Source organism: Microvirga rosea (genome assembly GCF_020595095.1).
In the GTDB taxonomy this organism is placed as follows: Bacteria; Pseudomonadota; Alphaproteobacteria; order Rhizobiales; family Beijerinckiaceae; genus Microvirga; species Microvirga rosea.
The window spans coordinates 403,701-517,301 of sequence record NZ_JAJDOP010000003.1; the positions used below are offsets into that span (position 1 = coordinate 403,701).

Sequence of the window (113,601 nt, forward strand, 5' to 3'; positions counted from 1 at the left end):
CGCCGCCACGCCTCCTTCCGAGCTTCCTCGCTTTTCAGGTAGAGGTCGAACGGAATCGGCTTGTTCTTCATCCATGGACTGTCCGGAGAGCGGAAATCCGGGACGCCGCTCTCCGTCGAGATTCCGGCTCCCGTGAATCCCGCCACCACGGCGGCCTCGTCGATCAGTTCGCGCAGCAGAGCCATTGATTTTACGAGGGGATCGGTCATGAACCTCATATAGGGCGTTCTTTGCCCTTTGCCCTTTGCCCTGCCCTCTTCGTCGACGGGACCCTCGCGTGACGACATTTTCGCCCCCGGCCGCCACGGTCGCAAAACAACGCTGGGACATCCTCGATGTGGCCCGCGGTCTCGCGATTCTGGCCATGGTCGTCTACCATTTCAGCTGGGACCTGAGCTTCCTCAAGCTCATCGCCGCGGATATCGTCGCGATACCCGCTTGGCGCTGGTTTGCCCGGTGCATTGCCGGATCCTTCCTGTTTCTCTCTGGGATCGGGCTCGTGCTTGCCCACGCCCAAGGAATGCGATGGAGAGCCTTTCTGCGGCGCCTTGCCAAAGTCGGCGGCGCGGCCGTGCTGATTACCGTTGCGACCTACTTCGCCTTTCCGGACAGCTTCATATTCTTCGGCATTCTGCATTGCATTGCCGTCTCGGGCGTTCTGGCTCTCCCGTTTCTCCGGCTTCCCCCCCTGCTCGTCCTCCTCTTCGCCGCCTTTTGCCTCGCGGCGCCCTGGCTCTTCACCAGTCCGGCGCTCGACCAGCCGTGGCTCGACTGGCTGGGTCTCGGCAGTACCGATCCCGTGACCAACGACTACGTGCCGATTTTTCCGTGGTTCGGTCTCGTTTTAGCCGGCGTGGCGGCCGGGAAGGCCCTGACTTCGCGCCCGGAGATACTCCGTCTGGCCCAGTGGCGGGCAAGGGACCGCCTGTCCGGAGGCTTGAAATGGGCAGGCCGCAAGAGCCTGCCGATCTATCTGATCCATCAGGTCGTGCTGCTTGGGCTTCTCTATGGGGTGCTGCAGGTCACCGGGCCCAGTCCCATGGCGGAGGCCCGCCCCTTCGTCGCCGAGTGCGAAGCGAGCTGCCTGTCGCAGAACGGCCAGCCGGGCACGTGCAAGGCCCTTTGTTCGTGTGTGGCCAACGAATTGCGGCACAGCGATCTGTGGAGCAAGGTCCTGGGCGAGAATGTGGGGCCGGACGATCAAACCCGCATTTCCCGAACCGCCCAGCAATGCCTGCGTCAAACGGAGCCTCGGTGACGCATTCGTGGATCACTCCGCGTTGGCGGGAATGGGATAGCTGTCGAAGGTTTTGAGTGTTTTCAGCACGAATGTCGTGTGAATTCGAGCGATCCCCAGCTGCGGATCGGCGAGAAGCTCCTCGGTCATCTCTTCGTAAGCCGCCAGCGTCGGCGCCAGAATGCGAGCGATGTAGTCATACTCGCCATTGACGAGTTGAAGCTCGACAACCGACGGATGCCGGCAGAGAGCCTCCTCCAACCGACGCCGCATCGCCGTGGAAGGATCCCGGACGGCGATACCCGTCATCGCAATGATGTCATGGCCGAGAGCCACAGGGTCGACGAGGGCGGCATAGCCACGGATGATCCCCTTCTCCTCCAGCCTCCGGACCCGTTCCAGGCAGGGCCTCGCGGAGAGGCCGACCTGTTCCGAGAGCGCCTGATAGGTCACGCGACCATTGGCGCTGATGGCTTTGAGGATCGACAGATCGATCCGGTCGAGACTCGCCTTGCGTGTCCCGCTGAGCGGCTTGGTTGTCGTCTTCATGATGGCGTTTCGACCGGTTGAACCTTCGCTCGTGTTATCGGGTGCGTTTAAGGTGCAGGTCTCTATCTCAAGCTCTCGATTGGGCAAAGCCCCGACCTTTCGCGCGATCCCGGAGTTGAAAGCTGGTGCGAACTCCGCCACCTATGGAGCCGAAGGCGGATCGTGCCAACGTCGCCAGGACGCTAGGAAAAGGGGACCACCTTGTTTCGGGATTACCTAACTGATCTTCCGCTGATCGCGATCCTGCGCGGCCTGCGGCCGGAGAGCGCGGAGGCCACCGGCCATGCGCTGGTCGAGGCAGGCTTTCGGATCATCGAGGTGCCGTTGAACTCGCCCGACCCGTTCCGGAGCATCGAGATCCTTGCCAAGGCGATGCCATCCGAGGTGCTGGTCGGAGCTGGAACCGTTCTCGACACGGAAAAGGTCGATGGCGTCCGCGACGTGGGCGGCAAGCTTATCGTCATGCCTCATGCCGACCTGGAGGTGATCCGACGGGCCAAGCAGCATGGGATGGCCTGCACTCCGGGCGTCGCGACACCGACCGAGGCGTTTGCGGCCCTGAAGGCGGGCGCCGACGCCATCAAGATCTTTCCCGCCGAGGCAGCGCCTCCGCCCGTGGTGAAAGCGTGGCGCGCGGTTCTGCCGAAAGATGCCATTGTCGTGCCGGTGGGCGGTATCAAGCCCGAGACGATGAAGGGCTACGTCGAAGCAGGTGCCGACGGATTCGGGCTGGGCTCGGCCCTGTATACTCCAGCTATGTCTGTCGAGGATATCGGCCGCAATGCGCGGGCTTTCGCCACCGCCTGGCGGGATCTGCGCCGCGAATGAGCTGGCTGGTCCAGCCACGCCTCGTCAACGGCCCCTTCGACGATCCGGGCCTTTATCTCGATTTCCGCTTCGGACGGCGCGCCATGCTGTTCGATTTGGGCGATCTCGGTTCCTTATCGCCCCGGGAATTGCTGCGCGTCAGCCATGTGTTCGTGTCTCACGCGCATGTGGATCACTTCATCGGGTTCGACCGTCTTCTGCGCCTGTGTCTTCACAGGCCAGGCCCGCTTCATCTCGTCGGACCGCCCGGCTTCATCGATCATGTGGAGCATAAACTTCGGGGATACACCTGGAACCTGATCGACGAGAGCTCCGTCGATTTTCAGGTTCATGTCGGCGAGTTCAACGGCTTGATCCTTGACCGTTTCGCCGTGTTTTCCGCCCAGCACGTCTTTGAGCGCTGGGAAGGACAACCGCCGGAACTTCCGTCAGGTGTCGTCTATGCCGACGACGATCTGCGCATCGAGGCGACGGCGCTCGACCATGGAATTCCATCCCTGGCCTTCGGCCTGCGAGAAACCCGGAGGGTCAATGTCCGACGCGGTGTTCTCGAAACGCTCCGATTGCCCAAGGGTCCTTGGCTCAATGAGGCAAAACAGCTTCTTCGCGCCGGCCGTGAGGACGCTGTGGTCCAGATTCCCGGCAAAGGTCCCGCGGAGCTGGCAACGCTGAAGGATTCGATCTTCCTGACAGGTCCGGGACAGTCCCTTGCCTATGTGACGGACGCGGCCCCGACGCCAGAAAACGCGGAGAAGATTCTCTCGCTCGCCGCACAGGTGGACCAGCTGTTTATCGAGGCCGTCTTCCCGGAACGCGATCGTCGTCTCGCGGAAGCGGCGCTTCACCTGACAGCGACGGAAGCTGGACGCCTCGCCCGTAAGGCGGGAGTCAAACGCCTCAACGTCTTCCATCATTCGGCGCGCTATATCGAAACGCCGGATGCCCTGCGTGTCGAAGCGCTCGATGCCTTTCATGAGCCGACCGACACTCCGGCGTGACCGAAGCGAGGGCCTAGCGCTCCATGCCATGCGCGGCCAAGAGTCGAGCCATGCAGCGCAAGGCTTGCGGAGCATTCCGATCGGCGCTTGGATCTTCCCATGAAGCCCATCCGCACTCCCGTTCCCCTCCTGGCGATTTTCCTGGTGTTCTTCAGGATCGGGCTCTTCAGCTTCGGCGGAGGACTATCGGGCTGGATCTATCGGGAGGTGGTGACGCTGCGCGGCTGGATGAGCGATTCCGATTTCCTGTCCGGCCTCGCTTTGGGCCAGGTCCTCCCGGGAGCGAATGTCACGAACCTGTCCGTCTATATCGGGCAGCAGCTTCGTGGCCCCGCCGGCGCATTCTGTGCCGTTCTCGGTCTGCTCACCGGTCCGTTCTTCGCCGTTATCGGCCTTGCGGTCGCCTATGACCGAGTCGTTGACATGCCCTGGATCCAGAACGCGATGAGCGGCGCCGCTGCCGCGGCGATCGGGCTTCTTCTCATCGTGGCCGTGAAGGGGGCCTATCAGGCGAGCCGCCGCCTCACGTCGTTCGGGATCCTGGCCGCAACCTTCGTGACTGTCGGGCTCCTGCAGTGGCCCCTGGTTCCGGTGGTGCTCTGCCTCGCACCCGTGTCGGTCACCCTTGCTTGGCCGAGGACGGGCTCCGATGCGTGAAAATCCACTCTGGACTCTGGTGGTGGTCTTCGTGCCCTTCTCCCTCGTCTCCATTGGAGGCGGGCCGAGCATCTTTGCAGGGATTCAGCACCAATCCGTCGCGGTTTACCGCTGGGTCACCGCCCGCGAATTCGTCGATCTATTCGCGATCGCAAGGGCCGCGCCCGGCCCAGGCTCGATGCTGGTGACCCTTTTGGGGTGGAAGGTCGCCGGCTGGAGCGGCGCCATCGTGGCGACACTCGCCCTGTTCGTCCCGTCATCCCTTCTCTGCTACGGCGTGTCGAAGATGTGGAATCATTATCGCGGGCGGCACTGGCATACGGCTCTCGAGAACGGCCTCGCGCCCATCGGCGCCGGTCTCATCCTAGCAGGCGTTTTTGCCATTTTCCGGGTTGCCGGCGCAGGATTGCTGTCCTGGGCAATTGCCGGAGTCTCCGCGCTGATTTTGGCGTGGCGGCCGAAGCTCAGCCCGTTGCTCGTGCTTCTCGGCGGGGCGGTGACCTTCGCGGCGGTCCAGGCGGGACTTCTCCGGATTTGAGCGCTCGGGGAATCGCACGACGATGATCCTGCCCTACTCTTTCCTGCGCAGATCCGCTCTCAGAACCAACGTGAACGGGAGGGAGATGGCCGGCAGCCGATTTTGGTCCTGAATATCGACCGCCCAGGCCCCCCAATTCCGGAACCGCCCTTCTTCCGCGATGATATTCAGGATCGCGATGACTCCGCACTCGATGGCGTCACCCAACGTCGCGCAATCCTCCCCGTTCTTATCGAGAAGCTGAAGATGCGCGCGCCGGAGATTGAAGTAGAAGCGTGGCACAAGACAGACCCTGATCCACCGATCGCAGTCAGGAGCTTAGGCTATCTGCCCCAAAGACATGCAAGGTCCAGCGTCGCTTTTCCGGCGGATCCGTCAAAACACGGATCAAGGGCCCCATTGGATTGGTGCCGAGCCGTTCCTGTGGGGCGCCTTCCTACCGGCGACGCCCATGGGAACCGCGGGAGAACGGGACTGTCAGGAGGCGCCGCCCCGTCTCGTCGGTAATCTCGAGTTCGATATTGGCCGCATCGGTAAGTTGGTCGCGAAGCTCTTCGACAGTTGCGATCGCTTCGGCCCGAGCTGCGTCGAGGTCGGGCAGCTCGACACCTTCCTCGTCCTCGTCGACATCGTATCCATCGCGGATATTGAAGAAATAGAGCGGCATCGAAGTCCACCTCGCCAGGGAGCCTGAAGGCTGCCCATCAATGGAATCAACCTTATGGGGAATCGTATAACGCCCCAACGACCGTTCCGGGTTTTGCGCGGGAATTTTTAAATGGCGCGGCCTAGGGGAATCGAACCCCTCTTCCCAGCGTGAAAGGCTGGTGTCCTAACCGATAGACGAAGGCCGCTTGAGTGGGGCGCTGCCCCTGAGGTGGGCGGACATATAGATGGGTTCTTCCGACACGGCAAGCACCAGATTGCTTATTCTGGCCTCGCTATGTCCATAATTCTCACCTCGACCTTTTCGTTGCCGCCCCAACGGTCGATGGACAGGGTTCCAGCCACGTGCACGGTGTTTCCCATGCCGTCAGACAAGGCCGTTCCGAGGGGTTGGCCTGCCGCCCTGAATGCGATTCCCCCGATCATCGCACCGTCGCCGCCGCGAAGCCTCACGCGGACATGCCCTCCACTGCCGACTTCGCGGGCTTCCACGATTCGGTGGTGCGGAAAGACGAAAACCGGCTCCGGCTGCCCCGATCCGAAGGGGCCCGCGCGTTCGAGGGCAGCGACGAGGCTGGTCTGCGCCCCCCCAGCCGTGAGCGTGGCGTCGATGGCGAAATGGTCCTGTAGCAACGACATCCCGACCGGCTCCAGGAGCCGCTCGCCGATGAAATTCTGGAAGAGGAGAATGTCAGCGGCCGGAATCGTCACGCCCGCGGCCATGGCGTGGCCGCCACCCTTGATCGCAAGCCCGGCCTCGACCGCGGCACGAACGGCGGCGCCGAGATCGACGCCCGGAACGGAGCGTCCGGAACCGGTTGCGGTTCCGTCGGGATTGAGGGTGAATGCAAAGGCCGGACGGCGGAACCGCTCCTTGGTTCGGGCCGCGATCAGTCCGACGACCCCCGGATGCCATTCGGGTGACGAGGTAACGATCACGGGGAGATCCGGCGCTCTGTCGAGCAGAAGCATGGCCTGCGCTTCCGCTTCCGCCACGGCCATCACCTCGATGGCCTGACGCTCACGGTTCAGGCGATCGAGCTCCGCCGCGAGCTGTCCCGCATGAATCACATCCTGCGAGAGCAGAAGCCGCGATCCCAGGGCCGCGTCGCCGATACGCCCTCCCGCGTTGATCCGTGGTCCCACGAGATAGCCCAGATGCCAACTCTCCGGAGCTCCGGAAAGCCCCGCCGCATCGAGCAGGGCGGCGAGGCCTATCCGGCCTCGGCTGCGCATGATCATGAGGCCCTGGCGGACAAAAGCACGGTTGAGACCGGTCAAGGGCACAACGTCGGCCACCGTCGCCAAGGCGACGAGGTCGAGACTGCTCATCAGATCGGGCTCTTTGCGTCCCTGGAAGTACCCGCGGCGTCGAAGGACCCTGTTGAGAGCCACGACAGCCAGAAAAACCACGCCCGCCGCACAGAGGTAGCCCAATCCCGACAGGTCGTCCTGCCGGTTCGGATTGACCAGGGCAAGGGCCTCGGGCAGGCGCTCGGGAGCCTGATGGTGGTCGAGAACGATCGAATCGAGGCCGAGCCTTTTTGCTTCGGCCAGCGGCTCATGACTGGAAATACCGCAATCGACCGTCACCAGAAGGCCGGCCCCCTGCTCTCTCAGGGCTCGGATGGCATCCACGTTCGGACCATAGCCTTCTGTGATGCGATCCGGGATGTGGATGAGATAAGGAACGTCACAGGCTCGCAGATACTCGGCGAGGACCGCCGCACTGCAGGCGCCGTCGACGTCATAATCGCCGAAGATCGCAACCGTTTCCCGGCGCAACACGGCGTCCGCGAGGCGCTCGGCGGCGTGCGCCATGTCGGTCATGACATCGGGATCGGGCATCAGATCCCGCAGCCGGGGATTGAGGAAGCCTTCCGTCTCGTGCACCCCGATGCCGCGCCCGGCAAGAACGCGGGCCAAAACATCCGGGAGCCCATGAGTTTGGGCGATCGCCAAAGCGACCGTGCCTTGGGCGGCGTCACAACGCTCGACCCAGGTTCGGCCGAGGGTGGAGCGGCTGACGCCGAGGAAGGGACGGCTGGAAGACAGGAAAGCTGATTCGGTCACGCGCGGAGTTTAGCGCCGAATGCGATCAAAATACCTTCCGGTATTGAATAAATCCGCTCTTGGCCGCGACCTTGTCATAGAGAAGCTGAGCCGTTTCGTTGGTCTCGTGGGTAAGCCAGTACACCCGGCTCGCGCCGTCGGCTTTCGCCCGGTTGTAGACAGCCTCGATCAGAGACCGTCCGACGCCTTTGTTGCGGGCCTTTTCGGACGTGAACAGATCCTGCAGATAACAGTAATTCCCGGGCGTCCAGGTCGAGCGGTGATAAAGGAAATGAACGATTCCGATGACCTCGCCGTCTAGAACGGCCGCCAGCCCGTGCATCGGTTCACTGGGATCGAGGAGCCTTTTCCAGGTCAGCTCCGTGGTTTCAGGGGGGAGCGTCGCCTGATAAAATGTCAGGTAACCCTGCCAGAGCGGATCCCAGCCGTGTCGGTCACCGGTCTGGAACGGCCGAATGTCGATTTTGCCTGTGTTCTGATCCGCCACGATATCCCCCTCACCCGTCCTCGCCAGCGGCTGTCCCGCCCGGTTCGAGCCGGGCGGGAGGTCTTGCCGCTTAGTCGAGATGGAACTTCGACAGTTCGCGATGCTCGCCGTAGATGCGGCGCACGGTTCCGGTGGCGGAGCGATAGACCACGGTCTCGGTCGTGATCACGTCCTTGCCGAAGCCGACGCCCTTCAACAGGGCGCCATCGGTCACGCCGGTCGCCGCGACGATCACGTCGCCGCGGGCAAGATCCGTCATGTCGTATTTCCGGTTCGGGTCGGTGACGCCCATCTGGAGCGCCCGAGCCCGCTTCTCTTCCGTGTCGAGGATGAGGCGGCTCTGCATCTGGCCGCCGATGCACCGGAGGGCTCCGGCCGCCAGCACGCCTTCGGGAGCAGCGCCAATGCCGAGATAGATATCGATCCCGGTCTCGTCCGGCTTGGTGGTGAAGATGACGCCAGCGACGTCACCGTCGCTGATCAGGCGAATCCCAGCACCCGTCTTGCGGATTGCGGCGATCAGGTCCGCGTGGCGCGGCCGGTCAAGGACCAGCGCGTTGATTTCATTGGGCTTTACGCCCTTCGCCTTTGCCAGGTTATGGATGTTTTCCTCCGGCGAGGCATCGAGATCCACGACCCCGGTCGGATAACCCGGGCCGACGGCGATCTTGTGCATGTAGACGTCGGGAGCCGCCAGAAGCGTCCCGGATTCCGCCATCGCCATCACGGCGATGGAGCCCGGCATGTCCTTGGCGCACAAGGTCGTTCCCTCAAGCGGATCGACGGCGATGTCGACCTTAGGGCCGTTGCGGTTGCCGACCTTCTCGCCGATGAACAGCATCGGCGCCTCGTCACGCTCGCCTTCGCCGATCACGACGGTCCCATCGATGGGAAGGCGGTTCAGCTCGCGGCGCATGGCATCCACGGCAGCCTGGTCGGCGGCTTTCTCGTTGCCACGCCCGCGCAGCCGGGCCGAGGCTACGGCGGCACGCTCCGTCACGCGGACGAGTTCCAGGGTCAAGATGCGTTCGATGAGTTGGCCCGGTTGGACGGTAATGCCCTGCGACATGGACGTGTCGTCTCCTTTGAATGAGGTGGCGAAGAGGGCTTCGCCGGGGAGCTATTCGCGTTCGATGCGGATCACTTGGGGCGGCTCGGCAATAAGACCATCCCCCGAGATCTTTTCAACTGCCGACCTGATGGACGCCTCGGTGGCCGCGTAGGTGATGAGCACCAGGGGAACAGGTGCCCCGGAGCGACCGTGGGGATCCTTCGTGGCGGCGGTCTCCGAGCGTTTCTGGAGAATGCTCTCGAGGGAGATATCGGCCTCTGCCATGCGGGTGGCCACACCTGCCGCGACGCCCGGACGGTCATGGACCGTCAGCCGGATATAGTACCCGCCCTCATGCCGCTGCATGGGAGCGCGTGGCGCCTTCTCCAGCCGGTCTGCCGGCAGGCCGAAGGGCATATCCACCTTGCCGAGCGCCACGTCCGCAACATCCGCCACCACGGCGGAAGCGGTTGCATCGCCGCCGGCCCCGGGACCGATCAGCGTCAGTTCCTTGACCGCATCGGCGTCGATGGTCAGCGCGTTCGTGACGCCCATCACCTGCGCGATGGCGGAGGTTTTCGGCACCATGGTGGGATGAACTCGCTGCTCGATGCCGGTATCCGTCCGTTCGGCCACGCCCAGGAGCTTTATCCGGAAACCGAGCTCGTTCGCCATGGCGAGGTCAAGAGGCGCGATGGACGAAATACCCTCCACATAGATCGCATCGGCATCAATTTCCGTCCCGAAAGCGAGGCTCGTGAGGATCGCGAGCTTGTGAGCCGTGTCGAAACCTTCCACGTCGAAGGTGGGATCCGCCTCCGCATAGCCGAGACGCTGGGCATCCTTGAGGCACTCCGAGAAGGTCAGGCCTTCCAGCTCCATGCGGGAGAGAATGTAGTTGCAGGTCCCGTTGAGGATGCCGTAGAGCCGCGAGACCCGGTTGCCGGGCAGTCCTTCGCGCAAGGTCTTGATGACCGGAATGCCTCCGGCGACCGATGCTTCGAACGCCAGCGCGACGCCTTTCTGCTCCGCGATCCGCGCGAGCGAAAGGCCATGCTTCGCCAGCAGCGCCTTGTTGGCGGTCACGACGCTTTTTCCATGCGTGAGCGCCGTCTCGACCGTCTTCAGGGCCGTGCCATCCGCTCCGCCGACAAGCTCGACCACGCAATCCACGTCGGCCGAGCGGGCAAGCTCCGCCGGATCGTCAAACCAGTCGAAGTCCGACAGATCGAAGCCCCGGTCCTTGGACCGGTCGCGCGCGGAGATGGCGGTTACCTCGACCGGCCGGCCGGCCCGCCGGGCCATGATTTCGCTCTGGCGGGCAAGAATGCGGATGACCGATGCGCCAACTGTGCCTAGGCCGGCGATACCGACCCGAAAAGGACGTGTCACGAACAGCAGCTCCTTTGTGAAAGTCGCGCTGCTCTTTACGACTGCCACGGTTGCATGTCCATGGATGGATGAGGTCGGCCAACACCCTTGCAGGCGGAAGGCTTATCCGGCCTTCGTCAACGGAACAACGTTGTGGAGCGTATTGTCCGCCGTGTCGAAAAAGCGGCGGATGTTACGGGCAGCCTGACGGATGCGCTGCTCGTTCTCGACGAGCGCGATACGCACATAATCGTCGCCATGCTCGCCAAAGCCGATGCCCGGCGCCACCGCCACGTCCGCCTTTTCAACGAGGAGCTTCGAAAATTCGAGGCTCCCCAGGGAGCGGAATTTTTCCGGGATCTGGACCCAGGCGAACATGGAGGCCGTCGGAGTCGGGATGGGCCAGCCGGCCTTTTCGAAAGCATCGATCATCACATCGCGGCGGCGCCTGTAGGTGGCACGCATCTCGCGAATGCAATCGTCGGGACCGTTCAATGCCGCCGTCGCGGCCACCTGGACGGGCGTGAACGCGCCGTAATCGAGGTAGGACTTGACCCGAGCCAAGGCCGCCAGGAGACGTTCGTTGCCGACAGCGAACCCGATACGCCATCCGGCCATCGAGAAGGTCTTGGACATGGACGTGAACTCGACCGCGACGTCGATCGCGCCGGGCACCTGCAGGATCGAGGGCGGTGGATTGCTCTCGTCGAAATACACTTCCGAATAGGCAAGATCCGACAACAGGATGAGATCGTGTTTCTTCGCGAACGCCACGAGATCCCGGTAGAAATCGAGGGACGCCACATAGGCGGTCGGATTGGAAGGATAGCAGACGACCAGTGCGACAGGCTTGGGGATGGAGTGCATCACCGCCCGCTCCGCAGCCGGAAAGAAAGCGGGTGTCGGCTCCGCCGGAACCGAGCGGATGACGCCTCCGGCCATGAGAAAGCCGAACGCATGGATCGGATAGCTGGGATTGGGCACCAGGACCACGTCGCCGGGCTCGGTGATCGCCTGGGCCATATTGGCGAAGCCCTCTTTGGAGCCAAGGGTCGCGACGACCTGGGTGTCGGGATTGAGCTTCACCCCGAAGCGCCTCTCGTAATAGGCGGCCTGGGCGCGGCGAAGGCCATTGATGCCCTTGGATGCCGAGTAACGGTCGGTGCGAGGCTTCCCGACGGTCTCCACCAGCTTGTCGATGACGTGCTGAGGCGCGGGCAAGTCGGGATTTCCCATCCCTAGATCGATGATATCGGCTCCGTTGGCACGGGCGGCGGCTTTAATGCGGTTGACCTGCTCGAAAACGTACGGCGGAAGACGCTTGATGCGATAGAAATCGGACATGGCTTGATCCTCGGGCAGGAAGTTCATTCGTTAGCCGGTTACGGCGTCTTTTTCTTCTTTGTCGATGTCGCGGGGCTTGCCGCAGGCGCGGGCGTCGTCAGAGTTTCGGGCGCCGGGGTGCCTCCAAGCTGCGCGGCGGCCTCTCCACGGGACTGATTCTGCGCCCGCACGGCATCGAGTTCCGCCTCTGCCGCCTTGACCTGCTCAAGGCTTTTGGCTGGTGTCGGACGGCCCTCCTGCGGCGTGCCGATAGGAATGTAGTCGAGATTTTGCGGCCGTGTCGCAGCGATGAAATCCGGACGCGGCGCCATTTTGGGGCCCAGGCCACTGGATTCGACGAATTCGCCGGTCGGATTGCCGCTACAGCCTGCCGACAGGGCCGCGGCGAGGAAGGCGCAGCCTGCGAAAATGGCGCGATGGGTCGTGGCAGATGCGAGATTCATTCTTAATTCCGAGAACAACGGGATGACTCTAGGCTTTATGATGCTCGAACCGCTAAAATGTCGGAAACGCGGGCTATGAGCAATGGCAGCGAGGACCGACGGGAGAACGCCCTTATGGACAAAGCGCCTTCGGCTGACAAATCGCCCCCCTCGTCCCCCGATTTCGAAGAGCTTTCCCGGAACCTGACCCTCCTGCTGGAAGGAGCCGGCAAGGCGACGGCGGCATATCTCAAACCGATCGCCGAAGGGCAGAGCCGCTCGGGCTTTGCCGAGGAAGCTGCCGAAGCCGTGCGCTCGTTCGGTCATATCGCCGAGTCCTGGATGACCGATCCCCAAAGGGCCTTCGAGGCCCAGAGCCGTTTGGGATCGCAGTTCCTGGATCTTTGGTCCTCCACGCTCAAGCGGGCGAACGGGGAAACCGCCGTTCCCGTGGCGGAGCCGGAGGCGAAGGACAATCGGTTCAAAGACCCGGAGTGGTCGGACAATCCGATTTTCGACTTTCTCAAACAGGCTTATCTCATCACGTCCCGCTGGGCCGAGGACCTCGTCGATCAGGCGGAAGGCGTGGACGATCACACCCGCCACAAGGCCCAGTTCTATCTCAGGCAGCTCTCGAGCGCGCTTTCGCCCTCCAATTTTCTGCTCACCAACCCCGAACTCCTCCGTGAAACGCTCCAGAAGAACGGCGCCAATCTCGTACGCGGCATGGAAATGCTGGCGGAGGACATCGAGGCCGGAGGGGGCGAACTCAAGATCCGGCAATCGGACCCGACCCGCTTCAAGGTGGGCGTCAACATGGCCACGACGCCCGGAAAGGTCATTTTTCGCAACGACCTCATGGAGTTGATCCAATACGCCCCGTCGACGGACAAGGTGCTGAAGCGCCCGCTTCTCATCGTGCCGCCTTGGATCAACAAGTTCTACATTCTCGACCTCAACCCCGAGAAGAGCTTTATCCGCTGGGCGGTGTCGCAGGGGCTTACGGTCTTCTGCATTTCCTGGGTGAATCCGGGACCCGAGCATGCGGACAAGGACTTCGAGAGTTATATGCGCGAGGGCATTTTCGCGGCGCTCGACGCGATCGAGGCCTCGACCGGTGAGAAGAAGGTCACGGCAATCGGATATTGCGTCGGCGGCACCCTGCTCGCCGCGACGATGGCCTACATGGCCGCCAAGAAGGACAAGCGGATCGACAGCGCGACCTTCTTTACGGCGCAGGTCGATTTCACCTACGCCGGAGACCTCAAGGTTTTCGTCGACAAGGATCGGGTCAGCGCCCTGGAAGCCAGCATGAAGCGCCGGGGTTATCTCGAAGGCTCACACATGGCGAACGCCTTCAACATGCTGCGCCCGAACGACCTGATCTGGTCCTATGTGGTCAACAATTACATGAAGGGGCAAGCGCCCTTCCCGTTCGACCTCCTCTACTGGAACTCGGATTCCACCCGCATGCCGGCGGCGAACCATGCCTTCTACCTTCGCAACTGCTATCTCGATAACAGGCTCACCAAGGGAGAAATGGAGCTGGGAGGCGTCACGCTCGACCTGAAGAAGGTGAAGGTCCCGATCTTCAACCTCGCCACGAAGGAAGACCATATCGCCCCGGCCCGCTCGGTCTTTCTGGGCTCGAAAAGCTTCGGCGGGCCTGTCGAATTTGTCCTCGCCGGGTCAGGTCATATAGCCGGAGTCGTCAACCCGGTCGGAAAGCCGAAGTATCAGTATTGGACCGGCGGTCCCGTCGAAGGAGAGCTCGAGGCGTGGATTGCGAAGGCGAACGAGACCACGGGCACCTGGTGGCCGCACTGGTTCTCCTGGATCGAGAAGCAGGCCCCGCGCCGGGTGCCTGCGCGTGAGCCGGGCGGCGGCAAGCTCCAGCCCCTTTGCGACGCTCCCGGCACCTACGTGCTCGCCAAATCCTAGCCGAGGGCTCCGAAGCGGCTTCCACATATGAAAAGACCGGCACGAAGCCGGTCTTTCCGTGTGGATGCGCGTCCCGGTCAGTACTTGCGGACGATAGGAGCCGGAATGGCCTTCGCCGGGTTGTCCCAGCGATATTTGACGCCCGCCGAGATGATATCGACCTTCGAGTCGACATTGGCCGCGAGCACCGCGCCACGCGTTGCGAAGGTCGGGTTGCCGGGTGCCAGGTTGATGTCCGTGTTTCCGACGGAGAAGATGTGGGTGTAGGCCAGATCGAAGGAGAGCTGGTCGCTCCAGTTGTAGGTGGTGCCCACGGAGAGCCACACACGGTCCGTGTCGGGCAGACGGGGGCTGCGGGTCTCCAGCTCGATCGGGGAGATCTCGTAACCGAGGCCGGCGCGGACGGTCCAGGCCGGATTGATCCGATATTCGCCACCGACCGAGAAGAACCAGCCGTCCTTGTAGTCCAACGGGAGATATGGCGCCTGAGCCAGGAGACCGCCGGTGAGCGCATTGGTGACGCGCGGGAATCCGAGCCGGCTCCAGTTCGTCCATTCAGCCGTCGCATTGAGGGTGAACGCGTCCGTAATGCGCTGGCTCAAGCCTACCGAGACGGATTCGGGCAAGACCAGGTTCGCTTTGATCGGAACGCCGAAATACTGGAAGTTTCCTTCAAGCTTCTGCTCGACGGACGAACGGAAGCCGATACCGATCGATGTGCCGGCGAACGGGGTGAGCGTGGCGCCGAGAGCGTAGCCGAAGCCCCAGCTGTCGCCCTCGAGACCGGCCGATGGGGCGAACGGGGACGCCGACGTCGCCGAGAAATAGCGGACCTTGAAATACTGGGCGCGCAGACCGGCACCGACCGACAGCCAGTCATTCACCTTATAGCCGACGGTGGGCATCGCCTCATAGGAGAACACCGACGTCGTCCGGGCGTAGATCTGACCGGCCCAAACCGGGTTCGGCTTCGTCACGAGACCGTAGGGAGCGCCGTTGTGAAAGCCGATCCACAGGCGATCGTTGACCTGATAGCTGGTATAGCTGGCCGGAACCATGGCGTCGAGGCCGATGTCTCCCGAGGGGCCGAGTGCGGCAAGACCGGCAGGAACTGTATAAATCGGCGAAATCTTGGATTCCGGAATGATCGCCGTGGCATGGAACTCGCTTTGCCAGCCGGGCGCCATCGTGATCGTCGCCGGGTTCCAGAACATGGACGAAACGCCGGCGGAACCGGCCGCGACACCGGCAAAGGACTCGCCCTGACCCGTCGCGCTCTGCTCGCGCAGCGCGAACGCGCCCGCTTGTGCACCGCCTTGGGCGGAAACGAGAGCCGCGAACGACACGGCACCCAGGATCAAGAATCGATTGAAGCGCATGAAATTTCCCGCCCTTTAAGTTTTATTGTTGCTGTGCGGGAGAATCCTCCCGCGTTGAATCACATCTTGCCAATGCTTTAATTCTGCCGCAATCGGTTAACGAGTTCCTACAAAGCGCTCAGCTTCACCGCAATACTCAAAGTTATTAAACTATATACTTACGATAATACTTTTGAATACCAAAGGGAACTCAAGAAGAAGACATGGTTTAGATGTAAACAAACGTATAGGCGCAACCTTTTTCGAATACGATTGCGACCGGAGGAATACAGGCTGAGGCGCCGTTTCCTGGCAGCGCGTGACAAAACGGCAACATTCCCATGACGGCGGAAGCAGATTGCATGCGGTTTCAAAATCGGACCATATGAAGCCTCGTCGCGATAATGAGGAAATGCCAATGAAGCTGGTGCGTTTTGGTGAGCCGGGTCACGAGAAGCCGGGATTGGTCGATGCCGGGGGTGCGATCCGCGATCTTTCATCCATCATTCCGGATCTGAACGGCAGGACGCTCGGCGCGGACAGCCTGAACCGGATCAGGAACCTGGATCCCAAGACCCTCCCCGCAGTTCCTTCCGGACAGCGCCTAGGACCCTGCGTCGGCAAGGTCGGCAACTTCATCGCCATCGGGCTGAACTATGCGGACCATGCGGCCGAGACGGGCGCGGCGATTCCGGCGGAACCCATCATCTTCAACAAGGCCCCTTCCTGCATCGTCGGCCCCAACGACGACGTCATGATTCCCCGCGGATCGCAAAAGACCGACTGGGAAGTGGAACTTGCCGTCGTGATCGGGCAGCGCGCTTCTTACGTCGGCGCCAACGAGGCCATGGACTACGTCGCGGGCTATTGTGTCTGCAACGACGTGTCCGAACGCGAATTCCAGATCGAGCGAGGCGGTACCTGGACCAAGGGTAAGGGCTGCCCGACGTTTGGCCCCCTCGGGCCATGGCTCGTCACCCGGGACGAAATCGCAGATCCGCACAACCTCGGCATGTGGCTCGACGTCAACGGTGAGCGCATGCAGACGGGTTCGACGAAAACGATGATCTTCAACCTCCCGCAGATCGTGTCGTACGTTTCGCACTTCATGATCCTGGAGCCGGGCGACGTCATCACCACGGGTACACCGCCCGGTGTCGGCATGGGCATGAAGCCTCAGCGCTTCCTGAAGAGCGGCGATGTTGTCGAGCTGGGAATCGAAGGACTCGGCCAGCAGCGCCAGCGCGTCATCTCCTTCGAGGAGCGGCCGGCGGATACCAGCCGCCCCGTTCGCGAGCGCTCAGCCTCAGTCTAGGCCGAGCATCAGCCGGATGTTCTGAACGGCCGCGCCCGACGCTCCTTTACCGAGGTTGTCGAGGCGCGCCACCAGGACCGCGTGGCCGTAGGCGGCATGTTGAAACACGCGCAGTTCCATCTTGTTCGTGTCGTTCAGCGCCTCGGGCTCGATCCGTTCGAGGCGCTTTCCCTCTCCTTGGGACGGGAGGACCGATACGACGGAGCTGCCGGCATACCAGCGTGTCAGAACCGCCTCGAGATCCTCCGCCTTGGGTTTCCCAGGCAGCGTATCCAGGTGGAGCGGAACGCTCACCAGCATTCCCTGCCGAAAATTCCCTACGGAGGGGATGAAGATCGGCCGCCGGGTCAGGCCGGTATACTTCTGGAGTTCGGGTACGTGCTTGTGCTCGAAGCCGAGGCCATAGAGTTCGAAGGCCGGTGCCGTGCCAGCTTCATAGGCTTCGATCATCGACCGTCCGCCGCCGCTATAGCCGCTGACCGCGTTGACGCTGATCGGATAATCGGCCGGAATCAGACCGGCGTCGACCAGCGGCCGGATAAGCGCGATGGCTCCGGTGGGGTAACAACCCGGATTGGCGACCCGGTCGGCAGCGATGATCGCCTCCCGCTGTGACGGCACGAGCTCGGCAAATCCATAAACCCAGCCAGGGCTCACCCGATGGGCGGTGCTTGCGTCGATGATCTTCGGCTTGTGACCGGAAAGCCCGTCCACGAGGGCGACGGTCTCACGGGCCGCATCGTCGTGCAGGCACAGGACCACGAGATCGACTTCGCTCAGGATCTCCCGCTTCGCGGCCGGTTCCTTCCGCCGCTCGGGATCAATGCTCCGCAGGGCGATGCCCGGAACCTCCTTGAGGCGGTCCCGGATGCCGAGGCCGGTGGTACCCGCCTCCCCGTCGATGAAAATGGTCTTGGTCCGGACATCCGCAGGAGCTGTCGTGGTCATCGTGGTCATCACAGGGTCCGTTCTGCCGTCAGGCCGCTGATATAAGATATGTTTGGGAAGAGAAAACAAAAAAGCCGCGCATTTCGCGCGGCTTGCGATCAGACTGGAACAGCCGTCATCGCGCTCGCGCAGCGGGAGCGTTCACAAAACGTCGGCGGATGTTCGTCCGATTGATCATGCAGAATAGATGCTGTCGAAATCAGGACAAGTCAACAGAAATTGTATGGGAAACCAGCCCGTCAGGAGAGCCTCCTCTTCTGGGTCAGCACCTCCAAAGACCTCCTCGCTCTCCTTGTATCCACTGCCTTTAAAACAGTTCGGACGCAGCCTCCCGGAAGGCTGCGTCCGCTTCATTTTCTCGAACTCTCACCGAACGGCGGAGGCCCTAGATCACGTAGAAGTCTTTTTCGGTGATCTTGAGGTTTCTGGCGAGGGTGGCGAACTGGATCGCCTCCTTGGCGCCGGTGCCGTCGGCATCATACAACAACGCCCCGGTCTTCTTGTTGTGGATCACCCGGTCATCCGCGTCATGCGCCTTGGTCCCGCTGAAAAAGGCACCCTTGGCCAGATAGCCCTTCTTGGCGATCTTGGAGAACACGCCCTTGGCCAGATGGATCGTGTCGTCCTTGACCGAGAAGTCGGTGATCTTGTCCAGGTTGACCTTTTTGTTGGCGGCATTCGTGCGGCCGAGCTTGGTGTCGAACACGAAGATGTCCTGGTTGGCGCCGCCGGTGAGCAGATCGTTGCCCAGGCCGCCATAGATCTTGTCGTTGCCGGCCTCGCCCTTCAGCGTATCGATCCCAGCCAGACCCTTGATGATGTCGTTGCCGGCCTCGCCCATCAGGGCGTCCCGGCCTGCCGTGCCGATTAATAGAAGCGACTTTGGCTCCGAAGCCGGCGGCACATTGCCGATGACATTCAAATCGACCGTTGTATCGTCGAATTGCGCATAACGGATGTTCTTCAACACATCGATACCGTCATGGCCCGAGCGGTTATCGGTGACCGTTACGCTGCCATCGGCATTTTTGATGATTGTGTAGGATGCCTTCGCGCCGGAGAAACCAGCCTTGTTGGCTCCTTCGCCGCCGTCGAGAGTATCGTCGCCCGCACCGCCCCACAGCGTATCGTTGTCACCGGCTCCGCTCAGCCTGTCGGAGCCGCCTGCCCCCTCAAGGACATTGGCACCATCATTGCCTGTAATAATATCGCTTTCGTCACTGCCTCTGACGTTTTCGATGTTGAGGATTGTATCTTTCCCCTCGGAAACTCCGATCATCTGAGGGCCTGTAATACGAAGATCTACAGTAGCGACATCACTGAAGCAGATAGTGTCCACCCCACCGCCGCCATCGATCAAATCATCTCCAGCATGGGCATAAATGACCTCCGTGCCCGCCCCGCCATACGCAGTGTCATTCCCAGTGCCTAAAAAAATTGTCCCCGAGATCGTACCCGACTCACCGTGATAGATATCATTACCGGAATAGAAGCCAATTGCTCCCGTTATCGTACCGCTATTGGTCACGATGTCTGCGTTGCTGTCTCCTGCAATTACGATATCGTCATCGGCAGAGATTTTCTCGATCGTCCCAGTATTGATTAGTTCAAGCTTATTGTCCGGCTTAGCAAGCCAGAAACCTATAGCCTTGTGCGTTCCGGCGCTGCTAATATAGCCTTCATTGGTAATCTTACTTTCGCCGGCCAAGTTAACGGCCGAATACATTCCGCTACTCGTATTTCCGAATGAAACGACACGCCCGGCTGTGCCGATTGTGATGTCAGACATATCTCGCGAAACAATGGCAGCATCTTTAGCTCCCTTCACTTCACCATCGATGGTTAGTTTCGTAGGCGTTGCATCGGTTGGAGAAGTCGAGATGTAAACCGCGAAAGATCGGTACCCGTCAGTGCGAAGATGGGCGTTGGGCTGCACAACAAGCGAGTCGCTGCCGTTCATCGTAAGAGCCGAGCTGTCATCACCTATCGTGCTGATCGAGCTCGTAGGATCAGGCGTAATGGTATAGGCAACAGCGGCCATGTAATCCCCATATTAATCAATGCTATAACCTTTCATGATGTAAATGGAGTGTCCTTGTCATGCAAGCTGCCGAGCTGGAACTCGGTAGATTCTGCACCGAGCATTTCAGTCCGAAGCTTAAAAGCGAAAGGGCGGCCGGAGCCGCCCTTTCGTAACCGATAGCTTGTGTGAAACGCTTAGCGCTTCGAGAACTGGAAGCTGCGGCGGGCCTTGGCCTTGCCGTACTTCTTACGCTCGACGACGCGGGCGTCGCGGGTCAGGAAGCCTTCCTTCTTGAGCGGGCCGCGAAGCTCCGGCTCATAGTGGGTCAGCGCCTTGGCGAGGCCGTGGCGGACAGCGCCGGCCTGGCCGGAAAGGCCACCGCCGTTGACATTCACGACGATGTCGTACTGACCGTCGCGGTTCGCAACCTGGAGCGGCTGAGCGAGGATCATGCGCAGAACCGGACGGGCGAAGTACACTTCAACCGCGCGGTCATTGATGGTGATCTTGCCGGAGCCGGGCTTGATCCAAACGCGGGCAACGGCGTCCTTGCGCTTGCCGGTGGCATAGGCGCGGCCGTGTGCGTCGATCTTCTGGACGTGCTTCGGGGCTTCCGGAGCTGCGTTCTGGGTGTTCGTGCCCAGATCGGCGAGAGACTGAAGGGTCGCCATGGATTAGGCCCTCACGTTCTTGGCATTGAGGGCAGCAACGTCCAGGACTTCCGGCTGCTGAGCGGTATGAGGATGCTCAGCGCCACCGTAGACGCGCAGGTTGCCCATGATCTGGCGGAAAAGCGGGCCGCGGGGGAGCATGCGCTCCACGGCCTTCTCGACGACGCGCTCAGGGAAGCGGCCTTCGAGAATGAAGCGCGCGGTGCGCTCCTTGATACCGCCCGGATAGCCGGTGTGGTGATAGTACACCTTCTGCTCGCGCTTGCGGCCGGTGAACACCACCTTGTCGGCGTTGATGACGATGACGTTGTCGCCGCAGTCGACGTGGGGTGTGTAGCTCGGCTTATGCTTACCGCGCAGGCGCATTGCCACGATCGTCGCGAGACGGCCCACAACGAGGCCCTGCGCGTCGATCACAACCCACTTCTTCTCGACCTCGGCGGGCTTCAGCGAAGTCGTAATCTTCATTGCGCTGTTTCCCGTTGGAGCCATGATCGGCTCAGGTTCTGAAAAACGACAGCCGCCGCGAGATGCGGCGGCAAGTGGGGGCTGATTAAGCATTTCGACGCCCCATGTCAATCAAAAACGCGCGTCACCAGAATGGCGAAACCCCTTCTCCCGCAAGGGTTTTTATGTATGTGGTCTTAAAATACCACATCGACGGTATTAAAATACCGCATGCCGGCCGGATCTTTCGATGGTCCATTCCGAAGCTTTGCTATAGGTTTGCGACGATCTCCGGAAGAGGCATCTTTTCATGAGCGAAGAACTCGTTTTTTACACGAATCCCATGTCGCGTGGGCGTATCGCCCGTTGGATGCTGGAGGAGGTCGGCCGTCCCTATCGGACGGAAGTTCTGGAATTCGGCACGACCATGAAGGCGGCGGAATATCTGGCGATCAATCCCATGGGCAAGGTCCCGGCCGTTCGGCACGGGAAGACCGTGGTGACGGAGGCGGCAGCCATCTGTGCCTATCTGGCCGATGCATTCCCCGAGACGCAGCTGGCCCCGCCTCCGGGAGATCCGCTCCGCGGCCCGTATTATCGCTGGATGTTCTTTGCCGCCGCCCCCTTGGAGGCTGCCCTGAGCAACCAGATGCTCGGCGTCGAGGTGCCGCCGGACCGCCGCCGCATGGTGGGCTACGGCTCCGTCGAGGATGTGCTGACGGCGCTGGAATATGCGGTGTCGCAATCCGAGTACATCGCCGGAAACCGCTTCAGCGCCGCCGACGTCTATGTGGGCTCGCAGATCGGCTGGGGAATGATGTTCGGGACTTTGGAGAAGCGCCCGGCTTTCGAGCACTATTGGCAGCGCATCGCAAACCGCCCGGCGGCAATCCGGGCGCGGGAGATCGACGACGCCCTCGCCCCGGCCCGATCCTGAGGATCGGGTCCCCCGGGGCCCGGTCGCCGTTACTCACCCCTGCTCACGGACGCAGGGGGATCGAATAGGTCCCGGTGGCATGACAAACGACGTCGGTGCTGCCTTCGGAGACCATGCTCACTTCCCCTACGGCAAGCCGTTTGCCGAGCTTGAGCAGCCGGCAATCGGCGATCAATGCTCGCTGATCGGGCTTGCGCAGGAAATTGAAGTTGAGGCTCGTCGTGACCGCCAGCGCGACGGGGCCGATCTGGGCAAGGATCGCGGCGTAGAGGGCAAGGTCGGCAAGTCCCATCATGGAGGGCCCCGAGAGCGTCCCGCCCGGCCGGATATGCCGCTCGTGATAGTCCATCCGCAAACGGGCCCACAGGGGCCCAACCGCCTCCACGTGGTACGTTCGACCGCCATGATGGATCTGCGGGAATTCCTGATCGAGGAAGGCGCTCAGCTCTTCGCGGGTCATGACGGGTTGATGAGATGCTGACAACACAAGATGCTCATTGAACTGTCCCGTCCTCTCCCATACGGTCCCTTCATGGATCACGGCAATTACACAAACGATTATATCCGCGGCATTCTGCAAAGCGTGAAAACGATCGCACTCGTCGGAGCATCGTCCAATCCGGCACGCCCGAGCTGGATCGTCATGAAATATCTGATCGAGCGCGGCTACGACGTCATCCCGATCAATCCGGGTCTCGCGGGCGGCGAACTTCTCGGCAAACCGGTCTATGCGTCCCTCGCCGACGTGCCGCATCCGATCGACATGGTCGAGATATTCCGTAATTCGGAAGCGGCCGGGCCTATCACGGACGAGGCGCTGACCCTCGAGCCGCTCCCGAAAGTCATCTGGATGCAGCTGTCCGTCCGAAACGACGAAGCAGCGGCGCGCGCGGAGGCCAAAGGCGTCAAGGTGGTGATGGATCGCTGCCCGAAGATCGAGTTCGGACGGCTTTCCGGCGAAATTTCCTGGCAGGGGGTCAACTCGCGGATGCTGAGCGCCAAGAAACCCGTTCTTGCCGGAAAGGGATTTCAGAAGCTGAGTCTCAACCGGCCGCGATAGGTCGGATCGGCGATCGTAGAACCCTTGGACGACGAACGATGCCTTCTTGACCCGACGAACAGTACGTTCTTTAAATAGAACGAATTGTTGTCCTTAAGGAAGAAGGCTGCCTCATGACAGATCGCCTGCCAGGTTTCGACACGCTCGCCATTCACGCGGGAGCCGCTCCGGACGCGGCGACCGGCGCCAGGGCGACGCCGATCTATCAGACCACGTCCTTCGTATTCGACGACGTGGATCATGCCGCCTCGCTTTTCGGGCTCCAGGCGTTCGGGAACATCTATTCCCGCATCGGCAACCCGACCTGCGCCGTGTTGGAGGAACGGGTCGCCGCTCTTGAGGGAGGCACCGCAGCCCTTGCCGTCGCGTCCGGCCACGCGGCCGAATTCCTGGTCTTCCACACCCTCCTGCAGCCCGGAGATGAATTCGTTGCCGCCAAGAAGCTCTATGGCGGCTCGATCAATCAGTTCAACCACGCCTACAAGAATTTCGGCTGGAACGTCGTCTGGGCCGATCCGGACGATCCTGCCACCTTCGAGGCCGCCATCACGCCCAAGACCAAGGCGATCTTCGTGGAATCCATCGCCAATCCCGGTGGCGTGATTGTCGACCTCAAGGCCATCGCGGCGATTGCCAAGAAGCACAGGATCCCGTTCATCGTCGACAACACGATGGCCTCACCCTACCTGATCCGCCCGTTCGAACATGGCGCCGACATCATCGTTCATTCGGCCACCAAGTTCCTCGGCGGCCATGGCAATTCCATCGGCGGCCTGATTGTCGACGGAGGGTCGTTTAACTTCGCCGGCGACGACCGCTATCCCGCGCTTTCGAAGCCCCGGCCGGAATATGGCGGCATGGTGCTGGGCGAGACTTTCGGGAACTTCGGGTTTGCCATCGCCTGCCGCGTCCTCGGGCTGCGCGATCTCGGCCCGGCCCTGTCGCCTTTCAACGCCTTCCTGATTCTCAACGGGATCGAAACCCTGCCCCTGCGGATGCAGCGTCATTCCGACAACGCCCTTGCGGTTGCGGAGCATCTCGCCTCGCACGACAAGGTGTCGTGGGTGAGCTATCCCGGCTTGCGCTCTGACCGCTATCACAACCTCGCCAAGCAGTACTGCCCCAAGGGCGCGGGAGCTGTGTTCACGTTCGGGCTCAGTGGCGGCTACGAGGCCGGCGTGAAGCTGGTCTCCAACCTCAAGCTCTTTTCGCACCTGGCGAACATCGGCGATACCCGCTCCCTTGTAATCCATCCGGCCTCAACGACGCACCGCCAGCTGACGGATGATCAAAAAGTCCAAGCCGGCGCTGGACCCGAAGTCGTCCGCCTGTCCATCGGCCTCGAGGACAAGGACGACCTGATCGACGACCTCAACAACGCTCTGGACGCAGCCTGACGCGAGCATGAGAGCCCAACAAAAAGCGGCCTCAGGGCCGCTTTTTCATTGTCCGAGGTGTCGCCCTGCTGTGATCAGGCAGCGCTGCGTGTGCCGCGCCCTTTATAGGCTCCCTGCACGGCCTTGATGGACCGGTCGATCGCCGTCCACAGGCGCCCGAGCTCATCGGCGGCGTAGGAACCGGGGTCGAATTCCTCCGCACCCTCCCCTTCGGCCAGCGCCATCGAGAAATCCGCCCGATGGGTGATCTGTCCCGCCCAAACCGGGACCTTCAGGGCATTGAGGGCTCCGCGAGCATCCGCCACGATGGGCGTCTCATCGCCACCGCGCTTGGCCGGCGCGCCGTTGATCACCGCCGCGTAGGGCTTCCGCAATTCCCGGGCGATCGCCACCGTATCCTGAACGGCCGCAATGTCGAAAAGGCTTGGACGCGTCGGGATGATCACCAGGGTGGCATTACGAATTGCTTCGACCACGATCGGGGACTTGTTCGGCGGCGTGTCGACGAGGACCCAGTCGTACCCCTCGCTCTGAGCCGTCTTCAGAACCTGCACCAGATCCCGAGGATTGTGCTTCAGTGCCGGGTTTTCCGTTCCCCGGATCCGGTGCCAGAACGACAGGGAGCCCTGAGGATCGCAGTCGACCAGCAGGGTCTTGCGCTCAGGGGTCGCGATATAGGTAGCGAGATGAGCGGCAAGCGTGCTCTTCCCGGAGCCACCCTTGCGTGACGCAAAAACCAGCACGTTCATGCCTTACTCCCGATGAGTCTCGTTTTTCGATTCAGCCTAGCGATGGAGGCTTTCTGACACTCTATCCATTTAACAGGATATTTACCAAGCGCCCAAATGAAACGACTATTTTCCCTTTGGAAAACCGACGCGGGCGAGAAACTACCCTCGATTTTCTCCATTTTGCTACCAGGAAAAAGGTTCCAAGGAATCTGACAAAGAATTCGGAAAGTTTTCACTGAACGACAAATGAACAAGCGGAACTGCGCAGTAAGCTGGCCGTTAGATGTCCGACTTTCACTGCTAAGGAGCACGTTCTCATGTCGAAGAAACTTCTTCTCACTGGTGTCGTTCTTGCTGCCCTCGCCCCGGCCGGCGCATTCGCCCAGACCAATGCAGAGGGCGGCGCGGCCGCTGGCGCTGCGACTGGCGCTGTCGGCGGCGCGATTGTCGGCGGTCCGGTGGGTGCCGCCGTTGGTGGCGTAACCGGCGCGATCGTGGGCGGCATCGTCGGCGACCAGCAGCCGAAGTTCCGTCAGTATGTCGTGACGCAGGACGTCCCTTCCTACGCTTATAGCCAGGAAGTGCGGGTCGGCGCGACTCTGCCGTCCTCCGGCGTGACTTATTACGAAGTTCCGGCCGAGTACGGTGTGAAGGGTTATCGCTATACGGTGGTGAACAACACCCCGGTTCTGGTTGAGCCCAGCTCGCACCGAATCGTTCAGATCATCCGCTAAGACTGGCGGCATGATTCAGGAAAGGGCAGCTTAAGGCTGCCCTTTTTTGTTGTATCAGGCAGCCGATTTGCTCAGGCGGGCATGCACGGTGGCCATGCTGAGAACGAGCATGGCCACGATCTGGTGGAGCAGGCCCGCCCAAAGAGGCACGACCAGAAGCAATGTCGCGATCCCGAGAACGACCTGGCTGAAAGCGAGACCCGCGACAGCGCTCGCCCGGCGCGCCGCTTTCGATGAGCCGTATCTTCGGCGGACCGAGAGAGCATGCCAGAGGGCATAAGCCACGATCACGTAGGCCACGACGCGGTGGTTGAACTGCACGAGGGCCAGATTGTCGACGAAGTTCTCGATCAACGGCGTAACGCTGAAAAGGACGGATCCCGGGGGGACCAGGGCGCCGTCCATGAGAGGCCATGTGTTGTAGGTAAAGCCGGCCTTTGCGCCTGCAACGAGCCCCCCGAGCGCGATCTGAAGGAGCACGAGGCCCGCCAAAATGCCAGGAGCGACGCCAAGGACAGGTTCCGACCTCACCGCCGGCTCTCCTTCATCCCGCAAGCCCGCCGCCATCCAGACCAAACATGCCAGGATGACGCTGGCGACGGTGAGATGAAGCGCGAGCTTGATCGGGGCGACCGCGGTCATGCCCGGCTCCAGTCCCGATGCCACCATGATCCAACCGATCGCACCCTGAACGCCGCCCAATGCACCGATTCCCAAAAGGGTAAGGGCCAAGCGCCCCTTGATCCTGCCGCGCAGCCAGAAGAAGACCAGCGGCAGGAAGAAGACGAGGCCGATCAGGCGTCCAAGCTGCCGGTGTCCCCATTCCCAAGCATAGATGAACTTGAACTCCGAAAGGGTCATCCCCTTGTTGACGAGCTCGTACTGGGAGATCTGGCGGTACTTCTCGAACTCCGCCAGCCACGCTTGCTCCGTCAGAGGCGGAATGGCACCCGTAACCGGCCTCCATTCCGTGATCGAAAGACCCGACCCGGTCAGACGGGTCGCCCCACCGACCGCCACCATGGCGATGACCAGGGCTGCAAGGATATAAAGCCAAGTCCGCACGGCGTAGAGATTCCGCGCCGGGAGACCGGATAACGCCATGCCTTGGGGGGAGGCTGCGACAGCCATGCTCGTCCTCGCGATGGATTTGGGCTTGAACCCGGAATACGGGCTGTCACATAGAGGTTGCCGCGTAACGAAGCAATTCATGGCGGTGACGCACCAGGCCACCACTCTGGGGAACGAAGGATCGGATCACGACAATGCGGATGCGCACACGCAAACTGATCGGCACCATCGCGATGCTGATCTTCATCGGCTTCTACGTGATATTCGCCATGGTGGCCGCCGAAGGGCGCATCACCGACGCGCCCAAGCCCGTTCAGACCATCGCCTACATCGTGCTCGGCCTGATCTGGATTGTACCCTTGCTGCCATTGATCCGTTGGATGGGCAAGCCTGACAAGGTGTAGGCCTCAGGCGCCGCCGATTTCCTCCATGACGATCCCGGTCCCGCCACAGTTCGGGCAAGGGTGATTATCGATGCGGCCACTGCCTTTGCACTCACGGCAGACGTTCTGGCCGATACCGGGAGTTCCAGGAGTTCCTTGATCGCCAGGGTTGAGCTTATTGCCTTGAGGTGTGGCGGACTGGTCCTTGGATTGGGGCATCACGGTCGCTCGCGTTGGACATCCTTCAGCACCAACGCCGTAATGGAATCGCGGTTCGAACCGGCTTTAAAAGAAAAAGGCCCGCGGGGCGGGCCTTTCGCTTAGTTGCAGATCGTGCGGCGGCGAGGCTGCCATCCCCAGCCGGGAACCCACTCGCTATAGCGATCCGTGTAGCAATGCTCCACGTAGACGGGGGGCGGCGCCTCTTCCACATAGACGGGAGCCGGGGGCGGAGGCGGGACATAGACCGGAGCGGCGTAAGCCGGGCTCTGGGACGCCGCAATGGCTCCGCCGACGGCCAAGCCGCCGAGAACGCCGAGAGCTGCTGCAGCGCCAGGGGAGAAGCGGTCGCGGGCGGCAGCCGGCTCAGCCGAGACCGTGCCCATCACGAGGGCAAGGGCCAAGGCGGAACCGGACACAATTCGGGAGATCTTCATGAACGTCACCTTGCGTCATACAGGGGTTCTCAGGCCCCTGCTCCATTGCAACGGTTATACGTCGTGAAACCTCTCCGGAAGCTGAACAAACCGTGGCAGAGACGTGGCCGAACCGCTTGTCTGTCAGGATGGTGACTCGATCGTTAAAGAGCCGCCGGCCCGGCTCAGTCGGCTGCCGTTCGCAACGGAACGGACAGGAGTACCCTGATCAGATCTGCCTGACGATTGGTCTCGGTTTTCCGGAACAGGTTCTTCAGGTGGAAGACCACAGTCGTTTGAGCAACTTCCAGTTCGTCGGCGATCTGATCGAGGCGCTTTCCATCGATCAGCATGAGAGCCACGCGCGTCTCGGAGGGCGTAAGATTGTAAAGGCGAACCAGTGTTTCGCCCGAGACCTTGGTCCGCTGCTCCGTGTCGATGAGCAGCAAGACGACGGCTTCCGGCTTTTCCTCTGCCGAGAAGCGCTGGCCTGAAATCAGGACAAGATAAGGGCGTCCACCGGAAAGCCGTTGAAACGAGACGATTTCGTCGAGCGATTCCTCATGGAACGCCTTGACGATGCTCTCGTGGAGCTTGGCATTCGGCTTGGGAGATGCTCCCTTGAGAAAGCCTTGGGAAATGCCCAAACCATCGTCTTCTGCCAGAATTCTTTCCGCTTCCTTGTTCGCAAGGCGAACGGTGCCTTTCTCGTCCACCACCACGACGCCCACCAGGAACCGATCGAAGGCGAAGGTCGCCTTGTAGAGAGCCTCGATAGTTTGGCCGCGGGAGGACTTGAGAATGTCCTGCCAGACCTCCTCGGCACGCTGCACGGCGCTTTTCTGCACGCGCGCCACCTGGTTCAGCCGTGCAGAGACCGTCGCAAGCAGAATCTCATAGTCGATCGGCTTCACGAGATAATCGTCAGCCCCCGCCTGCTTACCGGTGAGCACGTCGTTCCGGTCGGCCAAGGCGGTCAGGAAGATGAACGGGATGTCCGCCAACTCTCCCTTCTCGCGCATGGCTTTGAGTACGTCATAACCGCCGAGGCCCGGCATGGTGATGTCGCAAAGGACAAGGTCAGGCCGGTGCTTCTTGAGCACTGACAAAGCCTCGCTCCCGTTCGAGGCTTGAATCACGGCATAATTTGCCGCCTCCAACTCTTCCGCAATGTCGGTGCGGAGATCTTCCTCGTCTTCAATGCACAAGATGGTTTGACGGGCATCCATTGCCATTAAGCCCCTTTCATGCCGCCTGCTGAGATTGATCGACATTCGACGTCGGGAGATCGAACGTGAACAGCGATCCTCCAGCCTCATAACTTTCCACCTGAATCTCACCCCCATGCAAGTGCATGATTTTCTGGGCGAAATTCAATCCGATACCTGTCCCGGCGATTCCTGTTGCAGTGCGGGCGCGATAGAACCGCTCGAAGATCTTGGACAGCTCGTCCGCCGGAATTCCGATGCCCCAGTCACGAACGGAACAATAGGCGCGAGATCCGTCCATCCAGATCTTCACTTCGACGATTGGGGTGTCGCCGGAATATTTGACTGCATTCGACAGCAGATTGATCACGACCTGCTCGATCAGCATTCCGTCACAATAGACCTGAACGGGCGTTGCGGGTGCGTCGAAGCGAATTTCCGCATGCGAGCTCAACTCCCGCTGCCTTTCGCAGATATCCCAGACGAGTTCGACGAAGTTGCACGAAGCCGGATTGAGCTCGATCCTGCCGGCATCCAGTTTGGCGGCATTCAGCACGCTTTCCACCAGACGCGTCAGCCTCTTGGTGGCGCTCCTGATCCGCTGAACACGCGCGACGAGTTCATCCTGCGTCAGATTCTGTCCGCGACGAAGGATCCGCTGCGCGCTCGAGTCCAGGATGGCGAGAGGGGTCCGGAACTGGTGAGACACCATGGAAACGAAGTTCCGGTAAGCCCCCGTCGTCTCGCGCTCCCGGTCCAGGGCCGACTGAAGCGCCTGCGCGACCTGTTTATAGCCCGAGATATCGGTAAGACGGACGAAAATCGTTCCTCCATCGACCTTTGCCACCGAAAGGTGGGCCCAGTGATCCAGACGGAGAAGCAGATCGAGTTCGATGTTCTCGAAGGAATCGCTGCGCGCAAGGAGGCGCTCGTCCGCGCCTTCGCACATGGCGAAACAACGTAGGAATGTCGCAAGCGTCATCTCCTCCGCGCACCAGACGATGACCGGCTCCGCCGACCGGATCTGCTCGTTGGCGAACAAGAGCTTCCCGGTCCAATCAAACGCCGCAAAGCCGTCGGGAGCCGTCTCGATCGCAGCGATCAGTCGCCGCTCAGCCTGCTGGAGCGCAGCGGTCCGTTGCTGCACCTTGATCTCGAGGTCGAAATTCTGGCGCTCGGCCTGCTTGCGGGCCTCCCATTGCTCGGTGATATCGCGGATGAATGCGATGCCGAGGCGCCGCTCGGCGATATGGAGAGGAAAACAGTTGATCTCGAGGCAGCGCTCCTGCCCTTCCGGTGAACGCCCCTCGTCTTCCAGGATCGCGCTCGTGCCGTAAATGGCCTCGGTCAGGGATTTAACGATCTTCGGCTTTGCAAAGATCGGCGCGAGCGCCTCAAGATGGTGGCCGACCGTATTGTCCGCATTGAGGCCCAGCAATCCTTCCATTCCTGGGTTCCAGAGCAGGCAGCTGAGCTGCTCGTCGAAGATGATGATGCCCTGATTGCTGATGTTGTTGATGACGAGATCGGAGAGTTCCTGCTCCTGGCGAAGCAGACGCTTGGCCTGGGTTGCCTCGTGAACCCCTTTGAACAGCCGCAGCAACAGGAACGAGGCGCTCAGCACGATGCCGATCACGAAAGCGAGGCTTTCGAACACGACCGTGAGATACATGGAGCGCTTCAGAGCCCCCTGCTCCCGGTTGAGAAGCATGACCTTGTTGGCCACATCCCTGAGGTCCTGGGCCAAAGCGCGAACCTCCGCCCGAAGCTGAAGAGCGGCCTGCGGCTCCAGGTCTCCCCGTACCAGGGGCTCCGCCAAGGTCAGTTGCAGATAGGCCCGCTTAAGATCTCCGATCTGGCCGAAATGCTCGATCAGGTGCCCCTGGGGCCCTTCGAGGAGAACCGAAAGGCGGCTGATCAAAATCGCGATGCGGAAGTCCGGGGCCTGTTCCGGGTCGACGAAGGTTTCCCGCGCTGCCGTTCGGGCCAGGCTTTCCGCCAGCAGGGTAGCTTCATACTGGGTTTGCGTGATCTGCCAGAGATTGGTGTGCGTATCCTCGCTCCGCAGGTCGTTCTCCACATCGAGGAGACGCGCCACCGTGAATACGAGGCAGGCGACCATGCTCGCGATCGCCACGAGCGTGATAAGAGCGGTCCTGTAACTCTTCAAGCCCGGGGTCATTGCTCGATGCGCAAACGGTTCAGTTGCCACACCCAACGCGACTCATACCGATTATCGCGCAACTCGTCGTACTCATCCCGCGGGTAGACCATCCACAACGGGCCCTTGTCGCGCAACGTCAAAGCGCGGCCATCGACCTTCGTCGCCAACAGAGGGCTAAACTTCAAATCTTCGAAGGGTATGGCGATCTCGTAATCGTTCAGGGCGGAAGCCAGCATGGATGTGCCATTGGCCCCGACTCTTTCCAGGACAGCCTTCAGGGGCACGCCCTCAAAGAGCTGTGGATGATCCGCCCACACGGACCCTGTCGTAAAGGAAGTTACGCCCAGGGCCTCCAGCATCGCTCGGTCGAAGCGCGCCTGACCGGGAGCGTTGGTCTGTTCGATGGCACCCGTGATCGTGAGAATGACCGGCCCCGTCGGCAAAGGCAAAGCCTCCGCGGCACGGGACCCCGCTCCACAGGCGACACCTAGAATGGCCACAAGAAGAAACGCGAACCCGCGCATATACGCCCCCGACTTGACACTTGATAACATAATCACGTTCTACAAAGAAGTCTTAGTTGAACCGGAACAACTTCCCTAGAGGTTCTTGGAGACCATCAATCCTGCGATAATTTTCCTCATCCCGCGCTAGGTATGCGGTGCGATGAAGCACAGCACAATCTGACGTTTCTTCCCATAGTTCTTTGTGAGAGCTGCTCTCTATGCCGATGATTGTGCAAGGCTAAGTCCTTAGGCTATAGTGGAGCTCGAGTTTCCTAAAGGCTGGTCCTCCCCAGCCGGGTCTATCCAGGAGTAAGAAATGCGCAAGGTCCTTGCTGCCCTGATTAGTGCGGCAACATTGGTTACGTCTTTTCCTGCCAGCGCAGAAATGCTGCCGCGGCCGTCACTGCCAGACGTACAGAAGGCTTACCCGAACGAGAGTTACTCTCAATACTATTATCGCCGCGGTTATTACTATGGTCGCCCATATTATTACGGACGTCCGTACTACCGGGGCAATGGCGGCGCCGTTGCGGCGGGGGTCGCGGGCTTGGCCGCAGGCGCGTTGATCGCTGGCGCGATTGCCAACTCCGCTCAGGCTCAGCCGGCCGCCCCTCCTCCCCCAGGCACCGTCAGCCCTTCCGTCGCGGCCTACTGCGCGAGAAAATACCGGTCGTATGATCCGGTGACGGGAACTTTCCTGGCCAACAACGGCATGCGCTACGTCTGCACCTATCCGTAACCATCTTGCCGGCGCGGCTCATCGGCCGCGCCGGCAATCGCCTTGCCTAGCATATGATCGCCTAAGTCGGCCGCTGCCTTTGATTAACAACGGAACGGCTGACGATGCTCCCGGCCCACATCCACGAAGTTGGCCGAAAATCGATTGTTTGAAGTCGCCTTATTGCTTTCGCCACGATATGGCATTCGTTCGAAGAATGACGTTGAAGTCTGTCTTGCGTTTTTAAGTTTTGTTAATCGCCGAAACGGCGTCCGGACGCCTTGAGTTTTTAGTCCTTTCGCCGAAGAGCTGTGACAAAGGGGACGGTTGTGCGGAACGGCCAGCCCAGGTCTCATATTTATCTTTAGCATTCGGTCCCCATGCCAAAGTTCATGCAAGACCCAGACGAAGAGACGCTCCGATGCCTTGCGGAAGCTCTCATGGAAAGCGGGCAGGCGATTTCCATCTATGACGCGGAGGATAACCTCCGGTTCGCGAACAAGACCTATAGCGACATCTTCCTCAAAGGCTTCGATGGGCCCTTCACGTTCACCGAGATTCTTCGCCACGGCGCCCGGAAAGGCGTCGGAGTCCGCATCGACGACGACGATGTCGAAGCCCTGATCTCCCGGACCCTCCCGCGCCGCCGCAGCGTGCCGCGCAAAGCGTTCGAGACCGATTTTCTGGATGGCCGGTGGTTCTGGATCGACCATACCGTCTTGCCCAACGGCTGGGTCCTGACCGTGGGCGCCGACATCACGGCTTTGAAGCACAGCGAGAAGACCCTCCGCCAAGCGCATGACGAGGCCCTCTTGGCGGCCCGAACCGATCCCTTGACCGGGGTCCCGAACCGGCGCGACATTCTGGACCGGCTCGACAAGGCGCTCGAAGAAACCAGGATCTCGGACGAGGGCCTTTGCATCGCGATCCTGGATATCGACGGCTTCAAGGCCTTGAACGACACATATGGGCACGAGGTGGGCGATCTCGCGCTCCAGCACTTCACAAGGATATGCCAGGAGAGACTATCGCCCGAATACTGCCTGGGGCGCATCGGCGGAGAGGAATTCCTGCTCCTGATGCCGAATGTTCGTCCGAATCGGGCCATTCAGATCATCGATGCCATCCGGACGAATTTTCCCGTCTTCGATCTGCCCCGCCTTGCTCCCAACATCGTCTGCACGTTCAGCGCCGGTGTGACGGAGAGCCTGCCGTATGACGACAGAAGCTCGATCATGTATCGCGCCGACCGGGCTCTCTATGCCGCCAAACGCGACGGACGCAACTGCACCCGCTTGAGCTTCCAAGTGAGCACCGCAGCGGCTCAAGGCCAAGGAGCAGCTTAGCGACCGTTCCCTGTTAAGGGGATGCTGCTTTTGCCACTGCGCAGGTCGTGGGACTGCCCGCGCGGGTCAGAGTGGCGCCCTGCCCTTTGATCCAGAATTCGACATCCCCCTTCGCGTACCGACCGCCATCGGCGGACAGAGCTTGCGGCAAAACCATCCGGGAAGAACTTCCGTCGATAACAAGCGTCGCCGACCCCGCTGCGGTGCCCGCCGTGCGGAAAGTCGCCTGCAAGCGTGTGCCGTCCGCACAGGCATAGGATACCGGCTTCGCCGCCGCCTCGGCACCTGTCGTCGCCAGCGCAGCCGAGAGAAAGATCCAACCGTGTTTCATCCACCTATCCTTCAGCAAACCGGAAGAGCATCGAAAACAAGGATACGCAAAAGGTCCTCACGCCGAGCTGATGTGCGTCTGTTCTGGCGATAAGAAGCAAGCGTCGCGCCACTTACGCTCTGTAATCTTAAGAAACGAAATACAAAACGCCACCTTCTGAAGGGGGCATCATCAATCGGAAAGGTCGAACCGCGCATATTGTAACTTTGTTCAAATATCCGTTGAGAACAGTTGAGCTTCAAGTAAGCAATGCGAAACAAGCAAAAAGAAAAAAGTTCGCAACGCACCAATAACTCTTTTGGGGTAAATTTGCGGCAAAGAATCTGCAGACATAGGATTAACTATGCGGCAGCTGGAAATAATTCATACGCTTTAGGGGGATTCAACGATGGCGATTGTGGGGACTGTAGGCGCAACGGGTATCCAAAATATTGATGCTCTCCTTTCAGGCTACAACTGGATCGGCCCGATCACCTACAGCTTCCCCGATTCCGCTTTGGACTACGAGCCAGGCTATTCAGAAGCGAGCAATGGGTTCGGTCAGGTCTCGTTCGCCCAGATGCAGGCTGTGCGCTACATCCTGGAAGGGACGAGCCCCTATGCAGGCGGGCCGAAGATGACCCTGGCCAGCATCGAGCAGCTCACGAACCTCTCATGGGCGGGAATCACCGATGCAGGTTTCAATAGCGCCGACCTCCGCATCGCGCAGTCGGCCAGCGCCAATCCGACCGCCTATGCCTACTACCCGAGCTCCAGCCCCAAAGGGGGCGACGTCTGGTTCGGGACAAGCCATAACTACACACAGCCGTCGGTTGGCACCTACGACTACATTACCGTGGCGCATGAACTCGGACATGCGCTTGGCTTGAAACAGGGGCAGGAGACCGGCGGGGTCAGAGGCATCGCACTTTCGCATGATCGGGACTCGATGGAGTTCTCGATCATGACCTACCGCTCCTATGTCGGCGGGCCGACGACCGGTTACACCAACGAGACCTATGGTTATGCCCAGACTTACATGATGTACGACATCGCTGCTCTGCAGTGGATGAACGGCGCGAACTTCGACACGAACTCGGGCAACACGGTCTACACCTGGAGCCCGACAACGGGGGAGACCTTTGTCAACGGTGTCGGCCAGGGCGCGCCAGGCGGTGGCATCGGCGGATCGGCCAACCGCGTCTTCCTGACGATTTGGGATGGCGGTGGCAAGGACACGTACGACCTGTCGAATTATACCACCAATCTCAATCTCGATCTGACACCGGGCGGATGGTCCAAGATTTCGGACGCACAGACAGCCTATCTGGGTGCCAGCCACTATGCTCGCGGCAATGTGTTCAACGCACTCCAATACCTCGGCGACGCGCGCTCGCTGATCGAGAATGCGACAGGCGGCTCGGGCAACGATGCGATCACTGGCAACGCAGCTGACAATGCGCTCATAGGAAACGCCGGGAATGACGTGCTTTCGGGCCTGGATGGGGCCGACACCCTCACGGGTGGGGCTGGCAACGATACGCTGGATGGAGGCGCCGGTTTCGACATGGCCTGTTACAGCGGAGCGAGGTCCCAATACGCCTTGACGGTTCTTGCGGATGGCTCGGTGCAAGTCACCGACACGCGGTCAGGATGTCCCGACGGCATCGATGCGCTGCGGGGGATCGAGTCCCTCAAGTTCAGCGATGCCGCGATGCCGCTCCGGGTCAGCACGACGGGCATCCTATACAGGGTGGGGGATTTCAACGCGGACAGAACCGACGAGGTGATGTGGCGCAATACCTCGACGGGCGAGGTCGCCATCTGGACGATGGCAAACGGCCAGGTCACCGCAAAGACGACGCTCGGGATCCCAGGGACCGAGTGGCAGATCAACGAGACCGGCGACTTCAATGCCGACGGCACGTCCGACGTGATGTGGCGCAACGGTGCGACAGGCCAGGTCGCCATCTGGTCCATGAAAAACGGGCAGATCGCCAGTAGCGCAGTCGTGGGTGAACCAAGCCTCGACTGGCAGGTTAACGGGACCGGCGATTTTAATCTCGACGGCACAAGTGACGTGCTTTGGCGCAACACGTCGACGGGCGCGGTTGCCATCTGGTCGATGAAGGACGGGAAGATCGCAGGCAGCAGCGTTCTGGGTGCGCCGAGCACGGATTGGCAGATTAACGGCAAGGGCGATTTCAATGCCGATGGGACGGACGACGTGTTGTGGCGGAACAACGCGACGGGCGAGGTTGCCATATGGTCCATGAAAGATGGTCAGATTGCGAGTAGCAACATCCTGGGCGCGCCAAGTTTCGATTGGCAAGTCAATCGCACAGGTGATTTCAATGCAGATGGGACCACGGACGTCCTGTGGCGTAATTCTTCGACCGGCGAAGTGGCAATCTGGTCGATGAAGAACGGCCAAATTCTGGGAAGTGCGACTCAGGGAAGCTCCGGCCTGGAATGGCAGGTCAATGGAGTCGGCGATTTCAACGCTGACGGCACCGACGACATTCTGTGGCACAACAGTTTGACCTGGGAAGCCGCAACTTGGACGATGGCAAACGGCCAGAAGGTTGGCGCATGGACTTCGAACGCTGCGACCGCGCCCGCTTCGGAACCCGCCTCTTCATCGTCGGCCGCCGGGAGCAATATTCAGCTTGAAGCGGCCAGTGGAGCGTCGGATGTGCTGCCAACCGAAGACAGCTTCCATTTCCCGACGCCTTCCATCCCCAGCCTGAGCCCAGCCCCCGCAATAGACCTGGCCGTCTCTGCCGAACACGATCCGGATCAGGTCAGCCTCAGCGAGGCGCTCAGCGGTTCGGCGGACCCAGCGGTGGGGGGCGACCAGCATGGCGTGGACAATTCAGTGGTCGACATTGCCGGTATCGCACCGAACAGCCTGCGTTCGGTCCCATTGCAAGATAACGGGATCCTGTTCCTGTGATGCCTTCCTCCAGCACTTCAGGTGTTCTATCCTGAGGAACATGCCGATCGCGCTTGTTTTCCTCCTCTTGGGAGTTGCAACTCCACTTATGGCCCAAAATCTGGAAGACCGCACCTCTGCCGCTCCGGCCCGCAATGGCAATGTGGCCGTCCAAGAAGAATTGGACGCGGCACGTCAAGCAGGGACAGTTGAAGCTTACGATCTCTTTCTGGCCCGCCATCCTGATCATCCTCTCGCCGAACGTGCGCGTCGGGAGCTGGAGCGTTTGAAGCGCAAGCAGGAGTAAGCGGAGGACGCCTTCAGACTCACTGGATGAAAATCAAGCGGCATCGGATGTCGCCCGTGCGATCCAACGAACTAGGTGTCGCTACTCATGAGCGGCTGGTGCGTGCGGCAGTGGGTTGAGCGATAAACATCGCCGTATGCCCCACCTGTGAAACCGTGGAGCTTCCGCTCGGTACCCCGCATTCGGGACCAGCATGGAGAGCGGCGACCATCTTAGAAGTGTCCCCTCCCCGCCTCCGATGAATGTCAGATTTTGACCCGATGGAGCATCAGCATGCGAGGCGCTCCAGCTCGGAGATTTGGTCACCCGGCCCTCCAGCCTCGAAATCTACCCATTCAGGGTTAGCTCCCTCGATTTATAATGTGGGTTTATTTTAACGCGCTTTCAGGGTTTCACCTGATGGCGCTGACTTACAGCCTTGTTAGTCTCGACTTGACCCTCAGGGACAGGAGCCCACGGCCAAGCCTCCTCTTGTGAATGGGAGTGCGGGCACCCATCGGGTCTTTGGGAGACGCGGATGCAGAACCGGAGCTCCGACAATTCGACGTTCAAGACGATCGAGCAGTCTTGCCGCATTGGCCTCCTCGGAATGAGTCGCCGGACGGCCAGGTTATCGGCCACCAGTGCCAGCGAGCGCAGCCCTCGGGTTCTTGAAGGCTGCGGCCGGCAGCGTCCTATGCGACCTCTCCATCCCCCGAAGCCGGCTATTGCCGGTACGACACCACCCCGCAGCGCACCCAAGGCTTCTGGGATGTCTGCCCGCGGCAAGAGGATTGCGAATGCTCCTTCTGCCTGGCTCATCGCGATCAAAGAAACGCCCGGAAGCCGCAGTTGAGTGATGAAGGTGAGAGGGACATTTTCCAGCTCGATCCCACTCAGGTTCACGGCAAGCAACAACGCGCCCCTGGGTATGACCCAGGTGTTCCGCCAGCCCGAGGCATCATGATGCGTTACAACAGCCGGCGAGCTGTCCAGAACATCCGTAGTGGCCTGGACGCGTCGTTTCTGATCCAACCTCCACCTCAGGCGAAACCTCGTCGCGCAATTCCTCCCGGGTACATTCACCTCGGAGTCAGCAAAGAGATTGCTCCCACCCTGCGGGACTTCGGCATCGAGCCCAATTCTCTGATCCGCGAGGCTGGGCTCGACCCGAGCCTGTTTGACGACGGCAAGAGCGTCGTCGCTTTCACCGCCTTGGCCCGACTGTACGCCCTGTGCGTGGCGCAGACGCGCTGCCCGCATTTCGGACTGCTGGTCGGTCGGCGCGCCACAATCCTGTCCCTGGACCTGATTGGGCGGCTTATGCAGCATTCGGAAACCATCGGCGCGGCCGTGGATGCGCTCGTGTCCAATTTGGGCGTCCAGGACAGGGTCGTGGTAGCCTCGCTCGATGTCACGGATGACATGGCCCTGCTCACCTATGCGGCTTACCAGCGAGACAACTCAAGCGCCCAGCAGATCACCGAGGCAGCCTTGGCGGTGACCGTAAATGCGCTGCGCACCCTGTCAGGCTTCGACTGGCGCCCGACGGAAGTCCTCCTGCCGCGCGCGGCGCCGGCCGAAGCCGGACCCTACCGGCACCATTTCAAGGCGCCCGTCCGGTTCAACCAGGAGAGCGCGACCGTCGTCTTCCCCGCGGGCGACCTGAAGCGCAAGGTGGCGGGAGCCGATCCTCTCCTGCGCGCCATGGTCGAGGAGCAACTCCAGCGACTGCGGGGCCACGCGGGATCGGACTTCCCAGACGACATCCGGCGGCTGCTGCGCACGCGGATCATGGGCCGGCGCAGTTCGGCCAGCGACATGGCCGAACTGCTGGCGATCGACCGGCGCACGTTGAGCCGGCGCCTGAGGGACGGCGGCTCGGGCTACCGTACCCTTACAAACGAGATCCGCTTCGAGATTGCCAGACAATTGCTGGAGGACACCGACGTACGTCTTGGTGAGATCGCGGCGGCGCTCGGCTATTCCGAGGCGAGCGCCTTCACCCGCGCCTTCCGGCGCTGGTCGGGCCGAACGCCGACCGCCTGGCGCACCGCAACCGGTGAAGCGTGACCTGTGGGCGGCCAAAACTGTCAAGCGATTGTCCCTGTCGGTCAAGCACAGGCCTTCGGCCAGGCTAGAGTGCCCCACAGCAGGGGAATCCAGGGCTCGCCATCCGGTGGCCCCAACCATCTCGCCGGCAATATCTGATCTGGACAACGCAACTGCGGTTGGCCGGATGCAATCTCCGGCTTGGCTCAAGGCTGCTCAAGGAGGCACTCATGCAAGGACTGTGCGGGATCGGCGGGAAAGCCTGTCAGGCTATTGTGATTATCGGCATGGCGGCGGCGATGCCATCCGAAGTCAGCGCGCAAGCCGCACCCGCGCCACGGCCCGTTGGCCGGGTATCCATTGACCAGGCGCAGCTCGCCTTCATTGGCAGTGCGGCCGTCGGCGGCGGCACGTTGTCCTTCCGCGGGCGCTCCTATCGCTTCACGATCAACGGCCTCGGCGTCGGTGGCATCGGCGCCTCGAAGATCAAGGCAACCGGTGACGTCTATCAGCTCGCCCGGGTCTCCGACCTGGAAGGCGTTTACGGACAGGTGCGCCTGGGCTGGGCCCTGGCGAACCAGGGCGATGGTCGGCTTTGGCTGCAAAACGACAAGGGCGTCGTGCTGCGGCTGCGCACGAAGCGCGAGGGCCTGATGCTGGCCGCCGGAGCCGATGCCGTCCGCATCCAACTCCGATGAGCCGATGGTCGCTCTTCGCCGCTCGGTGATCCTTGCCCTCCTCCTGCCACTCGGCGCCTGTGCCAGCGTCAAGGGCGTACTGGTGCCCGTGAGCGCATCGGCTCCGGGGACGAGCAGGGTCGACATGCTGGTCGCCACCACCCGCAAGCGCACGGATCCGGCGGAGCTGTTCTCGGGCGACCGCGGACCGACTGCGGCGTTCGCCAACATCACGGTCTCGATCCCACCCGACGCTGCCCGGCAGGTTGGTGAGGTTCAGTGGCCGCGGCGGGTACCCGGCGACCCGACCACGGATTTCGTCACGCTCAAGGCCGACGTGATCAACCGGGATCAGGCGCTCGCTTGGTTCCACCGGAGCCTGCGCAATGTCCCTAAGCGACAGGTGCTGGTTTTCATCCACGGCTTCAACAACCGCTTCGAGGATGCGGTCTTCCGCTTTGCCCAGATCGTGCACGACTCCCGTGCCCCCGTGGTGCCGATCCTGTTCACCTGGCCCTCGCGGGGCAGCGTGTTGGCCTATGGCTATGACCGCGAGAGCACGGCCTATTCGCGCAACGGCCTGGAAACCCTGCTGAAGGCGATTTCCCGCGATCCAGCCGTCGGCGAGATCTCGATCCTGGCGCACTCCATGGGCAACTCGCTGGCGCTTGAGACCTTGCGCCAGATGGCGATCCGGGACGGACGGGTGACGCCGAAGATCCGTAATGTCCTGCTCGCCGCGCCGGACGTCGACGTCGACCTCGCCCGGGAAGCCATCATCGACATGGGGCCGAGAGCCAATCGGCCTGCCTTCACCCTGTTCGTGTCGCAGGACGACCGAGCGCTGGCGGTCTCCCGCCGGGTCTGGGGCAGCGAGGCACGCTTGGGCGCGATCAACCCTGATCAGGAGCCGTACCGGACGCAACTCGAGCAGGCGAATGTCACGGTCCTCGATCTCACCAAGCTCAAGGCGGGCGACGCCCTCAACCACGGCAAGTTCGCGGAGAGCCCTGAGGTCGTCCAGCTCATCGGGAAGCGCTTGGCGGACGGGCAGACCGTGACGGATTCGCGCGTCGGATTGGGCGACCGCATCATCCAGGTGACAGCCGGCGCGGCCACCGCTGTGGGCACAGCGGCGGGTCTAGCGGTATCCGCTCCAGTAGCCATCGTCGATCCGCAAACCCGGCAAGGCCTTGGAGCCCATGTCGAGGAGCTGGGGCAGTCAGCGTCCGATGCTGTGGCACCGTGAGGCAGTGCCGGATGTCGGATCCCGGATCGCCATGGGAATGACCCAATGATAACGTCGAACGACATTGCCACCCTCAGGGGCGAAAGGAATCCAGGTCTGGCCACCATGGACGGGAAGCAGGTACAGCGTCGACTGGCGGCCATCCTGGCGGCCGACGTCGTCGGTTATAGCCGCCTTATGCGGGCCAACGAAGTGGGAACTCTCACAACTCTCATGGAGCACCGTAGGAACCTGATTGATCCGCTGATTGCGGAGCACTACGGCCGCATCGTCAAGCTCACCGGGGACGGGGTGCTCGCCGAGTTCGCGAGCGTTGTGAACGCGGTGGAGTGTGGAACGCGGATTCAGAAGGCGATGCACGCACGCAATGCCGGGATACCGGAGGATCGGCGTGTCGAGTTTCGCATCGGCGTCCATCTCGGCGACATCATCAGCGAGGGTGACGACATCTTTGGCGACGGCGTCAACATCGCGGCTCGTCTCGAAAGCATCGCCAAGCCTGGCGGAGTCGCGATCTCCGCCGTCGTGCGGGAGAACGTCGAGAACCGGCTCGATCTATCCTTCGAGACAGTCGGCGAGCAGGCACTGAAGAACATCGACCGTCCAGTCCTTGTGTTCAACGTATATGTGGGCGCGCCGCCACCGCAGCAGGCCCAAGCGCCTACCGCCTCCGGTCCTCAGGCGAGTGCGCCGATGGGGAAGCCCTCAATCGCAGCCCTGCCCTTCGTCAATGTGAGCGGCGATCCGGAGCAGGAGTACTTCTCCGACGGCATCACGGAGGACATCATCACCGACCTGTCGAAGATTTCCGGGTTGTTCGTAGTGGGCCGCCATTCGGCGTTCGCCTACAAGGGTCAGGCAGTGGACCTCCGGCAGGTCGCCGGGAGCTCGGCGTGCGGTTTATCCTTGAGGGCAGCGTGCGCAAGGCCGGGCAGCGCGTGCGCATCACGGGGCAACTCATCGACGGCTCCGACGGCGGGCACCTGTGGGCGGAGCGGTATGATCGCGACCTGACAGACGTGTTCGCCGTCCAGGACGAGATTACCCGCGCGATCGTCGACCAGCTCAAAGTCAGGCTCCTGCCGCAGGAAAAGACGGCGATCGAACAGCCTCCAACCTCCGAGGTGGAGGCCTACACGCATTATCTGAGGGGGCGCCAGATCTTCCACCGGGGCACGCAAGCATCACTCGCGCTGGCCCGGCAGATGTTCACGCGAGCGGTCGAGATTGATCCACTGTATGCCCGCGCCTATGCCGGCATCGCGGATTGCGACTCGCGTCTGCGCTCGAAGCACGGGAACCCGATCTCAACTGACCTGATCCTGGGAACCATCGACCGGGCGCTGGCCATCGCTCCTGACCTCGCCGAAGCCCACGCTGCCCGGGGCTATGCCCTGATGGTGGCAGACCGGCGCAGCGAGGCGCCCGCAGCCTTTGAGCGGGCGTTGGCGCTCGATCCCAACTGCCACGAGGCGCATTACCACTTCGCCGACTTCTGCGTCACGGCTGGCGACTTCGCCAGGGCGGCGGAGCACTACGTTCGTGCCCTGGAGATCAAGCCTGACGACTACATCTCGCCCATCCTCCTCATGGGAATCTTCCGGTCGCTGGGGCGCCCGCAGGAGGCTGAAGGCTATGCGCGCCTCGGGTTGAAGCGGGCGGAAGAGTCGCTCCGGCTGCATCCGGAGGACTCCAAGCCCGCGCAACTGGGCGCAACGGCGCTGGCGACACTGGGTGAGGAGGATCAGGCGAAGGAATGGCTGGCGCGGGCGCTGGCCATCGATCCGGATGACAATGGGACCCGCTACAACGCAGCCTGCGTCTATGCGCTGCTGGGCGAGGTTGACCGCGCCGTCGACCTGCTGGAGACCTACCTTCGGCAGGTTGGACCCGACCTGAAGCTGTGGTTCAAGAAGGACTCCGATCTGGATTCCATTCGCAGCCACCCGCGGTATGCGAAGTTGCTCGAGCTCGCGGGGTAGCGGTCAAGTCGGGTCCACGCATCCGATCGGCTCTCGTCTGGCCTGTTCCGGGAACCGCGAAGTCATCTTTGCGGCCCCATGAGGACGAAGTCGTGTTGGGCGCAGAATATGTGGTTGTGCAGATTGGCTATCCACTGACGGCCAGATGCCGTCACGTTGAGGTATGTCATGGCATCCCCGAGATGGGGCGAGACACTGGTCCAGTAGAAGTCGGGCAAGCGTTCGATCATATCCGCCGGAGACTTGTAGCCGAGGCGCTGATTGACTCCAACCTCCTCGAACTCGTGGAACAGGGCATTTGCCTTCCTTGGGTAGAGCGGATCGCCCAGTTGCCCGATCAGGTCCGCGGCCTGCACCAATCGCCCCTCACGCTCCTCCCGGCCGTTCCCGGCGCTGACCAGCGCCGGAAAGCGCGTGAACTCGACCGCCCGCGCCACCCTCTCGGGATCGAGCAGGGGTGAGCCTGCCAGACGCTCCATGACGAAGACTTTGGAGCGGTCAACGTGGTGAGGCGAGAGCGCCGCATCTGATGCCCCGCGCGGCAGGGTCACGGTCATCCCGCTCGCATCGATCACGAACTGATCCCTGCTGTCGCCCCTCAGGATGCCACGGACATAACCGATGTCATGCAGCAGGCAGGCTGCGATCAGGTGCGTGTAGTCGTCCGGTTCAAGACGCTCGGTCAGCATTCGGCCGTGGAGAATATCTCGCCCGACGAGAGTGACGAGGAAGGTGTGCTCGACGTTGTGGTAGAGGGCATCACTTCTGCCGATACATTCCAGCGCCATCCGCACCGCGCCATCGAGCCGCTCGGCCTTGTCCTGGTGCGAAGAACCGAACAAGCGGCGGAAGTCGCTCGCGATGTGCCTCCCGAGCTCGTCCGCCATGATCGCAGGAAACGATATCATGCAAGTCTCCCAGGCATGGGCCAGCGTCGGACAGGAGTATAGCCGAGTTGGTGGGGAAACGCTGCAGCAGGCGCATGCTCACCATCGGGAGAGCGTCCATATCCCGTCGTCGCGACCTTCTCACGGTCCGGCTGCCGGTCGGCATCGAGCCGCCGATGACGAGGCGGCACCCGTTGAGAGTGGCCACCGTTGCCCAAACTGTCAACGCGATGTCCTGATCGATCAAGCGGTCTGCTTTGGGGCGGTTAGGGTTGTCAGTCGATGCCGGATAAACGGCCAGCCCGGCAATGGACACCGTGGCATCGCCCGCACGGCAGATGCAGGCAAGATGCACCCTCGTCCGGTACTCACAGGAGCAGATGAGTGCCCGAATAGCCTTCCCTGATGGAACCGGGTTTCAGACCTGCGAGGTCGTGCAGCGCTTCAACGGGGAATGATCGACGGAGGCGAACATGAAGCTCGCAATTGCATTATCGGCATTGGCAGTGGCAGTGGGTCTCGTCGCCTCCGGCAGCGAGGACGCCCGTGCGGTGGTCTACTGCCAATACATCAACTATCCTGTCGGCTGCGTCGTACGACCCGGTGTGGTGCTGCGGCCGCGGCCTGTCGCCCGTGCCGTGGTCAGCCCGGGCGTCGGTGCGCCGGGGGTCGGAATGCGGCCTGGAACGCCGATGAATCGTGGCGGTCCGGTCAATCGCGTGGGCAGGCGCTGAGCGATCCCCTCTCGATTTGACCAACTGGGCAGGTGCGGCATGCGCGAAACCGTGAATGGGGATCGATCAACGGGCCGGACTGTGCCGGACATCGCCAGCACGCCCGTGACCTCGAGCACATTCGACACGGTGCTTCGCGTCGGACTGGTGGCATTACTCGTCTATGCCTGCGCTCGGATCGTCCTGCCGTTCGCATTTATCCTGGTTTGGTCGGCGATCTTGGCGGTGATCCTGCATCCGCTGCATCTCCGTCTGGCCACCTATCTCGGGGGGCGCTGGTCGGCACTGTTGATCGGGTTGGTCGGCATTGCGATGATGCTGGGGCCGATGGTCATCGTGGTGACGTCACTTGCGACATCGCTGCAGGCGCTGATCTCGAGCGTGCAGGGCCACGACGTGAGATTGCCCCCACCCCCTCCATGGCTGGACGGAGCCCCGCTGGTCGGCAGGAAGCTGACCGAAATCTGGACCCTCGTCGCTACCAACCTGCCGGCGGCGCTCACAAAATACGGCCATCTGTTGAGCAGCCCCGTGGCATGGTTGGCGTCGTTCGCAAGCGGCCTGGCCATCGGCGAATTGTCGTTCGTCCTCTCATTCGCGATTGCCGCTGTGCTCGTTGCCCACGGCGAGGGGGGAGCCGATTTCGCCCGGCGCCTACTGACACGCGTCACCGGCAGCACGGCGCGCGCAGTGCAACTGATCGAGCTGACGGTGACCACGATCCGCAGCGTGGGGCTCGGAGTAGTCGGCGTGGCTCTGATCCAGGCCTTGTTTCTCGGTCTTGGGTTCTTCGTCATCGGGCTTCAGGCGGCCGGTCCGCTGACGCTTGTTGCGCTCCTGTTGGGGATCATGCAGGTGCCGTTGATCCTGCTCTCGCTCCCCGTCGTCGCCTTTGTCTTCGCGACCGAGGCAACGCAGGCCGCGATCGTCTTTCTGATCTGGAATGTCGTCGTCGGCCTCGGTGACAATGTCCTGAGACCGCTGATGCTCGGGAGGGGACTGGCCGTGCCCATGCCGGTCATCCTGCTTGGCGTCGTCGGCGGCATGATTGTCGACGGACTTCTGGGTTTATTTGTCGGTCCCGTTCTTCTGGGGGTCAGTTACGTGTTGCTGCTGGAATGGTTGCAGCAGCACCCGGTCGGCGGCCAGTGGCGCGACGGCAGGCCGACATCGTGAACCAGATGTCCCGGGATACTCGACGTTTCCCAGGGCCGTCCGCGGTCCTGTCGTGGCGCCCGCCGTTCATACTCAGTGTCGCGGCAGGATCCGAATGACTGAGTTTGCACGGTCACGAGGTCCGGAGCCGGCACGAGGCAGATGAAAACCGAATTTCGGTAGCCATAGGGGTAAGCCGACCTCAATAAGGCCAAGCCCAACGACTTAGATTGCCCCTAAGCTACCCTTCAGACGCCATCTCGGCCGCGCTGCGACCGACTTGCGCCTACTGTGATTTCCGGCAGATCACCTGCACAGGATAGGTGCGGCCTTCCTCAATGTTGCGCGCCGCATTGCGCGTCTTTTCTGGTGCGCTATCGCCTACAAGGATGTGGATGCCCAGCAGGGGTTCTGCTCCCTTGGCGGCAAGCTCCATCACGTGCCTATAGGCGGCGAGGTATTTCTCGCCCGTATTCTCCATGCGGATATCCGTGAACCCCGCAGCTTCGAGCAGCCTACGCGTGTCCGCAGGCGGGATGAGATAGGCGCCGCTGCCGTCGTTCGACCACGGTAGGGGATAATGCGGATTGCCGATGGGTCCCAGACCGTGCTCAGTCAGCGCAAAAAAGGCGCCGGGCTTCAGCACCCGGAACGCCTCGGCGAAGAAGCGCGGACGGTCGGCCACATTCATGGTGACGTGCTGAGTGTAGGCACCGTCGAAGGTGCCGTCCGCACAGGGCAGATCCGCGCCGTCCCCCTGCGCGACCGTTACCTGATCCTCAAGGCCGATCAGCGCGGTGAGCCTGTTGGCCGCCTCGACGAAGGCCGGCGTGATGTCGATGCCGGTCACGCGGCATCCGAAGCGGCTCGCGAAGTAACGGGCCGGGCCACCGATGCCACAGCCGATATCGAGAAGATGATGGCTGGCCTTGACCGGCAGGCTGTCGGCAAGATCAACAGTGGCTGCAAACCCGCGCGCATGGAAATGATCGACCGGCGCGAGGTCTTCCTGCGTAAGGGCATCCAGAGACTTGCCCGACTTTTCCAGCGCCGTCAGGATCGACGCATAGACGTCGCCCTTGCCCCAATGCTCTGCGATTGCATTCTCGGCTGGCATGTTCACTCTCCCGACTAACCAGGCGGCGAGTGCCCCCTTCTCCGCTGGCTTGCCCTGCGCGGCCACCGAGTCTAACTGGTGCGGGCCTAAGAGGAAGGGCAAAATCGTAGCAGGCCAGAGCTCTTTCGTCACCGCATGAGGCCGAAGGGTCAGCAGTCCTCCCATGGACCATCAGCGCCTTTCTGCGGCTGATCGAATGGGTTCCGTAGACGATCGGATCGAGCCCAATCCCGCAAACCGGCATCGCGACGACAGACATACCCACACGCTGTCATCGGCCTTTCGATCAGTCCTTCTCAGGAACAGCGGCAAGCAGACACAGCGCCCGAGCTGAGCAAGCGTGCATCCTGCGGGACAGTGAACGGCTCGTCGCAGGCAATCGTCATCCATCGGGCTTGGGCGGTTTTGGGAGATCGACCAACCATCCGGGGCCGCCCCGCATTAGCCGCTGCCTTGCGTTGCACGCGTTTAGGTTCAGCGACGACACACAGCGACAGGACGACGTGGCCGGACAAGCGCCTCAGGTGCTTCCCCGTTGGCAGGGCGTGACAAATCCGCTTCACATAGCCCCGGCAATTCCTTTTGGGCATCGGATAACCGTTCCCGGGTTGCCAGTGACGGCTGCACGGCAGCGCTGTCATCGGCCGTAGACTGCGGTCAATCGTCAACCCGACCGTGCTGCTGGAGGAATGGTCCCCGGTTACGCTGGAACAGTCCGGAGCAGCCCTGAGTTAAGAGGGCACTCCTGGATCTGTTGCGTCAGCGTCACCTCGATGTTCCGCAGTTCCAGAAGCGGACAGCGAGGAAATGCATGGGCACGCCATTGCATGTCCGGGTGAAGCTGTGCGCCATCGGCTTGGCGCTGCTCCCCGTCATCGCGAACCTGGACAGAGTGGTATCGCGAGCCGAAGCCCAAGAGACCGGAGCTTCCTGCGGCGATCCCTTAAGACTTGCGCGATCCGTGGTCAGCATCGTCTGGCAGTACGGACAGCCCCGGCGCGACGGGAGCCAGGAGATCGTCGGAGAGCGGGCCACCGCATGGTTCTATGCCTCGCCACGCTTCCTGGTGACGGCGGCACACTTCGCGAAAGAACTTCCCGCCGAGGGATGGCAGGAGGTTGAGCTGCGGCAGTCCTCCCGGGAGGGAGAGCCTGCCGTAGCGGTCCAGGTCCGGCTGCGCGTGACGGTTCAAGGGAAAATCTCCGAAGGCGATGCAGGCGGAAGGGGTCGGGATGTCAGGATGGCGGAGGACCTCGCGATCCTGGAATTGCAGGAGCCGTTCCAGGATGCGCAGATCCTCGAGGTTCAACCGGAGGCACCGTCCGACAATGCCACTGTCCTTATCCTGGGCTATCCCAAGGGGCAGATGAAGGCTGCGCTCGGCACCATCCGGGGAACCGAGGGGGCTGCGAGCCGATACCCCGGCTTGGCGCTTCTCGAGGTTCAAGGGTCGGATCGCCTCCTGCTCAATGGCGGCGCGTCCGGAGCGCCCGTGCTCGACTGCAAGGGTCGGGTCGTCGCCGTGCTGAACGGCCTGCTGACCGGTCCATCCCTGCCGTTCCTGCCACCGGAGCGTTCCGTGATCCCGACGCCGTGGGGCAGCCCGACCAACACGGCCGTTCCTGTCAGAATGCTGGAGTCGATCAGGAACCGAATGCTCTGAAGTTTCCGGCGCTTTCCGGACTGGGCCATGCGGGCGCACGGCCCAGTCCCCGACGCGTCAGTTTCCGGTCGGGAGTGGGATATGGACCCCACCCTTGGCCAGCTCTTCTCTTACCGTCTGGAACCGCTGGTAATCCGAGAGGGTGAGCGGCCCCGTGTAGCCGTAGCCCTGTACGGGACGTGGAGGGTACTGGACGTAAGTTGCCATGATCTTCTTCAGCTCCTCCTCCATGACCACACCCATCCAGGTCCGTTCGGTGAAGTTGTTCATGAAGATGTCATAACGCTCCTGCGGATCCTGCCAGAGGTCGAAGACTTGCGGGACCGTGGCGACGTACTTCTCGGCGCCCTTCCACCCGAGGTTGGTGTCAACCGCAAGGCCACCGGTGGCGGAGCCGTCATCGCCGCGCAGGTTGAACTGGAACTTGTAGTTATTCACGCGGATGGCGCCGGGCGACAACTCGTTCTCGGTGAAATAGAACCACGACTTGCGTTCTGACTTGCCGGTCCCGTACAGCACCGGCGACATGTCGTAGCTGTCGAAGATGATCGGCTGGCCGGCACGATCCCTCTCGGGCAGCTTCGTGCCCGCAGCGGACGCGAAGGTCGCCATCAGGTCGAGGCCGCCGACGATCTCGTGGTTCCGCGTGTCGGCCTTGATCTTCCCCGGCCACCAAGCGATCGCCGGCACGCGGTTGCCGCCCTCGCGCAGGGTGCCCTTGGTGCCGCGGAACGGCGTGTAGCCGGAATCCGGATAGACGTCCTGCCACGCCCCATTGTCCGTGGTGTAGAAGACGAGCGTGTTGTTCCCGCCGACCTGACGGATCTTGTCCATCACGCGGCCGATCCGGGCGTCCAGCTCCACGACCGAGTCGGCGTACTTACTCTTCGATAGCGATTTATGGACGTAGTCCGGTGCCGGCAGGTTGGGCTGGTGCACCTTCATGAAGTTGATGCTCATGAAGAACGGCCCGCCTGACTGCGCCGCCCGGTCGAGATAGTCGAGAGAGGCCTTCTCGACATACTCGTCGAGGAACGGGATCCCGACCACGCCCTTGTCGGGCGTGTTGACGTATTCGCCGTTGACCTTGAAGTCCTCGCGCGCCGGCTGGCCCGCGTTGCCCGACAGTGCGCCCTTGGTCACCTTCTGGAACATTTCCCGCAACTCGGGGCTCATGTCCGGGAACCAGTTCGGATCGCCATAGGTGTATGCATTGAGATGATAGAGGAAGCAGTCCTTCATCTCGTCGTAGCCCTGGGCAATGGGCAGAGCGTAATCCGCCTCGCCGAGATGCCACTTGCCGGAGAAGAAAGTGCGATAGCCCGCCTGCTTCAGCACCGAGCCGAGGGTCCATTCGGCCGCCGGTAGGCCGCCGCCCTGCCCCTGGAACGCCACGGTGGTCATGCCGCTCCGGTTCGGGATACGCCCGGTCTGCATCGCGGCCCGGCCCGGAGTGCAGCTCGGCTGGGCATAGAACGAGAAGAAGGTCATGCCCTCCTGCGAAAGACGGTCGATGTTGGGGGTCGGCATGCCGCGACCCTCGCCGCCACCGTAGGGACCGAGATCGCCGTAGCCTGTATCGTCGGAGACGATCAGGACGATGTTAGGCTTCTGTTGCTGCGGAGCCGGTTGAGCGAAGGTCGGGACACTCAGCGTGGCCGAGATCAGGGCCGTCGCACCGATGAAGGCGGCCTTGGTCCGCATGCTTCGGATACGGCATTGTCTGTCGTGGGCTGGTGAAGACGCAAGGTCACTGGTCATGCGGTGCTCCTCTCTCTGATCACGCATCGGAAGCCAACATGGCTCGTCGAGGTATCGACCGGCTCCGGATGGCGTGCGGCCGGACGGTAGCGGCGACAGTAGTTCGGGGCGCACAGGTGCGAGCCGCCCTTGAGCACCTTGCGCGCGATGCGGATCCGCGGCTGGCAGGGATCATAGCTCTGGTCCTCGCGAGCGCCCCGCGGGTTCTCGGGGATGCAGCAGGCCTTCTGGGCGTCGGCCGGATGCCTCTCCGCGTAGAAGTCGCTCGTCCATTCCCAGACGTTGCCGATCATATCATAGAGGCCGTAGCCGTTCGGCGGGAAGGCGGTCACGGGCGAGGTGCGCTCGAAGCCGTCCTGCGCGAGGTTCTCGAACGGAAAGGCGCCTTGCCAGGTGTTGGCCATCTGCCGCCCGTCCGGATTGAACGTGTCGCCCCAGGTGAACTCCCGACCGTCGAGACCGCCACGGGCGGCGAATTCCCACTCTGCTTCCGTCGGCAGGTCCTTGCTGGCCCAGCGGGCATAGGCGAGCGCATCGGCGAAAGCCACATGCACGACCGGATGGTTGTCGAGGCCATTGATGCTGCTCTTCGGGCCGTAAGGGTGTCGCCAGTCGGCGCCCTTGAGCAAAGTCCACCACTGGCGCCAGTCGCGCAGGTCGACCGGATGATCGGGGGGTGTGAACACGAGAGAGCCCGCATAGAGCATGTGCGGCAAGGCGTCGGGATAGTTCTTCGGGTTGGGGGGCCTCTCGGCGAAGGTGACGTGCCCCGTGGCCCGGACGAATTCGCGGAACTGCCTGTTGGTGACGGGCGTGCGGTCGATCCAAAAGCCGTTGACGGTAACGCGATGGACCGGCGCCTCCTCTGGATAGTGGCGGTCCGATCCCATCCGGAACGTGCCTCCGGCAATCCGGACCATGCCAGGACGCGACGACTCCGATCGCGGCGAGGTCGAAGGATGATCGGGTTCATTGAGCGTCATATGCCGACGCCTTTCACTGCAGGCGGGCCATGACCTTGCATCGTCTGGATGCAGGCGAGGACGTCGACATGACCTGAGTCCCCGCCGACCCTGGTCTCCCGTGCGCTGACCTTGCGTCGTCGCAGGACCACTGTGGACGAAGCTGCCGAGTCTGCTTGACCGAAGAAGACATCGGATTGACAAATTGGGACCGTCGGATGGCCGCGAGCCTTGAAAGCACCAACAGGAACGTGCCCGCGCAAGTGCTACGATCCAGGCCGCCTAATGGCCGAGGCTGACCTTGTGATATGGCCGCGGCCAAGCGACGATCCGCGGAGCTTCCTCAGCCAATGGCCGCTCCGGCTTCAAAGCCCCCTGCCCTTTTCTCGCCGGCCGGGAGGGTGCTGAGGCTTCCCTTAAGACAGTGTGAGCACTTTTCGCCGCAAACCCTTCACCCGCCGAAATGTGCGCCCCCTCTCCACCTCGGATGAATCTCAGCTTTCGACCCCGAGCGAACCTTCGGCGTTAGGACGGCCCTGGTAACCTGACGGCACCATTGGACGTTGGCATCGAGCCACCCTATATCTCGACCATCATCAGCTATTCCGACCCGTGGGCGTTGATGACCGAGAGAGATGCGTGCTCCCGCCTGCAGGGCTGAGGAGCGCCGCCGTGGCGGACACCCCCAAAACACCAATGACCCGTGCGGAGCACGACGCCCAGATCATGCGCGACTCCCGGGAGGCGCTAGAGCGGTCATATCGGGTGCTCAAGGAAACCGATACTCTTTTGAGGTCCGCGATCGCGCGGCCGATTGAGCCGAGACCGGATCAGGACGAGGACGCTGAGCGGCGTCGCGATCAGCCGTCCTAGGGAAAAGACCAAAATTCCAGGGAGCGCCTCCACGTCACTCGACGGACCGAGTTGCCGCGGAGCCTAGACGCTGATTTCGAAAAACCGTGTTGACGGCGTGCAGCAACTCCTCGATCCGGAACGGCTTTTCCAGGTGCGCGGCTCCTTTGAGTGTTTCCGGAACCACCGCCCTGCTGTACCCAGTCGAATAGATGAACGGCACATTGCGGCGGCGCAGGATTTCCGCAACCCCAAGACCACTCTCCCCGCGCAGATCCATGTCCAGGACCGCGCATGTAAGACGCTCGGACTCGGCCAGAGCCAATGCCTTGTCCAAACTGGGGACAGGGCCAACAACGATAGCACCGCACTGTTCCAGAGCCTGACAGAGATCATCCGCGATATAGTACTCGTCTTCGACCAGAAGAACGCGACAGCCAGTCAGGTCAGGCTTGTCCGCCGTCATGTCTTGGGTGGCGCTCATCATCCTCGTCCTCTGTGCCGGGTTGATTCAGTTTTTGTGAGACATCCGTCGTGGCAGTTCGCTCGTTGACCGGCACCTCGATCACGCAACGGACGCCGCCGGGCGCAAACTCGAGCTCCGTCTCTGCATCAAGCTCGTAGCGGAGGGTGCGTTCAATCAGCTCAGAGCCAAAGCCCCGGCGCCGGGGTCCCGCGGACGCGATGCGGACGCCGCTCTCCCTCCATTCCAGCCGGAGTCTTCGGTCCCCCTCGGCTCCTCTGATCCCCCATGTCACGTCGATCCGGCCGCCGTCTTTGGATAGGGCTCCGTACTTAATGGCGTTGGTAGCCAGTTCGTGGATGGCCAGCCCAATGGAATCGGCTGCCTTGCCCCGCAGACGCACTGGAGGCCCATCGATGCGCGCCTTCTCGTTTTCGTCGACCGCCGCGGCGAGCAACTCATCCCGCACGAACTCCTCAAGGTCGACACCGGCATCCGGGGCGCGGGTTGCCATCGCCTGAGTGCGAGCAAAAGCTTCGACGCGTCCTTCGAGGTGCATGGCATAATCTTCGACCGTCTCGCTCGTCGTCGCTGTACGCCGTGTAATGGACCGCATGACGGCCAGGGTGTTGCGGACGCGATGTTGCAACTCAGCCAGGAGAAGCTTGGTATGTCGTTCGCTATCGCGCAGAGCTTGCTCCGCGTGCAACCGCTCCGTCATGTCGATGGCAACGGCAACTCCGCCGGTGATTTCGCCAACCGCATTTCGGCGATCGCTGACGCTCTCGCGCACCCAAGTCACCGAGCCGTCGGCACGTTTATAGCGCTTTTCGAGCACGACCGGCTCGCCGCCCGAGAGCGCCTGCAACAGCAGGGGTCTGATACGAGATCGGTCCTCAGGATGCGTGAGCTCCTCCATCGTGCGATCCATGATGTCCTCACGGGAACGGCCCATGACCGTGCAGTAGCGGTCGTTGACGTACATCACGCGGGCGTCGCGGCCCATCAGAGCAATGCCGACCTCGGCCTGCTCAGCCATGGCCCGGAACCGCTCCTCGCTCTCGCGCAGCGCGTGCTGGGCCTGGGTAAGCGGCGTCATGTCCGTGAACGTTACCACCGTACCGCCGATATAGTTGTCAACGCTGCGATAGGGCAGCACGCGCACCATATAACGGGTGCCCGTCGCTGGATTGACGACCTCGCGGTCCACGCTGCCCAGTGTGCGCACCACGCGGCGCGCGTCGTCCTGGAGTTCGTCATAGGCGACGCGCGACTTGATGTGGGCAATCGGCCGGCCGACATCTGTCTCAATGAGATGGAAGATCTCGGCCACCGCGGGGGTGAAGTTCATTACCCGCAGCTCGGTGTCGAGGAAGATTGTGGCGATCTGGGTGCTCTCGAGGAGGTTCTTCAGATCGCTGTGGGAGCGGCCCAGCTCCTGCACGCGATGGGCCAGCTCGCCGTTGACCGTCGTCAGCTCCTCGTTGACCGATTGCAGCTCCTCCTTGGAGGTTTCCAGCTCCTCGTTGGCGGATTGGAGCTCCTCGTTGAGGGATTGGTACTCCTCGTTCGACGACTTCAGTTCCTCATTCGTGCTCTCCAGTTCTTCAATGGTGGCCTGAAGCCGCTCCCGGGTCACGCGGAGCTCCGCTTCGAGCCCTTGCACATGCTCGTCCTGCCCCGAAGGGGCCAAGTGAGCGGGATCTCGATCCGGAGGAACGGGGCTGTCCTTGAAAATCACGACGAACCCCGGCGCCCCATTCGGCTGGTCCGAGGCAGGCTCGACCACGATGTCGACCAGCAGGCGCTTGCCATTGGTACCCATCGGAAGACCGTCGATCTGCACCGTGCGAGTTTCCTCCGTGGCCTTGGTCAGGGCCGCGCGCAAGTTGAGACGCAAGTCGCTGTGCACGAGGTTTAGAAGATTCAGATTGGCTGCACCGCCGGCCGGCTCGATGAAGCGACCCGCTCGGCCGGAGAAGTGGAGCACGTCGAAGTTCTCGTCCGTCACCACATAAGCCGGGGCATAACGTTCGGCGATGCTCTCGGCCCTTCGCGCCAGGCTTCCCTCCACCAGCCGCGGACGGGGGGGCGACGCATACTCCGCCGGCCGTCGGTCAACGGCGGTGAAGGGAAAGTCCGGCAGAACCCTCGTGGTGGTGTCCAGACGCTGGAAGATGCGAAAGCCGCGATCTATCGGGGCGAACAGCTTGGTATGGCGCGAGATGTTCTCGGAGTTGCCCAGGAACAGGTAGCCGCCGGGCCTGAGGGCGAAGTGGAACAGGGGGATTACCCGATCCTGAAGATCGGCGTTGAGGTAGATCAGCAGGTTCCGGCACGAGACCATGTCAAGCCGCGAGAAAGGTGCGTCCTTGATCACGCTGTGCTGCGAGAAGATGCACATCTCGCGCAGCTCCTTCACCACGCAATAGGTGTTGCCCTCCTTAACGAACCAGCGTGCCAACCGCTCCGGCGTCATATCCTTCGTGATCGATTCCGTGTAGCGGCCGACTCGGGCGGACGCGAGGGCCCGGCCATCGATGTCGCTGGCAAAGACCTGCACGTGCGGCACCTCGTCCAGCCTCGCCATGTGCTCGCGCAGGAGAATGCCGATGGAGTAGGCTTCCTCGCCCGTGGAGCAACCGAGCACCCAGATCCGGATCTGGTCATTGCGCGACTTGCCTTCGAACAGCTTGGGAATGACCTGAGTTTCCAACAGCTCGAACTCACGGCGGTCGCGGAAGAACTGCGTTACTCCGATGAGCAGGTCATTGAAAAGGCTCTGCGGCTCGTCTGGCTGCGTGCGCAGCACCTCCAAATAGGCGTCGAGAGTTTCGACTTGGCCAACCTGCATGCGGCGCTGGATGCGCCTGAGGAAGGTGTTGGCCTTATAGCCGTGGAAGTCATGTCCGGTCTTGTTGCGCAGGATCGTGGCGACGCTGGCGAGCGCGCTTGTGGCTTCTGCCGCTTCGGCATCGCGATGCGCGGCGTCCCTGTAGCGGGTCAGATGCCGGGCGTACAGGTGAACGTGCTTTGGCAATTCCTCCACCGGCAGCACGAAATCGGCGAGCGCCAAGGGGCTGCTGCTGGAAACGAGGCTGTCCCGCGCGGCCTCACCGCTATCCTCGGCCAAGGTGAGGCCGCCTGCTTCTTTCAGTGCCGTGAAGCCGAGAATGCCGTCACCCCCGGTCCCCGAGAAGACGACGCCGATCACGCTCCTGTCCTGGTCCTCCGCCACCGAGACGAGAAAGCTGTCGATGGTCCCGCGCTCGCCTGGAGCCTGCCCCGTCGGGCGAATGTGGAAACGCCCGTCCTTGATGGTCAGGATCGTGTTGGGGGGCGACCAATAGATCTTGCCGGCTTCGACGGGGGCATCCTCGGCGATCAGAGCGAGATCTCGTTCATGCTCAGCCAGCACCAGCTTGAAGCGCTCTTCGTTCAGAGCCTCACGGTGCTGGAAGGCCAGAACGGCTGCCATGCCGCCGTCCAGAGTCAATGCGCTGAGAAAACGCTCAACCGGCTCGCTGTTGGCGCCGGACGCGCCCACAGCAACGATTATGTGGGCGGCTGTCCCCTCGGAAGCGCCCTCCTGATCCGCCTGGGTCTGGGGCGACTTGCTGCTCTTCTTGGCGGCCACTGTATCTATCCCTGCTCCGGGAAAGGCTTGCCATATTCTCTCACCTGCCATCAAGGCTGGCGAGGGCTCCAAGTCTATCCACTGTTATCCTGCCCACCCTCGTCCACGCGAGGATGTGGTGGGGCCATCGATTGCAGCACGGCCCGGCGCAGCACGTCGGCGTACTGCCGGTACTCCGTGGCTCGCTCCTCGTACATCTCAGCGACGGCCCTGCGGCCGCTCTGGCGCCCATCCTGCGCCATACGGGTAACCAGCTCAGCCCGCTCCTCTATTACGCGCAAAGCGACCCGCATCGCCTCATCGACGGCATTCTCCTGCTCCTTGGCAACGATCTCGGCTGTCGCCGCATGCCCGACTTGGCATCGGAAGCGAAGGGGCATGGCCCCACGGACTGTGGACAGGACGCCGCTGCAATAGGGGCAGGTGAGCGCCGAGGGATCTGCAATTTGGCGCAGGACCTCGCTGTCGATCCGCTCGCCGGCCGCGATGTCGACCTCAAGCCGGATCTCGGGTGGGATCGGTACACCGGGGCCCGCTGCCTCCCGGGCCAGGTCCGACAGCAGGTCGCCGATCCGCGCGCTCGGAACCGAGAGGTCAACAGTCACGGCCTCTAAGGCACTGCGTGGCATCTCATCGGCAATGGCATCTGCGGGATCCTGCACAACCGCTAGGCCACCGCAGCGCTTGACGGCATCTATGCCTGAGGCGCCATCATTGAGAAGGCCGCTCAGAATTACCCCGATCACCCTGGAACCGTATGCGGCGGCAGCCGAACGGAACAGGGGATCGATGGCAGGGCGGGCCATGTTCTCCCGCGGCCCCCGGCCAAGCCGGATATGGCCCTTGGTCAAAATGAGGTGGTGGTCCGGGACCGCAAGGTAGACGTGGCCAGGCTCTATCGCCATTCCGTCCGCGGCCTGATGGACCGGCAAGGGCCCAGCGGCGGAGGCTACCGTCGCAAGGATGCCGATGCTGCGGGAGGGGATATGCAGCACGATGAACACGGCGGCCGGCAGATCCCTGGGCAGGGCGCCGAGAATCGTCTTGAGGGGCGCGGTTGCCCCTGACGATCCGCCAATGACGATAATATCGCGATTGCTCATGAGTGGCCCTTCGGAGTACCCTGGTGATGAGAGAACAAAAGGCAGACGGGACTGTTCCCAGTGGAGGAAGGCCTCCTTAACAGAGGGTTGTGTCGGAACCCGATCATGCCGAAAGCGTCAGCTACTCGAGACTTTGGAGCCTGAGAGGGCCTCTTGGGCCGACCGGAGAACGGTGATGCCTGATTCTGCGATCGAACGGGAACACCTATCCAGGGCGGAACGTGACATCACGGAAGGTGAGACCCGCATCACCAGGCAGATGCTCCTCATCGAGAGGATGCGCCTGGACGGCCACGACGTCAGCGAGGCGGAGCGGCTGTTGCTGACCCTGCAGGAAACCCTTGCAGCTTGGCAGGCCCATCGGGAGCAGATCCTCCTGGAGCTGGCACGAGACGGCTAATGACGTTCGTGATGGACAGCGATGACTGCGCCTCCAACGCCACGAGGGTAGCAGGATCGGGAAGGCCGGTCAGCCTTGGAACGAGTGGAACTCGTTAAGCAATGTCACCGGCTGGGGGTACAACGATGAATTTCGCACTGCATGAACAGAGCCAGCACAATCCCCTCCTCCAGAAGCTGGAGAGTATTTCTGTTCTGTCAGATGAGGAGAAGCAGGCGATCCTGCATTTGCCCATGAATGTCAGGGTACTCGAGGCCGACACAGATATCGTCCGCGACGGAGACCGCCCATCCGATTGCTGCTTGATCCTCAGTGGCTTTATCTGTCGCTACAAGGTCCTGTCCGATGGCAGGCGGCAGATCATGGGTTTCTACATCCCAGGTGACATCCCCGACCTGCAAAGCCTTCATCTCCAGGTAATAGACAACAGCGTTGGCACGCTCGTCAAAAGCAGCGTGGCCCTGATCCCGCACCAAAGCCTGAGGGATCTGTGGCAGCGCTATCCCAATCTTGGCGAGATCCTATGGCGTGACACCCTTATCGATGCTGCCATGTTCCGTGAATGGCTGATCGGTGTCGGGCGGCGATCGGCCTATCAACGTATCGCGCATCTGCTCTGTGAACTCCTGATGCGAATGAAGGCAGTCGGCCTCGCCAACGAGAGTGGTTGCGACCTACCCGTGACCCAGAGCGAGTTTGGGGACGCTCTCGGGCTCTCGACAGTTCACGTGAATCGCGTTCTTCAGGACCTGCGGAGGGACGGCCTAATCGTTCTGCGGGGAAGCTCCCTGACCATCCCGGATTGGGAGGCTCTGCAGACTGCAGGCGACTTCGATCCCGCTTATCTTCACCTGATCAAGGAAGAGGCGCCCTGATCGGCAGGACGGATCCCTACGCTCCGTGGACCGGATGTCTGCCGGATGGTCTATTCCATGGGCCGTAGTCGGCCTGCGGCACCGTCACGGCCTCAGGCCTGTATCGATCTCAGCGTGCTGGCCAATATCTCGCGGCTGACAGGCTTCTCAAGCCAGGGAGCGCCGCGCAGCTCGGGCGGGCCCTCGGCTTTGGGCGGCAGACCCGAATAGACCGTGAAGGGGATGCCCCGGTTCTTCAGTTCACGGGCAATCTGCAAGCTGGTCCCGTCCTTGATCATGATGTCGAGGATAGCGAGGTCGGGGCTGTTGTGCCCTAGCCATTCCAGCGCCTGCGCGCAGCTCGTGAACGGTCCCGCCACAGTGAATCCGGCTTCCTCCAGGGAGGCTTCCATGGACATGCCGATCAGAACCTGATCCTCAACGATCATGCAGCAGGGCTGAGCCATTATGGATGCTTTCCTGAATGCTGGAGTAGCCGAAAAAAAGCTCCGCTGGCGGAGAAAACCAGCGGAGCCTGGGTCGATGCAGAAGGGGGAGCAGCTACATCGCGAGTTGTTTTCGCCCGGAGACGACAATCGCTCACTCACATAGGTAAAACCTAGCCACATCAAGCGCCTTCAGGATTGCCGGTTTTCCCAATCTTATGGAAAAACTCGATTGGAAGGCGCTTGCATGACCGGCTCATGTTTTCTGCAAGAATAGAACACGACAGGGATATCTGATGTGCGGGGCGTCGAGAAGGCCTCGCATGGAGGACGCTGAAAATAATCCCCCGCCCCTTGCAGCCGAGCTGAAACCAACATTCAGACGCACGATTGAACAATAATCCTAGTGCAGCCTAAAATGTTCGAACTCGTCATGCCATTCGATCCCTCGGGCTACCGGTTAGCCAATGCAGATCACTTTCGTGCCGAGGCCCGCAAGCTGCGGGAATTTGCCAAATGGTCGTGGTTGGAGGAACAGCGCCGGACGGTGCTGGAAAAGGCCGCACACCTTGAGGCTCTGGCCGCAGACGAAGAGCGTATGGCCCAGGCCCAGATGCAAGAGCCGCTGCATCGGGACCCGCAAGAGCCTCAAGAAGGCCAGGTCACCGACTCATAATGCTCATCCGGATTTTGGCTGAAGCGAGTTCGACGAAAGCAAGGTAGTTTTTGCTTCGACGACAACGACATGTTCCTGATCGTTGACCGGTTCGGCACCGGCTACGTCGCCAGGAATTCGGTTCGCCGGCGCTACGCTGATCCCGGAAAGTTCAACGGCTACGCCTGACGCGCCGAAGCCCCTTACGCTTCAACGATTTCGCTGATCTGCACGATGGGCACGATGTCCGTATAGTTGGCGACGTCCGCGCGGATCTCCGCGGCGTGGGGACCGAACGCCTCCTGGAATGTCGCCAGGGTCGGCGAGTAGATGTGGCACGCTGCGACGAACTCGGGCGCGCTTCCAGGCTCGCGACCCGAAAGGCCCTTATCGATCTCGTAGCGCAGGCAGGCATCGCCGAGCCGCTCCTGGAGCAGTGGCATGTGGCGGGTGCGGTAGTAGTCGTGATCAAATTTCGACCCGGCATCGGCCGGATAGTAGACGCTGAACTTGATCATGGTCGGGCCCCTAGCCGATACGGAATCCATCGATGCAGTAGTTCGTCGTGGCTCATCCCAGTCAGCCCCACGCTCCATCCCACCCCGCGAACAAATCCTTGGGACTTCCTTGGGACTTTGCGCAGCCTAACGTGCGATTTCGCAGCCTTTTGCGGCCAAAACGAGAACGGCGCCCGAAGGTGCCGCTGTCGATTTTCCCTTGTACTTCAAAGGGTTTAATGGTCGGAGCGAGAGGATTTGAACCTCCGACCCCTAGTCCCCCAGACTGATTCTTCGATATCTTGGGGCGTCCGCGGAGATCTCTTAATTTCCAGAAACTCTTACTGCGCCTCAGTTCTGATCCACTCCGATCCTTGGTAATCTCCCAATCTCCTGCACTTGGTGCCGTCATGGTGCCGTCACAGGTCGGGATCTCAAACCGGGATGGACCGATGTCGAAGATCAGGATTTCGAAACGCACCATCGATGCACTGCTGCCCAGGGACAAACCCTATGTCGCCTACGACGAGGGTCTGACAGGCTTCGGGGTACGCGTCATGCCGTCCGGGACAAAGACCTATATCGTCGAGTATAGACCGGGCAGTGGTGGACGCGGGATCCGCAGCGTCCGGCTTTCCCTCGGGCCCCACGGCATACTGACGCCCGAGGAGGCACGAAAACTCGCTCGCGACCGGCTCGCTGATGTGCGGTTGGGCAACGATCCGGCCGCAAAACGCCGCTTGGAACGGGCCACCCTGACTCTTGCGGAAGTCGCAAACCTGTGGATGGCGGAGGCCGTCACACCCAAGCTCGCGGCCGGTACAGCCGCGCTCTATCGCCTCTACCTGGACAAGCATATTCTCCCCGCACTGGGGTCACGCAAGATTAATGTCGTCACCAGCGCCGAGGTCGACAGATTACACGCCGGCCTCGGGAAAGCGAACAAACGGGCCACCGCGAACCGTATCTTGGCGACCTTATCAGGGCTATTTTCGTTCGCTGCGAAGCGCCACCTCGTGCCGGCTGGCTTCTCGAACCCCACACGGGGCATCGAAAAATTCGGGGAAGAGAGTCGAGAGCGCTATCTCACAACCGATGAACTGCAGCGACTTGGTGGCATCTTGCGTACGGCCGAAACGGTCGGGCTGTCCTGGGAACCGGATCCGGACAGGCCTACAGCCAAGCATGCTCCGAAGGAGGCAAACCGGCGGGAGGTCTACTCCCCTCACGTCACCGGAGCAGTTCGTCTGCTGCTGTTCACGGGCTGCCGCCTTCGCGAAATCCTCCACCTCCGGTGGACCGAGGTCGATTTCGAGCGTGGCCTCCTGTTCCTGCCAACCTCGAAGACCGGCCGCAAGACCGTTGTCCTCAACGCTCCAGCTCTCGCGGTGCTGAGCGCGCTTCCCCGAGCTGGCTCCTATGTCATCGCAAGTTCCGATCCCGCAAAGCCCCGGCGCGACCTCAAGCGACCGTGGGCCGCCATCACCCGCGCGGCTGGACTGCCAGGTCTAAGGCTTCACGATCTCCGGCACTCGTTCGCCAGTGTCGGTGCCGGCGGTGGTCTGGGGCTGCCCATCGTCGGCAAGCTCCTTGGTCATGCGCAGGTGTCCACGACGCAGCGCTACGCCCATGTCGATGCCGATCCCTTGCGGCGCGCTTCGGAGCGCATCGGGACTACGATAGCCGCAGCGCTCGATGGAACGCCATCAGCTGATGTGGTTCCATTCGAAAAGGCGAAAGCGTGATTACGCGCCGAGAACGATTCGACCGTCTTGAGGTCGAAACCCTGGCACTAATGGAACGTGAAAGAGTCCAGGCGCGGGATGGTGATTTGGCAGACGTAGCGTATCCGCACTTTCCGATGCGGGCAGAACGGTCCATCAACCATGTAGCGCTGGGAGCTGACGCGTTCATCTGTCACGAGATTCGAGATAGTATGATCACAATCTGGCGTCGTGCCGGACGCACCAATTCCTTTTCCATCGAATTTGGGCACGGTGCTCCGACGTCCGCCTGCCTGGACCGCCTTGCGGCTGCCATAGCTGATCGAAACCCCTGGCGATACCAGAAGGCGTGGGATGGGATCAGCCGGGGGGAGCAGCGCGAAATTCGCAAACACATTGCGCTCAGGTGGCGGTTGCGCTGCGGTGACATTGAGGAGCCTCACTTCCTGTCTCCGCTTTACCGGATCATCGAGCGGTTCCGGCCTGAAGACGATGCTTTCTGGAGTGTCGCCCTTGAGGTCATTCAACGGAGGAAACGCGCGGCATCCTCGCGTCGCCGACCAAGGAACCAGCTCGGAGATTCTGTCGCACTCGCGCTCGCCCAGATGTGGTCTTGTCTGGCAGGGCGGCCGATCGTCGTCCCACACGCTGGCAACGGGACCTCTGAACTGACCGGCTCCATGATGGCCTTCATTCGCGATGCGGCGCAGGTTTATCCCGAGGCGAGGATCAGTTTCCACAGTACGTCGGCCTGGGCGCGCATTCTCCGACCCGAGTTGTTGCGAAAATCCGGTATTTCTGAAATGCCTGACGACATTCCGTGGTAAAATCTGGATAATTCAGAAGCGGACACAACGTGGGCATTGAGAGAACATCAGACCACCCCAGAGAAACTGAGACGTGGTGAAAGATAATGGCTCAACCCACTGAAATCCTGACCGAACGCGAGGCAGCAGCATATCTCAAGCTGTCTACGAAAAGCCTCGCAAACGGGCGCGTCTACGGTACTGGCCCTGAGTTCGTCAAACTTGGACGGGCCGTCAGGTACGAACGTGCGGCGCTCGACCGCTGGATTGCGCGAGGCCGCCGGCGCTCGACATCCGACGCTACCCAAACAGCGTAAGGCCACCGAACAGGCTCTTGAACCTTATACTTGAGCTCTCCCAGCGCATCACCGCTGGGGGGCCTCGCCAAGGCCAGAAGCGCCTCACTCCAAACATGCGCTCGGTACGCCGAGCAACGTGCCATTCACACTGCCGTACGCCTTGGCGTTGGCAAAGAAAGGACTACGGCCATGAAAGACGATTTGAAGCACACCGTTGCGGCTTTGGTTGAGGCTCAGAAGCTGATCGAAGCCATGTCTGTCGATCAGCGTATGGCGCTCGGAGAAGCGCTCGCAAGTGAGCTCCGTCAAGCGAACATGCTGCAGCGTTTTGAACTCAGAACGACGCGAAAATTTGGCTGGGCAATCGAGGCGCACCCGATGGATCTGCGCGTCGACACTTCATGCCGCTTTGATGACGACGTACCGTTCTAGGAGGTTCTAATGCAACCCGCTTTGATGCGGGCGTTAGGATCAACAGAGGAACAAAAAGAAGCCTCCCAAGCAGCGAACTTAGAAGGCTTCAAGAAGTCAGATAGTGCAACGACTTCATACCTCATGAGCGGCGGTGACACAACCGCCGTTCGAGATCCTGCGGCCCGAAGGTCTAGATCAAACCCATCAAGGAAGATCACGGTGAGGCGGCAAGCCTCTCACCGACTTGCCGAACTCTATCGGCTGTCGGCGCTCTACCGCCTGAACGGAAGCCGAATGGACGCTGGCGTATGGGCCTTTGTCCTTGCGGCAACCCTCGGCGCCGGAAAACCGGCCCGGGTACCGATAGGCCGGGGACACCGTGAGTTCCGCTGGCCGGGGCTGACGCTCGAAACCCTAACCAAGGCGATCGAACGCTGTGGGCTTAGTGGCTTTACGGACGACGAGTTGGTCGCGCTTATCCGGAAGGTCAAGCAATGGCAGTCCGTGAACGGCGTACGGTTAATCGGCATGAAGCGCTTGGGCGAGATGCTGAACCTCTCGGCTGCCGAGCGGGAGGTGTGTAAAATACGGAGCATCGATGCGGTCGACGAACCCTGTGCGGAGCGACGCATACGCCTCGCGGAAGCCCGGAAAGCGAGAGACAGAGAGGCGAAGAAAGCCAATCGCAAGTGCAAGCCGCGTGTGGTCTACGAGGCACAGTCTCTGATGGCGAAACAGCCATGGGTCGCTGCCGGCATCAGTCGCGCCACGTGGTATCGCTGGCGTAAGGACAGACGTGAGACAGGTGTGTCGACGCACCAAATATATTCTCTTCTACAACATCAACGGACACACTTGTCTCAAGAGCTTCGATGCTCAAGTCCAGCGGGTCCAGCGAGAACTGGCGACGCCATCCTCACTGCCGTCGCTGGCGTGCCTTCGGCACAGGGGCTGCCGGGGACGCGTGTCGACCTCGAACTCTCGCTTGCTGGTCGAGTCCAAGCGGATTTCGGGCGCTGCTTTCTACTCAAAAGACAGGCGTGGTCGCATGTGAGCCTGTGGCTGAACCCGAAGGGCGGCCGCCATGGATGAGCCAAGCCGCCTGCCATCATTGACTTTGAAAAATGACCCGGATTGGCAGGGGCATTCAGCAAGCTTACCGGTCGATTCACAACAGTCCGAATTTCAATTCGAGCGTGAAGACTGGGTTCTCTTCCGGTCCGTCGGTACTCTGTCCCAGAAGGCTGGAGTGCCGCGGCAGAAGCTCAGGCGCCTGGTCCTGAAAGAGCTTGTCGACAATGCCCTCGATGCAGGGGGTGCTGTTGTCGCCTTTGCTATGGATGATCGGGGACGCCACATCGTCGGCGACTGCGGCAACTGCAACCGCTTTGTCGTCCACGATACCGGACACGGGCTGCGAGGCAGCCCAGATGAAATTGCCCGTCTCTTCAGCATCCGACGGCCGCTGGTCTCGTCGAAGCTGTAGCGGATGCCGATCCGCGGCGCCATGGGCAATGGCCTGCGGGTGGTCGCCGGGGCGGTGGCTGCCTCAAACGGGAGTCTGCGGATCTGGACGCGCAATCAGCTGCTCGTCCTAGACGCCTCGCGATGATGGTACCACGGCCGTCGAAGCCCGCAGCATCGACTTTCCGACTGGCACCAGGATCGAGATTTCCTTTGGTCCGGATCTACCTCTCGATCGTGACACTCTGTCATGGGCGGACGCAGCCATCCGCATGGCCTCTGGCGGACCCGGCTATGGGGGAAACCGTCGCCCTGGTGGTATGATGCCGATCATTTCTTCGAGCTGCTCCAAGCCGCCGGCACTCGTCCGATCCGCGACCTTGTCGCAAGTCTTGATGGCTGTAGCGGGGCCAAGGCTGGTAAGATCGCGGCGGCATTCAAGGCCACGGCCTGCAATGCCGTGAGCCGCAGCGAGGCAGCCAAACTCCTCTCGTCCGCACGGGCCGCGGCGCGACCGGTTAGACCCGAGCGCCTCGGTGCTGTCGGACGGCTCGACAGCCTTCCTCCGTCATATGCCTGCCTGTATGGAGAGTTCCGGGCCGGCCGTGATCCCAAGGCGCAGGTGCCTTTCTCAGTGGAGGCCTGGTGCCATGCCGATCAACGATTGGACGATGAGTCAAGCATCCAGATTCGTGCAAACCGGACCCCTGTTACGGGCCAGGTGAATGCCTACAGCAGGAAGGATGGCTTGGTATTCCACGGCTGCGGTCTGCGCCACCGCATCCGCGTGCCGAAGGGCCGCTTCGACTTCGTCCTGAATATCACCACGCCCTTCTGCCCCATCACGACAGACGGAAAGGAGCCGGATCTCGAGCCGTTCGTGGAGCAGATTGCCGCGGCCATCAATCGCGTTGCTCGCAGGGCTCGACGCGTGCTCCCCAAAACCGCTCAATCGCTCTGCGAAGGCCTTACGCAGAAGGCGATCATCCTTTGCCGACTGGAGGAAGGAGTGGCGAAGGCGAGCGGCAATGGAGCTTATCGCTTCAACCAGCGTCAACTGTTCTACGTCCTGCGGCCCTTCGTCATCGCGGCGCTTGGAACCGAGCCGTCCTGGGACAACTTCTGCCGCATCATCACCGAGTATGAGGAACAGCATGGGGATATCCGGGGCATGTACCGCGACCCGCGCGGAACCCTGTACCATCCCCACATTCGCGGGGATATTTCATTGGGGACCCTTGCGGTTGAGCAATACTGCCGACCCGCGTGGACCTTCAACAAGGTCCTTTACATCGAGAAAGAGGGCTTCTTCGAGGCGTTGAAGGAGGCGCGCTGGCCTGAACGCCACGACTGCGCGCTCGTAACCAGCAAGGGGTTCAGCACCCGCGCTGTTCGCGACCTGCTCGACCTGCTCGCTAGTGGTGAGGAGCCGGTCACGGTTTTCTGTGTCCATGATGCGGACGCCTTCGGCACCATGATCTATCAGACCCTGCAGCAGGAGACAAAGGCTCGCCCCGAGCGACCGTTTCGGATCATAAATCTCGGCCTTGAGCCGTGGGAGGCAATCCGCATCGGGCTAGAGATCGAGACCATCAAGGACCATGGCTCAATAACCATCCTGCCAAGTTTTGGCGCAACTATGTGGACGAGATCGCCGCAACACTGGCAAATCAATCAGGCTCGAAGTGAGAGAACTTTCAGCGTCGGATGAGGCGTTCTGCAGCCTTCGCAGAGATGGAACAATCGCTTGAACATCAAACACCAGGAACCGAGTTTCGCCTCGCAGCGCAGCGGCGCGCACAATGGTTCCGATCCGCACGGCGTTTGGCGCAGGTCCTGCAACAATAAATGACGCCGGCGCGCTGTGGCATGAAGGGCTTCTGGCACTCGGGGCAGCGGCGTTCCGAGGGCGCCTCGCACTTGCGCTTCAAAGCGTTCCTGTGCTGCTGCCGGCAGTCAGGGGCGCAATACCTCCGGGCGCGGCCCATCACGGTTGCGCCGCATCCGCGACACGTCGCACTCGTGTAGACGGACCGCCGCCGCTCGTTGTCGGCGGCTCGGCGGCATCCATCGCAGCAAAATCTTGCCACTTCTCGTTCAGGACAAAACTCCTTCTTGCAGCGTTCGCATTGTCTTGGCCTGGGATGCAAGGCAGCAGACTGGAAGACGGCGCACGGCCCGCAGGTCAGCCGCGGGCGTCCCCGCCGCGGCTCAGGTGGGATATCACACTGGCAGATCCTGCATTTCGTTGGTACTCGGGCGGCCGGAGCCCCTTGGCGGGCCGCGTCAATAAGAGCCCAGATGTCCATGCGATTAATCTCTGCTCATGTATCAAACGCATGCCGTTCGGTACAGTTCGACATAGATTACGCGCCAGGAAATTTAGTCGGCTCGGCGCGAGATTTTACGACCCCGGCGGTCGCTGGCCCTGGCCGCGCACGACTTTAACCAGCACCCATATCCCCTTACAGACATTTCGTCCCAGACGCGCAAGCCAGTACGGCAGCACCGCCAGAGAGGCCGCAGGCGAGCGGCGATCAACTTGACGCGATCCAACTCGATCTCATAGCCAAGAGATCTGACCGCTCCCGCCAATCCTCTGACTGGTCGGACCTTCTGCCTGCGGCTACGGTCTCGAGCAAGTCGCCTACCAGTGGTCCCTGCAGCTTGCCCCGTGCGGTGATGCACGACGTGCTCTATGACCATTCTGTACGACGAATGCAGCAGGACGTAGTGTCCTGCGTTCGCCAGGGCTGGACCATCAATCAGGCCGGCTTCCACCCTGAGTGCCATGCTGACCACCACCTGAAGGTGGCCAAGCACTTCCTCAACTATTCCGATCTGCTCCGAAGCGTAAGGCAGCGGGACTGGACGTTCCCGTTGCCGCTTCGGAGAGGGGATGAGGCCAGGACGGGTGGCGGTCCGGATCTGAGGATCTAATGAGGCAGCAGGCCACAGAGCCTCTCGGATCATTTATTACGCGACACGGCAGAAATCCAGGTGAAGTCACGGAACTTCCAATAGGCACATAGGCGACAGAAGCCAGCCTTGCGGCTTGTCTGTCGTTTGGTAGCCCGCCGTCATGTGTAATCTCTACTCGACCACCAAGATGCAGGACGCGATCCGGCAGCTCTTCCGCATCCGGCACGACCGCACCGGCAACCTGCCGCCATTGCCGGGGATCTTCCCCGACGACAGGGCGCCGGTCGTTAAGAGCCATGACGGCGAGCGCGAGCTGCTGATGATGCAGTGGGGCTTTCCGTCTCCGCCGAACGTCAACGGCCCGCTGGTGCCGAAGGTCCGCAATGTGAAGAGTCCCTATTGGCGCGGCTGGATCAAGCCGCAATACCGCTGCGTCATGCCGCGGACCAGCTTCTGCGAGTACCAGGATACGAAACCTCGCAAGACGCCGACTTGGTTCGCCTTATCCGAGGAGCGGCCGGTGGCAGCCTTAGCCGGCATCTGGCGGCCGTGGACCGGCGGCGCGGCACCAAGGCCGAACCGGTCGAGAGCGAGCACCTGCTCTACAGCTTTTTGACCCGCGAGCCGTACGCCGAGGTCAAGCCGATCCATCCCAAGGCCATGCCGGTGATCCTCGCCACCGAGGACGAGTTTGACGCGTGGCTGAATGCGCCGGTGGAAGAGGTCCTGAACCTGCAGCGGCCGTTGCCGGACGGAGCTCTGCAGATAGTCGCCCGCGGCGATCGAAAGGATGCGGCCTGAGCGACGTGCGTGGTCCGCTTTGTGCCGATTTCGTTGAAAAAGTCCTCGTGATCGGCGGCGGATCGTGATTCCCTGATCGGGCGTTCTCAGCGGAGGACCGGGCCATGATGGGCGAGCGTCTCGTGATGCAGGAGAGCCTGTTCTACGAGTTTCGGCTCGAGGACCCCGTCCCCTCCGATCACCTGCTGCGGCGCATCGACCGCTTCGTGGACTGCTCCGAGCGGCGCCAGCACTTGGCTGGCTTCTACAGCTCCATGGGACGGCCTTCCATCGACCCCGAACTGATGATCCGCATGCTGCTGATCGGCTACTGCCTGGGCATCCGCTCCGAGCGGCGCCTGTGCGAGGAAGTGCATCTCAATCTCGCCTATAGATGGTTCTGCCGCTTGGGCCTGGAAGGAAGGGTGCCGGACCACTCCCCCTTCTCCAAGAACCGGCACGGGCGCTTTCGGGAGTCTGACCTTTTCCGCCGCCTGTTCGAGGCGGTGGTGCAGCGCTGCCTGGATGAGGGGCTGGTGGGTGGCGAAGGCTTTGCCGTGGATGCCAGCCTGATCCACGCCGATGCCAACAAACAGCGCTCCCTGGCCGGCTCCGACTGGAGAGCCCAGGATCACACGCGGGAGGCTCCGCGGGCCGTGCGTGAGTATCTCGCCACGCTCGACGAGGCTGCCTGGGGTGCAGCGACTGATGTTGAGCCGAAGTTCGTCTCGCCCTCGGATCCGGCGGCTCAGTGGACCGGAGCAATGCGCGGGCCAGCGTTTTTTGCCTATGCGGACAACTACCTGATTGACCTCAAGGAAGCTGTGATCGTGGATGTGGAGGCCTCGCGCGCGGTGCGGCAGGCTGAAGTCGGAGCGGCCCGCACGATGCTGGAGCGCACGGCCGAGCGCTTTGGTCTCAAACCCGAGCGGCTAGCAGCGGACAGCGCCTATGGCTCAGCCGAGATGCTGCACTGGCTCGTCGAGGAGCAGAAGATCGAGCCGCATGTTCCTGTGATCGACAAATCCGAGCGCCAGGACGGGACCTTCGCGCGATCAGACTTCAGCTATGACCCGGAGGCGGACACCTACACCTGTCCTGAAGGCAAAACCCTGACGACCAGCGGTACGGTTGTGAACGACGGCACGACGCGCCTCTACCGGGGCAGCACGTTCGATTGCGGTCCCTGTCACCTCAAGGAGAAGTGCTGTCCTAACACGCCGGCCCGTAAGATCTCGCGCAGCATCTACGAGCATGCCCGCGAGGTCGCACGCTCGTTGAAAGGCACACCGGCCTTCGAGCAGTCGCGGCAAGATCGCAAGCGCATCGAGATGCTGTTTGCCCATCTCAAGCGGATCCTCAAGATGGGGCGTCTGCGGCTGCGCGGTCCGTGCGGGGCTCAGGACGAGTTCCTGTTGGCCGCCACCGCTCAGAACTTGAGGAAGCTTGCCAAGCCGGTTCTGCCGACAGGGCCTCAGATGACCTGATTGGCCTAGGATGGCCCCAAGTCCCAACTCACCGTAGATCCAACTTCAACACAGCAGGCGCCGCTGCTCTCTCTGCCAAACTGAGCGCCGACTTTTTCAACGAAATCTGCCAAGAGGCGTCATTCCTAGGGGTCCGGCCGGGAGCGGAACAGCAGCTTTGGAAAGTGTGCCTGCGATAGCGGACATTCTGCACAACTGGTGCGATTTGATCATGATGGGGCCGGAGGCTATCGGTCCGGGTCCGAGGAGCAAGTCAATAAAACAGACGATCAGTGCCTGTTTGTGGCATCACTATTAGTTCGAATTGCCACCTGCGAACCATCGCTGTTTGTCCGTTGCGGCACGCTACGGCTACCGAGCGCGTCGAAATCGGATGGGATGTGATGACCTGAGGGGTACGAGTTTTCACCGGCCCGTGGCGTTTCAATTAAGTGCGAAGAGATGGTGGACCAACCCGCGTGTATACCGTTGTCGGGAAGGCGGAGTCCGAGTAGAATCGTGCTCGGGGGGAACCAACTATGATTCAGAACAGCCGGATCGCTGCGTTTGTGTAGCGGCGATATTCAATTACAGGAAGGCACGGTTTCTCCCCGGCTTAAAACGACTGCCAGCGGGGATCCTGGCGACGAGACCGAACGCAACTTCCGTTACCAACACCAGTATGGCGTGGTGCTTCTGGCCGCCGTGCGGCGCGGCACGCTGAAGTACATCGCCCTCTACTGTGAACACCATGAAGACTTCCTCGCCGAGCGGCCCGATGGCCTTTTCGACGCCTATCAGATCAAGACATCGAGACCAGAGAACGGGGCTTGGACGCTCACGTCCCCCGCGCTCACCAAGTCGATCGGTCGCTTCGTAGATCTCATGACGGCATTTCCCGGCCAGGTTGGGAGGTTCGTGTTCGTGTCCAACTCCGACGTGGATTCGGTCACGGTAGCCAGTACGGACGACAAACGTCGCGGTCGCTGCCCCGGTCTCATGCTGGACCACGTAAAGTCTTGCAGCGACGCTGACGCGATGCAGCCGCCGTTTCGAAGCACGTTCGACGCCCTGGCGGCGGAACTTGGTGCTGATAAAGCGCAGCTCTTCGAAGTGTTGCGAAGGCTCGAAACCGTCAAAGGCCCCTCGCGCGAAGACTTCGACGCGGCCCTAGCTCAAGAACATATCGGCGGCTTGACCGAATGTGCGCACCTCGCGCCGGGCCCCCTCCGCGAACTCTGCAACGACCTCGTCGCCAGGTTCCACCGCGCCGCATCGCTATTTGTGGTCGACCCGGATCGTCACCTAGCGAAAATTCCCTCGGGAACGACTGACGATCCAGTGATCACGGCCAAGCGCATTGTGATTGCTGATGTGGCCCTGGTCCCAATGTCAAAGGCTAGGGACACATTCCGCTACCAGGGCCCGCCCACCATCAGCCTCGGTCAACCTCGGCCCAAGCGCATCTTGGAGCAGAAGCTGGAGCGCGGCGGCGTCGGTGCCCTGGTCGGCTATATGAAGGCGCGCGAGCAGGCGGCTGAGTACCATTTTCTAGAGGAGCAGGCAAAGGACCCCGTATGGGCGGCTCGCCAACTCCGACAAGTCGAGGAGGCGGTCCACGGCGAATGCCTCGAATCGTATATGGCGCATCATACCGCCGGAGCGCCGTTCGGGCAGGCTATGTTCAACGAAGTGTCGACCCGGCTAAGGAGCTTGGAGACCCAGCGGAAGGATTTGCTTGGAGGAGCGCCCTATGAACTGCTGATGGGTACCGCAGCGCTGCTGACCGACGATTGCCGCGTGTGGTGGAGCGACCGCTTTCAGATCGAAGGGGGCGAAGGATGAGCCTCTCCGTCCTCAAGGCCGCGGCCGACGCTGAAAACGCCGACGGCCTACACCTCGCCCGCCTGCTGGTGTTGCTGCGAAGCGCCGACAAGCGCGGCAAGAGCGCCCCGAAGCCAGTCGAAGGCATAACTAAGCTTGCCAAGCTGGACTTCCTGCTTCGCTACCCGGTTTATCTAGAACGGGCGTTGGCGGCGCTCAACAAGTCGCCAGCCGACGCAGGGGTGCTGCCGCGGGAGCGCACGACCGTCGAGACCAAGATGATCCGGTTCCGCTACGGCCCGTGGGACGGCCGCTATCGACGCTGGCTCAGCCTCTTGTCCTCTCGCGGCCTCATCACCTTGTCGCTCAGCGGCCGCAAAATCGAAATCGGCTTGACTGATCGCGGTCGCACCTTGGCCGATGAGCTAGCCACCCGACCGGCCTTCCAGGACTTCGCGACAAGAGGCGCCGTCGTGATGAAAGCGGTCGGCGCCATGTCTGCCATGAAACTTAAAGACTTTGTCTACGAAATCGTCCCGGAGATCACGGGCATGAAATGGGGAACTGAGATCGGCGCCAGCAACCCCGAGGCGGAAACCTTTGACACCAGCGGAGAGCCTCGATGAAATTCAATTTGGTGTCCCTAAATCTGTCTTTGCGCCGTGCCGACGAGCAGATCGAGTTCTCCAAGCTCAGCTACTTCTGGGGTCAGATGGGCGCGGGCAAGTCAAGCATCGCTCGGCTGGTCGACTACTGTCTTGGCGGCACCATCCAGCTGTCTCCCGCGTTGCAGGCTGAGTTCGTCTCGGCGACTCTAACCGTTGAGCTCGAACGGGCGACGGTCAGCATCGAGCGGCCCCGGGACGCCGCCGACGTCTTCGCCTCGTGGGAGGACGATCAGGGTCGCTATTCGATCGTCATCCCGGCCCGTGTGGCTGCGGGCGAGGTTATCCCGGAGACGGGCATCGAAACGTTGTCGGACCTGGTCTTCTGGCTCTCGGAGATCAACCCGCCGCGAGTTCGCAAGAGCAAGGCCAAGACGGACAGCAAGATCGTGCGCTTATCACTGCGCGACCTGCTTTGGTACTGCTACCTCGATCAGGACCACATCGATAGCTCGTTCTTCTACCTCGAAGAATCGGCTGAGTTCTATATGCGGCTCAAGAGTCGCGACGTGATCCGCTATGTCATCGGCTATCACGACGAGCGGGTCGCCGATCTGGAAGCGGAACTCGACCAGCTCCGGGCGAACAGAACTGCACGCGTTGCGTCGATCGAAAGCCTGTCCAGGGCGTTAGCAGAGGTCGGCATTGAGTCTGAGGCGCAAGTGGCAGAGCGCGAGTCGGGACTTCGCGCCTCGATCGCCAAGGTGAACGCGGAGCTCGAGGTGTTGCGCAAGGGGCGCCGCGAGGAGCAGACCACCCATGCCATCGACGAACTGGCAAAGACGGCCCGGAGCCTGGGGTCTGATATCGCCAAGCTCGATCTCGACGCTGAGGAACTCCGCGCCATGCGGGACCGGCACGTGCGGCATCGTAACGAAATCGACATGCTGGGCCTGAAATTCAGGCGCTCCGCGGAGGCCCGCGAAATCCTCGGAGACGTGGCCTTCGGCGCCTGCCCGAGATGCACCCAAGCCCTGCCGACCCGGCCAGCACAATGCTGCGACGTGTGCGGCCAGGAGGACCTGGTCGACCTAGCCGATCCCACCGAGGTCGCGGCGCTTGAGGCCGACATCGCCAGCCGACGGGCCGAACTGAAGGAAGCCATTGCCGCGATCGACAGCAATCTGGCCAGGATGCGGGCGCGGCGGTCGGGCTTGCTGCAGACCAAGGACAAGGCCGAAGCTGACATTAATCGCGCCATCGCGGAGCAGGACTCTGCCTTCCTGTCGATGAGCCTGCTCAAGGAGCGAGAGCGCGCGGCGCTGGAGGCCGAGTTGGCGAGCATCGCCTGGCTACTACGCCTACCACTCTTGTTGCAGCAGCAGCGCGAGGCTCTCGCCCAAATCGTCGCGCTGGAACAGGCGAAGCGAGAGGCGCTCAAAGAGGCGCGCACCAAAGCGGAGGCGGACCGAACAAGTCTTGATCGTTTCGCCTCCTATTTCCTGGACTGCCTGGCCCTGTCCGGAGTGCCGGGCATTAAGCGCAACGACCATGTGGAGTTGGACCCTCCCGACTTCTACCCGGCAATCCTTAGTGCCGACCCCAGCGATCTCACGCGCTCGACCTTCACCTCGCTCAGCAGCGGCGGAAAGAAGACCCTCTTCAAATGCTGCTTCGCGATCGCCTTGCACCGCATCGCGGCACAGCTTCATGCGCCACTGCCCGAGCTCCTAATAATCGACTCCCCAATGAAGAACATCAGCGAGCGGGAGAACAGGGAACAATTTGAAGGGTTCTATCGCATGCTCTATCAGCTCAGCGCTGGAGAACTTCGGCGAACCCAGTTTGTCTTGATCGACAAGGAGTTCTTCGCGCCACCTGACAACCTCGCGGCCGGCGTCACGAACCGGCATATGCAGCCGGATAGTAACGAACACCAGCCACTGATCCGCTACTACCGAGGCAAATAACACAGGAGCTAGGCCTTTGTCCGATTAGTCGTAGTCGGATCAGAGAGCGCCCGCGGCATGATCTGATCAATGGCGCACAGTCTTTCCGAAAGAGGGCTTGACGTTATGTGTGCGGGGCAAGGTGGACACTTTCCTAAGTGAGCGGACTAGTCGGGGGCTCCGCTCGAATATGTCTGCGGTTTACTATGGCTCTCATCCGTTCTGGCCGCCGGCGAATGACAGGTTTTGGGAACTATTCAAGGCAATCTCAGCGAGCGAAATGGCCGCTAAGCGGTCATTCGCTGCCGCATGCCTGGCAAGCTTCTATGGGTCACAGGCAAGACATTCGCAGGCATGCCTTAAGGAAAACCGTAGGCGGACGATTCCTACAGTTTATCTGGCCTGCAGTTGCGTTACGATATTTCTGCACGGAGCGTCCCTCAGACGCCTATCCGACAGAGGCAGGAGATCCCACATTGTCGTGGCATGCGGGTGAAGCGTCTGGAGCCATGCAACCCTGTGCCGGCAAGCTCGGCCCGCGCTTTCGATTTTCAGTAGACTGTCCATGGGACCGAAAAAATTGCCCGGGCTGGTCCGGCCGCTTGCCGTCGCCATGCTTTTGGAACAGCAGATCGCAGATGCCCGCATGCCGCAACCAAATTGCGTCGGAGCGCTGCCTTTGCCCACGACGACCGTCCCTACTCACTGTCGGATGAGACGCCTCAGCTCCTCAACAGTCAGCCAGGGCTTCGAGGCATGAATCATACGATGGCAATTGGCACACACGAGAGCTAGATCACTTTCTTTGGTGGGCTCGCCATCGTCCATCAGTGTGGCAATTGGCTTCTTGTGGTGGCATTCGATGAAGCCATGCCCTCGCAGGCCATAGCGTGCCTCGAAGTCAAAGCCACAGCACTCGCATACCAGCTTTCCGTGCCTTTCGAGTGCTCGGGCTTTTACACGAGCAGGTAGGCTTCCACTCCGCTCGCGATACTCATGCAGGCAAGTTAGCCGTCTGCCTTCAATCGCCTCAAGCAGCGCTTCTGACATCTTGTTGGCGCTATCACCTTCTGCACCGGCATTTTCCAGTGCTTCAACGCCATAACGGACGACACGCTTATTCTGCCTTTCGGCACGTTGGTGCCATTGAATAAAGCCCCTACCCCAATCGATGACCAAATCGCCTACGTAATCCGAAAGTCTCGGATCACGCCAAGTATCGTAAAAATTCCAGCCTCCAACATCCTCACCCGAGATCGGATCGCGCATTCCATCGGGGGCAACGCTCTTGCCCACAATGCGATAGAGGCCCACAAAGAGCGCTTCTTTATCAGGGGTAGCCACGAAACTCGCCAGATACTGACGACCATCAAACAGTGGCTTCTTCTGAAGGTTTTGCCACCTTTGAAATTCGCTCTCTGCGGTGACCCACAACTTGAAGGCAGTGGGTCCGCCGGGCTGGCTCCATTGATGGCGAAGCAGAAGAGTATCAGCAGGGTCGACTCCAGCCGACTGCAAGATTTCATTGAAAAGTGGCATCGACCAGTCTCCAGTGCTGGAAACGCTGCTCTCTGCCGAGGAAGGCTGCCTCTTGCGACAGGAACACGGAGCCTGTGACAGCCGGTTCGTGAGGTGATGCAATTGTCACATGACATCGGCAGCTTCACGGCGTTGTTTCGAGCGCAAAGCCTCATAGAGTTGCCCCGGACCCAACAGGACGTCCTTGAGCCCTTCCCTGATTTTCGCTGAATCGAGCGCCTGCTTGCTCATCGTCGAGTGGGCCTCGAAGGCATCAATGATGGCGTCGAGGATGGCCTGCGAGAGGTCCGGCGAATTGGCGAACTGCTCCTTGGTGTTGTTCGTGGCTTGCTGGGCCAGCGTCTCGCTCTCCAGGAGCTTTCCCTTGATCACGTTATTCACGTAGATGAGCTGGTCGTCGTCGGTCACATCGCCTTGGAACAGATCATTCACCTTGGCGAGGATCTCATCGAGCAGCGCCTTCTCCTTGTCCTGAATCGAGCCTGACCCGGTTTCGGTGATGGGCTGGAGCGGCTCCCCCTTGCCATCCAAGATCAGCGGGCGCTTGCCCTGATTGGACAGCTTATGATGGGTCAGGATAATCTTAGAAATGTCGATACCCTCTCGCTGCCGTCCGAAGTCCAGCAAGGGGATGAGGCGGCGATAGAAGATCGACCGCGCCTCGATGGCTGTGTTGCCGTAGTCGAAGACCTGCGACAGGAAGCTGTAGAGCCGCAGGAACGCTCCCATGTCGTTCTTGAACAGCAGGAGGGCGCTCATCTCGTCCTTGGCGCCCTTGATGCCATTCTCGTCATCCTTGGCGGTCGCCGCCTGGAGCAGTGCCTGGGCGTCCTTATAGGACCGCAGCAGGCGATCCGCGACCGGCGTGATGGCGGCCGCGAGGTCTCCCTGCTTCGAGGCGGGGTTCAGCTCGGCTTTCACCACCCGCTCGACCTCGAAGTCGTCATAGTGCCCGTAGCTGTCGAGCTTGGCCCGAAGGTCGTAGACGAGGTTTGGATCGGTCACGTCCGCCATCGAGGCGGTCTCGTAATAGGTCTGAAAGGCCTTGAGGATGTCGTCGCCGCTGTTGACGAAATCGAGGACGTAGGTCGTGTCCTTGCCCGGATGGGCGCGGTTGAGGCGGGAGAGGGTTTGCACGGCCTGGATGCCCGCCAGCCGCCGGTCTACGTACATGCCGCACAACAGCGGCTGATCGAACCCGGTCTGGAATTTGTTGGCCACCAGAAGGATGTGGAACTCGGGCAGCTTGAACGCCTCGCGGATGTCGCGTCCGTTGAGGTTCGGGTTCAGCGCCATGCTGGCCTCCGTGAAGGGATCAGGTCCGCTCTCGGGGTCGTTCACCTCACCTGAGAATGCCACCAGCGTCCCCAGCTTGTAGCCCTTTCCCTTGATGTACTTGCCGATGGCAAGCTGCCAGCGTACCGCCTCCACCCGGCTGCCCACCACCACCATCGCCTTGGCCTTACCGTCGAGCAGCGGCTGCACCATCGCCCGGTAATGCTCGACGACCACTTGGACCTTCTGGCTGATGTTATAGGGGTGGAGGCGAACCCAGCGCATGAGGGTCTTCATCGCCTCGCTGCGCTCAACCTTCGTGTCGTCGATCTCATGGCCGTCCTTGGCGAGCTTGAAGGCGAGGCTGTAGGGCGTGTAGTTCTGGAGCACGTCGAGGATAAAGCCCTCCTCGATGGCCTGTCGCATCGAATAGACGTGGAACGGCGCTGGCAGGTTCGTTTCACTCGTGGGCTGGTTTGGGTCCGGACGGCGACCGAACAGCTCCAAGGTCTTTCCCTTGGGCGTTGCGGTGAAGGCCACATAGGTGATGCCCTTGTCGCTCGCGCGGGCTGCCATCTGGGCCGCCAGGATGTCCTCGCTGCTAACCTCACCTCCGTCGCCCAGGTCGGCCAGCTCTTCCGCCGAGAGAACCTGCTTGAGCTTCGCCGCTGCCTCACCCGTCTGGCTGCTGTGGGCCTCGTCGGCGATCACCGCGAACCGCTTGCCCTCTGATGCCGCCAGCTCGCGCACAGCCTGGAGGGCGTAGGGGAATGTCTGGATGGTGCAGACCACGATCTTCTTGCCGCCCGCGAGAGCCTCGGCCAGTTGTCCGCTCTTCGCCCCGCTATCGTTCTTGATGGTGGCAACGACGCCCGTCGTCCGCTCGAAGTTGAAGATCGCTTCCTGAAGCTGCGTGTCGATCACGTTGCGGTCGGACACCACCAGCACTGTATCGAACACTTTCTGGTGCTTCGCGTCATGGAGGTCTGCGAGGAAGTGGGCGGACCATGCGATGGAGTTGGTTTTCCCTGAGCCTGCCGAGTGCTGGATCAGGAACTTGCCACCGGCCCCCTCGTCGAGGATCGCGGCGCGGAGCTTGCGGGTCGCGTCGAGCTGGTGAAAGCGCGGGAAGATGAGGCCCTTGATCTTCTTCTTCGCGTCTCGCTCGGCCACCATGTAGCGCCCGAGGATTTCCAGCCAGGAATCGCGCCGCCAGATCTCTTCCCACAGGTAGGCGGTGGGATGGCCGTGCGGGTTCAGCGGGTTGCCCTTGCCGCCGCCATTGCCCTTGTTGAACGGCAGGAAGCGGGTTGCTGGACCGTCCAGCCGTGTGGTCATCATAACTTCGGCATTGCTGACAGCGAAATGGACCAACGCCCCGCTGGGGAAGCTGAAGAGCGGCTCCGGCCCTTGCCCCTTTGGGTTCGGCGACCGGTCGAACTTGTACTGGTCCACAGCGTCCCGCACGGATTGCGTGAAATCCGTCTTCAGCTCCACGGTCGCCACCGGCAGGCCGTTCAGGAACAGGACCAGATCAATGGCGTTCTCGTTTCCTTGAGAATAGCGCACCTGCCGCACGACCCGCAGCCGGTTGGCCTCGTAGCGGGCAAGGATGTCCGGGTTCATCGACAGGGCAGGTTTGAACTGTGCCAGCGCCAGCGGCGCCCGCAGGCCGATCATCTCGACTCCATGGCGAAGCACGTCGAGGGTGCCGCGCTCGTCGAGCTGCTTGCGAATCCGGTCGAGCAGCATGACTTCCGCAGCCGTGCCGTGGTTCTTAACGAACGCCGCCCATGCGGCGGGTTGGGTCTTCTGGATCCAACCCACGATGTCGGCGGGGAACTGAGCGCGAGCCCGGTCGTAGCTCGCCGCGTCGCCTTCGGCGTAGAGCCAGCCGTGCAAGGCCAGATAATTGCAGACCTCAGCCTCGAAGCTGATCTCCTTGTAGAGGTTCATGACGCTTCTTTCATTACTCCGGCGAGTTGTCCCGCCTCCCAGTCCTTGTAGGTCAGGGAGCCACCCTCCAGTCGCCACTCGATAGTTCCATTGGCGGGCCTGCCGTTCACGACCGCTGCTGCCGCGCTCGGGCTGTTGAAGGCATAGTTCTGGGTGAAGATGCAGTGTTCGCCCTGCTGCTCCAGAACCCCCGATTTCCGGAGCTCTTCGTGAAGGGATGCGTAGTGGTGGCTTTGACCTTCCCAGCGCAACCGAGCCATTGATCCAGCCTCAACAATGAACTCGCCATCCTGAAGAACCGCGGTGGCCGTCAGTCCATGCTTTCGGCTGAAGAGGCTGAACCGAGGCACGGGTGGCGCACCGGGTGAGACGGCTGCGCGAACGGTGGGGCGCGTATTCTTGATGAACAGATCCACACGAACCGCTGGGAGCACCATGAAGAGATAGCCGAGGAAGGACTCCATGTTGGACTGCGCGGCCTCCGAGAGGCCGGGCCGGGGCGGCGTGTTCCCGTTGTCCAGCGTGACGCGGCCCGCCGCACGGGCTTCCTCGACGAGGCGAGCCTCCAAGTACTTCACGTGGGCCTTGTTCAGGTTGTTGGCCGCCGACGTGACGAGGACTGCACTCGTCCACCAGTCCTTGCGGGTGTCGTGGTTCCTGATGCGGTCGCTTATGTCCTCGCCCTCACCGATATAGGCACAGGGGCCGCCGTCCTGCTCTCCGAGAAGGAGATAGACCCCTGTATAGCGAGCCTCCTTTCGCGCCAGAGCGTCCCCGATGCGCGTCCGAGGAGTCATCAGGACATGGCCGGTCCAGTTGAACACCTCGGCGGTCAGCATCCCATCGGGACGCCCATCGATGAAATAGAGTTCAAGCGACCGCCCTTCCGCCATGGCGCTCATGCGGCCTCCGCTTGATCGGGAACGAGCCCGCGCACGTCGATCTTGCCGGTGACGGCTGCGGAGATGAGGGCAGAGCGGCGCTCTTGGAGGAGCATGATCGCAGCCTCCGCCTCTTGGATGAGCGGGCCTATTGAGGCCTTGATGGAAAGGATCTTCGAAGTGATTTTGTCTCTTTCCGAGGCACTCGGAGGAACTGCAATCGGTAGGTTGGCTAAAGCGTCAATCGTAAGCTTTGGCTGAGCAGAACCAGTTACGAATGGCACCAGATCAATTGCCTCAATGCGTTCAGACCAGTAGACGAGCTGTCCATCATGCGGCCGAAGAATATGCGCGTGGTTATTCACCCAATATTGACCGGTCGCAATGAATGAGATTGGAGTTGATCGGTTGATTAGGTTAGCTCCATCCTCAGATACCAGTATCAAATCTTCATCGAAGATGAACTCATCGATCCAGTCGATGATTCCCGATGCGCCGTAGTAAGGATATCGCCCGCTACGATGTGACCGCTCTTCCGAGCTGAGGGGCACTCTCTTTCCGTCTAGGAATGAAACAAACCGTTTGAGTGCGCCAAGCTCCCAATGCTCTGGCACATTACCCAGCCAATCGATCCCCGCGTCCTTCATCGGAACACTTGGGTCGAGGCCCTTGGTGACGGCGTGGGAGATGGCGGCCCGACGCTTCTCCTTGAGCAACGCAATCAGCCGCTTCTGCTCCTCGACCAGAGCGTCGATCTTGCCCGTTTCACGACTAAGGAAAGTGGCGATGGCAACCTGCTCCTCCGATGGAGGGGTTGGGACTACGACGTTGTCGAGCGAATACTGGCTCAATCCGACGCGGGTTAGCCCGTTGGCGCGAACCGCGAAACAGCTTTTCGCGTAGGCGCTGTCGAAAAACCGCTTGATGAACTCTCCATAGGTGCTTGCATTGGGGCGGATTAAGGCGAGGTGATAACCGCATACAACACCTGGCATTGCTTCAGGCACGTAAGCGGCAATTGCGATATCGTTCGAGGTTTCGGAGTCTTTGGTGACGATCACGTCTCCTGCCTTCAACGTAAACCGGTCGACCTGCTCGGCACTTGCACTCGCCTCCATTAACCCCATGTCCGGCGTGATCACGTCACTGTAGTACACATCTGTATAGTTACAGAGGCGGACTAGCACTTCACCATCATGAGTTTTCTTGTCGACGTTACTTGGGCGAACATCGCAGAGCTGCTTGAGACGCTTTACTGTCCAATGGTCTGGCAACTCTCCCAGCCACTCCACTCCGCTGTCGCGACAGTTTCTGTAACGGGGGAAACTCATGCCGCCAGTCCCTCGATCATCGTTTTGATACGGTCGGTGACGTCCTTTAGCTCAGCATCGATTTCGGCCAGCGGGCGCGGCGGCTCGAAGACGTAAAAGTGCCGGTTGAACGGAATCTCGTAACCGACCTTCGCCTTCTCGTGATCGATCCAGGCATCCTCGGCATGAGGCAGAACCTCACGGCGGAAATAGGCTTCCACGTCCTCGCTTAGCGGCACGTTCTCCGTGTCCCGCAGCGAGCTGTCGGCCTGTGGCTTGCCTTTGTTCTTCCCGCGCTCACCGAGGATGAGCTTGCCGCTTTCGTCCCGCAGGGGGCGCTCGACAGTGATGGTGCGGTAGCCGAAGGCCTCGTTGGGGAAAATGCGGGAGAGTGGCGCGAGATTCACCTTTCCGCCTTCGGGGGCGGCTGGCGGCTTCTCACCCTGCAACACTACCTCCTTGGCAAGTTCCCGCCCCTCGGCATTCAGCACCGTAGCGAGCTGCGCCTCCTGGAAGTTGCCGAACAACCGGGTGATGGTGGCGATGTCCTTTTCGCCCATCTCCTTGCGCTTGGAGCCAAGGCTCTTGCGCATCTTCTGCCAGAAGCTCGACCCGTCGATGAGTTGCACCTTGCCCTTGCGGTGAGCGGGCTTTCGGTTCGACAGCACCCAGACGTAAGTCGCGATGCCGGTATTGTAGAACATGTCGGTGGGAAGCCCAATGATGGCCTCCACCAGATCGTTCTCCAGCACGTAACGGCGGATCTCGCTTTCGCCTGAACCAGCCCCGCCCGTAAACAGCGGCGAGCCGTTGAGAACGATACCGAAGCGGCTGCCACCATCCGCTGCGGGACGCATCTTCGACAGGAGATGCATCAGGAACAGGAGTGACCCGTCGGACACCCTCGGGAGACCCGGCCCGAACCGCCCGTTGAAGCCCTTTTGTTCGTGCTCAGTGCGGACCGCCTTCTCGACCTTCCTCCACTCGACTCCAAACGGCGGATTGGACAGCATGTAGTCGAACTTCTGGTGCGGATGGCCATCGTCCGACAGCGTGTTGCCGAAGATGATGTTGCTGACGTCCTGCCCCTTGATCAGCATGTCCGCCTTACAGATGGCATAGGATTCCGGGTTCAGCTCCTGCCCGTACATGACGAGGGAGGCCTTGTCGTTGTGTTCGGCCAGGTACTCGTCGGCAGTCGAGAGCATCCCGCCCGTACCCGCCGTGGGGTCGTAGATCGTCCTCACCACACCGGGCTTCGAGAGGATCCCGTCGTCCTCCACGAAGAGCAGATTGACCATGAGGCGGATGACCTCGCGAGGGGTGAAGTGCTCACCGGCGGTCTCGTTGGAGAGTTCGGCGAACCGGCGGATGAGTTCCTCGAAGACGAGCCCCATCTGGTGGTTGTCCACCTTACTAGGGTGTAGGTCGATCCGGGTGAACTTCTCCGTGACCTGATAGAGCAGCCCCGCCTTGGTTAGCCTGTCTACTTGGACGGCGAACTCGAACCGCTCGAAGATGTCCCGCACGTCCGTTGAGAAGCCCTGGATGTAGGCGTAGAGGTTCTGGGCGATGTTGTCCTGGTCGCCCATGAGTTTGCGCATGTCGAGGGGCGAGACGTTGTAGAAGGTCTGTCCGGCCTTGCGGAGCACGAACGGCTCCGGGTTGAGTCCCTGCGCTGTCTTGGCCGCATGTTCCGCCAGGACGGCGTACTTGGTCGGCTCCAGAACGCAATCCAGCCGCCGAAGGACAGTGAATGGCAGAATGACCTTGCCATAATCGGCCTGCTTATAGTCGCCTCGAAGGAGATCCGCGACGGACCAGATGAAGGAAGAAAGGGATTGGTGGTTCACAGTTGTCAGGCGCCTCACGCGGTAAGAGGCCAAATGTGGCCGAATGGCGGCACCATAGCAACGGTAAAGCCATGTGCCTTTATCGTGTTACAAATCCTGAAAATTCATTGCGGGGAGGTCCCCGACATGGGCCTTCCATAAGCTATGGAATCACTAGGGCGTTTCGGCCGGATTCTTGCTCGGCCTCAAGGTCCCCTTCGGAACGGGACGAGCCATCTTCTCCTCCACAGTTACGCCGGCCATACGCGTACTAAGCCGCTTCTCGACATTCGCCGGATCATCCCGCTTCAGTTCATACCCTTTGGCAAAGGCCTTAAAGGCTCTGGACATCTTAAACGTGGGTATACCGCCAGACTTGCTTAGTCCCCTGGCAGGCTTTGACGGTCTCACGGCGCCGTTGCGCATTCTGCGACGTTGCCTTGTACATCGTCGGCCCCCGGTGCGTCACTGAGCTTTGCAGGTGCCACGCCTGCCCACAAGGACGCCTCTACGGGTATTCAAGTTCAGCGAATGGGACGGTTTCATGCGAACGCGACCGCCTCGCAAACCCTGGGTGAAGCGCTAAAAGGCCGCCCAGAAGCAGACTGATCGGTGAAGTACAATTCTGAGCTTCCGTCCGTGTAATTCGGGGCTCCAAATCAAGCATTCAATTCCAGGACTATCGTCCATCGACCGCATAGAGGTGTGAGCGATTGCTCCTATCGAATCAATTGCCGCCAAGCGTGACAAGAAACCAGACTTAGCCGCCTTGAGGCCTGACAACCCTTTAGAACCGAAAGGAACCTGACCTGCGGCGCGGTGCCGTCATTGTGCCGTCACGGCCAAATAAAAAGGCCACGCTCAAGGAACGCAGCCTTATAAACAACTGAATAATAAGAGGTTTAATGGTCGGAGCGAGAGGATTTGAACCTCCGACCCCTAGTCCCCCAGACTAGTGCGCTAACCGGGCTGCGCTACGCTCCGACTGAGGCGCCATATAAGCCGACAATCGGCCGGACGCAATCTCTGATGCGAGAAAGCCGCATCTTATTCGTTAACACCGGTTTCAGAAGGAGCCCGCAGGGCGGTGAGGACGCGGTCGCACTCGAGAAGCTCCTCGAGCGCGGCATGAAGATCATCCCAACTGGCCTGTCCGTGGCTCGTCTCGAAATGCGGTATCTCGCCGCCTGCCATCGGCTCGGGCGAATCGTCGTCAGGCAGGGTCTCCGGTTCAACTTGGCCGCTTGCGGCGACCGATTGCTCACCGCGCCCGACCGCTTGGACGAAGCGGACCCCCTCTTCCTTCAGGATCCGCTGTACCCCCTTGATGGTGTATCCCTCGCCATAGAGAAGGTGCCGGATCCCCTTGAGGAGATCGACGTCGTCAGGGCGATAATAGCGCCGTCCTCCGCCACGCTTGAGGGGGCGGATCGAGGCGAAACGCGTCTCCCAAAAACGCAGGACATGTTGCGGCAAGACGAGATCGTCCGCCACCTCGCTGATGGTCCGGAAGGCGTCAGGCCCCTTGTCCATGGCGCTGCCTGCCATGGGGCATCTCAATCTTCGTCAGGGGCGGTTTCGCCGTTGATATGTGCCTTGAGCACATTGGAAGGCTTGAACACCATGACCCGGCGTGGGTCGATCGGTACCTCGACACCGGTCTTGGGGTTGCGCCCGACGCGCTCCCCCTTGCTGCGCACGATGAATGAGCCGAAGGACGAGAGCTTCACGGTCTCTCCGGCTGCGAGGCTGTCGCAGATCTCTGCCAGGACCCGCTCGACCAATTCTGCCGATTCGGTGCGAGAGAGGCCGACCTTCTGATAGACGGCTTCGCTTAGGTCCGCCCGTGTCACAGTTTTCCCTGCCATCGCAATCCCCCAAGGCACAGATCTCAAAATCCGAGCTCACTCTTCGCAGACGCTATGCAGACGGGCCCTTATGGTCAACCCGTTGACAATCCGCGAAAAACTCTGCGTCACCAACGGATCAGGGCGCTGCCCCAGGTGAAGCCGCCGCCTATGGCTTCGAGCATCACAAGATCGCCGCGCTTGATGCGGCCATCCTTGCAAGCCACGTCCAGCGCCAGCGGGATGGAGGCAGCGGAAGTGTTACCGTGACGATCGACCGTGATGACGACCTTCTCCTGGGCAATTCCGAGCTTGTCAGCACTCGCCGTGATAATGCGCTTATTCGCCTGATGCGGCACGAACCATGTGAGGTCCTCCGCGGTCGTTCCGGTGGCCGTAAAGGCATCCTGAACAACGTCGATCACGGAGCCGACGGCAAACCGGAAGACCTCCTTGCCTTCCATCTTGAGTACACCCGTCGTCTTCGTGGATCCGGGCCCGCCGTCTACGTAGAGCTTCTCGCGATGCCGTCCATCGGATCGCAGTTGCGAAGTGAGCACACCCCGGTCCGCGGATGTGCCCTCGCCTTCCTGCGCTTCGAGAACGATCGCCCCGGCGCCATCGCCAAACAGCACGCAGGTGGTGCGGTCGTTCCAGTCGAGAATGCGCGAAAAGGTCTCGGCTCCGATGACCAGAGCCCGCTTGTGCGAGCCGGAGGCCAGGAACTTGTCGGCCGTTGCGACGGCGTAGACGAAGCCCGTGCAGACGGCCTGAAGATCGAACGCCGCTCCATGAGTCATGCCCAACCCGCTCTGGATCATGGTGGCGGTCGACGGGAACGTGTAGTCGGGTGTGGACGTGGCGCAGACAATCAGGTCGATGTCATCAGGCGTCAAACCCGCATCGCTCAGCGCCGCTTCCGCCGCCTTGATACCGAGGACCGAAGTGGTCTCGTGGTCGTCTGCGATGTGGCGTGCCTCGATACCGGTGCGCTGGACGATCCAGTCGTGCGATGTTTCGACAAGCTTTTCGAGATCGTGGTTCGTAACCCGGCGTTTCGGCAGATACGAGCCGACGCCACGCACAATGGAACGGATACGTTTCAAGATTTGCCTTCCTCAGGCCTGTTGCTCGACCGGATCATGCTCCAGCATGCCCCGTATCGTCTTCATCAATTCGAAATGCGCCATATCGTAGGCCACATCGATCGCGCTGGCGAAACCGAGATCGTCCGTGCCGCCGTGGCTCTTCACCACGACCCCCTCAAGGCCCAGAAAAACCCCGCCGTTCACTTTGCGCGGATCCATCTTGTCCTTCAGGGCCATGAAGGCCTGCCTGGCGAAGAGATAGCCGATCTTGGCCATGAGGGTCCGGCTCATGGCGGATCGCAGGTATTCTCCGATCTGCTTGGCGGTTCCCTCGGCGGTCTTGAGGGCGATATTGCCCGTAAATCCCTCCGTCACCACCACATCCACCGTCCCCTTGCCGAGATCGTCGCCCTCGACGAAACCCCGATAATCGAGATGCGGCAGGTTCGATTCTTTAAGGATCCGCCCGGCTTCCTTGACGGTCTCGATGCCCTTGATGTCCTCGGTTCCCACGTTGAGAAGTCCAACCGTGGGACGGTCGAGATCAAAGACGATGCGCGCCATTGCGGCGCCCATGATGGCCATGTCGACCAGATGTCCGGCGTCGGCCCCAATCGTGGCGCCGACATCGAGGACGATGCTCTCCCCGCGAAGGGTCGGCCACATGCAGGCAATGGCGGGCCGCTCGATATGGGCCATGGTCTTCAGGCAGATCTTGGCCGTTGCCATGAGGGCGCCGGTATTTCCAGCCGAGACGGCTGCATCTGCCTCCCCGTCACGCACCGCCTGCACGGTCTTCCACATGGAAGACCGGCCTCGGCCCATGCGGATGGCCTGGCTCGGCTTCTCGTCCATCCCGATGGCGATCTCGGTGTGGCGGATCTCCGTCACGTCCTTCAGCTTGGGATAGCCATTGAGAATCGGCGCGAGGACCTGCTCGTTGCCGAACATCAGAAAGCGGATATCGGGGTGGCGCTCGAGAGCCAGCGCGGCCCCTGGGATCACCACGGAGGGGCCATGGTCACCGCCCATCGCATCAAGCGAGATCCGGACCGATTGGGGCATGAGCAGTCGTTTCTTTCTGAAATTCTATCGACAGGGGGCGGAAAATAGCCGTTTGCAAGGGCGCCGCAACCGAATTCTGTTCCATCATCAGGCTGTCAGGCCTTGAGGCAGGAACCTCTCACCTCGAAAAATCGCGTCGCTTGACCGGACATTTAGTCCTTTTCCTTGAGGCTATCCAGAGCCGCGAAGGGAGAATCCTTCGCGTCGCGAGGGTCCTTATAATCAAAGCTGATACCCGGCTTGCGCGGATAGGGATCGAGCCCGAGAGCTAGAAACTCGGCCGTAAGGGCCCCGAGATCGATCTGTCCATTGACGATCTCGTCGGGAGGCTCGTAGTCATGCATCTCGGTGGGCGGCTCCGCCGGCATGCCCGAGGGCTCGGCGAAATCGACCTCGACCTCCTCCTCGATCGTCGAATCGAAGGAATCGAGGCTGACGACGCAAACCTGCGTGATGCCGGCCTTCACCGTCCCGTGCACATGGACCCCCTTGGCGGTGGTTGTCAGGTTGAACTCCCCAGACAGGTCCCGAATATCCGGAAGGCCGAAATCCCGGGCAAGCGCCCGGCATTCGTCCACGGAAGCCTCGATCCGGACGTGCTTGCCGGTTGGCGGGATGTTAACGACGTCGACGATCCGGGTCAGCGGACCTACGGCTTCAGGCGTCATGAGACTCCTCCCTGGCATAGGCGTCGGGCGATGGGAAAACAGGTCCCTTGTCCAAAAGCGCAGCCAGATCCACGCCCTTCAGGTCATGATCGGCTGCGAGGGCATAACGCGCAAGGGGAACGGCGGGTGCCTCGTTTCCACAGGCATTACGACCGAGAGCGACCGCAAGGGCGGCCGTATCCTTGCCTTCCAGGGGGACGTCGTAAGCCCGGGCACGGCCGTAAAACGACGATGCCAGCTTTTTCATACGCTTAGGCACTACCGTATCGCCCGCCCCCATCTCCCGCAGGGACGCATCCAGATCCGCGAAGAACGCGTCCGTCAGGTCCTTGGCCACGTCGTCGGCGGGAGGTGGCAGGTGCCGCAGGGCACGAAGGGTCAGGACCATATGCAAAGAAAGAGACTCGAAGCGCCCCTCGAGAGTATCCGGAATGCCGAGGGCGGCATAGAGCCCGGGGACGCGCGAGGCATTGGCCACCCGCTCATAAAGGGTTGCGATCAGAACGCGCCTCGGATCTCTCCGAAAGAAACTGAAGATCACCGCTTTGGGCCTTCCCGCCTTGTCAAATACGTGGCACCGGGTTACGCCATCACAGTCCAAAGGCGCAAGCTTGTCCGCGCCACAATCCTGGAAGAACTCTACGATGCGTCGATATCACTCTCTCTTCTTGCGCTTGGCGGCAGCGACTTTCCTGGCCACATCCGTTGCCGGTTGTATGGGCGGAGAGGAATTCCACCGCGGCTATTTCGTGGATGAGCAGACCGTCAGCCAAGTGAAAAAAGGCATGAGCGGGGAGCAGGTGCTCACGACCCTCGGCACCCCTTCGACCGTCTCCACGGTCGGCAACAGAAGCTGGTACTATATCAGCCAGACCTCCCAGCGCCGGTTCCAGTTCATGGGAGAGCAGATCGTCGATCAGAAGGTCATGGCGGTCTATTTCGACAAAAATCTCCGGGTTGAGCGTGTCGCGCTCTACGGTCTGCAGGACGGCAAGGTCTTCGACTTCATCACCCGCACGACCCCGTCGGGCGGACAGGAAGCGAGCTTCCTCGGCCAGCTCCTTCGCGGAACCAACAATTTCAATCCGTTCGGGGCCTAAAACACTCCCTCATCCATTCAAAGGCCGGGCATTGCGCCCGGCCTTTTCGTTTGTGCACGGTGGATTCAGAGGGCGGTCCCGCGCTGACGCAAGAAGCGGACCATGGCCTGCGCGTCACCCGGCATCGGCTGCTCGATCCGGCGATAAACGCTTCCGTCGCGGGTGCGCTCCATCAAACCAAAATCACACAGTTCCCGGCGCAGAAGCGCGTGGTCGCCGAAAGCGTGCAGAGCCTTGAGCCTTTCGTTGACGTCCTTCTCCGAAAACTCCTGCCGGGCCGGCAGCCGGGACCACAAGACCCAGAGAGCAATGAGGCGCTCGCTGTGCTTGGCCGGCCATCGCTGCAAGCTCCCGTCCGGCCCATAGCATCGGGCGAGCCGTTCGAGCTTTCGAAAATCGACCGCTTCGAGCCCTGCCGTTGGATCGTTCAGGCGATCATAGGCGGCCATTTGGGCACGGAGCTGTTGAAAATTGCGATGACCGACAGAGCGGGCCAGCATGTTGAGCATCTCCACGTGGCCCGGCGGAGCGTCACGTTCGGAGAGCTGTTGCCGCAGGGAGCGCGCAACAGCGGAAATATCGTGAGCATAGAATGGCATTGCCGTTCTGGACATGACCTATCCCTCGGTATCGTGCCTTATCCGACTGGGGATGACCGGTGATCGCCCTTCCGACGCGGCACGGGAGAGAGGTGTCCGTCGATACGAGAAACGGCAGGTTTAGCAAACCCATGACGGGTGGCGATGCCTCGGTGAACTGCTGACCGCCCTTCTCGATAATACGAGCACGCCCGAGGATCAAGCATCCGAGCCACGATCGTGGCGGAGGTCCGATCAAGAAAAACCCCGCGGCTCACGCCGCGGGGCTGGATAGCTCGTTCCAAAGTTCTTGCGAACTAGGAGTGCGCCAGGATCGCCAACAGCAACAGGGCGATGATGTTGGTGATCTTGATGGCCGGGTTCACCGCAGGGCCTGCCGTGTCCTTGTAGGGGTCGCCGACAGTATCGCCCGTGACGGACGCCTTGTGCGCTTCGGATCCCTTGTGATGGGTTGTCCCGGAGGAGTCCGTGAATCCATCCTCGAAGGATTTCTTCGCATTGTCCCAGGCCCCGCCGCCCGAAGTCATGGAAATCGCCACGAACAGGCCCGTGACGATGACGCCGAGGAGCATGGCGCCCACGGCCGAGAAGGCCTGGCTCTTTCCGGCAATCGCGTAAACGACGAAGTAGGTAACGATCGGCGCCAGAACGGGCAGCAGCGAAGGAATGATCATCTCCTTGATCGCGGCGCGCGTCAGCATGTCGACCGCCCGCCCATAGTCCGGGCGGTCCGTGCCGGCCATGATTCCCGGCTTCTCGCGGAATTGCCGCCGTACCTCCTCCACAACGGCGCCCGCCGCGCGGCCGACCGCCGTCATGGCAATGCCGCTGAACAGGAACGGAATGAGGCCACCGAAGAGAAGACCGACGACCACATATGGATTGGCGAGGGAGAAGTCCGGCTTCACGCCCTGGAAGTACGGGTAGGTCGCCGCATTCTGCGTGAAGTAGTTGAGGTCCGAGGTATAGGCGGCGAACAGCACCAGGGCACCGAGACCGGCGGAGCCGATCGCATAGCCCTTCGTCACGGCCTTGGTGGTATTCCCCACCGCGTCGAGAGCGTCCGTCGACTTGCGGACTTCCTTCGGAAGGCCGGCCATCTCCGCGATGCCGCCGGCATTGTCCGTAACCGGGCCGAACGCATCGAGCGCCACGATCATGCCGGCCAGGGCCAGCATTGCCGTCACCGCGATGGCGATGCCGAAGAGACCGGCCAGCGTGTAGCCTACGATGATGCCCGCGATGATCACGATCGCGGGAAGCGCCGTCGATTCGAGCGACACGGCAAGTCCCTGGATCACGTTGGTCCCGTGACCGGTCACTGACGCCTGGGCGATGGACCGTACCGGACGGAAACCGACGCCGGTGTAGAACTCGGTGATCACCACGATCAGCGCCGTCACGACGAGACCGACAACCGCGCACCAGAAGAGGGAGAGCCCGCTATACGCGGTTCCGGCGATCGGTCCGAGGCCTATGGTGAAATAGGTCACGAGCCAGATGGCGACGATCGACAGGATGCCGGTGACGATGAGGCCCTTGTAGAGCGCGCCCATGATCGACTCGTTCTGACCGAGCTTCACGAAGAACGTGCCGACGATGGAAGTCAGGATGCAGGCGGCGCCGATCCCGAGCGGATAGAGCAGCATCGATTCGAGAAAGGGCTGGCCGGCAAAGAAGATGGCTGCCAGCACCATCGTGGCGACGATCGTGACCGCATAGGTCTCGAAAAGATCGGCCGCCATGCCGGCGCAGTCGCCGACGTTGTCGCCCACGTTGTCGGCGATCGTGGCGGGATTGCGCGGATCATCTTCCGGGATGCCCGCTTCCACCTTGCCCACGAGGTCGCCGCCGACATCCGCACCTTTCGTGAAGATGCCGCCGCCGAGACGGGCGAAGATGGAGATGAGCGAGGCTCCGAACCCCAGGGCCACGAGGCTGTCGATCACCTCGCGACCTCCCGAGGGAAGCCCGGCGATTCGGGTCAGGTAACCGAAGTAGAGAGCAACGCCCAGGAGAGCGAGACCGGCCACGAGAAGGCCCGTCACGGCCCCTGACTTGAAGGCGACGTCGAGACCGCCCCCGAGGGACTGAGTTGCCGCTTGGGCCGTGCGGACGTTGGCACGCACCGACACGTTCATGCCGATGAAGCCCGCTGCCCCGGACAGGATGGCGCCGATGGCGAACCCGATGGCGACGCGGATACCGAGAAGATAGGCGATGATGATGAACAGAACCACGCCGACGATGGCGATGGTGATGTACTGGCGGCGGAGATAGGCCTTCGCGCCTTCGGCGATCGCGGCTGCGATCTCCTGCATGCGCTGAGAGCCGGCGTCGCGCTTCATCACATCGTTAATGGCCCAGAGGCCATATACTATGGAGAGAAGGCCGCCCAAAATAATGAGGGTGAGTGCCATTGTGCCATCCTTGTTATGGGAAGCAGAATGCCGCGCTCAAAGCCTGTATTTCGGCCTTGATCGGCCCTTACCCCCAGAGAAGTACGCAAACGCTGCCAAAATTTCAGGCAGCCTGCAACGCAACTTCCGAATGACTCACAGGAAGACTTCAGGCCGGAACGGGAACTTTTCTGCTTTTCTGCCACACGAGCAGGATCAGGACGACGATGACTGGCGGGAATACAAGCCAGTTCACGCTGTCCCATCCACCGGAATTCAGCATGCGCCCCGACGAGAAGGACGCAACGGCAACCGATCCGAAGACCAGGAAGTCGTTGGCTGCCTGCACCTTGTTTCGCTCTTCGGGCCGATAGCAGTCGATCACCAGTGACGTTGCCCCGATGAAGCCGAAGTTCCAGCCGATCCCGAGGAGGATCAGCGTGATCCAGAAGTGTGAGACGGTCAGCCCGGACAGTCCGATGACCGCCGATATGGCGATGAGCAAGAGGCCGACGCCCGTTACGGCGTCCTTCCCGAAGCGGCTGATCAAGCGCCCCGTGAAGAAGCTTGGTCCGAACATGGCCAGGATATGCCACTGGATACCGAGGGCCGCCGTTCCGATCGGATGGCCGCATTCGATCATGGCAAGGGGAGCGGCCGTCATGACAAAGCTCATCAATCCATACGAGACGAGGCCTGCCGCGACGGCCACGATGAAGCGAGGCTGCGCCATGATTTCCCGTAGGGGCCGTCCGCCGGCGCCCCCTGCCCTTTCCAGGCCCTGGACGGCTGGCGGAGCACGAAGAAACGACACGATGACCAGGGACAGGAGCGCAAGGAAGGCCTGCCCGACGAATGCGCCGGCGAATGGAGCCGTGGGGATCATATCCCGTGTCCAGATAACCGTCTGCGGGCCGACGATCCCGGCAACCAGTCCGCCGGCCATGACCCAGGAAATGGCGCGTGGGCGGAAAGCCTCGGAGGCGGCATCCGTCGCGGCGAAGCGATAGCTCTGGACGAAGGAGCCGTAGAACCCCGCGATGAACGTGCCGAGGCAGAAGACCAGGAAGCTGGCATAGGCAATGCCGGACGCCGCGATACAGCCTGCAAGGACGCAGAGCCCTGCCCCGAAGATATATCCGGTGCGGCGGCCGACCCGTCTCATGAGCATGGCGGCCGGGATGGTACCCAGCGCCAGCCCGAGATTGGTGAGGCTGACCGGCAGCGTCGCAAGCTCCTTGTTCTCGGCGAGGACCTGCCCGACCAATCCGCCAAGGGATACGACGATGGCTGGATTTGCGCCGCCCAGAGCCTGGGCGCAGGCAAGCACCAGGGCATTGCGTTTGGCGAGGCGGTCTCCCGAAACGGGCGCTTGGCGATCAGAAGTGAGAGAAGGAGCCGACATCGTACCGTCTTTCGAGGTTGCCCATCCGAAAGACCGGTGCGTCATTTCCCGGAACGACTCGACCGATGGTGGATAGCATCACACCGCACCTATTGGCCTCCTCTCGAAAGATGTCGACCTCTTTTTCCGGCACGGCACAGAGAATTTCATAGTCGTCCCCGCCGGTCACGATGCGATCGAGAAGATCAGGATCGCTTCTCACGGCAGCCAGAGCCGGTGTGGATAGAGGCACTCTGTCGACATCGACGACGGCTGAAACCCCGCTGACGCGCATCATCTTGGCGAGATCTCCGGCCAGCCCGTCCGATACGTCCATGCTGGCGCGCGCATGAGCGCGCACGCTTCTCGCAAGCTGATGTCGTGGCCGGGGGTGGAGGTAGCGGTCCGCCAGGAAGTTCTTTTCCTCCTCCGACAGGTCGACGCTCCAAGCCGGTTCCTGTCGGAGATCGAGACCGAGAGCCGCGTCCCCGATCGTGCCGGAGACGCACAGCACGTCACCGGGCCGAGCGGCCGTACGGGGGACCATTTTCCCCACCGGCACCTCGCCGAGAGCCGTGACCGAGAGGGTCAGGGCTCCCTTGGCCTTTACCGTGTCGCCCCCCAGAAGGGGGCAGCCGAAATCGCGGGCGGCATCACCGAGCCCGGTCGCAAAGGCCGCAAGCCAGTCCTCGCTCCAGTCGGACGGCAAGGCGAGGCTGAGAAGAAAACCAACGGGATCGGCGCCCTTGGCGGCCAAATCGGAGACGTTCACTCCAAGCGCCTTGCGGGCCACCGAACCCGGGGGATCTCCCGGCAGGAAATGAACCGTCTCGACGATGGCGTCCACCGTCAGAACCAGATCATGTCCGGACCGCGGCGTCAGGCAGGCCGCGTCGTCCTTGAGGCCGAGCCCCCCATCCGCCGCGAGCGGGGCAAAGAAGCGCGCGATGAGAGCATCTTCAGAAGGGCGCGGTCTGGACGTCATGCGTGACCTGCCTCGCCCGCCCTATCTCTTCGGATGTCCGGCCGCCTTCTTTTCCAGCTCTCCGGCGCGCACGTCCCGGGCCATCGTATCGAGAACGGCGTTCACGAGGCCTGGCTCGTCTTCGCTGTAGAAGCCGTGAGTCACGTCGACATATTCGGTGATCACCACGCGGGCCGGGACGTCCTTGCGAAACATCAGCTCATAGCCTCCGGCACGGAGAATCGCCCGGAGCACGGCCTCAACCCGCTTCAAGGGCCAGCCGGCCGACAGGGTCTTGTCGATCTTCACGTCGATCGCCCGCTGGTTCTCCACCACCCCGGACAGGATGTTCCGGAAGAACTCGGTATCGGAGGGCTGGAATTCGATTCCTTCCACCTCCCGGCCGATCCAGAAAGCCTCGAACTCGGCAAGCGCGTCGATCACGCCCTTCCCGGAGACGTCCATCTGGTAAAGAGCCTGCACGGCGGCAAGGCGAGCGGCGGAACGCTCTGCGGGCTTCGCCATGATCAGGCCTCCTGAACGTTGCGTTGAATACGAAGGACCGCGAGGGCGGCTTCCACCGCTCCTCCGCCCTTATTCAATTCATTGACGCGCGCGCGGGTCCAGGCCTGCTCGTCATTCTCCACGGTCAGGATCCCGTTGGCCAGCGGAATACGCCTTTCCACGGAGAGATCCATAAGGGCACGGGCGCTCTCGCCGGCCACGATATCGTAATGTCCGGTCTCTCCCCGGATCACGCACCCCAGCGCCACCACCGCGTCGTAGGGCCGTCCTGCGGTCCGGGCCGCCTCGAGGGCGATTACGACGGTCGACGGGATCTCAAGCGCTCCGTCAACGGTCAGGACATCGGCCTCGGCTTGCGCAGCCTCGACGGCCTGACGCGCGCCGCGCAGGAGTTCGTCCGCAATATCGTCATAGAAGCGCGCTTCGACGATCAGGACACGGGCGCCGGGAACGGGAGGGCGTGCTTTGGCGGTGGCAGGTGTATGAGCGACCATGGGAACCATTGAGACAGGAACGGAGCACCACGCCGAAATCCGGATGAGCCGCTGGCTCGCCTCCAAGGAAGGCTCGCTGCTCCGAGAAATGATGAGTGAGGGTCCCTACTCCCCTCGGCGCGCCTCCGCAAGTCGTGCAGCGTAACGCGCCATCAAATCGACCTCGATATTGAGGTGATCGCCCACCTGGCGCTCGCCCCAAGTCGTCACGGTGAGGGTGTGCGGGATGAGAAGGATCGAGAATACGTCCTCCGTGACCGAATTGACCGTCAGCGACGTGCCGTCGAGGCACACCGAGCCTTTCTCGGCAATGAAGGGCGCAAGTGACGAAGGAACTTTGATGTAGAACCGGGCCGTCGGACCCCACAGGTCATCTCCGGCCGTGATCGCCTCCCGGGCGACGATCGTCGCCACGCCGTCCACGTGCCCGGTGACGATATGTCCCCCGAGTTCGTCTCCGATCTTCAAGGAGCGCTCCAGATTGATCCGCGTGCCGACATCCCATTGCGCGACGGTCGTCCGATCCAAAGTTTCGCTCGCCGCATCCACATCGAACCAGCAGCCGCCGTCGCGTTTGCCCACCGCCACCACGGTGAGGCAGGGCCCTCCGCAAGCGATGGAGGCGCCGAGCGCAATCGATGCAGGATCGTAGGACGCATTGATGCGAAGGCGCCTCAGTGTTCCCTGTGCTCCCTCGGCCGAAACAACCTCACCGACATCGGTGATGATCCCCGTAAACATCAGGGCTTCTCCCAAAACATGAAAAGATCGGAGCCGAGCTGCTCCTCGCCGACGAGCGCGAGCTCGTCCATTCTGTCCTGCAGCGCCGGGCCAAGCGCCGGAATATCGCCCCTGCCCCGTCCCGATCCGCCGGTCACGAGGACGAGCTCGTCGACGAGATCATGCCGAGCGAGGGCATCGGCCAGGGTCGGGCCGCCCTCGCAGAAAAGGCGTGTCAGGCCGCGCTCGCCAAGGAATGCGAGGGCGTGGGGCAGAGAGATTTGCCCTGCCCCGTTTCCAGGAAGCCGGAAAACATCGACGCCCGCATCCACCAGAGCCCGCTCCGCGTGAAAGGGTGCGTCCGGGGCCGTGAGGACCCATGTCGGGTGTTCCCGCGCACCCGCGACCACCCTGGCGTCCTGCGGAAGCCGCAAGGTGCTGTCGAAGACGATCCGAACCGGTGAACGGGCTGCGAGACCCGGCAGGCGAACCGTCAAAAGAGGGTCATCCCGCAGGATGGTTTCGATCCCGACCAGGATCCCGTCCGCATGCAACCTCATGAGGTGGACGCGACCGTTGGCCGCCTCCCCCGTGATCATCAGGCGGGGCCCCTGACTGACACCCGCGAACCCTTCGGTCGTTCGCGCCAGCTTCACCGTGACGGCCGGTCGCCCGCGCGTCACCCGTGTGATATGGCCGCGATGCGCCCGGAGCGCCTCCCGTGCCATGCAGCCCACATCAACGGCGATGCCCGCCTGCCGGAGGAGATCATGCCCTCTGCCGGCCACACGTTCATCGGGATCCTCGATGGCGGAGACGACCCGCGCCACACCTGCCTCGATGATCGCGTCAGCGCAAGGCGGACTCTTTCCGTGATGGGAGCAGGGCTCAAGGGAGACATAGAGCGTGCCCCCCCGCGCCTGCTCTCCGGCAACGGCGAGCGCCACGCGCTCCGCGTGCGGACGGCCGCCCGCTTGCGTCGCGCCGACGGCAACGATGACCGGGCCGTCATCCCGGTGCTGGACCAGAACGGCGCCCACCGCCGGGTTGGGCCAGGTCAGGCCCAGCTGGCGCTGCCCGAGCGCAATGGCGAGCTTCATGAAGCGACGGTCCTCGGCGGACCATGCGGGCGGGCTTCCGACGGCAGCAGGTGAGGCCATCAGTCGGATTGGACCGGGTTCTTCTTCGGCGCGAGCGCCTCACCCTCCGGTTCCTCGTTGGCCAGCCGGCCGAGAATCTCTTCGAAATCCTTGGCTTCGCGAAAATTCTTATACACGGACGCGAAGCGCACATAGGCCACGTCGTCGAGTCCCTTCAGGCCCTCCATGACGAGTTCGCCCACCGTTTCGCTGGCCACGTCCGCATCGCCCATGCTCTCGAGCTGCCGGACGATGCCGTTGAGCATGCGTTCGACCCGCTCGGGATCCACGGGCCGCTTGCGCAGCGCCACCTCGACCGAGCGCTCCAGTTTATCCCGGTCGAACGGCACGCGGCGGCCGGAGCGCTTCACGACGAAGAGCTCCCGCAATTGGACCCGTTCGAAGGTTGTGAAGCGGCCACCGCAATCGGGGCAGACCCGCCGACGGCGGATCGCCGACGAATCGTCCGTGGGCCGGGAGTCCTTCACCTGGGTGTCGAGACTCCCACAATAAGGGCAACGCATGTCTTCTGCCTGGGCCTCAGCCGTAGATCGGGAAACGGCGCGTGAGTTCGTGGACGCGGTTCTTCACCGAGGCCTCGACATCCTGGTTGCCTTCCTCGCCGTGCTTGGAAAGACCGTCCAGTGTTTCCACGATCAGCTCCCCGACCTTCCGGAACTCCGCAACTCCGAAGCCGCGGGAGGTGGCGGCCGGCGTGCCGAGCCGGATGCCCGAGGTGACCATCGGCTTCTCGGGGTCGAACGGCACGCCGTTCTTGTTGCAGGTGATGTGGGCCCGGCCCAGCGCGGCCTCGGCGGCCTTGCCGGTCAGCTTCTTGGGCCGCAGATCGACCAGCATGAGATGGTTGTCCGTCCCTCCGGCCACGATGGCATAGCCGTTGGAAACCAGCGTGTCGGCGAGGACCTTCGCGTTTTCGACCACGGAGCGGGCATAGAGCTTGAACTCGGGCCGCAGAGCTTCGGCGAACGCCACCGCCTTGGCCGCGATGACATGCATGAGCGGGCCGCCCTGCAGACCAGGGAAGATGGCGGAATTGATCTTCTTGGCGAGATCCTCCTCGTTGGTGAGGATCATGCCGCCGCGCGGACCGCGCAGAGTCTTGTGAGTCGTCGTCGTGACCACATGGGCATGCGGGAACGGCGATGGATGAGCGCCACCGGCCACGAGACCCGCAAAATGGGCGATGTCCACCATGAAGAAGGCGCCGACCTCGTCCGCGATCTCGCGGAAGCGGGCGAAGTCCCAGAACCGGGAATAGGCCGAGCCGCCGGCCACGATCACCTTGGGCTTGTGCTCGCGGGCCAGCGTCGCGACCTCATCCATGTCGATGAGCTGGTCGCTTTCCCGCACCTTGTAGCTGACCACGTTGAACCACTTGCCGGACATGTTGACCGGCGATCCGTGGGTGAGGTGTCCGCCGCAGGCCAGATCGAGGCCCATGAAGGTGTCGCCCGGCTTCATCAGAGCCATGAAGACGGCCTGGTTGGCCTGGCTGCCGGAATTCGGCTGGACGTTGGCGAACTTGCAGTCGAACAGGCGCTTGGCGCGGTCGATGGCAAGCTCCTCGGCGATATCCACGAACTGGCAGCCGCCGTAGTAGCGGCGGCCCGGATAGCCTTCCGCGTACTTGTTCGTCATGACCGAGCCCTGCGCCTCGAGCACGGCGCGGGACACGATGTTCTCGGACGCGATCAGCTCGATCTCGTCCCGCTGGCGGCCGAGCTCAAGCCCGATGGCGCGGGCGATCTCGGGATCGCTGTCGGCGAGGCTTGCCGAGAAGAAGGAGTTGGACAGGTGGCTGTGTGCCGCTTCACTCGCGCTCATGGTAGACCTCGCCTGATGCGATTGCCGTCTCAATGTGGGGATCCGGATCCTGCGATCCACCATCCCGCGGCAACCTCGTCCGATTTTCGTTCCAGGCCTTTAACATGGCCGGACGAACGCCGCCAAGCCGCGCAGAAGGTCTTTCCAAAAGGCTCAGCCCGCCGGGGGCGGGCTGAGAGGTCGAAACGGAATTTGTCCAGGATCTCAGTTCTGAAGGAACATTTCCTGATCGGGCTCGGTCGGGACCCGACTCGCCACCGGGATCGCGCTGCCGAGACCGTCTTTGTTGTAGATGTCGTCGCGGAACTGCACGAGGCCGTCCGGAGTCGCCCAGGCGGTCACGTAGACCCAGTAGATGTTGACCGGCTGCGACAGGCGGGCATCGACACGCTCACCGGACTTGAAGGTGGCGTCGATGTGCTCACGGCTCCAGCCGGGCGTGTCCTTCAGGAGCCACTCGATATAGTCGCGCACGTTCTGGACGCGCACGCAGCCCGAGGACACGAAGCGGAAATCGTCGCCGAAGATGCCCTTGGACGGGGTATCGTGCATGTAAACCCCGTGCGGGTTCGGGATATTGATGCGCACGAAGCCCATGGAATTCAGCTCGCCGCCCGGATCCTGGCGAAACCGGTAGCGCGTTGCCTCGTCGGAGAACCAGTTCACCTGGCTCGGGCTCAGTTCCTGACCGGAGCCGTTGAAGATGCGGATTTTGTTCTCCGTCAGATAGTTCGGCTCCTTCTGCATCTTCGGGATCAGGTCCTTGCGGATGATGGAAGCCGGAACGGTCCAGAAGGGATTGAAGTTCACCTCCTGCACCTTCGCATTCATGATCGGAGACTGACGGTCGATCTTGCCGACGCCTGCGGCGTGACGGGTGTGGACAACCCCACTCTCGACGGTCTCGACGAGCGCCGCCGGAATGTTCACGGTCACATAGCGGCTTCCGAGATTGCCCGAGAAGCTGCGCAAGCGGACCACGTTGATCTCAAGCTGGCGGATGCGGACATCCACCGGGACGTTCATGGCCGCCACGGTGGCGCTCGTCATGGTGCCTGTGGAGCTCAAGCCGTGGCGGGCCTGGAAGCGGCGTACGGCGGCCTCGACATAGGAATCGTAGATGGGCGATTCGCCGGCCGCCGGATCGAGATCGCCGGTGACGATCAGGCGCTGGCGCAGGGCCATCACGGCGGGGTTCTTCGCGCCGACGCGCAAACCATCGACGCCGCGAACCGGCTGCCATCCGCCGCGGGCGGAAATCTCCCGGTAATGGGCGATCATCTGCTCCGTTGCCGCCAGCGTATCGGCCGAGAGCATCGGCGTCGTCGTGCGCTGGATCCGGCTGCGCGACGCAGCCTCGTAGTTCTGCGACCACTCGGCCTGGCTCCCGGCCAGTTGCTGAGCCAAGGCTGCGGTAGCCGGCGTGAAGACGAGGGCGAGCGATCCTGTCAGGAGAGTACGGCGGGACAACATGAGCGCAGGCTTTTCCGGTTGTTGAAGGTGACGACGCGAAAGCAAAGGAACAAATCCCTAACCACTTTCAATCTCCAGCGGAAAATGCCGGGATTGGATTAAGGAACGGTATCGAAAACAAGGAACATCGGGGCCGTTTTAAGGCAGATTCGCCCGGCTCGATGCACCTTTCGCCATTCGCGACCGCAGCTGCGATTACTAATCCGGCGGTGTGTCGAATGGGATACACTATTCCGTGATCGTCACCGCCAGCTAGGACCCCAGTCCTGTCATACGGCCTTATGAATCCCGCACAAGGGCCTGCCCTTCCTCAGGATTTTGGCTTCGTGTCCCGCGCCTCGAGCCAGGCCATTCCAAGATATGCGATGGTTAACACGAGGAAAAAAACGAATGTCAGGATGCCGCTGGAGACGATTCCCGGAAAGAAGGCCGCGAGAATCAGATGGCTCATCACGGCGAGGAGCCACATGATTCCGCCCCAGGTGCTCCCCATCCACAGACCGACCGCCGCGATCAGATCGATCAGGGCAAAGTAGATGATCGTCGCCTGATAGCCCATCGACCGGGTTTCGAAATGGCCGACCGGCGTCCACACGCCAAGGATGACTGCCCAGGCGCTGAGGCCCTTCATGATCCAGAGAATCGAGAGCAGCCGCATGTACCAGGTCAGAACGAAGCCCCACCGCAGATTCCCCTGCGCGGCCGGGCGCTCCTCGATTCGGTCCGAGGCAGAGTCCTTGCTCAGATCGAGCGTCCCTTTCTGGGCTGCGGAACGAGGCATCAGGATATCTCCAGTTCACCGGCGCCGAGATTGGCGAAGTACTCGTCGATAGCCGCTTTATCGACCGCGTCCAATGAACTCGGCCGCCAATGCGGCTTTCCGTCCTTGTCGATCAGAGTGGCCCGAACGCCCTCGTAGAAGTCTTGCCCGCCGATGATCCGTGAAACGATACGGAACTCGGTCTTCATGGCGTCGGTGAAGTCGAGCGCCCGGCCGCGCCTGACCTGCTCGAAAGCGATCTTGAGACTGGTGGGTGACTTGGTCCGGATCGCTCCGGCAAGCCCGGCGGCGAAGTCAGAGCCTTCCTGAGCCTTCCGGTCCAGGCGTTCGAGAACGGCCTCGACACTCTCCCCCGAGAAGCAGGAATCGATGAGATCCCGGTGGGCCGTCAAAGGCGCAGCTTCAGAAAAAATAGCTCGGTCCCCCAGGATCTCGTCAACGGGGGCCCCATCACAGAGAGCCTCGCGGAGCTCTTCTATCCGGCCGGATGCCACCGCATGGGTCGCCAGCCCCAACATGACGGCGTCGGCCCGGCGGATCCTCTCGCCGGTCAGCGCGATATACATCCCCGTCGCCCCCGGCAGCCGCGGCAGAGCATAGGTCGCCCCGACATCGGGGAAGAAACCGATTCCGACTTCGGGCATCGCGAACAGGTACCGATCCCCCGCCACGCGATGGCTGCCGTGAAGAGAAACGCCGACGCCTCCCCCCATGACGATCCCGTCGATCAGGGAAACATACGGCTTGCCGTACCGCTTGATGAGGGCGTTGAGCCGGTACTCTTCCCGCCAGAATTCCAGGGCCTCCTCGCGGCGGCCGGCCTTCCCCAGCTCGGTCAGGTGGCGGATGTCACCTCCGGCGCAGAAAGCCTTCTCGCCAGCTCCCGTCACGACGACCCGTGTCACGCCGGGGTCATGCTCCCAGGACTCCAGAGCGCGCATCATCTCGCGGACCATGCCGAGGTTGAGGGCATTCAGGGCGCGGGGCCTGTGAAGGGTGACGAACCCTGCCGCGCCCCTCGTCTCACAGAGAATGTCAGCGTTCTCGTCCATGGCGGGCCGTCTCCGGTTGAGATGTATCGGGGCTTAAAACAAGTGCGGCCACCGCCGTCAATCAAGACACGGGAATCCTAAGCCAAGCAAAGATTCTTGCTGCAACTCTCGCATGCGACGTCGAACCCTTTTTTAGATTTACTCAAATGTGCTAACCCTTTGCCGCTGCCGGCGCGCGAGTCCGGCCCTGGATGAGGACCCATGTCGAAGCTCTCTCGCCTGCATCGCCCCGCTTCTGAGACCGCCATTGCACCCGCCCTGTCGCTGACCCAGCGACCGCGACGCAACCGCAAGGCCGATTGGTCGCGACGACTGGTGCGTGAGAGCGTCCTGACCGTCGACGATCTGATCTGGCCGATTTTCGTGGTCGAGGGAGCAAGCGGACGCGAGGCTGTCCGTTCCATGCCGGGCGTTGATCGGCTCACCGTGCCGGAAGCCGTACGCGAGGCCGAAAAGGCGGCGGCGCTTCGGATTCCCGCCCTCGCCCTCTTCCCCTATACCGATCCGTCCCTGCGTGATCTGACCGGCTCGGAGGCCCTCAACAGCCGCAACTTGGTCTGCCGCGCCGTGCGCGAGATCAAGCGGGCCGTTCCCGAGATCGGCATCATCACCGACGTTGCCCTCGATCCCTACACGAGCCATGGCCATGACGGCATCATGGACGGCGACCGGATCCTCAACGACGAGACCGTCGCCCTCCTCGCCCGGCAGGCCGTGCTTCAGGCGGAGGCAGGCGCCGACATCATCGCCCCCTCCGACATGATGGATGGCCGGGTCGGTGCGATTCGGACGGCGCTCGACGAAGCCGGCTTCCAGGATGTCCAGATCATGGCTTATGCGGCGAAATACGCGTCCGCTTTCTACGGTCCGTTCCGGGACGCCATCGGGACCAGCGCCACCCTGGTGGGCGACAAGCGGACCTATCAGATGGACCCCGCGAATTCCGACGAGGCTCTGCGCGAGGTCGCCCTCGATCTCGACGAGGGCGCCGACATGATCATGGTCAAGCCGGGGCTGCCCTATCTGGACATCGTTCAGCGCGTGAAAGAGACGTTCGCGGTCCCGACCTTCGCCTACCAGGTATCGGGCGAATACGCGATGATCCAGGCTGCGGCTGCCAATGGCTGGCTCGACGGAGAGAAAGCCATGATGGAAAGCCTCCTTGCCTTCAAACGGGCCGGGGCGGACGGTATCCTGACCTACTTCGCCCCGGCGGTCGCCGAGAAACTGAAAGCCTAGGATCCAGATCGGCCCATGGCGCATTTCAGCTTGTTCCGGGCATGGCATATCGGCCTCCTGGGACTCGTTGCGATGCTTCTTTCGGGCTGTGCGCTCTCGGTGGATGCGGAGCAGACCCGCGTCTGCCGAACCGCGCTGCCGGCCCTCAACCCGGGGGCGCGGATCACCGTCAAGCGCGTTGAGCGGGGCACGGGATCGCAGAGCATCATCGTTTTCTATGAAGCCGAGTCTCCCGGGCGACCCATCCTCGACCGCTATGCCATCTGTGGGTTTGCTGGAGAGGGGCTCTCGCCGGACAAGGCGGACCTCACCGCCTTGTCGACCGAGACCGGTCCTCTTTCAGGACCAAGCCTCTATCTGCTCAAGCATTACTATATCGACACTCCGGACGGTGTCGCGGGCGACCCCGGCAGCCCGCCCCTCGCCGAGGTGTCGGAAGTTCCGATGGGGGCGGCCTACACGCTCCAGCAGCTTGCAATCAGCCTTCCCAGAACGGCCATCTATGCCCTTCTGGCCGTGGCCTATGCCCTCGTTTTCGGGCTGAGCGGACGGATCAATCTGGCATTTGGCGAACTGGCCGCCGTGGGTTCGGCCGCGACCGTCTCGGGAGCGTCGCTTGCGATCGCCGCGGGAATCGGCTCGCCGGTGATCGGCCTGACGGCGGGACTCGCGGCGGCCGTCTTTGCGGGTGCGATCCACAGTGCGGCGGGAGGCTTCTTCACCATCGGCCGGATCAAGACCGTCAGCACGCAGCCGAGCCTGATCGCCACGGTCGGCCTCTCCCTTTTCCTGATGGAGTACCTGCGGCTGGTTCAAAGCCCGGTCACCGTTTGGCTGCCTCCGGTGTGGTCGGACCAATGGCCCCTCGCACGCGCGGGCGACTTTCTGGTGACCCTCACCCCGATCTCCATCGTGACGGCGGCCATCGGCCTGTTCGCGGCCCTGAGCCTGATTTGGATCATGAAGGCGACGCCGTTCGGCCTCTCCTGGCGGGCTTACGCCGACGATGCCCGCGCCGCTACGCTGTTCGGCGTGGATGGAAATCGTCTCCTGATCCAGACCCTGGCGCTGGCGGGCGCGATGGCGGGACTTTCAGGCATGCTGATCGTCGCTCAATATGGCGGGCTCGGATTCGCAGGTGGCTTCCAATATGGATTGAAGGCCTTGATCGCTGCCATCGTCGGAGGCATCGGATCCATTCCGGGCGCACTCCTGGGCGGAGTGGCCGTGGGATTGTTCGAAACCCTCTGGTCGGCTTATCTACCGATCGAAGCTCGCGATGTGGCGCTCTATGCAGCCCTGGTGGTGTTTCTGATCTTCCGCCCGGGTGGACTTCTCGGCATGAGGGATCTGACGCCGCGCCCTGTCTGAGCCTGAACAAAAGAACCGGAGGACGCCTTGGCAAACTTTGCCATTTCCATCGACGACGTAAAGAATGCCGCTCAGATCATCAAGGGGCAGGTCCTCCGCACTCCGCTGGTTCCCTCGCCCCGCTTGTCGCAGCTTACGGGCGCCACCGTCTGCGTGAAGCATGAGAACATGCAGCCGACGGGGTCCTTCAAGGAACGCGGGGCGGTTGTGAAGCTGGAAAGCCTCACGGAGGAGGAGCGCCGTCGCGGCGTCATCGCCATGTCGGCAGGCAACCATGCCCAGGCCGTGGCGTACCATGCCCGGCGCCTCGGAATTCCCTCGACGATCATCATGCCCGAGGGCACCCCGTTGGTGAAGGCCGAGAACACCCGGTCGTACGGCGCGCGTGTCGTCCTTCATGGGGAGACTTTGTACGAAGCCGCGGACCGGGCCCGGCAGATCGCCGCCGAGGAGGGCCTCGTCTTCGTCCATCCCTATGACGACCCCAAGGTCATGAGCGGTCAGGGCACCGTGGGTCTTGAGATGCTGGAGGACGCTCCGGACCTCGACCAGATCGTGGTGCCCATCGGCGGCGGCGGCCTCATTTCCGGAATCGCGGTCGCAGCCAAGGCCTTGAAGCCGTCGATCGAGATCGTAGGTGTCGAGGCCGCGCTTTATCCGTCTTTCCAGAACGCCATCCGCCACGAGGATCGCCCGATCGGCGGCGCCACCCTCGCCGAAGGCATCGCCGTGAAAGCGGTCGGACAACTGCCGCTGCCGATCGTGGAGGATCTCGTCTCCGACATCATCCTGGTCGAGGAGCCGATGCTGGAGCGCGCCGTCAATGCCTACGCAACGTTCCAGCGGACCATGGCGGAGGGCGCAGGCGCGGCGGGTCTTGCCGCCATGCTGACGCAGCCGGACCGTTTCAAGGGCAAGCGGGTCGGTCTCGTGCTCTGCGGCGGCAACATCGATGCCCGCATCCTGGCATCCGTCATGGTCCGGGAATTGGAGCGGGACGAGCGCATCACCTCGTTCCGCATCACCTCGAACGACCGTCCGGGCCTTCTCGGCAAGGTCGCGAGCCGCCTCGGCGATCTTGGCGCCAACATTCTCGAAGTCTCCCACGGGCGCCTGTTCCTCGATGTCCCGGCGAAGGGCGTTTCCATCGACATCACTATCGAAACCCGCGACAGACAACATACATGGGAGATATTCGAAGCCTTGGCGGCTGACGGGCTCGCTCCGAAACGGATCGATGCCCATTGCCTGTCGGAGACCGCCTACTGAGAGGAGAAGCCTATGGCCATGCGGCCGGTGCCGACCATCAACCCGACGGCCTATGCCGTCGAGCGCTATGCGACCCACGGCGTCATCAACCGTCGATTCTGGGCTTATCTCATCGACCTCGTGGTCATCGCGTTCTGGTTCATCCTGATCTGGCTCGCCCTGGTCGTCCTGGGACCGATCACTCTCGGCCTCACATGGGTCATCCTCGCGGTCGGACTCCCCCTCGCCGGCCTGACGTTCATCTTCTACAACGCCCTGACCATCGGCGGAACGTCGCAGGCGACCGTCGGAATGCGCGCCATGGGGCTGCGGGTAGTCGATCCCAATACGGGAGCGCCGGTCACGATGCTGGCGGCCGCCGTTCACGCCCTTTTGTTCTATGTGGCGGTCTCGACCTTCCTGCTCTGGGCCTGCGACGTCTTCATGGGCTTCGTGCGCGACGACCGCCGTTTCGTCCGCGATCTTCTGACCGGGATGATGGTTGTCCGCGCATGAGGCCGTTTGCCTGCGGCATTCCGGGCATTTTCGAAAACACCTCTTTTTCTGGACGACTCGGGCACCAATGTTATCCTTGAGCGTTGAGTCAGCGCTCAAGGTTCCTACTGGGGCAATAACAGCTTGACGAGTCAGCCTCGCGACGCACCGCAATTCTATCTCACATCCCCATCCTCATGCCCTTATCTGCCCGGCAAGGAGGAGCGGAAAGTCTTCACCCACATCGTCGGCCGACGAGGCCGGGAGTTGAACGAGATCCTGACGCAGGGTGGCTTCCGCCGTTCCCAGACCATCGCCTATCGTCCGGCTTGCGATGCGTGCCGCGCCTGCGTGTCGGTCCGGGTGATCGTCGACGAGTTCAATCCCTCCGGCAATCTCCGGCGCGTTCTGAGGGACAATGCGGATCTTATCGGCAACGCGATCCCCAACAGACCCTCATCGGAACAATATTCCCTGTTCCGGCGCTACCTGGATGCTCGCCACGCGGATGGCGGCATGGCGGACATGACGGTGCTCGACTATTCGATGATGATCGAGGACAGCCATGTCGATACCCGCATCATCGAGTATCGGCGCCGCGGGATCGACAGCGGGATTACCGGAAAGGGCTCGGGAGACCTCATCGCCGTCTGTCTGACGGACGAGATGAGCGACGGCCTTTCGATGGTCTACTCGTTCTACGACCCCGCCTTGCAGCACCGCAGCCTCGGAACGTTCATCATCCTGGATCATATCGCCCGAGCCAAGGCCATGGGCCTGCCCTATCTGTATCTGGGCTATTGGGTCGAAGGGTCCAAGAAGATGGGTTACAAGGCGCGGTTCAAGCCCCAGGAACGCCTGCTGTCACCCGGATGGGTCCGGGTCGATTAAGCGTTTGTCCGGCTCAGCCCGCGCCTGAACGGCTTCAACCGTTGTCGTTGGAACGTGCGGCGCGGCCCCTCACCCGAGGAGCATAGCGGTGGGCTTTCGACGAGGAGCGGGCCCAAGCCGCCGTGCCGACCGCATCTCCGATGCCGGCCTTGCTTGGCGCAGATGGCTGCAGGGCCTGGGTCCGGTTCAGGACGCGAACGGTCGATTCGGGCGGCACCGTTTGAGCGACCGCCTGCGAAGTCATGAGAACCGGCAGGGCGATAATTCCGGCAAGAACAGACGCACGCATCATGACATTATCCTTCTTGAGGCAAAGCGGGAGCAGGCCCGGCGCGACCGCTCCTGCTGGATGAACGGTCATCGGCCGGCTGCCGGATGAACAAACCTTCCTTATCGGAAAGCGCAGTGGTCCGAGCCCTCCGAATGAAGAGGTCGATGCAATATTTGAACGGTGACGGCCCGATCGCCTTCATCGTTGCAGGTCTGAAGGCCAAACAAAAAGGCGCCCGGACCAGGCCGGGCGCCTCTGACTTCTGATAGGTTTTGCGGCTCAGTCCCCGAATTTGTTGCTCTTCGGGAAGCCCTTCGGCGGGAGGCGTCCCGCCTCTGCCCGGTTGGCGATCCAATCGCGCAGGTCCTCCTTGGCGACCGTCCAGGTCCGACCTGCGGTGTCCTTCCAGGTCAATCCTTCCTTCAGCTTGAAGACTTTGGCATCGGAAACGCCTCCATCCTTGTATCGCTGGAGGCGCACGCCCTTGCCGCGGGTCATTTCCGGCACCTGCTTCGCGGAAAAGATCAGGAGTTTGCGGTTTTCACCGATGATGGCGATGTGATCGCCCTCACCTTCGGCGCACACCACGGCTTGTGCCGGGGCATCCAGATTGAGGATCTGCTTGCCCTTGCGGGTATTCGCCGTCACGTCGTCCGTCGGAGCGATAAAGCCGCGTCCATCGGACCCGACCACCAGGAGCTTCGCGCCGGGCCGGTACGGGAACGCAGCGATGAAGTCCGCCCCCTCCTCGAGGTCGACCATGAGGCGAATGGGATCGCCGAAGCCGCGTCCTCCGGGAAGCTTCGACGCTTCCAGGGTGAAGAAGCGCCCATTAGTCGCCACGACGATGATCTTCGACGTCGTTTCCGCGAAGAAGGCGGTCTTGAGGGCATCGTCCCCCTTGAACTGCACGGCCGACAGATCGGCCACGTGTCCCTTCATGGCGCGGATCCAGCCCTTTTGGGACACAATCACCGTGATGGGCTCGCGTTCGACCATGGCTTCCGCGAAGTCGATATCGGACGTGTCGGGCGCCCGGTCGAAAGTCGTCCGGCGCTTGCCGAGAGGCGTGTCCGGCCCGAAGGTCTTGCGGACTTCCTTGATCTCGGCGGTGACCGTCTTCCACTGCACCTTTTCGGAGCCGAGCAGGTTCTCGATCTTGGCCTTCTCGTCCTGAAGGGCCTTCTGCTCGCGCTTGAGTTCCATCTCCTCAAGTTTGCGCAGCGAGCGCAGCCGTGTGTCGAGAATAGCGTTGGCCTGGATCTCGGTGAGCTTGAAGACGCGCATCAGCTCCTGCTTCGGCTCGTCCTCCTCGCGGATGATTTTGATCACCCGGTCGAGATCGAGATAAACGATGAGCAGGCCGCCGAGAATTTCGAGGCGCCGGTCGATGGCGGCGAGCCGGAAGCTGGAGCGGCGGATCAACACCTCGCGGCGATGATCGAGCCATTCGCGGAGGCACTCGGCGAGGCCGAGCACCTTCGGCACCTTGCCCCCAGCCAGCACATTCACGTTCATCGGGATACGGCTTTCAAGCTCCGTGAGCTTGAAAAGCGATTCCATCAGGATGATCGGATCGACCGTCCGAGCGCGCGGTTCGAGGACGACCCGGACATCCTCGGCCGACTCGTCGCGCACATCGGCCAGAAGCGGAAGCTTCTTTTCTTGAAGCAGCTCGGCGATCTTCTCGATCAGCCGCGATTTTGGGACGGAATAGGGAATTTCCGTGATGATGATCTGCCAATTGCCGCGCCCGAGATCTTCCTTCTTCCACCGGGCGCGCACCCGGAAGCCGCCGCGGCCCGTGCGATAGGTCTCCGCGATGGATTCCGGCGTGTCCACGACGATGCCGCCGGTGGGAAAATCCGGGCCCTTCACGAATTGCCCGACCAGCTCCTCGGACGATGTCTTGGGATGGGCGATCAGATGGAGAGCCGCGTCGCAAAGCTCGGCGGCATTGTGGGGCGGGATCGAAGTCGCCATGCCGACGGCGATGCCCTGCGACCCGTTGGCCAAGAGGTTCGGAAAGGCGGCCGGAAGAACGACAGGTTCCTCATTCGCTTGGTCGTAGGTTTCCCGGAAGTCGACGGCGTCCTCGTCGATCCCCTCCAGCAACAGGCGGGCGACCTCGGTCAGGCGCGCTTCCGTATAGCGCATGGCGGCGGCGTTATCGCCGTCGATGTTGCCGAAATTGCCCTGGCCTTCCGCGAGAGGATAGCGCTGGGCGAAATCCTGGGCCATGCGCACGAGGGCATCGTAGATCGATTGGTCCCCGTGCGGATGATACTGGCCCATCACGTCGCCGACGATGCGGGCGCATTTCTTCGGCGCCGAGCGCGGATCGAGCCGCAGGAGGCGCATGGCATGCAGGATCCGCCGGTGAACCGGCTTCAGGCCGTCCCGCGCGTCCGGGAGCGCCCGGTGCATAATGGTGGACAGCGCGTAGGCGAGATATCGCTCTTCCAGCGCATCCTTCAGATGAATGGTTTCAATCTCGCCGCCTGTGGGCGGATTGACGGGCTTACCCATGTGTCACAGTCCCCTGAAACGAATCAGTTCTTCTGGTTTGAAATGAGAACATAACAGAAACAAACCTAATCGTCCTCCACGGTCGCCAAGGTGACGAACCGCGCCCGCTCCTCGGGAGCCGACTGCCCCCGCGGTTCGAAGACGTTCTGATGCAGGAAGAAATCCGTCAGTGCAAATCCGTCCCGGATATCCGATCCGGCCGGGCGGTTGGACCGCGTCTGGCCGATCAGAAAGCCGGGCAGGCGGAGAAGACGATCCTTGTAGGCCTCTCCGGCGGCGGCGCTGACCGCCCGCCCGCTCTTCGGGGAAACATAAATCAGGTTGTCCCGGCCGCCGGTCGCCGCGCAGGACGTCAGGTCGAGCCCGAAGCCGAGCTCCGCCAGCATGGCGACCTCGAACCGCACGAAGAGGGCTGGAGCAAGGTGAGGATCGTCCAGGTGATCGACCAGCACCTCCAGGGTCTCGTAGAGCGCCTGGTGTGGATCCCGTTCAGGCAGGCAGCGCAGCAGGTGCGCCAATGTCGCAAGGCCGTAAAGAGCGAGGGGCGAGCCGATCAGCTGCGCGGCCCGGAGGTCGAGGCCCTCGACCTGGAAGGTCCCAAGATGCTCGTCGAGCCGCGCCCGCCATGTCGCCTGGATGGTATTTCCAGGCTGCAGGACAGGCTGCAGGGATTTCGAGCGCCCTCCATGGACGAGGCCGAGATGCCGCCCGTGCTCACGCGTCATCACCTCAAGGATGACGCTTGATTCACCGTGCTTGCGCACGCCGAGCACGATGCCCTCGTCGGTCCATTGCATGGGCCAGTTCGCTTCCGAAACGCGAGATTTCCAAGGTATCTTAGATAGGGATCCGAGAGCCGATCTACCAGTCTTTTCAAGAACATCGTCACATTTTTTCGCAAGCCTGACAGGAAGCTTGGCTGCAGGAAAATGGAACCGAATCCCGCCATCGGGACTTCCGTCCATCAACGCACAATAACCATGAAACGGGACCATGAAGTTAACCTCACTGCTTCTCGCCGGCACGGCCCTGCCGTTCATCGCCCTGTCCGCAACGGCTTTGCCCTCGCCGCAAGCTCCCCTCGTTCTGGCTCAGGCCTCCCCGGGCGAGGCGCCGCCGCGCGTCCGTCCGGCTCCTGATCAGCCCGACGCGGGCGATGTCGCGCCCCAGCGGCGCGGCCCCGCAGGTCGAGACCGTGGCCCCGGCGCGGCCGGAGAAGAGTCACCGCGCCCGCCGCAGGATAGAGCCGGGCCGCGCCCGGTCCGTCCCGCCGCTCCGGCTGAAGCCCCCGATGCGCCGCCCGCTGCGCGACCCGCGCCCCCCGCCGTTGCTCCCTCGCCGCAGCCCGGGCGCCCGCCGGCGGCCCAGGAGCGTCCCTCGGGCCCTGACCGGCGCCCGGCACAGGCCGATGAGCCCACCGCCCCAGGAGGCGGACCACGGCGCGGCGCGCCTGGCGGCCCGGAGGAACGGCGTCCGGACCAGCCGCAACGGCCACAGCCCCCCGCTCAACAGCGGAATGCGCCCACCCCGGCGGACGGTTCGCGTCGGCCGCCTCCTGCGGCGGAACAACCCACGCCTATGCCCCCCGCCTCTCGGAGCACTCCCCCCGCTGCCCCTTCCCAGCAACCGGCAGCCCGCCCGACGCCGACCGCACCGAGCCAAGGTGTGGAAACCAGTCCAACCCAACAGAGGGCACCGGCTCCCACACCACCAGCACCTAGCACCTCGGCTCCAAGTCCTTCGGCTCCAAGTACTTTGGCTCCAAGTACGTCGGCTCCAAGCACAGTGGCGCCGCAACGGTCCTTGGCCCCCGCCCCTGCGCAACCTCCGAGTGCCGCTCCGGCGCCGTCCGCCGCTCCGCCTGCCCCGGCGCAAGCGGCACCAACTCAGTTAGCACCGACGCAAGTCGCGCCGACCCAGCCGCTCGTCGCACCGGCGCAGCCGTCGGCAGGTCCCGCAGGGATGCGCCGTCCGACGGATCGCGACGTGCAGAGCTTCGACGCATTTCAGCAGGGTCGCATCGACGAGCTTCGTCAGCAGCGGCGTGAGCGCACGGAGGAAGGCGGCCGCCGGATCATCATCGAGGAACCGGGCGACCGTACGATCATCCGCGAGGGTGACCGCGTAATCATCCGGCATGATGAAACGGATCGCTTCCGGCGCACCTATCGGGATGCCGACGTGCGGCAGGAACGGCGTGGTTCCGAGGATGTCACCATCGTCCGGCGGCCGGATGGCTCTGAAATCATCACGATACGGGACGAGAACGGCAACCTGATCCGCCGCGTGCGGCGCGAATCGGCCGGCCGTGAGGTGGTTCTCATCGAGAACCAGCGCGGACGGCGGAGCGGGGGTTATTTCGTGGAAGACGTTGTGCGACTGCCCCCGCCGGTCGTGACAATTCCCCGCGAAGAATACATCGTCGACGTGGAGGACGCGTCGGAGGACGAACTCGTCGAAGCGTTTACGGCCCCGCCCGTGGACCGTATCGAGCGGGCCTACACTCTCGACGAGATCCGTCAGAGTGAACCGTTGCGCGAACGCATGCGCCGGGTCGACCTCGATACGGTCACGTTCGATACCGGGTCCTGGTCCCTGCCCGAGGCTCAGATCGGAGCGATGACCGGTATTGCTCAGGCCATTCAACGCGCCCTGTCCCGAAACCCGAACGAAATCTTCCTCGTTGAGGGTCACACGGATGCGGTAGGCGCGGATGAGGACAATCTCACCTTGTCCGACCGGCGCGCCGAAACCGTCGCGACTCTCATGACGCAACGCTTCGGCATTCCGGCTGAAAATCTCACCACACAAGGGTACGGCGAGCAGTACCTGAAGGTGAATACGCAAGGGCCCGAGCGCCAGAACCGGCGTGTGACG

At 62.0% G+C, this 113,601-nt stretch carries 103 protein-coding genes, 3 tRNA genes and 2 pseudogenes (2 of these 108 running past the window's edge); 45 read left to right on the plus strand and 63 right to left on the minus strand.

Features of this window, described 5'->3' with window-relative positions; translation table 11 throughout:
* Positions 1 to 209, minus strand: the start of a protein-coding gene (locus LJD17_RS09860; protein ID WP_406600786.1) for an SIR2 family NAD-dependent protein deacylase. Its footprint begins 556 nt before the window's first position; the window shows 209 of its 765 coding nt (coding positions 1-209); it begins with the start codon at positions 207 to 209; the stop codon falls past the left edge of the window.
* Between the two features lie 68 nt (positions 210 to 277).
* Between LJD17_RS09860 and LJD17_RS09865 the strand changes: the two genes are divergently transcribed.
* A complete protein-coding gene (locus LJD17_RS09865) occupies positions 278 to 1,258 on the plus strand; it encodes a heparan-alpha-glucosaminide N-acetyltransferase (RefSeq protein WP_227383994.1) in 981 nt (326 codons plus the stop codon).
* Between the two features lie 12 nt (positions 1,259 to 1,270).
* Here the strand turns inward: LJD17_RS09865 and LJD17_RS09870 are convergent, their stop codons facing one another.
* On the minus strand, positions 1,271 to 1,786 hold the full coding sequence (locus tag LJD17_RS09870) for an Lrp/AsnC family transcriptional regulator (RefSeq protein WP_227383995.1): 516 nt from the start codon (positions 1,784 to 1,786) through the stop codon (positions 1,271 to 1,273).
* A 201-nt stretch (positions 1,787 to 1,987) separates the two neighbouring features.
* Here LJD17_RS09870 and LJD17_RS09875 point away from each other — a divergent pair, with 201 nt between their 5' ends.
* The 4 genes from LJD17_RS09875 to LJD17_RS09890 all read left to right on the plus strand — a co-directional run bounded on the left by LJD17_RS09875 (position 1,988) and on the right by LJD17_RS09890 (position 4,807).
* Positions 1,988 to 2,614, plus strand: coding sequence for a 2-dehydro-3-deoxy-6-phosphogalactonate aldolase (locus tag LJD17_RS09875; RefSeq protein WP_227383996.1), 627 nt, complete (start codon positions 1,988 to 1,990; stop codon positions 2,612 to 2,614).
* Positions 2,611 to 3,612 (plus strand): ribonuclease Z, encoded by a 1,002-nt coding sequence (locus tag LJD17_RS09880; RefSeq protein WP_227383997.1) that lies wholly within the window; start codon positions 2,611 to 2,613, stop codon positions 3,610 to 3,612. The genes LJD17_RS09875 and LJD17_RS09880 overlap by 4 nt, the downstream gene beginning before the upstream one ends.
* A 99-nt stretch (positions 3,613 to 3,711) precedes the next feature.
* A complete protein-coding gene (locus LJD17_RS09885; RefSeq protein ID WP_227383998.1) occupies positions 3,712 to 4,269 on the plus strand; it encodes a chromate transporter in 558 nt (185 codons plus the stop codon).
* Complete coding sequence (locus LJD17_RS09890; protein ID WP_227383999.1) at positions 4,262 to 4,807, plus strand: chromate transporter; 546 nt, start codon at positions 4,262 to 4,264, stop codon at positions 4,805 to 4,807. Before LJD17_RS09885 ends, LJD17_RS09890 begins: the two co-directional genes overlap by 8 nt.
* Positions 4,808 to 4,840: 33 nt before the next feature.
* On the opposite strand, the gene LJD17_RS09895 is transcribed toward LJD17_RS09890, so the two are convergent.
* The 9 genes from LJD17_RS09895 to LJD17_RS09935 all read right to left on the minus strand — a co-directional run bounded on the left by LJD17_RS09895 (position 4,841) and on the right by LJD17_RS09935 (position 12,242).
* Positions 4,841 to 5,089: a DUF6894 family protein gene (locus LJD17_RS09895; RefSeq protein ID WP_227384000.1), complete on the minus strand. Its 249-nt coding sequence runs from the start codon at positions 5,087 to 5,089 to the stop codon at positions 4,841 to 4,843.
* Between the two features lie 154 nt (positions 5,090 to 5,243).
* A complete protein-coding gene (locus LJD17_RS09900) occupies positions 5,244 to 5,474 on the minus strand; it encodes a DUF6894 family protein (RefSeq protein WP_227384001.1) in 231 nt (76 codons plus the stop codon).
* Between the two features lie 112 nt (positions 5,475 to 5,586).
* A tRNA-Glu gene (locus tag LJD17_RS09905) sits at positions 5,587 to 5,661 on the minus strand.
* A gap of 73 nt (positions 5,662 to 5,734) precedes the next feature.
* Positions 5,735 to 7,546 (minus strand): single-stranded-DNA-specific exonuclease RecJ, encoded by a 1,812-nt coding sequence (gene recJ / locus LJD17_RS09910; RefSeq protein WP_227384002.1) that lies wholly within the window; start codon positions 7,544 to 7,546, stop codon positions 5,735 to 5,737.
* 25 nt (positions 7,547 to 7,571) lie between these two features.
* Positions 7,572 to 8,033, minus strand: a complete 462-nt coding sequence (locus LJD17_RS09915; RefSeq protein ID WP_227384003.1) for a GNAT family N-acetyltransferase — start codon at positions 8,031 to 8,033, stop codon at positions 7,572 to 7,574.
* Positions 8,034 to 8,103: 70 nt separating this feature from the next.
* The gene (gene glpX / locus LJD17_RS09920; RefSeq protein WP_227384004.1) at positions 8,104 to 9,102 is read right to left on the minus strand and encodes a class II fructose-bisphosphatase; all 999 of its coding nucleotides are present in this window, start codon (positions 9,100 to 9,102) and stop codon (positions 8,104 to 8,106) included.
* Between the two features lie 51 nt (positions 9,103 to 9,153).
* Positions 9,154 to 10,476, minus strand: a complete 1,323-nt coding sequence (locus tag LJD17_RS09925; protein WP_227384005.1) for a homoserine dehydrogenase — start codon at positions 10,474 to 10,476, stop codon at positions 9,154 to 9,156.
* A 102-nt stretch (positions 10,477 to 10,578) separates the two neighbouring features.
* The gene (locus LJD17_RS09930) at positions 10,579 to 11,799 is read right to left on the minus strand and encodes an LL-diaminopimelate aminotransferase (RefSeq protein ID WP_227384006.1); all 1,221 of its coding nucleotides are present in this window, start codon (positions 11,797 to 11,799) and stop codon (positions 10,579 to 10,581) included.
* Positions 11,800 to 11,837: 38 nt separating this feature from the next.
* Complete coding sequence (locus LJD17_RS09935; protein WP_227384007.1) at positions 11,838 to 12,242, minus strand: hypothetical protein; 405 nt, start codon at positions 12,240 to 12,242, stop codon at positions 11,838 to 11,840.
* Positions 12,243 to 12,356: 114 nt separating this feature from the next.
* On the opposite strand from LJD17_RS09935, the gene LJD17_RS09940 reads away from it, so the two are divergent.
* A complete protein-coding gene (locus tag LJD17_RS09940) occupies positions 12,357 to 14,162 on the plus strand; it encodes a PHA/PHB synthase family protein (protein WP_227384008.1) in 1,806 nt (601 codons plus the stop codon).
* A gap of 77 nt (positions 14,163 to 14,239) precedes the next feature.
* On the opposite strand, the gene LJD17_RS09945 is transcribed toward LJD17_RS09940, so the two are convergent.
* Entirely contained in the window at positions 14,240 to 15,541 is a 1,302-nt protein-coding gene (locus tag LJD17_RS09945; RefSeq protein ID WP_227384009.1) for an OmpP1/FadL family transporter, read from the minus strand.
* 397 nt (positions 15,542 to 15,938) lie between these two features.
* Here LJD17_RS09945 and LJD17_RS09950 point away from each other — a divergent pair, with 397 nt between their 5' ends.
* Entirely contained in the window at positions 15,939 to 16,835 is an 897-nt protein-coding gene (locus tag LJD17_RS09950; protein ID WP_227384010.1) for a fumarylacetoacetate hydrolase family protein, read from the plus strand.
* Here LJD17_RS09950 and argC read toward each other — a convergent pair.
* The 4 genes from argC to rplM all read right to left on the minus strand — a co-directional run bounded on the left by argC (position 16,827) and on the right by rplM (position 20,945).
* Entirely contained in the window at positions 16,827 to 17,792 is a 966-nt protein-coding gene (argC, locus tag LJD17_RS09955; protein ID WP_227384011.1) for an N-acetyl-gamma-glutamyl-phosphate reductase, read from the minus strand. The two genes, LJD17_RS09950 and argC, sit on opposite strands and share 9 nt — an antisense overlap.
* A 376-nt stretch (positions 17,793 to 18,168) precedes the next feature.
* Positions 18,169 to 19,824, minus strand: coding sequence for a calcium-binding protein (locus LJD17_RS09960; RefSeq protein ID WP_227384012.1), 1,656 nt, complete (start codon positions 19,822 to 19,824; stop codon positions 18,169 to 18,171).
* 176 nt (positions 19,825 to 20,000) lie between these two features.
* Positions 20,001 to 20,477: a 30S ribosomal protein S9 gene (rpsI, locus tag LJD17_RS09965; protein WP_227384013.1), complete on the minus strand. Its 477-nt coding sequence runs from the start codon at positions 20,475 to 20,477 to the stop codon at positions 20,001 to 20,003.
* A 3-nt stretch (positions 20,478 to 20,480) separates the two neighbouring features.
* A complete protein-coding gene (rplM, locus tag LJD17_RS09970) occupies positions 20,481 to 20,945 on the minus strand; it encodes a 50S ribosomal protein L13 (protein ID WP_227384014.1) in 465 nt (154 codons plus the stop codon).
* Between the two features lie 289 nt (positions 20,946 to 21,234).
* On the opposite strand from rplM, the gene LJD17_RS09975 reads away from it, so the two are divergent.
* A complete protein-coding gene (locus tag LJD17_RS09975; RefSeq protein ID WP_227384015.1) occupies positions 21,235 to 21,861 on the plus strand; it encodes a glutathione S-transferase family protein in 627 nt (208 codons plus the stop codon).
* Positions 21,862 to 21,904: 43 nt separating this feature from the next.
* Here the strand turns inward: LJD17_RS09975 and LJD17_RS09980 are convergent, their stop codons facing one another.
* A complete protein-coding gene (locus tag LJD17_RS09980) occupies positions 21,905 to 22,321 on the minus strand; it encodes a PaaI family thioesterase (protein WP_227384302.1) in 417 nt (138 codons plus the stop codon).
* Between the two features lie 72 nt (positions 22,322 to 22,393).
* Between LJD17_RS09980 and LJD17_RS09985 the strand changes: the two genes are divergently transcribed.
* Both LJD17_RS09985 and LJD17_RS09990 read left to right on the plus strand, forming a co-directional pair.
* Positions 22,394 to 22,921: a CoA-binding protein gene (locus tag LJD17_RS09985; RefSeq protein WP_227384016.1), complete on the plus strand. Its 528-nt coding sequence runs from the start codon at positions 22,394 to 22,396 to the stop codon at positions 22,919 to 22,921.
* A gap of 113 nt (positions 22,922 to 23,034) precedes the next feature.
* Entirely contained in the window at positions 23,035 to 24,318 is a 1,284-nt protein-coding gene (locus LJD17_RS09990; RefSeq protein WP_227384017.1) for an O-acetylhomoserine aminocarboxypropyltransferase, read from the plus strand.
* Between the two features lie 74 nt (positions 24,319 to 24,392).
* Here LJD17_RS09990 and LJD17_RS09995 read toward each other — a convergent pair whose 3' ends face one another.
* Positions 24,393 to 25,067, minus strand: coding sequence for a ParA family protein (locus LJD17_RS09995; RefSeq protein ID WP_227384018.1), 675 nt, complete (start codon positions 25,065 to 25,067; stop codon positions 24,393 to 24,395).
* 299 nt (positions 25,068 to 25,366) lie between these two features.
* Between LJD17_RS09995 and LJD17_RS10000 the strand changes: the two genes are divergently transcribed.
* Positions 25,367 to 25,783: a DUF1236 domain-containing protein gene (locus LJD17_RS10000; protein ID WP_227384019.1), complete on the plus strand. Its 417-nt coding sequence runs from the start codon at positions 25,367 to 25,369 to the stop codon at positions 25,781 to 25,783.
* 54 nt (positions 25,784 to 25,837) lie between these two features.
* Here LJD17_RS10000 and LJD17_RS10005 read toward each other — a convergent pair whose 3' ends face one another.
* Complete coding sequence (locus LJD17_RS10005) at positions 25,838 to 26,887, minus strand: COX15/CtaA family protein (protein WP_227384303.1); 1,050 nt, start codon at positions 26,885 to 26,887, stop codon at positions 25,838 to 25,840.
* Between the two features lie 161 nt (positions 26,888 to 27,048).
* On the opposite strand from LJD17_RS10005, the gene LJD17_RS10010 reads away from it, so the two are divergent.
* On the plus strand, positions 27,049 to 27,258 hold the full coding sequence (locus LJD17_RS10010) for a DUF2842 domain-containing protein (RefSeq protein WP_227384020.1): 210 nt from the start codon (positions 27,049 to 27,051) through the stop codon (positions 27,256 to 27,258).
* A 3-nt stretch (positions 27,259 to 27,261) separates the two neighbouring features.
* Here LJD17_RS10010 and LJD17_RS10015 read toward each other — a convergent pair whose 3' ends face one another.
* The 5 genes from LJD17_RS10015 to LJD17_RS10035 all read right to left on the minus strand — a co-directional run bounded on the left by LJD17_RS10015 (position 27,262) and on the right by LJD17_RS10035 (position 31,768).
* Positions 27,262 to 27,456: a hypothetical protein gene (locus LJD17_RS10015; protein ID WP_227384021.1), complete on the minus strand. Its 195-nt coding sequence runs from the start codon at positions 27,454 to 27,456 to the stop codon at positions 27,262 to 27,264.
* A gap of 101 nt (positions 27,457 to 27,557) precedes the next feature.
* The gene (locus LJD17_RS10020) at positions 27,558 to 27,893 is read right to left on the minus strand and encodes a hypothetical protein (RefSeq protein WP_227384022.1); all 336 of its coding nucleotides are present in this window, start codon (positions 27,891 to 27,893) and stop codon (positions 27,558 to 27,560) included.
* Positions 27,894 to 28,057: 164 nt separating this feature from the next.
* The gene (locus LJD17_RS10025) at positions 28,058 to 29,101 is read right to left on the minus strand and encodes a helix-turn-helix transcriptional regulator (protein WP_227384023.1); all 1,044 of its coding nucleotides are present in this window, start codon (positions 29,099 to 29,101) and stop codon (positions 28,058 to 28,060) included.
* 16 nt (positions 29,102 to 29,117) lie between these two features.
* The gene (locus LJD17_RS10030; RefSeq protein ID WP_227384024.1) at positions 29,118 to 31,250 is read right to left on the minus strand and encodes a sensor histidine kinase; all 2,133 of its coding nucleotides are present in this window, start codon (positions 31,248 to 31,250) and stop codon (positions 29,118 to 29,120) included.
* Positions 31,251 to 31,258: 8 nt separating this feature from the next.
* A complete protein-coding gene (locus LJD17_RS10035) occupies positions 31,259 to 31,768 on the minus strand; it encodes a hypothetical protein (RefSeq protein ID WP_227384025.1) in 510 nt (169 codons plus the stop codon).
* A gap of 298 nt (positions 31,769 to 32,066) precedes the next feature.
* Between LJD17_RS10035 and LJD17_RS10040 the strand changes: the two genes are divergently transcribed.
* A complete protein-coding gene (locus tag LJD17_RS10040) occupies positions 32,067 to 32,489 on the plus strand; it encodes a BA14K family protein (RefSeq protein ID WP_227384026.1) in 423 nt (140 codons plus the stop codon).
* Positions 32,490 to 32,908: 419 nt separating this feature from the next.
* A complete protein-coding gene (locus tag LJD17_RS10045) occupies positions 32,909 to 33,814 on the plus strand; it encodes a GGDEF domain-containing protein (RefSeq protein WP_227384027.1) in 906 nt (301 codons plus the stop codon).
* Positions 33,815 to 33,827: 13 nt separating this feature from the next.
* Here the strand turns inward: LJD17_RS10045 and LJD17_RS10050 are convergent, their stop codons facing one another.
* Complete coding sequence (locus tag LJD17_RS10050; protein ID WP_227384028.1) at positions 33,828 to 34,145, minus strand: MliC family protein; 318 nt, start codon at positions 34,143 to 34,145, stop codon at positions 33,828 to 33,830.
* A 388-nt stretch (positions 34,146 to 34,533) separates the two neighbouring features.
* Here LJD17_RS10050 and LJD17_RS10055 point away from each other — a divergent pair, with 388 nt between their 5' ends.
* The 6 genes and pseudogenes from LJD17_RS10055 to LJD17_RS10080 all read left to right on the plus strand — a co-directional run bounded on the left by LJD17_RS10055 (position 34,534) and on the right by LJD17_RS10080 (position 43,305).
* Positions 34,534 to 37,080, plus strand: a complete 2,547-nt coding sequence (locus LJD17_RS10055) for an FG-GAP-like repeat-containing protein (protein ID WP_227384029.1) — start codon at positions 34,534 to 34,536, stop codon at positions 37,078 to 37,080.
* Between the two features lie 40 nt (positions 37,081 to 37,120).
* A complete protein-coding gene (locus LJD17_RS10060) occupies positions 37,121 to 37,366 on the plus strand; it encodes a hypothetical protein (protein WP_227384030.1) in 246 nt (81 codons plus the stop codon).
* Positions 37,367 to 38,308: 942 nt separating this feature from the next.
* The gene (locus LJD17_RS10065) at positions 38,309 to 39,418 is read left to right on the plus strand and encodes an AraC family transcriptional regulator (protein ID WP_227384031.1); all 1,110 of its coding nucleotides are present in this window, start codon (positions 38,309 to 38,311) and stop codon (positions 39,416 to 39,418) included.
* A 209-nt stretch (positions 39,419 to 39,627) separates the two neighbouring features.
* Positions 39,628 to 40,095: a hypothetical protein gene (locus LJD17_RS10070; RefSeq protein ID WP_227384032.1), complete on the plus strand. Its 468-nt coding sequence runs from the start codon at positions 39,628 to 39,630 to the stop codon at positions 40,093 to 40,095.
* Positions 40,070 to 41,323, plus strand: coding sequence for an alpha/beta hydrolase (locus tag LJD17_RS10075; RefSeq protein WP_227384033.1), 1,254 nt, complete (start codon positions 40,070 to 40,072; stop codon positions 41,321 to 41,323). Before LJD17_RS10070 ends, LJD17_RS10075 begins: the two co-directional genes overlap by 26 nt.
* A 105-nt stretch (positions 41,324 to 41,428) precedes the next feature.
* A pseudogene (locus tag LJD17_RS10080) lies at positions 41,429 to 43,305 on the plus strand (TPR end-of-group domain-containing protein).
* A 62-nt stretch (positions 43,306 to 43,367) separates the two neighbouring features.
* Here LJD17_RS10080 and LJD17_RS10085 read toward each other — a convergent pair.
* Complete coding sequence (locus LJD17_RS10085; RefSeq protein WP_227384034.1) at positions 43,368 to 44,213, minus strand: HD domain-containing protein; 846 nt, start codon at positions 44,211 to 44,213, stop codon at positions 43,368 to 43,370.
* Between the two features lie 452 nt (positions 44,214 to 44,665).
* Here LJD17_RS10085 and LJD17_RS10090 point away from each other — a divergent pair, with 452 nt between their 5' ends.
* Positions 44,666 to 44,926, plus strand: a complete 261-nt coding sequence (locus LJD17_RS10090; RefSeq protein WP_227384035.1) for a hypothetical protein — start codon at positions 44,666 to 44,668, stop codon at positions 44,924 to 44,926.
* A 39-nt stretch (positions 44,927 to 44,965) separates the two neighbouring features.
* Complete coding sequence (locus LJD17_RS10095; RefSeq protein WP_227384036.1) at positions 44,966 to 46,102, plus strand: AI-2E family transporter; 1,137 nt, start codon at positions 44,966 to 44,968, stop codon at positions 46,100 to 46,102.
* 265 nt (positions 46,103 to 46,367) lie between these two features.
* On the opposite strand, the gene LJD17_RS10100 is transcribed toward LJD17_RS10095, so the two are convergent.
* Positions 46,368 to 47,363, minus strand: a complete 996-nt coding sequence (locus LJD17_RS10100; protein WP_227384037.1) for a class I SAM-dependent methyltransferase — start codon at positions 47,361 to 47,363, stop codon at positions 46,368 to 46,370.
* 646 nt (positions 47,364 to 48,009) lie between these two features.
* Between LJD17_RS10100 and LJD17_RS10105 the strand changes: the two genes are divergently transcribed.
* A complete protein-coding gene (locus LJD17_RS10105) occupies positions 48,010 to 48,861 on the plus strand; it encodes a S1 family peptidase (RefSeq protein ID WP_227384038.1) in 852 nt (283 codons plus the stop codon).
* A 57-nt stretch (positions 48,862 to 48,918) separates the two neighbouring features.
* On the opposite strand, the gene LJD17_RS10110 is transcribed toward LJD17_RS10105, so the two are convergent.
* Together LJD17_RS10110 and LJD17_RS10115 are read right to left on the minus strand one after the other, a co-directional pair.
* Positions 48,919 to 50,622, minus strand: a complete 1,704-nt coding sequence (locus LJD17_RS10110) for an arylsulfatase (protein WP_227384039.1) — start codon at positions 50,620 to 50,622, stop codon at positions 48,919 to 48,921.
* The gene (locus LJD17_RS10115; RefSeq protein ID WP_319799696.1) at positions 50,619 to 51,542 is read right to left on the minus strand and encodes a formylglycine-generating enzyme family protein; all 924 of its coding nucleotides are present in this window, start codon (positions 51,540 to 51,542) and stop codon (positions 50,619 to 50,621) included. Before LJD17_RS10115 ends, LJD17_RS10110 begins: the two co-directional genes overlap by 4 nt.
* Before the next feature lie 714 nt (positions 51,543 to 52,256).
* Between LJD17_RS10115 and LJD17_RS10120 the strand changes: the two genes are divergently transcribed.
* Positions 52,257 to 52,457, plus strand: a complete 201-nt coding sequence (locus LJD17_RS10120) for a hypothetical protein (protein WP_227384041.1) — start codon at positions 52,257 to 52,259, stop codon at positions 52,455 to 52,457.
* Positions 52,458 to 52,491: 34 nt separating this feature from the next.
* Here the strand turns inward: LJD17_RS10120 and LJD17_RS10125 are convergent, their stop codons facing one another.
* The 3 genes from LJD17_RS10125 to LJD17_RS10135 form a co-directional block, all read right to left on the minus strand.
* Positions 52,492 to 52,923 (minus strand): response regulator, encoded by a 432-nt coding sequence (locus LJD17_RS10125; protein WP_227384042.1) that lies wholly within the window; start codon positions 52,921 to 52,923, stop codon positions 52,492 to 52,494.
* Complete coding sequence (locus LJD17_RS10130) at positions 52,883 to 56,536, minus strand: CheR family methyltransferase (protein ID WP_406600787.1); 3,654 nt, start codon at positions 56,534 to 56,536, stop codon at positions 52,883 to 52,885. The genes LJD17_RS10125 and LJD17_RS10130 overlap by 41 nt, the downstream gene beginning before the upstream one ends.
* 74 nt (positions 56,537 to 56,610) lie before the next feature.
* Complete coding sequence (locus LJD17_RS10135; protein WP_227384043.1) at positions 56,611 to 57,639, minus strand: chemotaxis protein CheB; 1,029 nt, start codon at positions 57,637 to 57,639, stop codon at positions 56,611 to 56,613.
* 175 nt (positions 57,640 to 57,814) lie between these two features.
* On the opposite strand from LJD17_RS10135, the gene LJD17_RS10140 reads away from it, so the two are divergent.
* Entirely contained in the window at positions 57,815 to 58,039 is a 225-nt protein-coding gene (locus tag LJD17_RS10140) for a hypothetical protein (RefSeq protein WP_227384044.1), read from the plus strand.
* A gap of 125 nt (positions 58,040 to 58,164) precedes the next feature.
* On the plus strand, positions 58,165 to 58,914 hold the full coding sequence (locus LJD17_RS10145; RefSeq protein WP_227384045.1) for a Crp/Fnr family transcriptional regulator: 750 nt from the start codon (positions 58,165 to 58,167) through the stop codon (positions 58,912 to 58,914).
* Between the two features lie 92 nt (positions 58,915 to 59,006).
* On the opposite strand, the gene LJD17_RS10150 is transcribed toward LJD17_RS10145, so the two are convergent.
* Positions 59,007 to 59,360 carry a response regulator gene (locus LJD17_RS10150; protein ID WP_227384046.1) on the minus strand — a complete coding sequence of 118 codons (354 nt, stop codon included), beginning with the start codon at positions 59,358 to 59,360 and terminating at the stop codon, positions 59,007 to 59,009.
* A 397-nt stretch (positions 59,361 to 59,757) separates the two neighbouring features.
* On the opposite strand from LJD17_RS10150, the gene LJD17_RS10155 reads away from it, so the two are divergent.
* Complete coding sequence (locus tag LJD17_RS10155) at positions 59,758 to 60,015, plus strand: hypothetical protein (RefSeq protein ID WP_227384047.1); 258 nt, start codon at positions 59,758 to 59,760, stop codon at positions 60,013 to 60,015.
* 182 nt (positions 60,016 to 60,197) lie between these two features.
* On the opposite strand, the gene LJD17_RS10160 is transcribed toward LJD17_RS10155, so the two are convergent.
* A complete protein-coding gene (locus LJD17_RS10160) occupies positions 60,198 to 60,512 on the minus strand; it encodes an EthD family reductase (RefSeq protein ID WP_227384048.1) in 315 nt (104 codons plus the stop codon).
* Positions 60,513 to 60,731: 219 nt separating this feature from the next.
* A tRNA-Pro gene (locus tag LJD17_RS10165) sits at positions 60,732 to 60,861 on the minus strand.
* A gap of 82 nt (positions 60,862 to 60,943) precedes the next feature.
* Between LJD17_RS10165 and LJD17_RS10170 the strand changes: the two genes are divergently transcribed.
* The 11 genes and pseudogenes from LJD17_RS10170 (at position 60,944) to LJD17_RS10220 (ending at position 74,765) form a co-directional block, all read left to right on the plus strand.
* Positions 60,944 to 62,236, plus strand: a complete 1,293-nt coding sequence (locus LJD17_RS10170; RefSeq protein WP_227384049.1) for a tyrosine-type recombinase/integrase — start codon at positions 60,944 to 60,946, stop codon at positions 62,234 to 62,236.
* Entirely contained in the window at positions 62,233 to 63,042 is an 810-nt protein-coding gene (locus LJD17_RS10175) for a hypothetical protein (RefSeq protein ID WP_227384050.1), read from the plus strand. The genes LJD17_RS10170 and LJD17_RS10175 overlap by 4 nt, the downstream gene beginning before the upstream one ends.
* Before the next feature lie 86 nt (positions 63,043 to 63,128).
* Positions 63,129 to 63,338 (plus strand): helix-turn-helix transcriptional regulator, encoded by a 210-nt coding sequence (locus LJD17_RS10180; protein ID WP_227384051.1) that lies wholly within the window; start codon positions 63,129 to 63,131, stop codon positions 63,336 to 63,338.
* Positions 63,339 to 63,509: 171 nt separating this feature from the next.
* A complete protein-coding gene (locus LJD17_RS10185; RefSeq protein ID WP_227384052.1) occupies positions 63,510 to 63,752 on the plus strand; it encodes a hypothetical protein in 243 nt (80 codons plus the stop codon).
* 1,066 nt (positions 63,753 to 64,818) lie between these two features.
* Complete coding sequence (locus LJD17_RS10190) at positions 64,819 to 65,220, plus strand: ATP-binding protein (RefSeq protein WP_227384053.1); 402 nt, start codon at positions 64,819 to 64,821, stop codon at positions 65,218 to 65,220.
* A gap of 228 nt (positions 65,221 to 65,448) precedes the next feature.
* Positions 65,449 to 66,909 (plus strand): toprim domain-containing protein, encoded by a 1,461-nt coding sequence (locus LJD17_RS10195; RefSeq protein WP_227384054.1) that lies wholly within the window; start codon positions 65,449 to 65,451, stop codon positions 66,907 to 66,909.
* Between the two features lie 1,371 nt (positions 66,910 to 68,280).
* Positions 68,281 to 68,921 (plus strand): annotated as a pseudogene (locus tag LJD17_RS10200) (SOS response-associated peptidase).
* A 104-nt stretch (positions 68,922 to 69,025) separates the two neighbouring features.
* Positions 69,026 to 70,387 (plus strand): transposase, encoded by a 1,362-nt coding sequence (locus LJD17_RS10205; RefSeq protein ID WP_227384055.1) that lies wholly within the window; start codon positions 69,026 to 69,028, stop codon positions 70,385 to 70,387.
* Between the two features lie 546 nt (positions 70,388 to 70,933).
* Positions 70,934 to 72,211, plus strand: a complete 1,278-nt coding sequence (locus tag LJD17_RS10210) for a dsDNA nuclease domain-containing protein (RefSeq protein WP_227384056.1) — start codon at positions 70,934 to 70,936, stop codon at positions 72,209 to 72,211.
* A complete protein-coding gene (locus LJD17_RS10215; RefSeq protein WP_227384057.1) occupies positions 72,208 to 72,816 on the plus strand; it encodes a hypothetical protein in 609 nt (202 codons plus the stop codon). The genes LJD17_RS10210 and LJD17_RS10215 overlap by 4 nt, the downstream gene beginning before the upstream one ends.
* Entirely contained in the window at positions 72,813 to 74,765 is a 1,953-nt protein-coding gene (locus LJD17_RS10220) for an ATP-binding protein (protein ID WP_227384058.1), read from the plus strand. Before LJD17_RS10215 ends, LJD17_RS10220 begins: the two co-directional genes overlap by 4 nt.
* A 681-nt stretch (positions 74,766 to 75,446) precedes the next feature.
* Here LJD17_RS10220 and LJD17_RS10225 read toward each other — a convergent pair.
* The 12 genes from LJD17_RS10225 to LJD17_RS10280 all read right to left on the minus strand — a co-directional run bounded on the left by LJD17_RS10225 (position 75,447) and on the right by LJD17_RS10280 (position 88,746).
* Positions 75,447 to 76,283 carry an HNH endonuclease gene (locus tag LJD17_RS10225; protein WP_227384059.1) on the minus strand — a complete coding sequence of 279 codons (837 nt, stop codon included), beginning with the start codon at positions 76,281 to 76,283 and terminating at the stop codon, positions 75,447 to 75,449.
* 105 nt (positions 76,284 to 76,388) lie between these two features.
* Positions 76,389 to 79,514 carry a type I restriction endonuclease subunit R gene (locus LJD17_RS10230; protein WP_227384060.1) on the minus strand — a complete coding sequence of 1,042 codons (3,126 nt, stop codon included), beginning with the start codon at positions 79,512 to 79,514 and terminating at the stop codon, positions 76,389 to 76,391.
* Entirely contained in the window at positions 79,511 to 80,416 is a 906-nt protein-coding gene (locus tag LJD17_RS10235; protein WP_227384061.1) for a GIY-YIG nuclease family protein, read from the minus strand. The genes LJD17_RS10230 and LJD17_RS10235 overlap by 4 nt, the downstream gene beginning before the upstream one ends.
* Complete coding sequence (locus LJD17_RS10240) at positions 80,413 to 81,726, minus strand: restriction endonuclease subunit S (protein WP_227384062.1); 1,314 nt, start codon at positions 81,724 to 81,726, stop codon at positions 80,413 to 80,415. Before LJD17_RS10240 ends, LJD17_RS10235 begins: the two co-directional genes overlap by 4 nt.
* Positions 81,723 to 83,558 (minus strand): type I restriction-modification system subunit M, encoded by a 1,836-nt coding sequence (locus LJD17_RS10245; RefSeq protein WP_227384063.1) that lies wholly within the window; start codon positions 83,556 to 83,558, stop codon positions 81,723 to 81,725. The genes LJD17_RS10240 and LJD17_RS10245 overlap by 4 nt, the downstream gene beginning before the upstream one ends.
* A gap of 885 nt (positions 83,559 to 84,443) precedes the next feature.
* Positions 84,444 to 84,521, minus strand: a tRNA-Pro gene (locus tag LJD17_RS10250).
* Positions 84,522 to 84,584: 63 nt separating this feature from the next.
* Positions 84,585 to 85,070: a MerR family transcriptional regulator gene (locus LJD17_RS10255; protein ID WP_227384305.1), complete on the minus strand. Its 486-nt coding sequence runs from the start codon at positions 85,068 to 85,070 to the stop codon at positions 84,585 to 84,587.
* A gap of 23 nt (positions 85,071 to 85,093) precedes the next feature.
* Positions 85,094 to 85,405, minus strand: a complete 312-nt coding sequence (locus LJD17_RS10260; protein ID WP_227384064.1) for an integration host factor subunit alpha — start codon at positions 85,403 to 85,405, stop codon at positions 85,094 to 85,096.
* A 107-nt stretch (positions 85,406 to 85,512) separates the two neighbouring features.
* Positions 85,513 to 86,490, minus strand: coding sequence for a beta-ketoacyl-ACP synthase III (locus LJD17_RS10265; protein WP_227384065.1), 978 nt, complete (start codon positions 86,488 to 86,490; stop codon positions 85,513 to 85,515).
* Between the two features lie 12 nt (positions 86,491 to 86,502).
* On the minus strand, positions 86,503 to 87,537 hold the full coding sequence (gene plsX, locus LJD17_RS10270) for a phosphate acyltransferase PlsX (RefSeq protein WP_227384066.1): 1,035 nt from the start codon (positions 87,535 to 87,537) through the stop codon (positions 86,503 to 86,505).
* Between the two features lie 152 nt (positions 87,538 to 87,689).
* Positions 87,690 to 88,205 (minus strand): YceD family protein, encoded by a 516-nt coding sequence (locus LJD17_RS10275; RefSeq protein ID WP_227384067.1) that lies wholly within the window; start codon positions 88,203 to 88,205, stop codon positions 87,690 to 87,692.
* Entirely contained in the window at positions 88,195 to 88,746 is a 552-nt protein-coding gene (locus tag LJD17_RS10280) for a ubiquinol-cytochrome C chaperone family protein (RefSeq protein WP_227384068.1), read from the minus strand. Before LJD17_RS10280 ends, LJD17_RS10275 begins: the two co-directional genes overlap by 11 nt.
* A gap of 103 nt (positions 88,747 to 88,849) precedes the next feature.
* On the opposite strand from LJD17_RS10280, the gene LJD17_RS10285 reads away from it, so the two are divergent.
* On the plus strand, positions 88,850 to 89,305 hold the full coding sequence (locus LJD17_RS10285) for an outer membrane protein assembly factor BamE (protein ID WP_227384069.1): 456 nt from the start codon (positions 88,850 to 88,852) through the stop codon (positions 89,303 to 89,305).
* Between the two features lie 65 nt (positions 89,306 to 89,370).
* Here LJD17_RS10285 and LJD17_RS10290 read toward each other — a convergent pair whose 3' ends face one another.
* The 13 genes from LJD17_RS10290 to LJD17_RS10350 form a co-directional block, all read right to left on the minus strand.
* Positions 89,371 to 89,919, minus strand: coding sequence for a DUF2087 domain-containing protein (locus tag LJD17_RS10290; RefSeq protein ID WP_227384070.1), 549 nt, complete (start codon positions 89,917 to 89,919; stop codon positions 89,371 to 89,373).
* 281 nt (positions 89,920 to 90,200) lie between these two features.
* On the minus strand, positions 90,201 to 92,324 hold the full coding sequence (locus LJD17_RS10295; protein WP_227384071.1) for a sodium-translocating pyrophosphatase: 2,124 nt from the start codon (positions 92,322 to 92,324) through the stop codon (positions 90,201 to 90,203).
* Positions 92,325 to 92,472: 148 nt separating this feature from the next.
* Complete coding sequence (locus tag LJD17_RS10300) at positions 92,473 to 93,708, minus strand: MFS transporter (protein ID WP_227384072.1); 1,236 nt, start codon at positions 93,706 to 93,708, stop codon at positions 92,473 to 92,475.
* The gene (gene thiL / locus LJD17_RS10305; protein ID WP_227384073.1) at positions 93,683 to 94,672 is read right to left on the minus strand and encodes a thiamine-phosphate kinase; all 990 of its coding nucleotides are present in this window, start codon (positions 94,670 to 94,672) and stop codon (positions 93,683 to 93,685) included. The genes LJD17_RS10300 and thiL overlap by 26 nt, the downstream gene beginning before the upstream one ends.
* A gap of 21 nt (positions 94,673 to 94,693) precedes the next feature.
* Entirely contained in the window at positions 94,694 to 95,176 is a 483-nt protein-coding gene (gene nusB / locus LJD17_RS10310) for a transcription antitermination factor NusB (RefSeq protein ID WP_227384074.1), read from the minus strand.
* A gap of 2 nt (positions 95,177 to 95,178) precedes the next feature.
* Positions 95,179 to 95,670, minus strand: a complete 492-nt coding sequence (gene ribH / locus LJD17_RS10315; protein WP_227384075.1) for a 6,7-dimethyl-8-ribityllumazine synthase — start codon at positions 95,668 to 95,670, stop codon at positions 95,179 to 95,181.
* A 105-nt stretch (positions 95,671 to 95,775) separates the two neighbouring features.
* The gene (locus LJD17_RS10320) at positions 95,776 to 96,411 is read right to left on the minus strand and encodes a riboflavin synthase (protein ID WP_227384076.1); all 636 of its coding nucleotides are present in this window, start codon (positions 96,409 to 96,411) and stop codon (positions 95,776 to 95,778) included.
* The gene (gene ribD / locus LJD17_RS10325; RefSeq protein WP_227384077.1) at positions 96,411 to 97,490 is read right to left on the minus strand and encodes a bifunctional diaminohydroxyphosphoribosylaminopyrimidine deaminase/5-amino-6-(5-phosphoribosylamino)uracil reductase RibD; all 1,080 of its coding nucleotides are present in this window, start codon (positions 97,488 to 97,490) and stop codon (positions 96,411 to 96,413) included. The genes LJD17_RS10320 and ribD overlap by 1 nt, the downstream gene beginning before the upstream one ends.
* Before the next feature lie 59 nt (positions 97,491 to 97,549).
* Positions 97,550 to 98,053 (minus strand): transcriptional regulator NrdR, encoded by a 504-nt coding sequence (gene nrdR, locus LJD17_RS10330; RefSeq protein WP_227384078.1) that lies wholly within the window; start codon positions 98,051 to 98,053, stop codon positions 97,550 to 97,552.
* A 16-nt stretch (positions 98,054 to 98,069) separates the two neighbouring features.
* Positions 98,070 to 99,374 (minus strand): serine hydroxymethyltransferase, encoded by a 1,305-nt coding sequence (gene glyA / locus LJD17_RS10335; RefSeq protein ID WP_227384079.1) that lies wholly within the window; start codon positions 99,372 to 99,374, stop codon positions 98,070 to 98,072.
* Positions 99,375 to 99,578: 204 nt separating this feature from the next.
* Positions 99,579 to 100,847 (minus strand): L,D-transpeptidase family protein, encoded by a 1,269-nt coding sequence (locus LJD17_RS10340; RefSeq protein WP_227384080.1) that lies wholly within the window; start codon positions 100,845 to 100,847, stop codon positions 99,579 to 99,581.
* 310 nt (positions 100,848 to 101,157) lie between these two features.
* On the minus strand, positions 101,158 to 101,628 hold the full coding sequence (locus LJD17_RS10345; protein ID WP_227384081.1) for a DUF6163 family protein: 471 nt from the start codon (positions 101,626 to 101,628) through the stop codon (positions 101,158 to 101,160).
* The gene (locus tag LJD17_RS10350; protein ID WP_227384082.1) at positions 101,628 to 102,680 is read right to left on the minus strand and encodes an enoyl-CoA hydratase/isomerase family protein; all 1,053 of its coding nucleotides are present in this window, start codon (positions 102,678 to 102,680) and stop codon (positions 101,628 to 101,630) included. The genes LJD17_RS10345 and LJD17_RS10350 overlap by 1 nt, the downstream gene beginning before the upstream one ends.
* Positions 102,681 to 102,881: 201 nt before the next feature.
* Here LJD17_RS10350 and hemB point away from each other — a divergent pair, with 201 nt between their 5' ends.
* From hemB to LJD17_RS10375, 5 genes are all read left to right on the plus strand, one after another.
* Positions 102,882 to 103,919 carry a porphobilinogen synthase gene (gene hemB, locus LJD17_RS10355; protein WP_227384083.1) on the plus strand — a complete coding sequence of 346 codons (1,038 nt, stop codon included), beginning with the start codon at positions 102,882 to 102,884 and terminating at the stop codon, positions 103,917 to 103,919.
* A gap of 15 nt (positions 103,920 to 103,934) precedes the next feature.
* On the plus strand, positions 103,935 to 105,290 hold the full coding sequence (locus LJD17_RS10360; RefSeq protein ID WP_227384084.1) for a branched-chain amino acid ABC transporter permease: 1,356 nt from the start codon (positions 103,935 to 103,937) through the stop codon (positions 105,288 to 105,290).
* 27 nt (positions 105,291 to 105,317) lie between these two features.
* Complete coding sequence (locus LJD17_RS10365) at positions 105,318 to 106,559, plus strand: threonine ammonia-lyase (RefSeq protein ID WP_227384085.1); 1,242 nt, start codon at positions 105,318 to 105,320, stop codon at positions 106,557 to 106,559.
* A gap of 12 nt (positions 106,560 to 106,571) precedes the next feature.
* Complete coding sequence (locus tag LJD17_RS10370; protein ID WP_227384086.1) at positions 106,572 to 107,054, plus strand: RDD family protein; 483 nt, start codon at positions 106,572 to 106,574, stop codon at positions 107,052 to 107,054.
* Between the two features lie 123 nt (positions 107,055 to 107,177).
* Positions 107,178 to 107,924, plus strand: coding sequence for an arginyltransferase (locus tag LJD17_RS10375; protein WP_227384087.1), 747 nt, complete (start codon positions 107,178 to 107,180; stop codon positions 107,922 to 107,924).
* A 34-nt stretch (positions 107,925 to 107,958) separates the two neighbouring features.
* On the opposite strand, the gene LJD17_RS10380 is transcribed toward LJD17_RS10375, so the two are convergent.
* The 3 genes from LJD17_RS10380 to recO all read right to left on the minus strand — a co-directional run bounded on the left by LJD17_RS10380 (position 107,959) and on the right by recO (position 111,521).
* Positions 107,959 to 108,216 (minus strand): hypothetical protein, encoded by a 258-nt coding sequence (locus LJD17_RS10380; RefSeq protein ID WP_227384088.1) that lies wholly within the window; start codon positions 108,214 to 108,216, stop codon positions 107,959 to 107,961.
* Between the two features lie 258 nt (positions 108,217 to 108,474).
* The gene (parC, locus tag LJD17_RS10385; RefSeq protein WP_227384089.1) at positions 108,475 to 110,724 is read right to left on the minus strand and encodes a DNA topoisomerase IV subunit A; all 2,250 of its coding nucleotides are present in this window, start codon (positions 110,722 to 110,724) and stop codon (positions 108,475 to 108,477) included.
* A 65-nt stretch (positions 110,725 to 110,789) separates the two neighbouring features.
* A complete protein-coding gene (gene recO / locus LJD17_RS10390; protein WP_227384090.1) occupies positions 110,790 to 111,521 on the minus strand; it encodes a DNA repair protein RecO in 732 nt (243 codons plus the stop codon).
* Between the two features lie 1,165 nt (positions 111,522 to 112,686).
* Here recO and LJD17_RS10395 point away from each other — a divergent pair.
* On the plus strand, positions 112,687 to 113,601 hold the 5' portion of the coding sequence (locus LJD17_RS10395) for an OmpA family protein (protein WP_227384091.1). The gene runs 51 nt beyond the window's last position; only the first 915 of its 966 coding nucleotides appear in the window; the start codon lies at positions 112,687 to 112,689; its stop codon lies beyond the right edge, outside the window.

Excerpts from the sequence above, each read along its gene's own strand:
- LJD17_RS09870 (WP_227383995.1), bottom strand. The coding sequence starts at position 1,786 with ATGAAGACGACAACCAAGCCGCTCAGCGGGACACGCAAGGCGAGTCTC.
- LJD17_RS09880 (WP_227383997.1), top strand. The coding sequence starts at position 2,611 with ATGAGCTGGCTGGTCCAGCCACGCCTCGTCAACGGCCCCTTCGACGAT.
- LJD17_RS09885 (WP_227383998.1), top strand. The coding sequence starts at position 3,712 with ATGAAGCCCATCCGCACTCCCGTTCCCCTCCTGGCGATTTTCCTGGTG.
- LJD17_RS09890 (WP_227383999.1), top strand. The coding sequence starts at position 4,262 with ATGCGTGAAAATCCACTCTGGACTCTGGTGGTGGTCTTCGTGCCCTTC.
- LJD17_RS09900 (WP_227384001.1), bottom strand. The coding sequence starts at position 5,474 with ATGCCGCTCTATTTCTTCAATATCCGCGATGGATACGATGTCGACGAG.
- glpX (WP_227384004.1), bottom strand. The coding sequence starts at position 9,102 with ATGTCGCAGGGCATTACCGTCCAACCGGGCCAACTCATCGAACGCATC.
- LJD17_RS09930 (WP_227384006.1), bottom strand. The coding sequence starts at position 11,799 with ATGTCCGATTTCTATCGCATCAAGCGTCTTCCGCCGTACGTTTTCGAG.
- LJD17_RS09935 (WP_227384007.1), bottom strand. The coding sequence starts at position 12,242 with ATGAATCTCGCATCTGCCACGACCCATCGCGCCATTTTCGCAGGCTGC.
- LJD17_RS09940 (WP_227384008.1), top strand. The coding sequence starts at position 12,357 with ATGGACAAAGCGCCTTCGGCTGACAAATCGCCCCCCTCGTCCCCCGAT.
- LJD17_RS09945 (WP_227384009.1), bottom strand. The coding sequence starts at position 15,541 with ATGCGCTTCAATCGATTCTTGATCCTGGGTGCCGTGTCGTTCGCGGCT.
- LJD17_RS09950 (WP_227384010.1), top strand. The coding sequence starts at position 15,939 with ATGAAGCTGGTGCGTTTTGGTGAGCCGGGTCACGAGAAGCCGGGATTG.
- argC (WP_227384011.1), bottom strand. The coding sequence starts at position 17,792 with ATGACCACGATGACCACGACAGCTCCTGCGGATGTCCGGACCAAGACC.
- LJD17_RS09960 (WP_227384012.1), bottom strand. The coding sequence starts at position 19,824 with ATGGCCGCTGTTGCCTATACCATTACGCCTGATCCTACGAGCTCGATC.
- rpsI (WP_227384013.1), bottom strand. The coding sequence starts at position 20,477 with ATGGCGACCCTTCAGTCTCTCGCCGATCTGGGCACGAACACCCAGAAC.
- rplM (WP_227384014.1), bottom strand. The coding sequence starts at position 20,945 with ATGAAGATTACGACTTCGCTGAAGCCCGCCGAGGTCGAGAAGAAGTGG.
- LJD17_RS09975 (WP_227384015.1), top strand. The coding sequence starts at position 21,235 with ATGAGCGAAGAACTCGTTTTTTACACGAATCCCATGTCGCGTGGGCGT.
- LJD17_RS09980 (WP_227384302.1), bottom strand. The coding sequence starts at position 22,321 with ATGACCCGCGAAGAGCTGAGCGCCTTCCTCGATCAGGAATTCCCGCAG.
- LJD17_RS09985 (WP_227384016.1), top strand. The coding sequence starts at position 22,394 with ATGGATCACGGCAATTACACAAACGATTATATCCGCGGCATTCTGCAA.
- LJD17_RS09990 (WP_227384017.1), top strand. The coding sequence starts at position 23,035 with ATGACAGATCGCCTGCCAGGTTTCGACACGCTCGCCATTCACGCGGGA.
- LJD17_RS09995 (WP_227384018.1), bottom strand. The coding sequence starts at position 25,067 with ATGAACGTGCTGGTTTTTGCGTCACGCAAGGGTGGCTCCGGGAAGAGC.
- LJD17_RS10000 (WP_227384019.1), top strand. The coding sequence starts at position 25,367 with ATGTCGAAGAAACTTCTTCTCACTGGTGTCGTTCTTGCTGCCCTCGCC.
- LJD17_RS10005 (WP_227384303.1), bottom strand. The coding sequence starts at position 26,887 with ATGGCGTTATCCGGTCTCCCGGCGCGGAATCTCTACGCCGTGCGGACT.
- LJD17_RS10010 (WP_227384020.1), top strand. The coding sequence starts at position 27,049 with ATGCGGATGCGCACACGCAAACTGATCGGCACCATCGCGATGCTGATC.
- LJD17_RS10015 (WP_227384021.1), bottom strand. The coding sequence starts at position 27,456 with ATGCCCCAATCCAAGGACCAGTCCGCCACACCTCAAGGCAATAAGCTC.
- LJD17_RS10020 (WP_227384022.1), bottom strand. The coding sequence starts at position 27,893 with ATGAAGATCTCCCGAATTGTGTCCGGTTCCGCCTTGGCCCTTGCCCTC.
- LJD17_RS10025 (WP_227384023.1), bottom strand. The coding sequence starts at position 29,101 with ATGGATGCCCGTCAAACCATCTTGTGCATTGAAGACGAGGAAGATCTC.
- LJD17_RS10035 (WP_227384025.1), bottom strand. The coding sequence starts at position 31,768 with ATGCGCGGGTTCGCGTTTCTTCTTGTGGCCATTCTAGGTGTCGCCTGT.
- LJD17_RS10040 (WP_227384026.1), top strand. The coding sequence starts at position 32,067 with ATGCGCAAGGTCCTTGCTGCCCTGATTAGTGCGGCAACATTGGTTACG.
- LJD17_RS10045 (WP_227384027.1), top strand. The coding sequence starts at position 32,909 with ATGGAAAGCGGGCAGGCGATTTCCATCTATGACGCGGAGGATAACCTC.
- LJD17_RS10050 (WP_227384028.1), bottom strand. The coding sequence starts at position 34,145 with ATGAAACACGGTTGGATCTTTCTCTCGGCTGCGCTGGCGACGACAGGT.
- LJD17_RS10055 (WP_227384029.1), top strand. The coding sequence starts at position 34,534 with ATGGCGATTGTGGGGACTGTAGGCGCAACGGGTATCCAAAATATTGAT.
- LJD17_RS10060 (WP_227384030.1), top strand. The coding sequence starts at position 37,121 with ATGCCGATCGCGCTTGTTTTCCTCCTCTTGGGAGTTGCAACTCCACTT.
- LJD17_RS10065 (WP_227384031.1), top strand. The coding sequence starts at position 38,309 with ATGATGCGTTACAACAGCCGGCGAGCTGTCCAGAACATCCGTAGTGGC.
- LJD17_RS10070 (WP_227384032.1), top strand. The coding sequence starts at position 39,628 with ATGCAAGGACTGTGCGGGATCGGCGGGAAAGCCTGTCAGGCTATTGTG.
- LJD17_RS10075 (WP_227384033.1), top strand. The coding sequence starts at position 40,070 with ATGCCGTCCGCATCCAACTCCGATGAGCCGATGGTCGCTCTTCGCCGC.
- LJD17_RS10085 (WP_227384034.1), bottom strand. The coding sequence starts at position 44,213 with ATGATATCGTTTCCTGCGATCATGGCGGACGAGCTCGGGAGGCACATC.
- LJD17_RS10090 (WP_227384035.1), top strand. The coding sequence starts at position 44,666 with ATGAAGCTCGCAATTGCATTATCGGCATTGGCAGTGGCAGTGGGTCTC.
- LJD17_RS10095 (WP_227384036.1), top strand. The coding sequence starts at position 44,966 with ATGCGCGAAACCGTGAATGGGGATCGATCAACGGGCCGGACTGTGCCG.
- LJD17_RS10100 (WP_227384037.1), bottom strand. The coding sequence starts at position 47,363 with ATGGGAGGACTGCTGACCCTTCGGCCTCATGCGGTGACGAAAGAGCTC.
- LJD17_RS10105 (WP_227384038.1), top strand. The coding sequence starts at position 48,010 with ATGGGCACGCCATTGCATGTCCGGGTGAAGCTGTGCGCCATCGGCTTG.
- LJD17_RS10110 (WP_227384039.1), bottom strand. The coding sequence starts at position 50,622 with ATGACCAGTGACCTTGCGTCTTCACCAGCCCACGACAGACAATGCCGT.
- LJD17_RS10115 (WP_319799696.1), bottom strand. The coding sequence starts at position 51,542 with ATGGTCCGGATTGCCGGAGGCACGTTCCGGATGGGATCGGACCGCCAC.
- LJD17_RS10125 (WP_227384042.1), bottom strand. The coding sequence starts at position 52,923 with ATGATGAGCGCCACCCAAGACATGACGGCGGACAAGCCTGACCTGACT.
- LJD17_RS10135 (WP_227384043.1), bottom strand. The coding sequence starts at position 57,639 with ATGAGCAATCGCGATATTATCGTCATTGGCGGATCGTCAGGGGCAACC.
- LJD17_RS10140 (WP_227384044.1), top strand. The coding sequence starts at position 57,815 with ATGCCTGATTCTGCGATCGAACGGGAACACCTATCCAGGGCGGAACGT.
- LJD17_RS10145 (WP_227384045.1), top strand. The coding sequence starts at position 58,165 with ATGAATTTCGCACTGCATGAACAGAGCCAGCACAATCCCCTCCTCCAG.
- LJD17_RS10150 (WP_227384046.1), bottom strand. The coding sequence starts at position 59,360 with ATGGCTCAGCCCTGCTGCATGATCGTTGAGGATCAGGTTCTGATCGGC.
- LJD17_RS10155 (WP_227384047.1), top strand. The coding sequence starts at position 59,758 with ATGTTCGAACTCGTCATGCCATTCGATCCCTCGGGCTACCGGTTAGCC.
- LJD17_RS10160 (WP_227384048.1), bottom strand. The coding sequence starts at position 60,512 with ATGATCAAGTTCAGCGTCTACTATCCGGCCGATGCCGGGTCGAAATTT.
- LJD17_RS10170 (WP_227384049.1), top strand. The coding sequence starts at position 60,944 with ATGTCGAAGATCAGGATTTCGAAACGCACCATCGATGCACTGCTGCCC.
- LJD17_RS10180 (WP_227384051.1), top strand. The coding sequence starts at position 63,129 with ATGGCTCAACCCACTGAAATCCTGACCGAACGCGAGGCAGCAGCATAT.
- LJD17_RS10185 (WP_227384052.1), top strand. The coding sequence starts at position 63,510 with ATGAAAGACGATTTGAAGCACACCGTTGCGGCTTTGGTTGAGGCTCAG.
- LJD17_RS10190 (WP_227384053.1), top strand. The coding sequence starts at position 64,819 with ATGGATGAGCCAAGCCGCCTGCCATCATTGACTTTGAAAAATGACCCG.
- LJD17_RS10195 (WP_227384054.1), top strand. The coding sequence starts at position 65,449 with ATGGGCGGACGCAGCCATCCGCATGGCCTCTGGCGGACCCGGCTATGG.
- LJD17_RS10205 (WP_227384055.1), top strand. The coding sequence starts at position 69,026 with ATGATGGGCGAGCGTCTCGTGATGCAGGAGAGCCTGTTCTACGAGTTT.
- LJD17_RS10215 (WP_227384057.1), top strand. The coding sequence starts at position 72,208 with ATGAGCCTCTCCGTCCTCAAGGCCGCGGCCGACGCTGAAAACGCCGAC.
- LJD17_RS10220 (WP_227384058.1), top strand. The coding sequence starts at position 72,813 with ATGAAATTCAATTTGGTGTCCCTAAATCTGTCTTTGCGCCGTGCCGAC.
- LJD17_RS10225 (WP_227384059.1), bottom strand. The coding sequence starts at position 76,283 with ATGCCACTTTTCAATGAAATCTTGCAGTCGGCTGGAGTCGACCCTGCT.
- LJD17_RS10230 (WP_227384060.1), bottom strand. The coding sequence starts at position 79,514 with ATGAACCTCTACAAGGAGATCAGCTTCGAGGCTGAGGTCTGCAATTAT.
- LJD17_RS10235 (WP_227384061.1), bottom strand. The coding sequence starts at position 80,416 with ATGAGCGCCATGGCGGAAGGGCGGTCGCTTGAACTCTATTTCATCGAT.
- LJD17_RS10240 (WP_227384062.1), bottom strand. The coding sequence starts at position 81,726 with ATGAGTTTCCCCCGTTACAGAAACTGTCGCGACAGCGGAGTGGAGTGG.
- LJD17_RS10255 (WP_227384305.1), bottom strand. The coding sequence starts at position 85,070 with ATGGACAAGGGGCCTGACGCCTTCCGGACCATCAGCGAGGTGGCGGAC.
- LJD17_RS10260 (WP_227384064.1), bottom strand. The coding sequence starts at position 85,405 with ATGGCAGGGAAAACTGTGACACGGGCGGACCTAAGCGAAGCCGTCTAT.
- plsX (WP_227384066.1), bottom strand. The coding sequence starts at position 87,537 with ATGCCCCAATCGGTCCGGATCTCGCTTGATGCGATGGGCGGTGACCAT.
- LJD17_RS10275 (WP_227384067.1), bottom strand. The coding sequence starts at position 88,205 with ATGACGCCTGAAGCCGTAGGTCCGCTGACCCGGATCGTCGACGTCGTT.
- LJD17_RS10285 (WP_227384069.1), top strand. The coding sequence starts at position 88,850 with ATGCGTCGATATCACTCTCTCTTCTTGCGCTTGGCGGCAGCGACTTTC.
- LJD17_RS10290 (WP_227384070.1), bottom strand. The coding sequence starts at position 89,919 with ATGTCCAGAACGGCAATGCCATTCTATGCTCACGATATTTCCGCTGTT.
- LJD17_RS10295 (WP_227384071.1), bottom strand. The coding sequence starts at position 92,324 with ATGGCACTCACCCTCATTATTTTGGGCGGCCTTCTCTCCATAGTATAT.
- LJD17_RS10300 (WP_227384072.1), bottom strand. The coding sequence starts at position 93,708 with ATGTCGGCTCCTTCTCTCACTTCTGATCGCCAAGCGCCCGTTTCGGGA.
- thiL (WP_227384073.1), bottom strand. The coding sequence starts at position 94,672 with ATGACGTCCAGACCGCGCCCTTCTGAAGATGCTCTCATCGCGCGCTTC.
- nusB (WP_227384074.1), bottom strand. The coding sequence starts at position 95,176 with ATGGCGAAGCCCGCAGAGCGTTCCGCCGCTCGCCTTGCCGCCGTGCAG.
- ribH (WP_227384075.1), bottom strand. The coding sequence starts at position 95,670 with ATGGTCGCTCATACACCTGCCACCGCCAAAGCACGCCCTCCCGTTCCC.
- LJD17_RS10320 (WP_227384076.1), bottom strand. The coding sequence starts at position 96,411 with ATGTTTACGGGGATCATCACCGATGTCGGTGAGGTTGTTTCGGCCGAG.
- ribD (WP_227384077.1), bottom strand. The coding sequence starts at position 97,490 with ATGAAGCTCGCCATTGCGCTCGGGCAGCGCCAGCTGGGCCTGACCTGG.
- nrdR (WP_227384078.1), bottom strand. The coding sequence starts at position 98,053 with ATGCGTTGCCCTTATTGTGGGAGTCTCGACACCCAGGTGAAGGACTCC.
- glyA (WP_227384079.1), bottom strand. The coding sequence starts at position 99,374 with ATGAGCGCGAGTGAAGCGGCACACAGCCACCTGTCCAACTCCTTCTTC.
- LJD17_RS10340 (WP_227384080.1), bottom strand. The coding sequence starts at position 100,847 with ATGTTGTCCCGCCGTACTCTCCTGACAGGATCGCTCGCCCTCGTCTTC.
- LJD17_RS10345 (WP_227384081.1), bottom strand. The coding sequence starts at position 101,628 with ATGCCTCGTTCCGCAGCCCAGAAAGGGACGCTCGATCTGAGCAAGGAC.
- LJD17_RS10350 (WP_227384082.1), bottom strand. The coding sequence starts at position 102,680 with ATGGACGAGAACGCTGACATTCTCTGTGAGACGAGGGGCGCGGCAGGG.
- hemB (WP_227384083.1), top strand. The coding sequence starts at position 102,882 with ATGTCGAAGCTCTCTCGCCTGCATCGCCCCGCTTCTGAGACCGCCATT.
- LJD17_RS10360 (WP_227384084.1), top strand. The coding sequence starts at position 103,935 with ATGGCGCATTTCAGCTTGTTCCGGGCATGGCATATCGGCCTCCTGGGA.
- LJD17_RS10370 (WP_227384086.1), top strand. The coding sequence starts at position 106,572 with ATGGCCATGCGGCCGGTGCCGACCATCAACCCGACGGCCTATGCCGTC.
- LJD17_RS10380 (WP_227384088.1), bottom strand. The coding sequence starts at position 108,216 with ATGATGCGTGCGTCTGTTCTTGCCGGAATTATCGCCCTGCCGGTTCTC.
- parC (WP_227384089.1), bottom strand. The coding sequence starts at position 110,724 with ATGGGTAAGCCCGTCAATCCGCCCACAGGCGGCGAGATTGAAACCATT.
- recO (WP_227384090.1), bottom strand. The coding sequence starts at position 111,521 with ATGCAATGGACCGACGAGGGCATCGTGCTCGGCGTGCGCAAGCACGGT.